The sequence below is a fragment of the Paenarthrobacter sp. TRD_SC_7 genome, from assembly GCF_056156245.1.
In genome coordinates this window covers 3868005-3981968 of the sequence record NZ_CM149587.1, presented here as the reverse complement: position 1 = coordinate 3981968, position 113964 = coordinate 3868005, and the positions used below count along the sequence as shown (strand labels likewise).

The following is a 113964-nucleotide window of genomic DNA, read 5'->3' as shown; positions in this document are numbered from 1 at the left end:
TCCGAGGTTTCCGAACCGAGGGTCGACCGCATTCGCGAGAAAGTCTAGGCACATCCTGGACCGAAACGTACAAAGAAACCACGAAAGGCGCTGCGCTTGCGGCGCCTTTCCTGCTTCCGGGGCTATACGAATAGCTCGTGCGGCGTCTAGCGTGTCAGCTCAACCCGGAGAGGATATGTGGCACCGTCCAAGATCACCTGGAGGCAAGCACCGTCAAACGGGTTCAGCAAGATGGGTGCCATGAGGTTCACTGTGGTTTTCTCGGGAGTCGGGTTGACCACCACCAACACCGTCGCCTCCGAAACGCTGGAAAGCCCCAATGCCTCCAAGGCAGCCAGCGGAACCGCGGGCGCATACTCCGGCACGTAAACGGCCGCATCGGCAACGAACATCCGGACGCGCGGCTCCGAAACTTCCAGCGCGTACAAGCCCGTTGCGCCAGCCACCTCGCGCAGGGAGAACCCTTGGGCTGACTCCAAACCTGGCATCGGCGAGGCAAATGAGAGGCTGTTGAAGGCCAACGCCGTGCTCATCGGAGGAAATCCATGAGGGTAGGCTGGAGCACCTTGGCCGTCACGGCAAGCGCCACCTGATAGTTGGTTTCCTGCAATTTCAAATCCATAACCGCCTTTCCCAAGTCCGTGTCTTCAACGCGGGCCCGTTGAGTTTCCAGCGTAGCCTTCATCCCTTCCAAGGAGTCCTGGGCTTGGCCGAGGCGGGTTTGCCGCATGCCCACATCGGACCTGCCATCGATGACGGCCTTGATCCGGTCGCCAATAGCAGCCAACCGCGCGTTAGGGTTCGCTCCGGAACGGATATCGGCGACGACGTCACTCACCAGGGCGAAAACGGAGCCGGCGCCGTCCCCGAAGATCGCACCGCCGTCGGAATCCACACGCACTGTCCGTGCCGCATCCACGCGGCGCTCCACTGAACTGCCGCCGGCCCCAACATAAGACGGGGGAGTGCTGTTGGTGAAAGCGCCCACTGTGTCCGAGCTGCCGGCAAAAACGTTGCGGCCAAGGTATTGGGTGTTGGCCTGCGTCAGGAGATCCTTGCCCAGGCCTTCGATCTCGACGGCCAACGCCTCCTTGGCAGTGCTGTTGAGTGTTCCGTTGGAGGCCTGGACCACCAGGTCCCGCACACGGTTGAGGATGTTGGTGGATTGCCCCAGCGCAGTATCTGCTGCAGCCAACCAGCCGTTTCCGTCGCTGATGTTGGAGCCGTACTGGGTTGCCGCGCTGAGTTGGGCTCGCATGGCCATGCCCTGGGCCGCGCCCGCAGGATCGTCCGAGGGACGGCTGATGTTCTTCAAGGTCATGGCCCGTTCCTGCAGCTCGGCCAGCCGGGACTGGGCGGTCTGCAGGTTCCTCTGGGCGGAGGCCGACATCTTCTGGTTGGTGACGCGATTGAGCACGGCTTACCTTCCCACCAATCCGGTGCGGTTAATGAGAACATCCAGGGCTTCGTCAATGGCAGTCATCACGCGGGCAGCAGCCTGATAGGCGTGCTGGCTGGCGAGCAGGGCCACGTTCTCTTCGTCCAGGCTGACGGATGCACTTGAAGAACGCTGCCCGACGGCGGCGACGCTCGCTGCGTCTGACAGCTGGGAGTGCTGTTGGGCTGACCTGGAGGCCATGCCGATGCCCGCCACGACGCCGCTCCAAAAGGTGTCCGGTGCGCCCGGTGCAGAGCCGAGCTGGGCTACGGCGTCGGCAATGCTGCCATCCAGGGAACCGGAGCCGGGGGCACCCGTAGCGATTCCCGCCGCGCTGACAGGAACCACGCGGAGGGACAGCGCAACGGGAACTCCCGGTGTACTGGTGAAAAAATCCAGGTTGCCCGCGCCGCTGGAGGACTGGCCGGTTCGGTGGACGGCGTTGACGTCGTTCAACAGCTGTGTGGCGAAGGCGTTGTAGGCGGCGGCTGCTTCAGCGATCGCTCCGCCAGTACCCGCACCTTTGCTTCCGGGGGCTGCAGGGGCCAGGAGCGACACGGCACCGGCGAGTTGTCCGCCGTCGAGGTCTACTGCAACGCCGGAGCGGTCCGCCCATTCCAACTGGGCCGGCTGCCCGCCCGCGCCCATGGATGTCTGGCCCGCGAGCCTCAGTTCCCGATGCGAGGTTCCCGACACCAAGGCGTTGCCTCCAATGAGCACGTCCGCGGTGCCGTCGGCGTTTTCGCGGACTGTGCCCCCTGCCAGAGCAGCGATGGATTCCGTCATCTGGTTCCGGGCGTCAATGAGCTCGTTGGCGGAGCCGCCGGTGGCCAGTACGGAGCGGATGGTTGCATTGAGTTCAGCCACACGGCCGGCCACGGCATTCAGTTCATCCACCGTGGCAGAAGCTTCGCCGCGAACGCGGCTCCACTGCGCATCCAAGGCCTTGTAGCCGGCGGACACGGTTTCGCTGAGCGTCGCCGCTGCTTCCAGCAGGACCGACGCCGGAGCGGACTCGCCCGGGTGGTTGGAAACCCCCTGCCACGACGCCCAGAAGGTTTGCAACGCCGTCGAGATTCCGTGCGGTCCGGGTTCCTGTAGTGCGTCTTCCAGCCGCTGCAGTTCAGTGGACCGCGTTCCAGCGAAACCCGACTGCGCCGCGGTGTTGCGGACACCGGCGTCGAGGAAGCTGCTGCCCAGCCGGGCGATCCCGTCGATGGAGACGCCTTGGCCTGCCTGGCCCGCGCTCGGGTTGAGGCCGACGGGCCGCGATGCGCCGATGGCTGACTGCTCCAGCCGCTGCCGCGTGTAGCCGGGAGTGGTCGCGTTGGCGATGTTCTGGCCGGCCAGGTTGATGGCCTGCTGCGCTGCGGTGAGGCCACGGTAGGCCGTGTTGAGTCCGCCGAAAGTGCTCACGTGAATGTCCTTTGCTGGTCCAACCGGGTGGGTCAGAATTGCCGGTCGACGAGGTGGGCTGCCGATGATTCGCCGGTTCTGCCGTGGGAGTCGTAGGTGCCGGCCGAGGGTTTCAGGTCGGCGAGAGTTTCCTGGGTGGAGCGGACGGCTGCGCGCAGGAATTGCTCGTTGGCATCGCGAAGTTCCTTGATGGCAGAAGTCTGTTGGCGCATCGCGGCCATATGGGACGCGAGGACCTCGGCCCAGGCGGGATCCGGCGCAGCCGCGGCCAGCTCGGCAAGCGAGCAGTCCGGGGAAACACCCCACTGCTCCGCGACGGCGGCGATCTCCACTGCACGGGCGAGCCCCGCCTTGGATACCCGGTCCAGGACCTGCTCCACTTCCCGGGTGCCGTGCGGCAACCAGCGGGACTTGCCTGCAGTCAGCAGCAACTGCTCTTCCTCGAGCTTGAAGGTCAGCAAATCAAGGAGTTCGCGCTCGCGCCACAGCAGGGCTGACAGTTCATGGATGGCCACGGCGGTCAACTCCAGTTCTGATCGATAGGGTGCGGGACGGATGGCGTTCCTCCCGCCAACTCCCCTTTATTTATCGGCCGCAGGCGGTGCATCGTTAGGCTGCTCCGTCCGTGAAAACGTTGATTCTTTTCCTTGGGATTTCTACTTACCGGTAGGGAAAGGACCGCCGATAGTGGCGTGTGGCAGCCCACGGATGGGCCGCCGCACAGTAAGTCCACATCACGGAGGAAATTTTCATGGGCATGCAGATCAACAACAACCTGATGGCGAACAACGCTTACCGCAACCTGAACGCCACGCAGGACACCTTGTCCAAGTCGATGGAGAAGCTCTCCAGCGGCTTGCGCATCAACCGTGCTGCCGACGACGCAGCCGGCCTTGCCATTTCGGAAGGCCTCAAGTCCCAGGTCAGCGGCTCCGCGGTTGCCGCACGCAACGCCCAGGACGGCATCAGCCTCATCCAGACCACTGAAGGTGCCCTCGGCGAGGTTCACTCCGTACTGCAGCGCATGCGCGACCTCGCAGTCCAGGGTGCATCCGACACCAACAACGGTGCGGCACGCGACGCTATTAAGGATGAAGCCGATTCGCTGGGCAAGGAGCTGGACCGCATCACTCAGTCCACCAACTTCAATGGCATCGACCTCCTCAAGGGCGGCACCAAGAACATCCAGGTGGGTACCGCTGGTACGGCCAACGACACCATCGCAGTGACCCTCGGTGACGTCGCAACGGCTGCGGGTACCCTGTCCGGCGCTGCTGGCGCCACCGGCTTCGACGTGAGCACCAACGCCGCAGCGCAGACCACGATCACCGCGATTGACGCAGCGATCACCACGGTCTCGGCCCAGCGTTCGGACCTGGGTGCAAACCAGAACCGTCTGGACCACGCGATCAAGACGCTGAACGTCTCCGGCGAAAACCTGCAGGCAGCACAGTCCCGTATCGCTGACACGGACATGGCCGCTGAAATGGTCAAGTACACCAAGGCCAACATCCTGTCCCAGGCAGGTACGGCAATGCTGGCTCAGGCCAACCAGTCCGGCCAGGGCGTTCTGTCCCTCCTGCGCTAAGCCTTCACAGCGTTTGGCCGCATGAGTTGACGTCGGTTGGCCGGGCCCCATGCCCGGCCAGCCGCCGTCGGACATCCTGATTCACACATCATCCGGAAGGGACACCCGTGGCAACTGCCATCGACGGCCTCGCCAGCGGCCTGAACACCACCGCGATCATCAACTCGCTGATGTCCGTCGAAGCCCTGCCGCAAACCCAGCTCAAGACCAAGCTGGCGTCCAACCAGACCATCATCTCCACACTTCAGTCGTTCAACACCAAGCTCACAGCGCTGAAGGAGCTCGCCTCCGGCAACGCAGCCGCGGGCGCCCTGAACCTGTTCACGGCCACCAGCAGTTCGCCGTCCGTCACCGCGAAGACTACGACGGCGGCCGGTGCAGGAACGATCGACCTCACGGTTACACAGCTGGCCCAGACGCAGGTCAGCGTCACAGCCGCCATGTCGTCGTGGCCGTCGGATGGCGGTGCTCCGGCGCGGCTCACGATCGTTGACTCCACGGGTAAGAAGACCGAGATTGCTCCGGCGAGCACTTCTTTGGATGACGTGGTGACAGCGATCAACGCCGCGTCGGCTGGCGCCCACGCAGTCAAAGTCCCTGCCGGCAACGGTACGTACCGCCTGCAACTGGCTGCCACCGCGTCCGGAGCAGCAGGTGCCTTCACCGCCTACCAAGGCACTGCCGCGCAAGTCACTACAGGAACGGCGGCGGACCTCATGGCTGACCCGAGTGCCGCCGTCGTAAAGTCCGCCCAGGACGCCAAAGCGACACTGTACGCAGGAACGCCCGCTGCGCAGGTGCTGACGTCCGGCACCAATACCTTCGCCGATGTTCTTCCCGGGGTCTCTGTCACAGCCTCCGCCGTGACAAACGGCCCGGTGACGGTAACGGTGGCCAGCGATGTCCCCGGAATTACCAAGAAAGCCGAAGACCTGGTCAAGTCGGTCAATGACGTGCTGGGATTCATCTCCATCTACACCGCGGTGTCACAGACCACCGATGCCAAAGGCGCCACCGTGCCCAAAGCCGGGATATTCACGGGCAACAGCACCGTTCGCGCAGTCAACGACCAAGTGCTCGCCGCACTGTCCAGGCCGATCAACGGGAAGTCGCCGGCCGAGTACGGCATCAACGTCACCAAGGACGGCGATTTCACCTTCGACGCCGAGAAGTTCTCCAAGGCCCTCGCCACGGACCCGGCCGCAGCCCAAGCTGCCGTGCAGGGACTTGCGGTCCGGGTGGCGGATGCCGCCAAGGCAGCTGCTGACCCTTACAGCGGGTCGGTTTCCGGCCTCATCAAGGGCCGCGAATCCGAAGTCCGGGACCTGGGCAACAGGATCGCGGACTGGGATCAGCGCCTCATCACCCGCCGCGCCACCCTCCAGGCCGTGTACACCAACATGGAAGTCATGCTCGGTGGGCTCCAAGCACAGTCGGCGTGGTTGTCCGGCCAAATTTCCAGTCTCACAAAGCAGTCCACAGGAGAATAAGCCATGACCTACAGCGCCCTCCGCGCCCAGCAGCTCTCCCGGTACAACGACGACGCCGTCCTGTCCGCACCTCCCGCGCGGCTGCTCACCATGCTGTATGACCGGCTTCTCCTGGACCTCAAGCGTGCCCGCTTGGCGCAGGAGAGCACCAACTGGGACGTCGCCCGGGAGAACCTGTTGCACGCCCAAGCCATCGTTGCCGAACTGCGGTCCACGTTGCGCTTGGACGCCTGGGATGGCGCGGCATCGCTGGCGAGCATCTACGACTACTCCATGGAAGCGTTGATCGGCGCCAACATCTACCGTGATGTGGAACGGACCAAGGAATGCATTGAGCTCTTGGAGCCGTTGCGGCAGGGCTGGCATGAAGCGTCCGCCCAGTTGTCGGCCGATGCACCAGCTGCTGTTCCTGGGTCAGTTCCCGTCTCTACGGGCAGGGCGCTCGGTGTCGCTTGAGAACTGGTCCGACATCCTGGAGCGGTTCGAACGCGACATAGCCCTGGCCGTTTCCGGAGGAGCTGTTCCCCCGTGGACACCGCCTTTGGATGCCGGACCATTGCCAGCGTCGTTGGCTGACCGCGCCCGCCGGGTTTTGGACGCCCAGACGGACGCGGTCACCATCCTCAACCGCGTCAAGCACGACGCCGACACGCAGCTCAGTGCCATCGACGCCGTGCCGTCGGGGCCAGGCTCGGACCGGCCGCTGCTGCTGGACGTGCGCGGCTAGCTTTTGGCTGTGTCCTCGAGGAACTCCCGTGCTGCTGTCACCAAGGCCTCAGATCCACGGGCCAATGTCGGCTGGATGACTGGTGCGAAGTAGGGCGAGTGGTTTGACGGAATGTCCGGGAGCAAGCCGGTTGACGCCCACTCTTGGAACAGGGAAGGGTCCGCGCCACCCAGGAACCAGAAGACCAGGGGAGCGTCTGCGGCTTTAGCCAGGGCTCCGACGTCTTCGCTGCCGGACACCGGGCCGGGATCGATGACCTTGTGGTCTCCGAATTTTGCCCTGAACGCGGCCTCGATCCTTCCTGCGGCCGACACGTCGTTGACCGTCAGCGGGAAGTGCTCTTCGTAATGGAACTCTGGTTCCTTGGTTGCCCCCGAGGCTGTTGCTTCGCTCTGCACAATGCGCTCGATCGAACCCAGTACCTTGTCCCTGGTGGCATTGCTGAAGGATCGCACGCTCAGCCCCAGCCTGGCCGTTTCAGGGATGATGTTGTTCTTTGTCCCGGAGTGGATCTGCCCTACCGTCACCACGGCCGAGTCGCTGGCTGCGAGTTCCCGGGAAACGATGCCCTGCAAGCGGACGGTGGCAGCCGCGGCCATCAGGACAGGATCAATGGTGGTCTCGGGGCGTGAGCCGTGGCCGCCCCTGCCATGCAAGGTGATGCTGAGGGAATCCGCGGACGCCATGGTGACGCCGGGCCGGATACCAAACCATCCGGCCGGGAACGGTGCCACATGCTGGCCGAGGACGACGTCGGGCTTGGGAACACGGTCGTAGAGGCCGTCCGTGACCATGGTTTCCGCGCCGCCACCCCATTCCTCAGCCGGCTGGAACACAGCGACAAGGGTGCCCTGCCATTCCTCTTTTTGATGAGCGAGCGTTTCCACCGCTCCGACGAGGCACGTCACGTGGACGTCATGCCCGCAGGCGTGCATCACCGGCATGTCTTTGCCTTCGTGATCGACGCCGACCACCGTGCTGGCGTAGTCCAGGCCCGTTGCTTCCTTGACCGGCAGCGCGTCCATGTCGGCACGGAGCATGATCACCGGACCTGGTCCGTTCTCGAGGACGCCCACTACGCCGGTCTTACCAATATTTCGGTGCACGGTAAAGCCCAGTTTTTTGAGATGGCCCTCGGCGATTCCTGCCGTTCTGGCTTCCTGGAAGGACAGTTCCGGATTTGCGTGGAGGTCTTTGTAAAGGTCTTCGAGGTCAATGCTCATGGGTCTGCCCTTTCGTTCGACGCCGTCGGTCTGGCCAGTGTATCCACACCAAAATCTGCGCGAGCTGGGAAATCCGGGCACACTAGTGGGCATGAATGATTCCCAGCCTGTCACGACGCAGGAATCCACAGTTGAGGACTGGACTCGGGCTCTGGCAGAGTCGACCGGTTCTCCCGGCGGCGGGGCCGGGACCGGGGTGATGCTGGCCATCGCCGCGTCCCTGACCTCGATGGTTGCCGGGTACACGGAAGCTGATGAGGGCGAGCGCGTTGTGCTGGCAGAGCTACACACACGCGCCCGTACGCTCCGGGAAACCGCGCTGCAGTTGGCTGATGAGGACGCCGCGGCTTCAAAGGCCTTCGGTGCCGCTTTCCGGCTGGATCCAGGCCCGGAACGGGAAGACGCGATCCATCGTGCATCTGTCGATGCGGCCAAAGCGTCCGCAGTGCTTGGCGAGCAGGCCATCGACGCTATCGAAGACCTGGGGTGGCTGGCGGCAAACGGCAATTCGGCGTTGATAGCTGACGTCGTGGTGGCCTTCGGAGCGCTCAGGGCGGCTATCGCAGGTGCCCGCACCAACGTCAGTTTCGACCTTGGGTCGCTCACCTCTGCCGGCGATGACTTGGAGAAGGTCCGGAAAGAACATCCTCACCTGTGGGATACCGTCAATCGGCTGAGCGATGCCTTGGACCGGATTGACGAGCTGACGGCCAGCGTGGACAAGAAAGCAGCGCCGACGGACGGGTTGTGAGGCCCAGTGTGCGCGGCATTTCCGCGGCAAGGGGTGTAGAGCAGGCCCCACAACGGGCGTTCCATAAGTGCGCACCACGTTTGCAAAATTAGTCTGCCGATTTCGCTAACGGGCATGTGAGTGCTGCCGATAGCTGTTGCTGAGCAGGGATCGCTCGATGCATGGCCACGGATTGGCCTTACGACACCACCAGGCAGGACTTTGTGCTTGAATCCGTGACTTCCGCAGCCTTGGCCAGCGCCTTGGACGCGCTTTCCTTGCGCCAGCGGACCATCGCCAACAACATCGCGAACGTGAACACGCCCAACTACCAAGCCAAACGGGTTTCCTTCGAAGACCAGTTGGCGGCCTCGGTGCGTTCCGGCGGTGGCAACGTCAATGCCACGATCTCCCCTTCCGATGAGCCAACCCGGACAGACGGCAACAACGTCAATCTGGACACCGAGACCTTATCCAACATCGATACCGTGCTGCGTTACCAGTTCGCCTCAAGGGCCGCGGCTGGCGAATTCACCTCCCTCCGCACCGCGTTGAGGACCAACTGATGACGTTTGACGCGATTGGAATCGCGGGCTCAGCACTGACAGTCCATCGCAAATGGCTCGACGCTGTCTCCGACAACCTCGCCAACATGAACAACGCATCGCGTACCGACGGCGAAGCGTTCCGTGCCCGCTACGTCGAGGCGGCGGAAGGCAACAACGGCGATGGGGTGTACGTGAAGAGCACACCCCTGGGAGACGGCGAAGGCCGCATCGTGCACCAACCCGACCACCCACTGGCCGACGCTGATGGCAATGTGAGGTACCCGGATATCGACATGGCTGAACAGATGGGCACTTTGATCATTGCCCAACGCGGATACCAAGCCAACGCACAAGTGGTGGACCGGGCTCGCGAAACGTACTTGGCAGCACTCGAGATAGGAAAATCCTGATGGCCTTGGGCCCTCTTGAAGCCATCCAGGGTGTCACGGGCACCGGCTACGTCGGCGCTGGAAGGGTCGAGACGTCTCAGTCAGCTGCCACCGGTGGCGACTTCGGCACTGCCCTGACTGGCGCCGTCGACGATTTGCAGTCGTTGCAGTCAACGTCCAAGGAACTGGCCGTGTCCGCGGTGACCGGGAACCTCGACGATATCCACAAAGCAACCCTTGCTTCCACGCGCGCCCAAGTGACTTTCGAACTGGTGGCCACCGTCAGGAACAAGGGTATTGACGCGTTCAACGAGATCATGAGGATGCAGGCCTGATGCCACCCGGGATTTCCCAGTTCTTCCGCAAGCTTGGCAGCGGCATCCAAGCCTTTTCACCCGCCCAGCGAACCCTTGCCATTTTAGGCGTGGCCGTCCTGGTCCTTGGCGGTGTTGCACTGACAGCGTGGCTGGGGAAGCCCTCCTACTCGCCGCTGTTCTCCGGCCTGAAGGACACGGACGCCAACAGCATCGTGGAGCAGCTCCGCAAGGACAACATTCCTTACGAGCTGAGCAACGGTGGATCCACCATCCTGGTCCCGGAAGACAAGGTCTACGACGAGCGCCTCAAGGCTGCGGCCGCGGGCCTCCCCTCTGCTGCCGCCACCGGCTATTCGCTGCTGGACAAACTGGGCGTGACGTCCTCTGAGTTCCAGCAGTCGGTGACCTACAAGCGGGCGCTGGAAGGCGAGCTCGGTACTACGGTGCAGGCCATGGACGGCGTCAAGAGCGCAGCAGTGCGGCTCGCGATCCCTGAGAAGTCCGTCTTCGTGGACACCACTCCGGAGGCCACGGCATCCGTGTTCGTGGAAACCCAACCCGGCACCACGTTGTCCTCGGACAAGGTCCAGGCTATTGTGCATCTGACATCGGCAGCGATTGAAAACCTCAAACCCACCAACGTTTCCGTGGTGGACTCCCAAGGGAACGTTCTCTCCACGGTGGGCGGCGGGGCTACGGGTTCTTCGTCCAAGCAGGCCGCCGATTACCAGCAGCGCACCTCGGACGCCGTCAGGGCAGTCCTCGACAGCGTAGTGGGACCCGGCAATGCCACCGTGGCTGTCGCTGCGGACGTCACCGCCGAATCCGCGCAACAGCGCAGCGAAACGTTTACCCCTGCTGCGGATACCCCCGCGCTCAGCGAATCAACCAAAACGGAGACGTACACCGGAACGGGCGGCGGAGCAGCAGGCGTACTCGGCCCGGACAACATCGCCGTACCCGGCGGGACTGAAGGCAACGGCAGCTACGATTCCAGCGACACCACCAAGAACAACGCCGTCAACAAAGTCACCGAAGACCGGACCATTCCGCAGGGCGCCGTGAAGCGTCAGACCATCTCCGTGGCGATCAACCAGGCCGCAGCGGGTGGCGTCAACGTGGATTCGGTGCGTGCCCTGGTCACCTCAGCGGCCGGGATCGACGCAGCCAGGGGCGACGTGGTGACCGTGGAAGTGCTCCCGTTCAGCACCGCTGCTGCGGACAAGGCGGCCGAAGCACTGGGCGCTGCCCAAGCGGACGCAGAAGCAGCCAAAGAGGCGGCCCTGATGAACACGCTCATTCTCGCCGGCAGCATCATGTTGGCCGCCATCGCCTTGATCGTGGCCGTACTTATCACCCTGAAGCGTCGCCAGCGGCGCGAACCTGTGGACCTCGGCGAGAAGGCAGACTACGACGCCTTGCCGGAAGCCATTCCCACGCCGGCCCTCACGGGGCCGCCCACCACAGCGATTGAGCTGACCTCCATCCAGCCTCCCGCGCCGATCCAACCCACTCCTGCTTTGCCGCTCCCAGGCTCGGACGCACTGGACGGCGAGGTGAAGCGCGCCCAGATCGAGGCCATGGTGGCGGACAACCCGGCGCGCACGGCCGAGTACTTGCGCGGACTCATGGATGAAAGGCAATCCGTATGAGCCATACGGTTCCGGAAGCATCGGCCCTGAACGGGGTGCAGAAGGTAGCAGTGGTGCTCATGCAGATGAGTGCCTCCAGTGCTGCCGCGGTCATGGCCCAGTTCTCCGAGTCCGAAGCCGAGGACATTGCGGCCGAGATCGTCCGGCTCCGCCGCGTTTCCTCGGTAGTGGCGGACCACGTGATCAACGAGTTCCACGGACTGGCTGTCAGCGGCCGCCGCACTGCCCGCGGCGGCCAGGAATTCGCCGTCGGGCTTCTTGAAGCGTCCTTCGGCGCGGACAAAGCCGCAGGCTTCATGGATCGCCTCGCATCCACTATGGCCGGGAAGTCCTTCGAGTTCCTGGAAATGATGGACCCCGGGCAAATCCTGGCGCTGATCGACGGCGAGTTGCCGCAAACCATCGCGCTGATCCTTGCCCACCTGCGGCCGGGGAAGGCCTCCGCAGTCATGTCCGGGCTGGGGGACGTGCAACGGATCGAGGTCGCCCGCTGCATCGCGACCATGGGCTCGGCCTCCCCGGAAGCTGTGGGGATTGTGGCTGACACCTTAAAGGTTCGTGCAGGGGCAGTCATGTCGCAGCGGAAATCCAACGAGGTCGTCGGCGGCATCCAGCCGTTGGTGGATATCATCAACCGCTCCGACGTCAGCACCGAACGCTCGGTGCTGGATGGCTTGGGTACCTTGGATCCGGAGCTCGCCACGGAGGTTCGTGCGCGCATGCTCACGTTCGTGGACATCGTGAAACTGGAACCGCGGGACATCCAGCAGATCCTCCGCGGGGTCAGCGCCAACGTCCTTGCCGTGGCCATGAAGGGCGCCCCGCCCGTGGTGCTGGATACCGTCCGCGCCAACATGTCCGGCCGCAACCTGGAAATACTCGAATCCGAAATGGCCGCGTCCGGCCCGGTCCGCGCCTCGCAGGTGGAGGAAGCCCGGGCCGAGATTGTCCGGTCCATCCGCCAACTCGAAGCAGAAGGAGCCATTGTTGTCCGGCGCGGAGACGAGGACGACTTTGTCTACTGAGCACTTCATGCGCGTCGCGTTCCCATCGATCGGCGGACAGCCCACCGGGCGGTCCACCGAATCCGACCGTGGCTTCGTCCAAGGCCACGCAGCCGGTTACGCCGCAGGGATGCATGCTGCCGCCGCAGAGCAGCGCCAGCTCCAGGACCGGTTGCGGGCAGAGCATCAAGAAATGCTCGACGCCGGCCGCTCGGCTTTGGCCCGCTCCGTGCAGCTTTTGCAGGCGGCAGCCGCGGCGGCGCAGCAGCGCCAGGAAGTCGCCTTGGAAGAGGTGCAGGACGTGTTGGCGCTCAGTGCGATGGAGCTCGCAGAGGCAATTCTTGGCTACGAACTCCTGGACGGCGAGACGACCGCGAGGGCCGCGGTGCGTCGTGCCCTCAGTAGCGGCAGCACCGGCGTCGGAAACGTCACCGCCGTCCGCCTCCACCCAGGCGACATTGCCGCCTTGGCTTCGTCCGGCGTCACCGAACTCACCGGTGTTGAACTCAAGGCCGATGCCGCGCTCAACCCCGGTGACGCCGTCGGGGAGTATCCGAACGGTTGGATCGATGCCCGCATCAGCACCGCGCTGGAGCGGGCCAAGCAGGCGCTGCTCGGGGTCGAGTCGTGACGGCGTACCGGCCGCACGCCAACCGCTTCCACGCAGCCGTGGACGCGGCTGCTCCGCAACGAGTCGGAACCGTCACCTCCGTGCTCGGCCTGGGACTGGAAATCGCCGGGTTGAACTGCGCGGTCGGCGAACTCGTGACGGTCGGCTCGGGTGCTGGAACGCTCGACGCCGAAGTGGTCGCCTCGGTCAGCGGGGCAGTGCGGTGCATGCCCCTGGGCCGGTTGACCGGTGTTTCCGCCGGAGCTCCGGCACGGGCGAAGGGAACACCCATGCTGGTGCCCACGGGCGCGGGGCTGTTCGGGCGCGTGGTGGATGCGCTGGGCAGGCCAATCGACGGGAAAGGTCCGCTGGCACCCTCCCAGCGTGTTCCCCTGGAACAGGAAGCCCCGTCGGCCATGAGCAGGGCCCGCATCGACACGTCCCTGCAGACCGGCGTCCGCGTCCTGGACACCATGACCACCCTGGGGCGCGGCCAACGCATGGGCTTGTTCGCCGGATCAGGCGTGGGCAAATCCTCGCTGCTTTCCATGGTGGCCCGCGGAACCGACGCCCAAGTTTCCGTGATCGCCCTGGTGGGGGAGCGTGGCCGTGAAGTCCGCGAATTCCTTGAGGACGACCTCGGCCCCGAAGGCCTGGCCCGCTCCGTGGTGGTGGTTGCCACGTCTGACGAACCCGCCCTCATGCGGCTCCGGGCCGCCGTCACCGCAACCCGCATCGCCGAGTCCTTCCGTGAAGCCGGCAAGGACGTGGTGCTCATGATGGATTCCCTGACCCGAGTCGCCATGGCCCAGCGCGAGATCGGCCTCTCCGCAGGTGAGCCGCCCGCGACACGTGGCTACCCGCCGTCGACCTTTTCTGTCCTGGCGAGGCTCTTGGAACGTGCCGGTACAGCGGAAACCGGCTCCGTGACCGGCATCTACACAGTGCTGGTGGACGGCGACGACCACAACGAACCCATTGCCGATGCCGCCCGCTCCATCCTGGACGGCCATGTAGTCCTGGACCGCAAACTGGCCGTCACCGGGCACTTTCCCTCCGTTGATGTCTTGGGCTCGGTGTCGCGTGTGGCGTCCAAAGTGAATCCGCGTGAGTACACCGCGCTCGCGGTCTTGCTTCGCCGGGTCCTTGCGGCACGGCGTGGTGCCCAGGACCTGATCGACGTCGGCGCGTACCGGCACGGCAGCAACCCGCTGGTGGATGCCGCCCTGGACCACGAGGCCGCGATCAACCAGTTCCTGCGGCAGCCCATGGGCGAATCGATGCCCCACGGTGATGCATGGGCCGAGCTCTCCCGACTTTCAGCGCACTTTGGACACTTTGAAGGAGACGCATGAACCGACAATTCTCCTTGGCCGGGCTCTTGAGGCTGCGGCAAGCCGAACAGAAATCTGCGGAAAGCGGGCTGGCCGCGGCCAACTCGCGTTCGGCGTCGTTGCGTGCGCGGCGGGCGGAAGCCCGTGAGTCGTTGGCCGATTCCGCCGGGCATGCCGGGGATTCCGCGTCCTTGCTGGCCATCGCTGCGTCACGTGCCTCGTCCCAGAGCATGCTCGCCGAACTGGACGCGTTGGCCGCGAGCGCTGAAGCCGAGGCTGTCAGTGCCCGGGCCGAGTACACGGAGGCCAAGCGCCGGGCCGTGGGTCTGGAGAAACTCGAAGTCCGTCACGACGCCGAGTATGCCGCTTCTGCCCTCCGCACCGAGCAGGGTGTGCTGGACGAGATCGCCTCCACGGCGTGGCACAGGAAGGCCAGCTCATGAGCATGACCGACGCCATCGGGCGGATCCAAAGCATTGAGTCCCAGCTGCAGCAGTTGGCCCAGGGGGCGCGGGTGTCCGCTGCTTCGTCGACTTCGTCCAAAGCGGCTTCGCCGACGGATGCTGCGTCCTTCGAATCCGCGCTAAGCAGCGCGATGGGCACTTCATCTGCCACATCCTCTTCCTCGGCTTTGGTTTCAGGTTTGAGCGCTGCCGGTTTGGGTTCCCTGCTGCCCGCCGCGGGAAGTACGACGGCGACTGCCAAAGCGGCGGCCGTCGGCACCAGCGGTGGCTCCGTCACGGGTGACGCCGTGGTGGCAGCGACCAAGAAATACATTGGCGTGCCCTACGTCTGGGGTGGAACGAATCCGGCTGTAGGCATGGACTGTTCCGGTTTCGTCCAAAGGGTCTTCAAGGACCTCGGCGTTGAACTGCCCCGTGTGGTCAGCGACCAAATGCAGAAAGGCACTGCCGTTGCGTCGTTGGCAGAGGCGAAGCCCGGGGACCTCTTGGTCAGCTACGGTGGCGATCATATCTCCATCTATCTGGGCAACGGCAAAGCAATCGACGCTCCGGTGCCTGGTCAGACCATCCAGATTCGGGACGCCTGGGAGAAGTACTCCAACCTGACCTCCATTCGCCGGATAGTCACGGCAGGTGGTGCGTAGTGCAGACGGTTGTTGGGAGTGGCTCAGCCCGCGGGGCTGGGAGTGCCGTGGGCACTGCTGGTGCTGCTGGAGGCGGGGTGGCCGGTGGTGCTGTGAGTGCCGGGGCTTTTGATGCGGTGATGGATGAGCTTGAGCCGGACGTGGCTGCGGGAACTGGTGTGGCCGTGGTTGCCGGCGTGCCTGGGGTTATGTCGTTCGACCATTTCGATGGCTCGCTGCCCATTCGACGGTTGGAACGGCACGGTGCGCAGGGAACCCCCGAAACGGAAGTAGCTCCGCACGGAAGCGCCGGAGGTGGAGCTGCCAGTGCTCCCGCGGCTGCACCCGAACCCGTGCCCACACCTGCACCCACTCCCGGCGACGCCCGGCTGACCCTGCCTGGCGGGGTGTCCGGTGGCGCTTCTGTTCCTGCGGCCGCGCCGACCGTGCCGGCTGCAGGGTCTCCGGCTGCATTCACGGGCATTGCCACTTCGGTTTCCGCCCATTTCGATGGCTCGCTGCCCATTCGACGGTTGGAACGGCACGGTGCGCAGGGAACCCCCGAAACGGGTGAGTTCGGGTCGGACACAGCTGCGGGCGCTGGTGTGGCCGTGGTTGCTGGTGGGCTTGGAGCTGCACAGGTATCTGGAGCTGCAAGAGCGGGCGCGGCTGGCGAAGCACTTCGGCCCGACCATTTCGATGGCTCGCTGCCCATTCGACGCTTCCTACCATCGAATCCGCAGGGAGCCGTCGAAACGGGTGAGCTCGAGTCGGACATAGCTGCGGGCGTTGGTGTGGCCGTGGTTGCTGGCGTGCCTGGGGTTATGTTGCCCGACCATTTCGATGGCTCGCTGCCCATTCGACGCTTCCTACCATCGAATCCGCAGGGAGCCGTCGAAACGGGTGAGCTCGAGTCGGACATAGCTGCGGGCGTTGGTGTGGCCGTGGTTGCTGGTGTGCCTGGGCCCGGGGCTGCTGGAAATACGACTGGCACGGGTGTGCCAATTACTTTGGCGGCGGGCCCCACCCCATCCATTGCATCAGCAGCAGGCTCACCCACGGATAGCGACGACCTGCCTTCTGGCCATTTCGATGGCTCGCTGCAGAATCGACGTCTCCTGCCGTCTAACGTGCAGGGAACCGTCGAATCGGGGGCGATCCAAGCCCCCGCACCGGCCCAAGCCCCCGCGGCGACCCCAACACCCGCACCGGCCCACGTCGCAATGCACCCCGCCGTGCTGAACACGCCGTCCGGACCGACGCCCACCCTGCAACCAACCCAAGCCCAGCCCGCACCCATCGCGCAGCAACCACTCACGCCACAGCTGGCCTCGCCCCTCTTTTCGCTGGCGTCGGCTGCGCCGGGGGAGCACGTGATGACCCTGCGGGTATCGCCTGAAGACCTGGGCCCCCTTACAGTCCGGGCACACATCGACGCCGCGGGCGTAAGGATCGAGCTGTTCGCTCCCGGGGACGCCGGCAGGGAAGCGGTCCGGCACGTCCTGCCGGAACTCCGGCGGAACCTCGAAGACTCCGGGGCCAGCTTGAGCCTCTCATCGCACAACAGCCCATCTGAAACAGGAAAAGACACCGGCCAAGGCACTGGACAGGGACCATCACAGGGCCCCGGCCAGGGGAACGGGCCAGCCAACGGAAACCGCGATGCCGAACAGGCCCGACGCTCCGGTGACGTGGGGGGCGACGGAACCGAAGACCAACCGCAGCAACGACGCCGGCCGCCGCCCGGCGTCGTGCATGAACCCGGCACCCCACCCCGACTGGACATCCTCGTCTGACGTGAAGGAGAGACAACCATGACCACTATTCCCGCAATAGCCAACAACGGCATCGGGTCCGGGGAGGCTGTTCGTACCCCAGTCAAGACCATGGATTCCGAGGTTTTCATGTCCTTGCTGGTGACGCAGCTGCGGTACCAGGATCCAAGCGCGCCCATGGACACCAATCAGATGATGAGCCAATCGGTGCAGCTTTCCATGATGGAAAAGATGACCGAGCTGACCGCCGGTGCCAAGGAGAGCTTCTCGCTGCAGATGCGTACCGCGGCGGCGCAGATCATCGGGACCCAGGTGAGCTACACGCTGACCGACGGCACAAAGGGAGAAGGCATTGCCGGCGCCGTGTCGTTCGTGGATGGCGTTCCAACGGTGACCGTCGGCGAGGCCAAAGTGCCGCTGGACCTGATTACCGGCATGACCGCCTCGACCGCAACCACCCCTCCAACCAGCTGATTCTCACCAACTTCACCCGAAGAAAGGCAACACCATGCTCCGTTCGCTGTACTCCGGAATTTCCGGCCTCCGAGCCCACCAGACCATGCTGGACGTCACCGGAAACAACATCGCCAATGTGAACACCACGGGCTACAAGTCGTCGTCCGCGCAGTTCCAGGACACGCTCTCGCAAATGACGCAGGGCGCGGCTGGGCCCCAGCAGGATGTCGGCGGCTCCAACCCCGCCCAGATCGGGCTCGGCGTCCGGGTGGCCGGCGTCAGTACCAACTTCGGGCAGGGCTCGTCGCAGAGCACCGGTCGCGGCACTGACCTGATGATTTCCGGCGAGGGGTTCTTCGTCACCGGCAAGGGCACGCAGCAGTACTACACCCGGGCGGGTAACTTCCAGATGGACGCGGCGGGCCGTTTGGTCAGTCCCGACGGCGGCATCCTCCAAGGCTGGACGGCCACCAACGGTGTGGTGAACGCGGGCACGGCAACCGGTCCGATCACCTTGTCGCCGGACACCACCGCACCGGCAGTTGCCACTACGCAGGCGACCCTCGGCGGCAACCTGCCATCGGACGCCGCTGTGGGCACATCGGTTGAACGCCAGGTCAAGGTGTTCGACGCCAACGGAGCAGAGCGCAGCCTCACCCTGACGTTCAGCCGTTCGGCTACTGGCTGGAACGTGGCAGGCGCGGATGCCAACGGGGCCACGGGAGCTTCCACCCTCACCTTCGCCAACGGTGCACTGACGTCCGGCGGGACCATGACCGTTGGCGGGATTACCGTAAACATGGGTTCCGTGTCGGGCTTTGCGCAGATGAGCACCCTGGCGGTCACCGGACAGAACGGCGCAGAAGCCGGTGAGCTCGAGTCCTTCACACTGGCCGGCGACGGTTCCCTGATCGGCTCCTTCAGCAACGGCGCCAAGGAAGTTCTGGCCCGGGTGGCGTTGGCCCGCTTCACCAATCCCGAAGGCCTCGAAAAGGCGGGCGGCTCCACCTATGTAGCCACGGCAAACTCGGGCGCTGCCCAGCTTGGCGTTGCAGGCGAAGGAGGACTTGGTTCGCTGACGTCGGGTTCGTTGGAGATGTCCAACGTGGACCTGTCCCAGGAATTCACCAACCTGATCGTGGCCCAGCGCGGTTTCCAGGCCAACGCCCGCATCATCACCACTTCCGACGAGGTCCTGCAGGAACTGAGCAACCTGAAGCGCTAGTGGCCCGCGTCCTAAGTGGCTGCCGGAATTTGGCCAGTAAGGGCGGGGCGGGCCGTCCTGCCCTCCAGCAGGTCGGCGGCCCGCGTTGCGACGAGTTCGCTGAGGAAGCCAATTTCCTCCGGCGCGGGCACTGCAGCCGCGGCTGTGGCCACCGACTCCAGTACGGTGGCCGCGGTCCCTGCGCGTCTCCGGCGTCCATGCCCCATGCCACGCCTTCCCGGATGACGTGGTCAAGGGTGAGGTAGTTGAGCAGTGATTGGCCGCCCACTGCATGGCCGGCGTTGTTGCTCGGGGCATAGAGCAGCAGGGTAGGGGCGGTGTCATAGAGCGGGGCAAGCCTTACTTCGCCGCCGTCCCGGAGCATTATCGAGTAGTTTTTCGAATGCGCGTCCCCGTTGCCAATCACGAGGTTGAAGGTAATGGCCCGCAGCAGCGCCCGCCGGAATTCGCGGTCGTCCCTGCTATGCGGTGCCGCTGCCTTCGCGAGCCGGGTGAGTCGGGACGGCGGGTTCGTGGAGATTTCGTACTTGGACGTGCTGGCCAGCGCCAGGGCTTGGGTGAAATCTTCTTGGTGCAGCCGAGCGCCGTCCGGGGTCCGGTCGTACCGTGTCACCACGATCGCCTGTCGAGACCCGAACGTTTCCAGATACGCTTCCGCGGCCGGCAAGCCGGACGAAGCAGCCACCTTCAGCGCCCAGTCTTCGGAGGCGAGCAGGTGCTGGACCGGCGAGCAGTCGGCACCCAAGATGGCCAGCAGCCCCATGGCGTCCGGGGTCGATAGCCCGTTCTCCGACGCAAGGTGGGAGCGGACCTGGCCCTCCGGCAGGAGTCCGCTGAAGTAGTTGTACACTGCGGTGCCCTCGATTTTTTTCCGGCCAACCGGCAGCGAGAGGGATAGCAGGACGGAAGAGGAGCCGTACTCAGCAACTATGTCTGTGTCGTACAGGAAGGTCATTCTGAGCCCATTTCCGGTCAGGACCCCAACGTGTTGCCCATTCAGGAACACTTCCAGGCTCTTGTTCCGCGGGCTCACAATTTGACCTGTAGCTTCGAGAACCGGGGGACCAAGGCGACGTCGCGGCCGAGAACCCGAATGGCTTCCATTGCGAGAACGACGGAGACCGCTTCGCCGTGCTCGAGCCGGACAATCGTCCGGCGGGCGGTGCCAAGCCGGTCCGCCAGTTCCTGCTGGGTCAGGGAAGCTTCCTTGCGGGCATCACTGATCGCCCGCCCCAAGGAGGCGGCATTGACGGCCCGGTAAAACGGCGTTTGTGCCAAATATTGCCCATTTGGCCACAATGAAGGTTTGTGCCAAGTATCTGGCACACGGCATGCGCGGCGGCCCCAAGGGATCCGGCTGTAGCCCAGACGCTGGCCCGGGGAGCTGGTTATCCTGCCGCCTTCCTAACGCCGCGCCCTGCCCGGCCGACAGTAGGGGGAAGAACCGCCTCCATCCCCAGCTAAAGCAGAACAGCCCATGATCGTTGTCACCCGCCTGAACGGCACAAGCTTCGCCGTGAATCCGGACATCCTCGAACGGATCCATGAGAGTCCGGACACCCATCTGGTGACTCTCGACGGCGCCGCTTACGTCGTGCGGGAATCGCTGGCTGAAGTGGTGGAGCTGATAGCCAATTATCGCGCCAGTGTGCTGCGCCGCGCCCACGACCTTCCCGCGGTGTCGGGCTACCCGCTGAGCCTGGTCCGGTCTGCGGATGCGGAAGAAGACCCGGAACCCAACCACCCGAACGGAAGGTAGTCCATGACAATCGTCGGCCTGCTGCTGGCCTTCGCATCCGTGGTGGCCATGGTCACCTTGGAGCACGCGAACCTGATGTCGCTGCTCTTGCCCGCGCCCATGATCCTGGTTTTCGGCGCCACCATCGCGGTGGGGCTTGCCGGCAACACCTTCCGTGACGTGGTCCAAGCCTTCAAGGATGTGCCCAAAGCGTTCATCGGCAAGCCCGCCAAGCCCACGGAGAGCATTGACGAACTGGTTCGCCTCGCCGAGAAAGCCCGCAGCGACGGCCTCCTGTCCCTGGAGGAAGAGGCCAACAACGCCAATGACCCGTTCCTGCAGCGCTCGCTTCAGAACATCGCCGACGGCACCGACGCCGAGGAACTCCGCCTCCTGATGGAGGACGAGATCGACACCAAAATGCGGGCCGACCACGTCTCTTCCAAGTTCTTCGCCGCGCTGGGCGGGTATGCGCCCACCATCGGCATTATCGGCACAGTGGTCTCCCTGACCCACGTCCTGGAAAACCTATCCTCGCCGGACCATCTCGGCCCGATGATCGCTGCCGCCTTCGTGGCCACCCTCTGGGGCCTGCTCTCCGCGAACTTCATCTGGCTGCCGTTGAGCGCCAAGCTCAAGCGCCTCTCCGAGCTTGAAATCGAACGCATGACGCTTCTCATGGAGGGCTTGCTGGCCGTGCAGAACGGAACCCAGCCGCTGCTGCTGGCCGAGCGGCTCCGCGCCATGGCCCCGGCGGAGACCCGCGGCAAGTCGAAGGGAAGCAAGGACAGAGCGGACGACGGCGGCAAGCCCGGCAAGCTTTCGGCGTCCAGGGCAGCATGAGGTCGCGCAGGAGACGCGGCGGGCAGCCTGAAGAGCACCACGTCGACGAGCGCTGGATGGCCTCCTACATGGACATGGTCACAGTGCTGATGTGCATGTTCATTGTCTTGTTCGCAATGTCCTCGGTGGACCAGGTGAAGTTTGAGAAGCTGCGGAACTCCCTGGCCACGGGGTTCGGCACGGAGATCAGCCAGAAGGTGGACACCGCCAGCGGCGTAGTGGTGCCGGCCGAACTCGCCACGTCCAACGGCGAGGGTTTCTCGGCCTTGGACCTTGCCATCAAGGAGGCTGACAAGCTCACGGCGCTGCAGGGCGCCATGCAGGCCAAGTTGGATGCCCAGGGCTTGTCTGCCAACGTGCAGTTCGTGGTGGGGGAGCGTGGCCTGACGGTAAAGCTCGTGGGCTCCCAAACGTTCTTCCAGCCAGACATGCCTGACCTCACGCCCAAGGCCGTCCAGATCCTGAACACCATTGCTCCCACCGTGGTGGGTTCCGGCCTGGAGGTGATGGTGGAGGGCCACGCCGCCAAGGGGGTCACGGCGTTCGCGTCCACGTGGGAGCTTTCGGCGGCACGTTCTGTGAATGTCCTGCGGTATTTCGTTGACAAGTCAGGCATGCCGCCCGGGCGGATCGGCGCGGTCGCTTTCGGTGCTGCCCGCCAGGTCACGGACGACTCCACGGAGGAGCTGATGGAACTGAACCGACGGGTGGACGTGGTGCTGCTGTCCGCCAGCCCGGAGGATGTCAGGGCGTTGATTCCGGGGGCCATCGAGGCTCAAACCAAGGAGTCGGCCGCCGCGGCAAAAGCGGCGAAATAGCTGCCGAATAATCGTCCTCGGAAAGCCTTACGCCGCCCGCTGACGTGCCGATAGTGCCATCCGTGGGAGAACAGGAAGATCGTGCGGCGGGACGCCAGCGCACTGTGGACGTCTATGACTTCCGCCGCCCCACCACGTTGCCCCGCCAGCATAGCCGGGTGCTGGAAGTGGCTTTCGAAACCTTCGCCCGCCAGTGGGGTACTCAGCTCACCGCCAAGGTCCGGCTGAAGTCAACCGCCACCCTGGAACAGCTCAGCATGCAGAGCTACGACGAATACTCCGCGTCCCTTCCGTCGGTCACCTCCATGGTGCTGTGCAGGATCGACGGGAGTGAGTCCCGGCTGGTGATCCAGTTCCCGGCGACAGCGGCATTGTCCTGGCTTAGCCGAATGCTCGGAGGGTCCACGGACGCCGCGGCCCCGGAGCGGAAGTTCACGCAGATCGAGCACGCGTTGATTTCCCGCATGGTGGAGGAGGTGCTGGAGGACCTCCGGTATTCGCTCGGCAACCTCCTGACCCAATCCGTGACCATGGACGGCATCCAGTACAACTCCCAGTTCGCCCAGGCGGCGGCGCCGTCTGAACTGATGATTGTGGCCTCCTTCAGCGTCAACGTGGGCGAGACGCAGTGCGCCGCTACCCTGGCTATGCCTGCCGACGTCCTGCTCTCCAGGCTCGGCGACGTCAACCCCACTGTCCACAGCGTTGACAACGAGGATTTGGTCCGTACGCAGCTCGCCCAGGTCCCCGTGGACGTTGCCATCCAATTGACCCCCGCACCGGTGACGCCAGCACAGGTCCTGGGTCTCGCCGTCGGCGATGTCCTGCCGCTGCCGCACTTGGAAAACCGGCCGTTCGACGTCACCATCAACGGCACCCGCCTGGCCACGGCCGCGGCTGCCCGCCACGGCTCCAGGGCCGCCGCCGTCATCGTCACAACCGAGGAGCACCAGCGATGAGCAACATTTTGACCCTTCAGGCGGCGGCAGCCGAACGCCTCGCCCTGCACCTGCCGAGTGCGTCCACCCTGCGTGTTGCTGGCATCGTTCCGGCTCAGGACGCAGCAGCCTACTCTTCTCCCGCCGTGACGGCGACATTCGTGGGCGCCTCGACGGCGGACTTCGCATTGCTTCTGGTGGACCGTTCGTTCCTGGCCGCCGCCGGCGGGTCCGGGCTGGGAGGCGCTGTGTCCGCCGTCGACGTCTTGCGCCCAGCCGTGGAACAGGCCGCCTCAGCGTTCGACGCCGGTGTGCTGGGGGAGTTGCGCGAGGAAGACGCCGCCGGGCTGCTGAACGACCCCGCGACGGCGGTTTTTGAACTGAACGACGGCGGTGCTCCCTTCGGCTGGTTCGCAGTCCGCGTGCGGGACAACGGTGCCGTTCCCGACCCCGGATTCCGGAGCAGCCAAGACAGCGACATGGCCGCACGCTTGGGCCTGATCAGCAACGTGGAAATGGCGCTGACCGTGGAAATCGGACGTACGCGGATGTCCGTTCGGGACGCCCTCGCTTTGGAGCCTGGACGTGTTATTGAGTTGGACCGCTCGGCCGGGGCACCTGCCGACGTACTGCTCAACGGCCGGCTGATTGCCCATGGCGAGGTCGTAGTGGTGGACCAGGACTATGCCGTCCGCATTACCCGCATTCTGGACGGGGCAGAGGGAACGCACTAGATGGATGCATTCATCCTGGGGCTGCGGGTGCTCGTAGCCCTCGGCGCTGTCCTGGGGCTGATCTGGTTCGTCCAGAAGCGCCTCGGCAAAGGCAAGGGCCGGCGACGGGCCGACGCTGCCCTCGCAGTGGTGAGCCGGCAGGTGGTGGGTCAGAAGGCCTCTGTGGTTGTAGTCGATGCGGGGGACAAGCGCTTCTTGCTCGGCGTTACTGAGCATGCCGTCACCGTGCTGCACAGCAGTGACGCGCCTGTGGTTGTTTCGGAGACCGTCGATGCTGTGGAGGAGCAGCCACCGGCGAGCTTCGCAGAGCTGTTCCGGCAGGCCTCGGGTGAGCCATCGTCCGGCCCGCGGGCCGAACCGCTCGGACCAGCGACCGGGGCACTGCCCGTGCTGCGCAGGCGCAGTGAACTCCACCGTGGCGGCCAGCCTCACCGTGCGGTCGATCCAGCCCGGCAGGCACCACCCATGCACGGCTCCATCCTGTCTGCCTCCACTTGGCGCCAAGCCTCGGAAGCATTCAGGGGACGCCGCAATTGAACAGATCCGCTGATTTCGGCCCACCCAGGCTGCGATTGCTTGCCGCGCGGCCGTGGCATGCCGTGCCCTGGGTCGTGTTGCTCACTGTGGGATTCCTCTGGCTCGGAATGGCAGCTGGGCACGCCACACCCATTGACCCCACCCAGCCCACGCCGCCCACCTCGCCGGCGGCGCCGGAATCCGGTGGAAACGTCAGCATCGATATCAACGGTCTGGACGGGACACCCTCCACGGCTGTCGTGACGCTGATCGGGATCACGCTGCTCTCGGTGGCCCCGGCGCTGCTGCTCATGATGACGTCCTTCACCAAGATTTTCGTGGTCCTGGCGATGACACGGAACGCTTTGTCCCTGCCGGCCATCCCGCCCAACCAGGTCTTGGCCGGCCTGGCCTTGTTCCTCTCCCTGTTCGTCATGTGGCCGGTGGTTTCGGACATCAACACGGTCGCCGTGCAGCCATACCTCAACGGTGGGCTGGACTTTAACGGAGCCATGTCCGCCGGCTGGTCCCCGCTGCAGCACTTCATGCTGGCCCATACGCGTGAAGAGGACATTGCACTGATGACAAGGGCAGCGGACATGGCCAACCCGGCCAACCCCGAATCCGTCCCGTTCCAGACGTTGGTTCCGGCGTTCATGATCTCGGAACTGCGGGCCGCGTTCATCATCGGCTTCGTCATCTTCATCCCGTTCCTGGTGATCGACCTCGTGGTCTCGGCAGCCCTGATGTCCATGGGCATGATGATGCTCCCGCCGGTGATGATCTCCCTGCCGTTCAAGATCCTGTTGTTTGTCCTGGTGGACGGTTGGGGCTTGGTCATCACGTCCCTGATCCAGAGCTATTCGAGCGGCTGATGGATACCAATGCAGTCCTGGACATCTGCCTCCAGGCAATGATTGTGGCGGCCAAGCTGGCCGCGCCCACCCTTGTTACCGCGTTGGTGGTTGGGCTGGCCATTTCGCTCCTGCAATCCATTACCCAACTCCAGGAAGCCACGCTGTCCTTCGTGCCCAAAGCTGTGGCAGTCGCCATCGCCTTGGTGGTGTGCGGCCACTGGATGATCTCGGAAATGGTCGCGTTCACCAACGAACTGTTCGCCCGCATCCCAGGACTGATCGGCGGAGCGTGAGGTGGACATTCCCATCGACCAGTCGTGGATCCAGGTTATGTTGCTGGCCTCGGTCCGCATGACGGCCTTCCTGGTGGTGGCCCCGCCGTTCGCCCATCACGCCATTCCGGCCCGGATCAAGGCGATGCTGGGGATCGGCTTGGGACTGGCGGTCTCACAGCGGCTGTCCGCGGATGCGGTTCCGGCGGACACCGCCGGCTTCGTCATGGCCGTCCTCCTGGAGTTGGTCACGGGCCTGGCCCTCGGCTTCCTGGTGATGGTGATCTTCGCCGCGATCCAGTCCGCCGGCAGCCTGGTGGACCTCTTCAGCGGTTTCCAGATGGCCCAGGCCTTCGACCCGCAAATGATGGTCAATGGTGCCCAGTTCACCCGGCTCATGCAGATGGCGGCCCTTGCCCTCCTCTTTGCCTCGGACGGTTACCAGATGGTCATCGGCGGCCTCACAGGGAGCTTCAACGCGTTACCACTGGCAGGCGGAATCGACCTCAGCCAGCCCATTGAAGCCATGGTCGGCGCAGTGACCGGGATGTTCCTCGCCGCAGTACAGATCGCAGGTCCGCTGCTGGTGGTCCTGGTGCTGGCCGACGTCGGGCTCGGCCTCCTGACCCGCGTTGCCCCTGCGCTGAATGCCTTCGCCTTCGGGTTCCCCTTGAAGATTTTCATCACCCTGGCCTTGGCTGGGTTCCTGTTCCTGGCGCTGCCCAGGCTCGTGGCAACTCTCGCCGAGCAAGCAGCCAATACTTTGATGGGGGTGGGCTAGTGGCGGATTCACAAGAGAAAACCGAACAAGCCACGGACAAACGGATGCGCGAGGTCCGGGAGAAGGGCCAGCTGTCCCGATCCCAAGACCTCATGGCGTGGCTGGCCGTTGGCGCCGCCGCTGCGATGCTCCCGGCCACCATCGATCACGCCTCCAACGCCGCCGTGGACCAGCTGTTCACCGTGAAGAGCGTCATCGCCGAGCCCGACCCCGCCAAAGCTGTGGCTGCACTGGAGGCAGGACTGGGTTCCCTCGCCGGAATCCTGGGGCCGCTGCTCCTGGTAGTCACGGTGGTGGTGCTGGCGGGATCGGCGCTTCAGGGCGGGATCCGGTTCAAGAAGTTCCGTGCCGAGTTCGAACATTTCAACCTGCTCGCCGGCTTCAAGAGGATGTTTGGCGGCCAGGCACTTTGGGGAGGCGTCAAAGCGTTGCTGAAGACCGCCGTCGTGGGTCTTGTCCTGTATGCCGTGGTGCAGGGGCTGATGCCCGTGCTGCTGACGGCAGGCGGCCTGCCGGTTGCGGGCGTGCTGGCTGCCGCTGCCGGCGGAATCGGCGCGCTCATCCAGTTCGCGGTGGCCGCCGGCCTGGTGTTGGCTGCAGCGGACATCTTCGTGGTGATGCGCCGCAACCGCAAGAAGACCCGGATGTCCAAGAAGGAAGTCCAGGACGAGAACAAGAACACCGACGGCGACCCCCTCATCAAATCCCAGCGCCGTTCGCGCCAGCTCAGCATGAGCCGCAACCGCATGATCGGCGCGATCGGGGACGCCGACGTCGTGCTGGTCAACCCGACGCACGTGGCAGTTGCGCTGAAGTACGACGCCGGCAAATCGGCACCTCGCGTGGTGGCCAAGGGGTCGGGTCTGATCGCTGCCCGCATCAGGGAGGAAGCCGAAGTGAAGGGAGTTCCCATGGTCCAGGACATCCCTCTGGCCAGGGCCCTCCACTCCGCCTGCGAACTGGGGCAGGAGATTCCAGTTGAGCTGTATCGCTCCGTGGCGGCAGTGCTGGCGTTCGTGATGTCGCTGAAGTCCCGGGGAACAGCGCGAGGCATACACAGTATGAAAGAGAGTTTCCAGGCATGAAGAACAACAAATTCGCCCGGCTTTCAGTACCGGTGGGAATCGTGGGCATAGTCCTGCTGCTGGTTGTCCCGCTGCCTGCCCCGCTGCTTGATTTCCTGATTGTCTGCAACATCCTGCTGGCACTCCTGATCCTGCTGACCAGTATGTTCGTGAAGAAGCCCCTGGATTTCTCGGTCTTCCCCTCACTGCTGCTCGTTGCCACGCTGTTCCGGCTGGGACTCAACGTCGCGTCCACGCGTTTGGTGCTCGGCCAAGGCTTTGCCGGGCAGGTGATCGAAGCCTTCGGGAAAGTCACGGTTGGCGGCTCCCTGATCATTGGCGCCGTGGTGTTCCTGATCCTGGTGGTGATCCAGTTCGTGGTGGTCACCAAGGGCGCCGAACGCGTTGCCGAGGTGGGCGCCCGCTTCACTCTGGACGCCATGCCGGGTAAGCAGATGGCCATCGATGCCGACCTCAACGCAGGGCTCATCACGGACGCCGAAGCCCGGAAACGCCGTGCCGAAGTTTCCGCTGAGGCAGACTTCTACGGGGCCATGGACGGTGCCTCGAAGTTCGTGAAGGGCGATGCCATCGCGGGCATCATCATTATCATCATCAACTTCGTGGGTGGCATCGCCATTGGCGTGCTGCAGCGGGGCATGGAAGCCGGCGATGCCCTCAACACCTACGGCCTCCTGACCATGGGCGACGGCCTGGTCACCCAGATCCCGGCCCTGCTCATGGCCGTCTCCACCGGCATGATCGTCACCCGGTCCAACGCCGAAGAGGACATGGGCCGCACGGCATCCTCGCAGCTGATGCAGTCGCCCAACGCCCTGCTGATTGCCGGGCTGGCGGCGGGGAGCATGGCCCTGATTCCAGGCATGCCTATCCTTCCGTTCTTGGTGGTGGGAGCCCTGCTGGTCCTCGCTTCGCGGCGGGTAGCGGCGCAACAGAAGCTCCGTGCCGAGGCCCAAGACGCCGAGGCCCTGGCGGCCGGCTCCGTCGAAGAAGACCCCAATGAGCGGCTCATGGAGGACATGCGCGTCCACCCGGTGGAGATACTGCTGGCCCCGGACCTGGTGGACATCGTCTCCGGTGCGTCCGATGATCTGCTGGCCCGCGTCCGGTCCCTTCGCCACAAAATTGCGATGGAACTTGGGCTCGTGGTTCCACCCGTCCGCACTCGCGACGCCTTGGACCTGCCTCCGTCCACCTATGCCATCCGCATCGCCGGCGTCGAGGCTGGAAGGGGAGTGGCGCCGTCGGGCAAGCTGCTTGCCTTGGGCGAATTCCTGGACGCCCTGCCTGGAACCGCAACCGTGGAGCCCGTCTTCGGGTTGTCCGGCAAATGGGTTCCCACCGAGATGCGACACAGCGCCGAGATGACGGGGGCAACGGTGATCGACCGCGTCTCAGTGCTGGTCACGCACCTGTCCTCGATCATCTCAGCCAACGCTGCGCGGCTCCTCACACGCGAGGACGTCCGGGTGCTCACCGAAGGCGTCCGCAAGCAGAGCCCGTCGGCGGTGGAGGAACTCACGCCGGGCCTGATGACCCTGGCCGAAATCCAGCGGGTATTGCAAGGTCTCCTCGAAGAGCGGGTACCCATCAACGACCTCCCGCGGATCTACGAAGCACTCGCGTTGCGGGCCAAGGTGTCCACCGATCCGGAGGCACTTATCGAGTCCGCGCGGCACGCGCTCGGTCCAGTACTGGCAAACAAGTACCTCGACGGTGCGGTTCTCAACGTGATCATGATCGATCCGCTGCTGGAGCAATCCATGCTTGAGGACATGCGCCCGGCCGAAGGCGGCACCCAAATCGTCATGGGTCAGGCGAAGCTGGACGGTGTCCTCACCTCGCTGAAGTCCGCTGTGGACGGCGCTGCTGCTGCCGGTCGGGAAGCCGTGCTCGTGTGTGCACCGGCCCTGCGCCCAGCCATACGGCGGCTTGTCGCCTCTCCCGAAGGCGGCGTTCCCGTCCTCTCGTACCGCGAAGTGACGTCCGCCAACATCCGCATCGAGACGGTGGGGGTGGTCCGCTATGCAGAAGCGCTACAAGCTTAGCGGTGCGTCGCTGGAAGCCATTCGATTCAAAGCCCTCAAGCAATACGGTCCCGGGGCGCGGATCATTGCTGCCGAGAAGGTCACGAATCCGGGCATTGTGGGGTTGTTCGCCGCGGCCAAGTTCGAGGCGACGGTGGAGGTTGCGGATGTCCCTGATGTTCCGGTTTCCGCCGCCGTTCCTGTGTCCGGCCCTGTTCACGAGCTGCATGGTCCGGCCATCGCGGCCCTGTTGGCGCGTGCCGACGCCGCCGAACTCGAGCTTCACCGGCCTGCCCCTGCCCCGGTGTCCACGGCTTCCCCGGACTTCGCGGGCCTGCTGGAGCAACTCGGGAAAGAACTTCAACCAGCTTCGCCGCCGCCACCCATGCCTGCTCCGGCGCCGGTGCCGCCGTCGGACGCTTTCCGCGTTCCTGTACCCATGGCGGGCGACGGCAACCTCATCGTCCTCCTCGGCCTGGGCGATGATGCCCTCGGCCCGGCATTGGAGATGTCCATCGCCGCAGGTGGCTCGGACGTCCGCACGGCCGGCGATCTCAACGCCTTCGGTCACCTGCACGTCCAGGGACGGCAAAGTGCGACGGCGGCACGCGCACAAGCGGTGCTGACCGGGCAGACCGTGGTGGTCGCCTTCGGACTCGGACGCCCGCGCAACGTGCCGCTTAAGGCCGCACAGATCGCGGGCCTCGCTGCCGATCAACTGTGGATCGTTGTCGACGCCAGTCGCAAGCCTGAAGACACCAAGGCCTGGGTGCAGGCGTTGCAGGATTTGCTGGCAGGGGAGTCAGCAAGCGTGTCCGGGCTTGCCGTCATAGGCGCCTCGGAAACGGCGAGTCCGCAGACCGTCGACGCCCTTGGAATACCTCTCGGCTGGGTCGACGGCAATCCGGCCACCGCACCGGCCTTCGGAAAGGTAAATTGAAAGCATGTTGGTACTGACGCGTAAGCCGGGCGAGAAGATCATGATTGGGGATGACATTGTCATTACCGTCATGGAAGGGCGCGGCGACGGCGTTCGGATCGGAATCGAAGCACCCCGCGGTGTCTCCATTCAACGGAGCGAAGTGGTGGCAGCCATTGCCGCGGCGAACCTTGCTGCAACCCAGGCCGGCCCCGATGCCGAAGAACTCCTGGCAGCCCTCCGTCCCCCCACTCCTACAGCCGACTAAAGGTAAGGGGGCGGTCGAAGGGGTGGGCTAGCCCAACCCCAAGAAGTCCCGGAGCGTCGGCAGCGTGGCGCCCTGGACCGCAGCAATGGCTCGTTGGACATTCGCTTCGCGGGCGATGGGCGCCAGATCTTCGGCTCCAGCCAGATCCGGACCAGCATCCGGCTGGGAGAGCTCGTGGGCCGGGCCGGAATCCGAGGGCTCCTGCAGCAGCGCGACGTTGGCGGCAACGGCGTCGTCAATCCCGGCCAGCAGTGCCGCCATCCCCCGGCGGTGATCCTCAAGAAGTTCGGGCCAGATTCCCGGTGGTGCGATCGAAATGAGGGCGGGAAGCGTCAGTTGGTCGGGCGCTTTCCAGGCGGAGGCCACTGCGGAGGCTTCGACTCCGCGCGCGAGGGATTCGAATCGGAGGTTTTCGAGGACTTTTTCAAGTTCGGCCGCGGTGAAGTTCAGCCGGTGCCAGTTGCCTGCCCGGAGATGCAGGAGCTGCGTTTCGAGCAGGAAAAGCAAAAAATCAAGTTGCCTCCGCTCGCGCCACAGCGTTGCCGATAGCTCGTCCGCCCCCACGGTTCCCCAATTCATTTATGGCCTGCCAAAAATCACAATTTGGCAGGGTTTATGTTTACTTCTGTTGAGCGTACACGCAGAGTCGTTTTCAGGTGGTATGTTCACTGAACACGTACCTGAACGAAGTCCTTTATTGTCGCTGTGATTGGTCTCTTGGCGCCCTCTTGGACAACGTAGTTCAGGCCCTTGCAACTCAATAATCCGGTCTCATGGGGGGACTCACTTTTGAATCGCGAACAGCGCAACGAGCTGGTGTTGCAGCACCTTCCACTCGTTGGTTACTTGGTCTCTGACCTTTGCGCGCGCGCCACGCATTTGTCGCGCGACGATTTTGCTTCTGTTGGTTCCGTGGCGCTTATTACGTCAGCCGACTCCTTCGACCCCGACCTCGGCGTTCCGTTCGGTGCGTTTGCGCGCCGGAGGATCGTCGGTGCGTTCGCGGATGAGATGCGCGCCGGCGACTGGGCCACACGCTCAGCCCGCAAACGGATCAAGGAAACCACGGCTATCCAGGAGACCCTGACGGGCGTTCTGGGACGAAGCCCCAGCGTTGCCGAAATGGCCTCGGCCTTAGGTGTGGAACGCAGCTACGTCGAGGCTGCCATGGCCGACGCGGCGCGGACCCTTACGTCGTTGGACGAAGTGGTGGCAGACACTGTTGCCTCGCCCGCTGCTTCACCGGAACACTCCGTACTGGCCGATGAACGCATCAAGTACCTCCGCGCCGCCGTCGACGCTTTGCCGGAAAAGATGCGCTTCGTTATTCAGGAGATCTACCTTGCGGGGCGTTCCGTTAAGGAGCTTGCCGAGGAATTGGGCTCTACCCACGCCGCTGTCTCGCAGCAGCGGGCCGAGGGTATCCGGCTCATGCGCGACGGCCTGGCCGCCCACTACGCAGACAGCCCCGATCAAGCCTTTGAGCCAGAATCCCGCATCACCGCCCGACGCCGTAATGATTATCTTTCCGCGTTGGCCTCGGCAACCACAGGCGGAATCACCCGAGGGCTGGGACTGGGATCCGCGCTCAACAGCGCCGTCTAGGCAGCGCACAAGAATAAGGAGAGCCGGGCCGCTGAGCGACCCGGCCCTCCAGATACGTAGCCAGTCCTCTGCTTACTACTGCGCCTTCGGCACACGCCGGAGTACGACGGCGGCGAGCACTGCGGCGCCCGCCATCAGTACCAAGCCAATCGCGGCAGTGATGTGGACGCCGGACTCGAAAGCTGTCCGGGCGGCAACTGTCAGGGCCTCCGACAATGGAGCCGGAAGGGCAGCAGCTGCATCAACAGCGCCGGCTAGTGTTTCAGTGGACTTGCCTGCGGCTTGCGTGGATACACCATCCGGAATGATGAGGTTGTGCTGGTAAGAAGCAGTAAGGATTGAGCCAAGCACAGCCGTTCCCAGGAGCGAACCCAATTCATAGCCGGTCTCGGAAATAGCCGAGGCGGCACCGGACTTGTCGGCGGGCACTGACGCCAGGATGAGGTCGTTGGAGATGGTCTCCGCAGCGCCCACACCAACTGCGAGGACGGTTAAGGCTGACAACAGGAACACGGGTCCGCTGCCGTGGTCTCCCACCACCACAATCAGGTAGCCCACGGCACTGAGCGTCAGTCCTGCAGCCACCACGAACCCGGGCCGCACCCGCTTGACCAGCGGGACCACCAGCAGGCCGGCGATGACTGTTGCAAGGAGCGCGGGAATCATTGCGATGCCGGCCTCCATGGGCGACTGCCCTTCAACCAGCTGCAGGTGCTGGGCAAAGAAGTAGATGAACCCCGTCATGGAGAACAGAGACAGCACGTTCGCCACGATTGCGGTGCTGAACACCTTGTTCTTGAACAAGGCGACATCCAGCATGGGGTTCTCAATCCGCTGCTGACGACGGACGAAGAGAATTCCCATCACCACGCCGAAGCCCATGAAAGCTGCAGCCGACGCTCCGAAACCGTGGACCGCGAATTCTTTGATGCCGTAAACGAACGGCGCCATGGTGACCACGGACAACACAATGCTGGGCAGATCGACCCGGCCCGGGTTGGCGTCCTTGGACTCGGGAATCAGGAGCCGGCCGAAAGCAAGGAGTGGCAGGAGCAGGAAGGCTGCAACCAGGAAAACGGCACCCCACCAGAAGTGCTCCACAAGCCACCCACCGAAGATCGGGCCGAGGGCGGCGCCACCGGAGAAACCTGCGGCCCAGACTGCGATCGCAAGCCGGCGCCGGTTGGGATCGGTGAAGATGTTCCGGATCAGGGACAACGTGGAGGGCATCAGCATGGCGCCGAAGACGCCAAGGCCTGCGCGGCCGGCGATGAGCCATTCAGCGGAAGGCGCGAAAGCTGTAGCAGCCGAAACCGCTGCGAAGCCCGTGCTGCCGATCATCAGCAGCCGGCGTCGTCCGATCCTGTCGCCCAGGTTGCCCATGGAAACAAGGAGTGCAGCCAGGACCAGCGGATAGGCGTCAACAATCCATAGGAGCTGCACGCCGCCCACATCCAGGGAACGGGCGATTTCGGGCAGGGCAAAGGTGAGCGCAGTGTTGTCGACGGCCACCAGCAGCACCGGGAACATCAGGAGTGCCAGTGCCGTCCAGTCGCGCCACGGTGCTGCCTGGCCCTTAACGGGATGAGCGGAACGGGGTGCTTGGGTTGAGGACGGCGAGAACATGTCACTTACTGTACCGTCCAGACGGTATAGTTTCAAATGCAACCCTGCAAGCCTTTAGGGAATGATGGACACATGCCACGAAAACCAGTTGCCCGGGACGCCGTCCTGGATGCCTTCGAAGCCCTCCTTATTGAGGTGGGGGAGCGTGCCGCCACGCTCGACGCCGTTGCCAAGCGGGCAGGGGTGTCCAAGGGCGGGCTGCTCTACCACTTTCCCAATAAGGAAGCGCTGATCGCAGCCCTCCTGGAGCGCCTGGACTTGCTCGCCCAGGAAGATACCGAACTGATGAAGGCGGCGCCGGATGGTTCAGCCGCCTACTTCATCCGGTCCTCGCTCTGGGCGGACACCCCTATGGACCGGGCGTTCGTCGCCGCCACAAGACTGGCCGAGGTGGCCCACGAGGAAACCCGCCGCAGGTTCGCCGCGATCCAGCAACGGTGGCTGGACGTGCTCGCAGAGGACGTCGGACCGGAAGTTGCCAAGGCCGTGAGCTACATGGGTGATGGCCTCTATTTCAACGCGATATTCGAAGGTGGGCAGGAGGGTGGCAACGCCGGGCGGGAGGCCGACGTCGAAATCCTGCTGGGAGTCCTCGAGCGGCTTCGGAAGTAGCGAGTCATCCATTTGCTGCAGCGCCCGGCACATAGGACAATTAACCCTTGTGGCGTGTCCAACGCGGCACCCATACACAACTGAACATGCCTTTGATCTGCGGCGGGAGAGTCCTGCAAGCAAGTGATGCAGGCGCCGTAGGAGCAAACCCTCCCCAGGAATCTCTCAGGCCCACGCACCGCCGCGGCTAGGCAACTCTGGAAAGCAGCAGGCACTCCGCCCACCTTCGGGTGAAAGAGTGCTGTGCTCACCGACGGTGCAAGCGATGGTTGTTCACGCAACGCGCGGAAACTCTCAGGTCCAATACAGAGCGGGGAGGAACCCAGCCGCTGTGGCGTACCCAAACGCTGCCCAAGTAATGGAGTTCCTTCGTGACGGTTAGTTCTGCCTCCACCACCTTCGTCGATCGGCATATCGGCGCCCGCCGCCAGGCCGACATTGAGACCATGCTCAAGTCCGTCGGCTACGACACCGTCGATTCGTTGGTCGACACCGCCGTCCCGAACGACATCCGCCAGGATGTTGCCCTTACCCTGCAGAACGCACTGAGCGAAGTTGAAGTTCTGGCTGAGCTGCGCAGGCTCGCGTCCAAGAACAAGACCGCCGTCCAGATGATCGGCCAGGGCTACTACGACACCGTGACGCCGCCGGTGATCCGCCGCAACATCCTCGAGTCCCCGGCCTGGTACACGGCCTACACTCCGTACCAGCCGGAAATCTCGCAGGGGCGCCTCGAAGCACTCCTGAACTTCCAGACCATGGTCCAGGACCTCGTCGGCCTGCCAATCGCCAACGCATCCCTCCTGGATGAAGCAACCGCAGTGGCCGAAGCCGTCCTCATGATGCGCCGAGCCAACAAGAACAAGGCTGCCCAGGATGGCAAGACCGTCCTCGACGCAGACTGCCTCCCGCAGACCATCGCCATCGTCAAGGGCCGTGCCGAGGCGCTCGGCTTCGAAGTCGAGGTCGCTGACCTTTCCTTGGGTCTCCCGGAAGGTGCCATCAACGGCGTCGTTCTCCAGCAGCCGGGTGTGTCCGGCCGCGTGTTCGACCACTCTGCCGTGATCGCCGACGCCAAGGAGCGCGGTGCGCTGGTTACCGTCGCTGCCGACCTTCTTTCCTTGACCCTCATCACCCCTCCAGGTGAGCAGGGCGCCGACATCGCCGTTGGTTCCGCACAACGCTTGGGCGTTCCGCTGTTCTTCGGCGGCCCGCACGCTGCCTACATGGCCGTCCAGAAGGGTCTGGAGCGTTCCATGCCCGGCCGTCTGGTGGGCGTTTCCAAGGACGACGCCGGTGTCCCCGCCTACCGCTTGGCGCTGCAGACACGTGAGCAGCACATCCGCCGCGAGAAGGCCACATCCAACATCTGTACCGCGCAGGCACTGTTGGCCATCGTGGCCTCGATGTACGCCGTCTACCACGGCCCCGAGGGCTTGAAGGCGATTGCCGAAACCGCCCACGGTCACGCCCGCGCCCTTGCAGCGTCACTGAAGGGCGCCGGCGTCGAGGTCCTCCACGGCTCCTTCTTCGACACCATCACCGTCCGCATCCCCGGCAAGGCCGCTGAGATCGTCGCCGCTGCCGAGGCCAAGGGCATCAACCTGCGCGGCATTGATGCTGACACGGTTGGCATCTCCGTCGATGAGACCACTACTGATGAGATTGTCGGTCGTCTCCTTGAGGTCTTCGGCGCTTCGGTCCTTGAGTCCGCTGACGGCTTTGCGCTTGAGGGCTCAGTTGAACGCACGAGCGACTTCATGCAGCACCCGGTGTTCAACACGCACCGCTCTGAAACCCAGCTCCTGCGCTACATCCGCAAGCTCTCGGACCGCGACCTCGCGTTGGACCGCACCATGATTCCGCTGGGTTCCTGCACCATGAAGCTGAACGCCACGGCTGAGATGGAAGCCATTTCCTGGCCGGAGTTCGCCTCCATCCACCCGTTCGCTCCGGATTCCCAGACCGAGGGCTGGCGTGAACTCATCACCGACCTGGAAGCCCAGCTGACCGAGATCACCGGCTACGATCAGGTCTCCATCCAGCCGAATGCAGGTTCCCAGGGCGAGCTCGCCGGCTTGCTGGCGATCCGCGGCTACCACCTGTCCCGCGGGGACGAGCAGCGCACTGTCTGCTTGATTCCGGCTTCTGCCCACGGCACCAACGCAGCTTCGGCAGTGCTGGCCGGCATGAAGGTAGTGGTAGTTGCCACGGCTCCAGATGGCACCATCGACCACGTTGACCTCAAGAACAAGATCGAAGCCAACCGTGACGCGCTCTCGGCGATCATGATCACCTACCCGTCCACGCACGGCGTGTACGACGCCGACGTCCGCGAAGTATGCGACGCCATCCACGAGGCCGGCGGCCAGGTGTACATCGACGGCGCCAACCTCAACGCCCTCGTCGGGCTCGCCCAGCCGGGCAAGTTCGGCGGCGACGTGTCCCACCTGAACCTGCACAAGACCTTCTGCATCCCGCACGGCGGCGGCGGCCCGGGCGTGGGCCCCGTTGCTGCAAAGGCACACCTTGCGCCGTTCATGCCGGGCGATGCAGCAACCTGGAGCGAAGGCAACGACGTTCCGATTTCGGCGTCGCGTTTCGGTTCCGCCGGAGTCCTGCCGATCTCGTGGGCCTACGTGAAGCTCATGGGTGGCCAAGGCCTCACCGAAGCCACCAAGTCTGCACTGCTGGCTGCAAACTACATCGCATCCCGCCTCAACGAGCACTTCCCGGTCCTCTACACCGGCGAAGGCGGACTCGTGGCGCACGAGTGCATCCTGGATCTGCGTGAACTCACGGCCAAGACCGGCGTGACTGCTGAAGACGTGGCCAAGCGCCTCATCGACTTCGGCTTCCACGCTCCCACCCTGGCCTTCCCGGTTGCGGGCACGCTCATGGTGGAACCCACCGAGTCCGAAGACCTCGTGGAGATCGACCGTTTCATCGAAGCCATGATCACCATCCGCAAGGAAATCGACCAGGTGGCCAACGGTGATTTCTCCGTGCAGGATTCTCCGCTTCGCCGCGCACCCCACACGGCTGCCGCCGTCGTAAGTTCTGACTGGGACCGTGCGTACCCGCGCGAGCAGGCCGCCTTCCCGGTCCACCACCTCAAGCAGGACAAGTACTTCCCGCCCGTTGGCCGCATCGACGGCGCAGCCGGAGACCGTAACCTGGTCTGCTCCTGCCCGCCGATCGAAGACTTCGAAAACTAAGGACTGGTCATGACTGAGAACTACACGGCTCTGTACGAAGAGCACAAGAAGCTCGGCGCGTCCTTCACCGACTTCGGTGGCTGGCAGATGCCGCTCAAGTACTCCTCGGAGTTGGCTGAGCACCATGCCGTCCGAAAGTCCGCCGGCCTGTTCGACCTCTCCCACATGGGCGAAGTCTGGGTCACCGGTCCCGAGGCTGCCGCGTTCCTCGACTACGCCCTGGTGGGAAAGATCTCCGCCATGGCCGAGGGCAAGGCCAAGTACTCGCTGATCTGCCAGGCAGACGGCGGCATCATCGACGACCTCATCACGTATCGTCGTGGCTCGGAGAAGTTCCTGGTGGTTCCGAACGCCGGCAACGCTGCTGTGGTTGCTGCGGCTCTTCTGGAGCGCGCCGCTGGGTTTGATGTTGTTGTTGAGGACGCTTCCGCGTCGACTTCCCTGATCGCTGTTCAGGGTCCGCTCGCTGAGGCGATCCTCCTTCGCTTGGTTCCCGCCGAACAGCACGCGCTGGTCACGGAGCTGAAGTACTACGCGGCGGTTGAAGTCCCGTTGACGTTCGACGGCGGCACTCAGGACCTGCTGCTGGCACGTACCGGGTACACGGGCGAAGACGGCTTCGAAATCTTTGTGTCCAACGACTCCGCTGCTGCCCTGTGGCAGGCCATCGCGGACGTCGCTGAAGAAGGCGAGCTCACCCCGGCTGGTCTCGCATCCCGCGACTCGCTTCGCCTCGAAGCCGGCATGCCGCTTTACGGCAACGAGCTGTCCCGCGAGGGCAACCCCTTCGCGGCAGGGCTCGGACCCGTGGTGGCGCTGTCCAAGGAAGGTGACTTCGTTGGCAAAGAGGCACTCGCTGCCCTCAAGGCTGACGGTGCCGGATCCACCAGCGGACGCAAGCTCGTTGGCCTCAAGGGCCTGGGTCGACGCGCCGGACGCGGCCACTACCCGGTCCTCAAGGACGGCGCCGTGGTTGGCGAAGTCACCTCTGGTCAGCCCAGCCCGACGCTTGGGTACCCGGTAGCTTTGGCCTACGTTGCTGTCGAGCACAGTGCAATCGGCACGGCGTTGGACATCGACCTGCGCGGCAAGGCAGAGCCTTTCGAAGTCGTCGCACTGCCGTTCTACAAGCGCCAAAAGTAATTCACCGGTTTAGTCATCACACGAAAAGGAAACAGAATGCCCAAAGTAGCGCCCGAACTTCAGTACTCCGACGAACACGAGTGGGTTTCCCGCGGCGAGGGGAACTCGGTGTCCGTTGGTATCTCCGAGGTTGCCACCGACGCACTGGGTGACATTGTTTATGTTGACCTGCCCGAAGTCGGTTCCACTGTGACTGCAGGTGAGACCTGTGGCGAAGTCGAGTCCACCAAGTCCGTTTCGGACCTGTACTCGCCGGTGACTGGCGAGGTCACGGAGATCAACGACGCCGTTGTTTCCGACCCCGCCCTGATCAACAACGATCCCTACGGCGCCGGCTGGCTGTTCAAGGTTGCCGCTGAGTCCGAGGGCCCGCTGCTTTCGGCAGAGGAATACGCCTCCAAGAATGGCGGAGACCTGTCCTAACTGCTCTGGCCAGTGGGACCGACATCCTCTGCGACCTCGGTCGCTTGGGCGCCCGCTGGGCGGACGCGAAGCTCCCTTAGACGGTCGCTGCCGGACGCCGGTCCCAAGGGGCCGTTCCCGGAGCCGGCGAGGTATTGCCAGTCCAATTCGTGGGTTCGCTGCCGGAGGTGCCGTGCGCACGGCATGTCTGGCAGCTAAACCCTGTATTGGATGGTGGAAGCCCGCGGAGGAGGTCGGCCCAACGGGCCACCAGCCGCCGACTGTGGCGTAGCGTGGGATTGTAGAACTGAATAATATAGCGACGCCGGGTTGCCGCCTTTGGGGGCCATCCGGCGTCGTGCTTCGGCCGACCTCCGCCATAAGCAGGGGCGGCCCTCCGGCAGGACCATCTGCCGGACCGTTTTCAAGCTTTGTTAAGGGATCCCGACCATGGCTGTTGGTGTTTTCGATCTGTTCTCTGTGGGTATTGGTCCGTCGAGTTCTCATACTGTGGGACCGATGCGGGCTGCTGCGGTGTTCGCTGGTGAGCTCAAGGACGCTGGCGTCTTGGGCTCGGTGGCGTCGCTGCGGGTTGATCTGTATGGCTCGTTGGCTGCGACGGGTCGTGGGCACGGGACCATGACGGCTACGCTGCTGGGCTTGGAGGGTTATCACCCCGAGCTGATCCTGCCGGAGGAGGTGGAGGAGCGGCTCGCGACGATCGCTGAGACAGGTGTTTTGAACCTGGCTGGTGCCTCCGGCGAAGGCGTTGAGCTGCCGTATGCGGTTGAGGACATGATCCTGCATCCGTTGACGGTGTTGCCGCGGCACACGAACGGGATGAAGTTTGCTGTCTCTGATGCTGAGGGGAATGTGCTGCGGGAGGCGACGTTCTTTTCGGTGGGTGGTGGGTTCATTGTCCGGGAGGGTGAGGAGGACGCGGCCCGGGCTGAGCTTGAGGAGACGAAAGCGGAGTTGCCGTTGCCGTTTCGGACGGCGGCGGAGTTGATGGGCCGGTGTTCCTCGAAGGGGTTGGGGATCAGCGACATTATGTTCATCAATGAGCGGGCGTCCCGGAGTGAGGAGGAGATCCGGGAGGGTCTTTTGCATATCTGGTCGGTGATGGAGGCGTGTGTTGAAACGTCTTTGAAGCGTGAGGGTGTGTTGCCCGGGGGTTTGAAGGTCCGGCGTCGTTCTCCTGATTGGTTGGAGCGGTTGCTGAAGGAGGACAAGGACCGGAACGATCCGAAGTATTGGCAGGAGTGGGTGAACCTGATCGCGTTGGCGGTCAATGAGGAGAACGCTTCGGGTGGTCGGGTGGTCACGGCGCCGACCAATGGTGCGGCGGGGATCATTCCGGCGGTGCTGTATTACGCGTTGAATTATGCTCCGGGGATGGATCAGGCCACGCAGGCCGATAAGGACGATGTGGTGGTGAAGTTCTTGCTCGCCGCGGGTGCGGTGGGTGTGTTGTATAAGGAGCAGGCGTCCATTTCGGGGGCCGAGGTTGGGTGTCAGGGTGAGGTGGGGTCGGCGTCGTCGATGGCCGCTGCCGGGTTGGCTGAGGTGATGGGTGGTACGCCGGGTCAGGTGGAGAACGCCGCGGAGATCGCGATGGAACACAATCTGGGTTTGACGTGTGATCCGATCGGGGGTTTGGTGCAGATTCCGTGTATTGAGCGGAACGCGATCGCTGCGGCGAAGGCGATCAACGCGGCGAAGATGGCTTTGTGGGGTGACGGGACGCACCGGGTGTCCTTGGATGAGGTGATCGTGACCATGCGTGAAACGGGCAAGGACATGTCCTCCAAGTACAAGGAAACAGCGATGGGCGGCCTCGCCGTCAACGTCGTCGAATGCTGAGTCACGTTATTGTCAGTCCCTGATGCAATGCTGTATCCATGAGCGGGGGATACAGCAGGGACTTTTTGCGGACACGGCTTGAACTGCCCAGTCCGTCGGCAACGACGACTCTTTTGGACTATACCCACTTTTCCGTGCGTTTCCGGGCTGCCCGGAAGCTCGCGGCGATTGTGGGGGTCAACATCAACGGCAAGGAACTTGTGCCCTTGGCCCGCGAGGGATCGTGGCATTTGGATGACCGGATCCCCAGGGAGCAGCAGGCTGGCCCGGATGTGTACAAGAACAACGCGTTTGATCGCGGCCACCTGGTCCGGCGCCTGGATCCGGTGTGGGGCGACGCAGCAACGGCTAGGAAAGCCAACCAGGACACCTTTAGCTATACCAACGCGGCACCACAGATTGATGACTTCAATCAGGGGAAGGAACTGTGGGTAGGGCTCGAAGACCACGTGCTGGAGCATGCCGACGCCCATGATGCCAAGCTCAGCGTGTTCACCGGTCCGGTCTTCCTGGATGACGATGCCCTCTACCGAGGCGTGCAGGTTCCCCGGAGATTCTGGAAAATCGCCGCTTGGACGAATGATGGCAAACTTGGCGCAGCCGGATTCGTGCTGGATCAGTCGCCCTTGCTGGGCAAGGTCGAGTTGAAGAAAGCGATTAGAGAGCGACTCCTGGAGGGCGAGCCGCCGCCGCTGGGTCCCTTTCGCACCTTCCAGGTTCCCATCGGAGAGATCGCAGACTTGACCGGGCTCAGTCTTAGCAGGCTTATCAGCGCGGATCGCCTGGCCAGTGGCCAGCGCGAGCTAGGGAAGGCGCCCAGGGCCATCAAGCTGGAGAGAGCAGATCAGATCAGGCTCTAACTCGTGGCCGGCCAGCAGAATCGGGGATATCCACATCCCCGATAGACTTGAGGCTGCATGTCCGCATGCGCACAAAGCTTTGAACACTGCACTGAACCCTGAGATTGGACACGGCCCTTGCGAGAATTTACCGCCCGCTTTGCCACCGCCGAGGAAATCGATAACTGGGACAAGCACGTCACGGCGAATCCGAACGGCGGCAACATGCTGCAGTCGGATGCCTACGCGGCAGTCAAGGACGGTAACGGCTGGCTGGTCCGCCGCCTGGTGGTGGAGACCGCCGAGTACTCCAGCTACAACCTGCTCCTGGAGAAGAAGTTCCCGGTCTTGGGGCGTCTCTGGTACCTCATCAAGGGACCGGACGTCGTCGATGTCAGCGACATCCAGCCCGCCCTGAAAGCAGTAGCCGCCCTGGCCCGTGCGAAGAAGATGAACGTCTTCACCATCAAGATCGAGCCTGACATTGTGGACTCGGCTGACGCCATGGCAGATCTTCAAGCTGGTGGCTTGGTGAAGGCCCCCAACATCCAGTCCAATGACTCCACAGCCCTACTTGATATCTCCGCACCGGCCCATGAAGTCCTCCGCAGCATTTCCTCGCGTGCCCGCAACGCAGTTCGCAGGGCGGAGCGCGAGGGGTGCGAGGTTCTGCAAGCTGAGCCGGGCGAAGACAGCTATCGGACGCTCTATGCCCTCATGCATAACACCGTGAACGCCAAGGGTGCCATGCCGCTGCGGAGCTACGAGTATTACTCCAAGTTCTGGGGTGAATTCTGCAGCCGCGGCCAAGGGCATTTCTTCTTCGTCCACGAGGACGGCGCCCCCAGTGTTGGCGCATTTGTCATTAACTACGGTTCCAAAGCAACGTATAAGGACGGCGGCTCCACCCAGAACCGTCAGCAATACGGTGACTCACACTTGGTGCAGTGGGCGGCGATCCAGCGCATGCAGGAACTCGGGTGCGTGGAATACGACTTCTGCGGGACTCCACCTGCTGCCCGGATCAAGGACAAATCCCACCCGCTCTATGGCTTGGGGTCTTTCAAAACAAGCTTCACCAAGACCGTCACGGATTTCGTGGGTTGTTACGACCTTGTGCTGGGACCGGTCCGCTACAAGCTGTGGCTTAAGGGTGCTGAACGTATCTTCCGTCGACTCGAGACCATGCGCACCGGCGGCCAGTTCTACTGACGCCAAGGACAGCCAACAAGCCAACTTCAGGCCCGCCCCGGCCACCAACGGGCGCAAATCTACTTTTAGGTGAGGTAATTTCTTTGACTCCGATTGAGGCTGGAACCGACATGGAATTCGTGATTCTCAGTGACGCTGATTTCGAGACCTTTGCCAAGGGGCACCCGCACGGAAGCTTCATCCAGTCCATGGATCTGACGCGGTTCCAGCGAGCCCGTGGACAGGAAGTTGAACTCTTCGGTGTGAGGCGTGGCGACAGCCTGATTGCGGCGGGCAAGCTCGTGTACACCGCGAACCGTCTCGGTTACAAGGTGTGCGACTGCGCCAAGGGACCACTGATGGACTACAGCGACCCCACCGTGGTGCGCTTCGTCGTCGAGCAGTTGAAGAAGCATGCGGCCTCGAAGAAGGCCGCCGAGGTGCGCATCTCGCCTAATATCCGGTACATCGCTCGGGACGAAGAAGGCGCCGAGCACCCCGAAGTTGAGGACAACCGGCCGTTGCTGAAGGAGTTCGAAGGCTTGGGCTTCAAGCACCAGGGCTTCGACATGAACTTCGCCAACATCAACTGGATGTTCATCAAGCATCTCGACGGCATTGCTGATTCCGAAGAGCTCATCATGGGCATGAACTACCGCACCCGCAAGGCCATCCGTAAAGCCGAAAAGAACGGCGTCTACCTGGAACAGGCCACGCTGGAAACGCTGGATGAGTTCTACAACGCGCTGAGCACCGCCGGCGATGAGAAGGGCTTCACGTACCGCGAACGCGAGTACTATGAGCAACTCCTCCGGAACACTTCGGACGAGTTCACCAAGCTCATGATGGCCAAGATCAACATCCCTGAGTACCGGGCGTCCATCACCGAGCGCCTGGATGCTGAGTCCAAAACCTTGGCAGATCTCAAACGGGAAGTCGAGGAGACTGGCAGCAAGAAGAAGGCCAACCGCGTCAAAGTGGTCCAGGACCTCGTGGACAGCTACGAGCGCAGCCTCAAGGACATCGAGCGCTTCCCTGACTCCGTGGGCGTCGCGACTGTGGCCGCCATCCACTTCGCTTGCTCCGGAGACGAACTCGTGTGCGTTATCGGCGGCACAGTGCAGGACTACATCTACTTCAACGGCGCCACGTCCCTCTACTGGGGCATGATGCTGCACGCCCTGAACAATGGATACTCGCGCTACAACTTCTACGGCACGTTCGGCATCCAGGGCCAGGATGAGACAGGCCACGGCGGGTACGAATTCAAGAAGGGCTTCGGTGGCGAGGTCGTCCAGTTGGTGGGCGATTTCGCAGCACCGGTGAACCCGCTCATCTTCCACGGCTACCGCGCGGTCAGGAAGCTCGCAGGCGCCGCCCAGACAGTATTGGGACGATTGCCTCTTGAGAAATTACCGGTAGTAGGAAAATTTCGGAGGAATCGCTAATCACACAAGCCAAGGGAGGATCACCGCGTGACTGAACGCCCCGAGGGGTCCGCCAACAGGCCCCATACCGACGGGTTGCCCAAGACCCAGCCGTTGCGGCCGTCCCAGGTCCGCCAGAACGTCAACGCCAAACGCATGCTGATGCGCCTGGTTCAAGGCGACAGCCCGCCTACCGCACCCATGAACATCGTGGACCGGTTGGCCGGAAGTCCTTACGCCAACCCCACCATCCAAGTGGTAGGTGTGGACGCTTCGGCCCGCAAGACCATCGACTTCGCCCTTCATCTCGCCGAAGTCATGTTCCGATACGGTGCAGGTGCCCTTGAAGTGGAGACCAGCATGATTGCGGTCACGGCAGCCCTTGGATTGAAGAACGTTGAAGTGGACATCACCAACCAGTCGGTGGCCATCAACTACGCGCCCAAGGACCAGACGCCCATCACGCTGCTCCGCGTGGTGCGCTCGTGGACCAACAACTACGCCGGCCTGGCGCAGGTGCACCAGTTGGTCACGGACATCGTGGCAGGGGGAGTGGGCCGCGACGAAGCAGTGCGCAGGTTGAACGAGATCATCCGCAGCGCCAAACCCTTCCCGCGGTGGATGGTCACCATGGCCTTCGGCATCTTCGCCGCAGTGTTTGTGGGAGTCCTGGGTGGTGGCATTGGTGCGTCCGCGGTGGCTTTTGGTTCGAACATCCTGATCAGCCTGCTCTCCCGGCAACTTGCCAGGTGGCGGACTGCTGACTTCTTCAACACCATGGCGTGCGCGTTCCTGGTCACCTTCATCGCGCTGATGCTTGGTTGGGCAGGTGTGGACATCGCTCCGTCCATTGTGGTGGCGGGCGGAATCCTCCTGTTGCTTCCAACGGGCCGCCTCGTTTCGTCCGTCCAGGATGCGATCAACGGCTTTCCGGTCACCGCGGCCGGCCGATTCCTTTCCACTGCGCTCACCTTTGGAGCGATTGTGGCTGGTATCGGCGTCGCCGTCGTGGTCGGAACGCTGATGGGCAGCGAGGTCCTCGACGTCACGCGAACATTCCCCGATGCGTATCCTCTCTGGGGCCAAGCGATCCTGATCGCGATTGCGGTAGTTGCCATCGGCGTTACCGAACAAACGCAAATGCGCCTGTTGCTCCCGACGACGGCAGTGGGCATAGTGGGCTTCTTCGTTTTGTGGGGGGCCGGGGCAGCCGGGCTCGGCGACCGTCTATCGCCAGCTGTCGCGGCGGTGGTGATCGGTCTGTTGGGCCGCGTCGTGGCGCTTAAGCTGGGTGCTCCGCAGCTGGTGGTCGCGGTCCCTGCAGCATTGATCCTGTTGCCCGGCCTCACTATATTCCGGTCGATGTACGTTTTGACCGTCGAAGAAGGGGACATCCTGCTCGGGGCTGGCGGCATGCTCAACGCCGGCGCAATCGTGCTCGGAGTGGCCGCAGGCATCGTGCTTGGCGACAACTTGGCAAGGCCGCTGACGAAGGGCCTGTCCAGCAACGAGCGGCGCAGGGTCCGCAGGCGATAACGACAAAACGAGCGGCGCCGCCAGGAGGCGGCGCCGATCGGCTTTAAGGACTACATCTAGATCTGTCCCACAGGGAGCTTCTTCTCAGCCTGGAAGACTTCCTCCACACGGCCCTGCGCCCAGTAGCCGGACAGCGAAACCTGCGAACGCTCCAAGCCGCGCTGCACGAAGAAGATCTCGCGGAGCCCTTTCATGTAGCCCCGCTCGCCGTGGGCGAAGACGTCCACGCGTCCGGGCAACCATTCGGCGTTGCGGAGGGCTTCGAGCAGCAGCTCGCTGGACCCCGCTTGAACACCCTTGCGCAGCAACCAGTGCAACTCCACACCCACCGGCGCGGAGATCGGAAGAATGTCGGCCTCGTTATCCACCTCAAGGAACACGGTTCCGCGTGCATCGGGAGCAAGGGCCTCAACGCAGGCTGCGATGGCCGGTATCGCGGCGTCGTCGCCGGCGAAAAGGTACCAATCGGCGTCGGGGGCCGGGTTGTACGCGCCGCCTGGACCCGTGAATATCAGCGGGTCGCCTGGCTGGGCAGCGGCAGCCCACGGACCGGCCAGTCCTTCATCACCGTGCACCACGAAGTCGATGGCCAGTTCCTGTGCTTCCAGGTGCACCCATCGGATGGTGTACGTGCGGGTGTGAGGCCACTGCTCGCGGGGCATGGTGTCGCGGATGGCCCACAGGTCCAGCGGGAGTTCATACTCGACGACTGGCTGCGGGAAGACGATCTTGACGTACCGGTCCACGTATTCGTTGTTCGCGTAGTCGCTGAACCCGGGTCCGCCAGCCACGATCCGCACCATATGCGGTGATAGGCGTTCATTGCTCAGAACGGTCAGATTGACCTGCGGACGGGTTTTGCGTGTGGCGGACGAAGTGACGGGGAGAGCAGTCATGTAGGTAAGCCTAAGCTAATTGCCTGCGCGACAGCTGGGTATGAGTCGAAGGTTACAGTTCACCGTCAACTACAGGACAGGCAATTCCCAATTGATAGGGTCAGCGCCGAGGTCGACCAGCAGTTCGTTGGTCCGGCTGAAGGGCCTGGAGCCGAAGAAGCCGCGCGACGCGGAGAGAGGACTGGGATGGACCGAGACGATGGACGGCGCCCCGCCCAGTAGCGGCACGACGCCCTCGGCATCCTTGCCCCACAGGATCGCCACCAGCGGACTCTGCCGGCCCGCTCCGTCCGTACGGTTGGCGACGGCGGTGACGGCCGCCGTCGTGATGGCCTCCCAACCCTTGCCGCGATGGGAGCCGGCGTTCCCCGCTTCGACGCTGAGGACGCGGTTCAGCAGCAGGACGCCTTGCTCTGTCCAGGCGCTGAGGTCGCCGTGCACGCGGGGAGGCAGGCCGAGGTCGTCGTGCAGTTCGCGGTAGATGTTGGCGAGGCTTCGCGGGATGGGTCGGGTTGGGCGGGAAACGGCGAAGGAAAGCCCGACGGCGTGGCCCGGAGTCGGGTACGGATCCTGGCCGAGAATCAAGACTTTGACGTCGGCCAGAGGCTGTTTGAAGGCACGCAACAGGTTCTTGGCAGCGGGCAGGACTTGAGTGCCCTTGGAGGATTGGCCGGCTACATAGTCCAAGGCTTCCCGGAGTTGGCCTTCAACAGGGCGCAACGCACTGGCCCAATCGGGAGCCACCAGCTCCTCGAGCGGCTGTTCCAGCAGGGCAGCGAAGCCCGGGTCAGCTGCGTCGGCAGGTTCAAGGTCAAAGAGTGCATCCTCGCCAGTCACCACGCCATTGTCCCCCGCGAGGTGCCGGACTGCGAATGACAGCGTTGTTATTCGCCCGTAACATGGGGGTAGGACATTTTCCCCCAACAAGCGTCGAAGGAGTGTGCCGTGGCAGAACCAGCACCGGAACCGATGGCGTCGCAGGCGACCGGTTTTGCCCTTGAGGACCTCGCGGCTGAGACCCGCAGTGACTCTCCCCTGAGCGAGCGGGACCAGCAGATGCTTGCTTTGGAGCGGCAATGGTGGAAGTACGCCGGGGCCAAGGAACAGGCTATCCGGGAGCTGTTCGATCTCTCCGCCACACACTATTACCAGATCCTGAATGCGCTCATAGATACCGAGGACGCGTTGGCCCACGATCCCATGCTCGTCAAGAGACTGCGTAGACTACGTACGTCCCGCCAGCGCGCGAGGACTGCACGTCGCTTGGGGTCCGACGCGTAAATCGCCAGGCTGATCTATCAGTAGCAACCAGCAAGGACACCGCTTCACAATGACCAAATATGCCAAGGACGAATTCGACCAGGTTCCGCAGAACACGTCCCGCCAAGGCGTTCACCGCGACGCCCAATCGACCGCACGCCCCACCCTGTGGCCGGTCCTGACCGTTGGGGCAGTGGCCTTGGTGCTCGGACTGGTGGCTTTCCTGATCCTCCCGAATCTTGGACTGGTAGCACCCAGCGCTTCGTCGAACACCACGACGCCGGGAGCCCAGCAGACCTCTACGGCGCCGTCCGCGGCACCCTCCGAATCCAGCAGCGTTCCCCTTGCTTCCAGTGAGCCCAGCGGCGAACCGACGCCGTCGGAATCTCCTTCTGCAACTACGTCGTCGGCTCCAGTGGATAAGACCACTCCGGTGGCTGTCTACAACGGCGCCGGGACGGCGGGATTGGCAGGCCGGGTGGCCGGCCTCGTGCAGGGCGACGGTTGGGCACTGAGTACGGTGGGAAATTGGGGCGGACTGCCGCAGCAGACGTCCGTGATCTTCTACAACGCTCCCGAGCAGAAGGCCAACGCGGAAGCGCTGGGTACCTTGCTGGGCATCCAGACGATCGTGGAAACGCCCGAGGTTCAACAGCCGCTGGTGGTTGTGGCCGGGCCCGGTTACCAGTAGGCATCGAGCCCGTTCCTGAGCTGAAATGCCCCAACTCGGTTAAGCCTCAATAACAAAAGCGGTGCCCTGCCCCTCCATGGCAGCGCGGTGCTAGTGACAGTGGTTACAGTGGATTAATTCCGGTACGGAGATCCCGGCAACCGGTCTTGCTACTGCGAAAGTGTGGGCATCATGGCTTTGGGAACCGTCAAATGGTTCAACGCCGAAAAAGGCTACGGCTTCATCACTGTGGATGAATCCGGCGACGACGTCTTTGTGCACTGGTCCGCCATCCAGATGGATGGGTTCCGCGCCCTCGAAGAAGGCCAGCGGGTTGAGTTCGAATTAGGGGAGGGTCAGAAAGGTCCGCAGGCCGAAGGCGTTCGCGTCGCGTAGTTCGAATGCGACCTCCACGCTCATTCCCGTCAGCCCACGGCTGAAACCCCTTTGTTTATAGAGCAAAGTGGCATCTCTGCTTGCACTCTCCCCGGTCGAGTGCTAATTATTGATTTAGCACTCCTACGGTTCGACTGCTAAGTCCGGCCCGGTTAACCCCGGCGGCGGACAAGCTGGCGGATCGGCGGAGGATCAAGAAACACCTTGGTGGGGTGAGGTCCGGAGCGCGGGGCATACAGAGGCCGCGAGCAAAGGACCGTCCGTCGCGGGCACCCCATCTGACAGGTACCTTCTTAACGACTGTCCCGAAAGGACTACCGCCGTTATGGCCAAGATCATTGCATTTGATGAAGAGGCACGCCGCGGCCTCGAGCGGGGCCTGAACATCCTCGCAGACGCCGTCAAGGTCACCCTCGGCCCGCGTGGACGCAACGTCGTCCTCGAAAAGAAGTGGGGCGCCCCCACGATCACCAACGATGGCGTTTCCATCGCCAAGGAGATCGAGCTGGACGACCCCTACGAGAAGATCGGTGCAGAACTGGTCAAGGAAGTTGCCAAGAAGACGGATGACGTCGCTGGCGACGGTACTACCACTGCAACGGTTCTCGCCCAGGCACTGGTGAAGGAAGGCCTGCGCAACGTTGCCGCCGGCGCCGACCCGCTGTCCCTCAAGCGCGGTATCGAGAAGGCTGTTGAAGCAGTCATCAGCGAACTCCTGGCCTCCGCCAAGGAAATCGAAACCAAGGAAGAGATCGCAGCTACGGCTTCCATCTCCGCCGGCGACCCGGAAATCGGCAGCCTGATCGCCGAAGCCCTGGACAAGGTGGGCAAGGAAGGCGTCATCACGGTCGAGGAATCCAACACCTTCGGCCTGGAGCTCGAACTCACCGAAGGCATGCGCTTCGACAAGGGTTACATCTCCGCTTACTTCGTCACCGACGCTGAGCGCCAGGAAACGGTCCTCGAGGACCCGTACATCCTGATCGTGAACTCCAAGATCTCCAACGTGAAGGAACTCGTCACGGTTCTGGAGAAGGTCATGCAGTCGAACAAGCCGCTGCTGATCATCGCTGAAGACATCGAGGGCGAGGCCCTGGCCACCCTGATCGTCAACAAGATCCGTGGCACCTTCAAGTCCGTTGCCGTCAAGGCTCCGGGCTTCGGTGACCGCCGCAAGGCACAGCTCGCCGACATCGCCATCCTTACCGGTGGCCAGGTCATCTCCGAAGAGGTTGGCCTCAAGCTCGAAAACGCTGGCCTGGAACTCCTCGGCACCGCCCGCAAGGTTGTTGTCACCAAGGACGAGACCACCATCGTTGAAGGCGCCGGCGACGCCGAGCAGATCGCAGGCCGCGTGGCCCAGATCCGCGCCGAGATCGAGAACTCCGACTCCGACTACGACCGCGAGAAGCTGCAGGAACGTCTGGCCAAACTGGCCGGCGGCGTTGCAGTCATCAAGGCCGGTGCCGCAACCGAAGTTGAGCTCAAGGAACGAAAGCACCGCATTGAGGACGCAGTCCGCAACGCAAAGGCTGCCGTTGAAGAAGGCATCGTTGCCGGTGGTGGCGTTGCCCTCATCCAGGCCGGCGCCAAGGCATTCGCCAACCTCACCCTCCAGGGTGACGAGGCAACCGGTGCCAACATCGTCAAGGTTGCTATCGACGCACCGCTGAAGCAGATCGCCTTCAACGCCGGCCTCGAGCCGGGCGTTGTGGTGGACAAGGTTCGCGGCCTGCCTTCCGGCCACGGCCTGAACGCTGCCACGGGTGTCTACGAAGACCTGCTGGCTGCCGGCGTCAACGACCCCGTAAAGGTCACCCGCTCGGCTCTCCAGAACGCTGCTTCCATCGCTGGTCTCTTCCTGACCACCGAGGCTGTAGTTGCCGACAAGCCTGAGAAGAACGCTCCGGCTGCCGGCGGCGACGACATGGGCGGCATGGGCGGCTTCTAAGCCTCCTAAGCTGTAGCGTCACGCTTCAGAGCAAACGACGGCGGTCCTCACCATTTTGGTGGGGGCCGCCGTTTTGTTCCCTCGTCAAGGTTGGACAACAGGGCTGCGTACCCAAGTAGGTAGCAGATGAGGCCGTTTTGAGCCCTCATAACGAGCTGTACTGCGACTCAGTTGGGTACTATCACGGTTTCAGTGTCGGTGGGGTCTGGCAGGATTAACCTCATGACGATTATTGCTGCCGCCGATGGGTCCGCCCTCGGTAATCCTGGGCCGGCCGGTTGGGCCTGGTACGTTGATGACTCCTGTTGGCGAGCGGGAGGTTGGCCGCACGGTACCAACAACCAGGGCGAATTAATGGCCGTTCTTGACCTGTTCCGGTCGACGGCCCACGTGCCACAAGAAGAGCTGCTGATCCTTTGCGACAGCCAATACGTCATCAACTGCATCACCAAGTGGATGCCGGGTTGGAAGCGGAAGGGCTGGCGGAAGGCCGACGGCAAGCCCGTGCTGAACGTGGACCTTCTCAAGGACATCGACCAAGCGATCGTTGGCCGCAAATATACCTTCGAATGGGTCAAGGGCCACGCTGGTCATGACCTCAACGAAGCCGCAGATGAGCGGGCGCGGGCCGTTGCTACGGCCTACCAGCAGGGGGTAGCGCACCGGGCTGGCCCCGGGTTCCCAGGTGCACAGGAACAGGGACGGAGCCAGGAGCAGGACCGGTCTCAGCAGCCGGCGGAGTCACGGGCACAACCCCATTCTTCTGAGCCGGTCCCTGCAAGCGCTGCCGCCTGCGTCTCCTCGGCAAGTGCTGGTTCCGGACAGCCTAAGGTTGACCGCAGTTCCCGTCCTCATTTTGAGCCGGCGCTCTTTGGCGAGTCCGGCATCTTTGGCCAGGCCGATCTCTTCAGCGAACTCGACGATGACGCCTCCGCGCAGCAACCCTCCGCTGAGGACACAGTCCTGGCGTTGGAGCGGGAACTGCTCAAGCCTGACGTCAGGGCGGACGTCGGAAGGATCGGCGTGCTGCTCCACCCGGACTTCGCGGAGATCGGCAGCTCGGGCAGGTTTTGGACACGGGACGCCATGATGATGGCGCTGGAAGAGGACCCCGGCGAACCGACCGAACTCGAACTGCTCAGCGCAGACCGGCTCAGCGACAACACCATCTTGCTCAATTACCGCAGCTTCGCACACACGGGCTCAGCGCTCCGCAGTTCTGTCTGGATGCTGGACCGCGGTCAATGGCGGCTGCGGTTCCACCAAGGAACCGTCGAGAACTAAGCCCGGAGACTAGTTCCTCATGACCTGCGAGGCGGCTGCACAGGGGGAAGACAGCCAGCCCCGCAGGAGTTCATGGGAGAGGAACGGCAGGGGACGCGGCCGCTAGTACGCGAAGCGCTGGGTGTTGCCCTGCTCCACTTCCAAATAGCTTGTGGCAGCTGAAGACAAAGCCACGTTGATGGACGCCAACGAGGCCTCAACCTTGCTCTGGGTCAGTGACCACTCCAAGACAAGCGCCTGGAAATTCGTGGCAGCCGTTCCCCGCCACGTTGCCTCAAGTTCCTCCAAACCCCGTCTCATGGTCTGGACATCAGAACTGATGCGATCAACAGTTCCTTTGACGTTGGCCGATTTGAGCTGGAGCAATTCGGTATCGACGGAGATGACGCTCATGGGTGATGCCTTTCGACGAAGATGTTCCGCAGTTCGCGGCGGGATGCATGGCCACAGCATCGAGCCTAGGCAGCCTCCCGCAACCGAAGAACAGGCGTTCGTCGCTATGTGGACAACAGCTCAGCCGATTCCTCGTGGAACGGAAGGCTGACCACCAAAGTGGCACCGCCGCCGTCGGTCTCCGCCACTTGGACCGTACCGCCATGGGAACCGACGATCGCGGCAACAATCGCGAGACCGAGGCCGCTTCCGCCCGTCTCGCGGGTCCGCGAGGTGTCCGCACGGTAGAAGCGCTCGAAGATCTTGTTGGTTTCAGACTCCGGAATGCCCGGCCCGTGATCGCGGATTTCGATGACGGAAACTGAACCGCTGGGGGTGTTTCGAACACCGACGGCCAGTTCTATGGGGCTTCCCTCGGGGGTGTACCGCAGCGCATTTCCCACGAGGTTCCCGATGACCTGCCGAAGTTTGGCTTCGTCACCTTGGACCGGCGCGGCAGTGGGGGCGGCGCCGTCGAGCCCGGTGAGCGTGATACTCCGGTCTCCGGATGAGGCCTTGGTGTCCACCACGGCATCGTGTGCTAGGAGCTGCAGGTCCACGGGCTTGAGCTGAAGCGGGCGCTGTTCATCAAGGCGGGCCAGCATCAATAGGTCTTCCACCATGGAGCCCATGCGCTTGGCTTCGCTTTCGATCCGGCCCATCGCCATCGCCACATCCTCCTTGGTGGCCAAGGCCCCGTGACGGTATAGCTCAGAGAAGCCGCGGATGGTCACCAAGGGGGTTCGAAGCTCGTGGGAGGCGTCCGCTGCGAAGCGGCGCATGCGCCCTTCGGAAGCGGCGCGGGCAGCAAAGGAAGCCTCGATGTGGGCAAGCATGGCATTAAGGGAACCGCCCAGGCGGCCAACCTCGGTGTGGGGATTGTCCACTTCCACGCGGCGGGACAGGTCACCGGCCGCGATGGCCGCAGCTGTCTTTTCCACCTTGGCGAGGGGACGGAAGGAGCGGGCAACAGTCCAGGTGGCGATGAAGAACGCCAACACGAGCGTCAATAGGCCGACGCCTACAACTACCAGGACAGCGTGCTCCATCACTTTGTCCACCGGCGTGAGCGGCAGCCCGATGATTACTACGCCGTTTTGGCCACCATCGGATCTGACACCAATGGCCACCACACGCCAGTTGGTACCGGCAGTGCCCTTGACCTGGAAGGGGGAGTTGCCGCGGAGTTTGGCTTCAGCTGCGGTGATGTTGGCGATCGCAGGACGATCACTTTGGCTGCCCGCGTAGGGATAAGGCGCGAAGCCTGGCACGTACAACGTCAGCGAGTAGTCTGTGGGCACGGCGGATTCGGTGGGAGTCTCCGGGTTCGGCTGGGCGGGCGCATCAGTCGCCGGGTTGGGCTGGGCCAGCCTGTCAAAGGACTGCTGATCCTGCGCCAAGGCGACGGCGGCCTTGAGTTTGTCGTCTACCTGGCCCTGCAGGTAGCTCTTGACGAGCGTCAGCGTTCCCGCGCCTGTGGCCGCCAGGGCAAGCAGGAGCAGGCCCATGATGATGGCGACGAGCTGCGACCTCAGGGACGCCGATTTCCAGCGAAGCAGCAAGGGTCAGCGCTTCTCTGCCGTTCGCAGCACGTAGCCTACGCCGCGCTTGGTCTGAATGAGGGCCGCGGCATCCGGATCGATGTCCACTTTTCGTCGCAGGTAGGAGATGTAGGACTCCACGATCGAAGCGTCGCCGTTGAAGTCGTACTCCCAGACGTGGTCCAGGATCTGGGCCTTGGACAGCACACGGTTGGGATTCAGCATGAGGTAGCGCAGGAGCTTGAACTCGGTGGGGGACAGCTCGATGACGGTGCCACCGCGGCGGACCTCGTGGGCGTCGTCGTCGAGTTCAAGATCGTCCACGCGGATCACGGCATCGTCGTCCTCCAGCGGCTGCGTGCGGCGAAGCACGGCCCGGATGCGCGCCACCACTTCGTCCAGGCTGAAGGGTTTGGTGACGTAGTCGTCGCCACCGACGGTGAGGCCGGTGACTTTGTCCTCGGTATCGTCCTTCGCCGTGAGGAACAGGACGGGGAAGTGCTTGCCGGCAGCGCGGAGGCGCCGGGTCACAGTGAAGCCGTCCATGTCCGGCAACATGACGTCGAGGACTGCCAGGTCCGGGGAGTGGAGATCGGCCGCAGCGAGGGCTTCGCGACCATTGGCGGCAGCGACCACCTCGAAGCCTGCAAAACGCAGCGACGTGGACAGCAGCTCGCGGATGTTGGGCTCGTCGTCGACAACGAGAAGCTTGGCTTCGGGACCGTTCTTTTTCATGACATCCATGATGCTCCCAGAATCTGGGAGTTCACTGGATGCTGCATGTGAGCGGACTGCGTGGCTGCGGTCAGTTGAGGTGCCCGGGTTCAAGCCCCCAGCACCAACCCCGTTCCCAGCGCCACCATGGTCACAGCGATCCCGCCATCCAGGAATCGCCAGGACAGAGGCCGGGCGAAGAAGCCCCGGAGGAATCGCGCACCGAAACCCAGCGAAGAGAACCATACGATGCTGCCCAGCATGGCCCCGGCGCCGAACCACCATTGCAGCTGAGCTCCTTGAGCGCTGGCTATGGAGCCAAGAAGGGCTATGTCCAGATAGACGTGCGGGTTGAGCCATGTCAGGGCCAGAACGGTGCTGACCGCAGCCGCGAGACCGCGCTTCGCGCCACCGTCGTTGGCTGGTCCCCCCGTGGTTGTGAGCGACTTCGGACGTAGCGCCCTGCGGGCGGCCATGAGGCCGTACGCCACCAGGAAGGCTGCCCCCACATAGCGAAGAACGACGACGGCGGCCGGAGCGGCCGTAATTAGGGCGCCGGTGCCAAAGACTCCGGCAGCGATAAGGACGGCGTCGGACAATGCGCATACCGCAACGATGGGGACGATGTGCTCGCCGCGGATCCCCTGGCGGAGCACGAAAGCGTTCTGGGCTCCGATGGCGACGATGAGGGCGAGTCCGGTGGCCATGCCGAGGCCTGCGGAGTGGAAGAAATCAGTAAAGTTCACCCTTCGAAATTACGTTCGTGGGGATATTAAGACCAGCTAAAGATTCTCACACGGCATAAGATTCTCTTATGCCGAAATTTCCCTCCGAGCAGCTCCTCACCTTCGCCACCGTCCTCTCCGAGGGCACGCTGGATGCTGCTGCGCGCCTGCTTCACATCACGCCGTCGGCGGTCTCCCAACGGCTTAAGGCACTCGAACAGTCCGCGGGCAGGGTCTTGCTGCAACGCAGCAACCCTGTTGTAGCCACTGAGGCAGGCGAAGTTGTGCTGCGCCTCGCCAGGCAGCTGGCGCAACTGGAAGCCGATGCCGGGCGGGAACTTGGCCTGGGCGCCGATGGAGCCCGACTGGCCGTGCCGATCGTGGTCAACGCGGATTCGTTGGCGGTGTGGTTCCTGCAAGCGCTGGCCCAGGTCCCCGGAGACCTCAACGTCACCTTCGACCTTCACCGCGACGACGAACAACACTCCACGTCGTTGCTGCGTTCCGGCACGGTCATGGCCGCCGTCACGGCCACACCCGAGCCGGTCCAGGGGTGCCGCGTAGAGAGCCTTGGGGTCATGCGGTACCGCGCGGTTGCGGCCCCGCACTTTGTGGACCGTTGGTTCCCGGAATTGTGGGAGGGGCTGGACTCGGGAAGGGGCTTGACCGGGGCCGCACTCAATGCCGTCACCACCGTGGACTTCGACCGCAAGGACACGTACCAGTGGGCCTTTGTGCAGTCGACATTCAAGGCTGAGGGTGAGCCGCTTCCGGAACGGAAAGGACCGCGCCATTACGTACCGGCTTCCCAGGACTTCGGCGACGCGATCCGTTTGGGCCTCGGCTGGGGGTTGATCCCGGAAGTCCAATGCGGGCCGGACATCGCGGACGGCCGGCTGATCGAGCTAGCCTCCGATCGGCCCTTCGATGTGCCGCTCTACTGGCAACGGTGGCGGACGGCATCATGGGTGCTGGACGTGCTCAGTGAAACCGTCCGGGACGTTTCAGCGCAGTATCTTCGGAAGCCCTGAGTCCCTTGAAATCCGAACACGCCCAAGGATGCTTCTAAAAATGTCAGTGCCTCGCTCCACACTTAAAACATGGCAAACACAGCAGCTCCCGCAAGCATCCACCAGCACCGTGACAGTGACGTCGAGTTCCACGTGACGTACCTGGACACCGATTCCGGCCGCATCCGGCGAGAGGATTTTGAGGACCTGGCCGCAGCCGAACGGTTCGCCAGCGCCCAACTCCGCGACGAGGACGGCTGGGCTGTGGTGGACCACGTCAAGATCGCTGGCACCAGCCGGATGGTTGCCTGAGTCGCAAGCCGCACTTGCCGTAGGCCGGTTCACTCCGGCCGGTTATGGGACGGGCCGCCATGTACGAACGGCGATGACACGCCCTGGTACTTCAGCAGCATCATCATCCCTTCTGCTGCATGGTCCAAGTTGTGGCAGTGGTCCATCCAGATGCCGGGATTGTTGGCGTGAAGCAGCAACTCCCACACTTCGCCTGGCAACACATCCACGGTGTCCAGGATGAGCGGTGACCCACTTGGAGCTACGCCATTCCTGCTCAGTACTTGCACGTGATGCCCGTGGGGATGCATGGGATGAGGCTCGGAGGTCCGATTCACTACCGTCAGCTTCACGGTGTCGCCCTCGGCTACCTCGATGGACGGAACCAGCGGATAAGCTGCCCCGTTCACAGTGAAGGCGTACCGGGGAATTCCGTCAACAAAACGGAACTGCCGGTCCAGCACCATCACCTCTTCGCGGGTGATCGGGGGAACGGGCCCTGCTGCCTTCGCGACCAGGGGCTTGCCATACTCCAAAAGGTCCAGCACGGGCATGGTGACGAAAACGCCTGCTGGTGCCTTTTCCGGAACTTCCTCAAGATCGGCGGATTTAGAAGGGGCGGCGGCAGGTGAACCGGGCGGGGCAACGACGACGACGGCGCTGGCCGCGGCGTCGGAGCGCACGGTCACCGGAGTGGCAGGCATGGTGAAGGCGATGTCCACCCGGCCGCCGGCGCCAAGCCGCACCAGTTTGTGGGTCACCTCCTGCGGCTGGTTCACCTCGGTTCCATCAACCGCAACGGCTTTGAAGGCCGTGCCCTGGATGAGGTATCGCTGCTGCACGGAATCGGTGTTGATGAGCCGGACCCGCACGATTGAGCCAGGGGCAGCAGTATGCACGGTGGCACGGTCTGAGGAGCCCAGCAACCCCAGACCGCTGAGGTCGTGCCCGGCCACCACAACGTCCGTGTCGGCACGGGGCGAAGTAGGGTGGTGCACAACGAACGTGCCGTAGAGGCCCTTGCGGACCCCTTCGGCTGAATCTTGATGCGTGTGGTACCAGTAGGTGCCTGCCTGGGCGGCAAGAAAGCGATAGGTCATGGATTCCCCGGGCATGACGGCGTCCTGTGTCGCCCCGGCCACACCATCCATGGCGTTGGGAACGTCGTAACCGTGCCAATGAAGGGTCACGCCGGCAGTCACATCACGGTTGGTCAGCACCACCTCCATCACTTCGCCCAGTTGGGCTTCCAAGGCTGGACCTGGAAGGCTGCCGTAAGTCCACGCCTCCGTGGTTTGCCCGGATGGCAGCACTACTTGTTCCACACGGGCAGTCAGTTCGTAGTGCCGGACCACAGCGTTGGCGGGGGTTTCGCCTACCAGGCTGTTGACCGGCGTCGGATCCGTCTCAACGACGTCGGCACCGCCGTGATGCGCGACGGCGGCAGCGATCGTCGCGCCGTCGGCCGAGCGGCTCCCAAGCCAGGCAAAGACTCCCGAGCCCAAAGCGGTACAGATCATGAGTCCGGCAACCGCGGTAGCCGCCGTCGGACGCATGCTGGCGGGTGAGGCGCCGCCTCCGCGGCGTGCCCGAACAGCCGTGCTTGACTGCGTACCGCGTTTCGACGAAGGTCGTGGCGAAAACAGTGCGAGCTTGGCGATCAGCACGGTCGCGGCCACCATGAACAGCAGCACGACAAGGGCCCAGGGAGCCGGGAATGGCCCCAGGATGAACGTCAGGGCCAGTGACGCCACAGCGGACGCAGCAGCTGCCACCATGGCCAGCACTGCCCCATATCGGGATCGTCCCGGACGCCCCTCGCCACTCCGCACGGGTTTGGAGCCGGTGTTCCGCCTCCTCAGCAAGAACGGAACACCGGCCATCGCGGCCCAAGCCGCGGGAATGGCGGTCAGGGGCACGTTGATGATTATGCGTTCGCTGGCAAACCACCAACTGCCCGCCACCAAAGCAGGAAGCAATGCATACCGTGCCACCGTCACTGCGACGGCTGCACCCAACAACAGAAATGCCAGGTCAATCCGGCGGGACGCGTCCCTCAAGGACGCGGTCATCCAAGCGGCGGCAATCCACGCGCCGGCCGCAAGGACGGACAGCACCAGGTCCACCGCCAGCAGCTGCGGGATGCTCACAACTGCAGGTGCTCACGCTGTGCTGGACGATGTGGAAGCATCCGAGGACGCAGCCTTGGGTGGCAGCGGTTGTGGGTTGAGAGCAGCCGAGCGTGCGCGCTTGAACAGCCAGTAGGACATGAAAATCATCAGCACGCCCACGATCGGGTGGATGGAGACCACCCACGAGCCGGCTGGAGTGATGAACTCCGGCGAGGAACCAGTCAACATGCCGCCGATGATGAAGATGAACAGCTGTAGCCAGGTCAGCAGGAAGATGCCTGCAGCCAACCAGATGGTACGGGATCCAACCTTGGCAATCGCCGCTACGATCGCTGCCAGCAATGCCCCGTAGCGCAGCACATATTGGCCGTTGACTGCGTGGTAGACGCCCGCTTCGCGCTGGGCTTCGATGGTGTTCTGGAAGTGGAAGTAACCGGCAAAGAACAACTGGGCAAGGGCAGAGAGCAGGACGATCGCCGACAGGACCAACAGGGTCTTACGCATGGGGGAATCCTCTGGTTATCAATTCACAGATTCTTCAAGGCCTTCGAACCGTCGGCTCCCTGGCTGCGGGCTTCCCCCACCGCCGACGGCTGGCCGCCGGGTTGCCTGGACCAGGGGCAACCGAAAAGGGCGGAGAGCTTCACTTGGAATCGTAAAGTTGCTGGAGATGAATGGCAAGGGGCTGACTTTTATTGCCCCAAGTCCCTACCGGGCTACTGGGCCTGACCGGCGTCCTTGCCCACATCCTTGGCATCCATAATGCGGTAGGCGTAGCCCTGCTCGGCCAGGAATCGTTGGCGTTTGGCAGCGAAATCCTGGTCGAGCGTGTCCCGCGCTACCAAGGAGTAGAACCGGGCTGCGCGGCCGTCCTGCTTGGGACGCAGGAGGCGTCCCAAGCGCTGGGCCTCTTCCTGCCGTGAGCCGAAGGAACCTGAGACCTGGATGGCGACTGACGCTTCAGGGAGGTCGATGGAGAAGTTGGCTACCTTGGACACCACCAAGGTATGGATCTCACCCTTGCGGAACGCATCAAAGAGCTTCTGCCGCGCCTTAACGGTGGTTTCGCCTTTGATCAGGGGAGCGTCCAACCGTTCGGCGATCTCGTCCAGCTGGTCGATGTACTGGCCGATCACCAGCAGCTGCTCGCCCTTATGGACTGCCACGAGCTCTTCCACCAATTTGGTCTTGGTCTCGGAGGTGGCGCAGAGCCGGTATTTGTCAGCGTCCTCGGCCATGGCATAGGCCACCCGTTCGTCGCGGGGGAGGTCCACCCGGACTTCAACACAATCGGCGGGCGCGATGTAACCCTGCGCCTCAATGTCCTTCCATGGTGCGTCGTACCGTTTGGGCCCGATCAGGCTGAAGACCTCACCTTCCCGGCCGTCTTCCCGAACCAATGTTGCCGTGAGGCCGAGCCGACGCCTCGCCTGCAGATCCGCGGTCATCCGGAAGATCGGGGCGGGAAGCAGGTGGACCTCGTCATAAATGATGAGGCCCCAGTCGCGCCCGTCCACGAGTTCCAGGTGAGGGTAGAGCCCGCCGCGCTTGGTGGTCAGGACCTGATAAGTGGCGATGGTGACGGGCCGGACTTCCTTGACGGCGCCGGAGTATTCGCCGATCTCGTCTGCGGTCAGGGAAGTGCGCTTCAGGAGCTCGTCCTTCCACTGCCGCGCAGAGACGGTGTTGGTGACCAGGATCAGCGTGGTTGTGGAGGACGTCGCCATCGCTGCGGCACCCACTAGAGTTTTTCCCGCACCACAGGGAAGCACGACGACGCCGCTGCCGCCCGCCCAGAAGTTCTCCGTGGCCAGTTTCTGGTACGGGCGCAGTTGCCAGCCGCTTTCGTCCAGCATGATGAGGTGCGGTTGCCCGTCGACGTAGCCGGCCAGGTCTTCAGCGGGCCAGCCCAACTTGAGGAGCAGTTGCTTCAACTGTCCACGCTGGGAGGAGTGCACCACCACGGTTTCGCCATCGATGCGCGGCCCCAGCAGGGGAGCGATCTTCTTGGCACGGATGACTTCCTCCAGCACCGGGTAGTCATCGGTCCGCATCACCAGTCCGTGCTGGGGGTCCTTCTCAAGCCGGAGCCGGCCATAGCGGGACATGGTCTCTTCCACGTCGATCAACAGGGCATGCGGCACCGGGAAGCGGGAGTACTTCAGCAGCGTATCCAGCACCTGCTCCGCATCCAGCCCTGCAGCCCGGGCGTTCCAGAGACCCAGCGGCGTCAGCCTGTAACTGTGCATATGTTCCGGGGCCCGCTCCAGCTCCGCGAAGGCGGCGATGGCATGCCGTGCCTCGGTAGCGAGCTCATGGTCGACCTCCAACAGGATGGTCTTGTCACTTTGTACGATCAGCGGACCGTCGGTCACTGTTTATTCCTCTTCATGAACGCAGTTCTCCTGCGGGTTCCACATCGATGATCCGGTGGATGGACAACACCCGCTCGGTGTCCTTTGCGGGATCGAACACCCTGACGCGTCCGCCGGAGACGGATACAGGAACAACAGTTTCAGTGTTGGCATTCCCCAGGCTGTCCACCACGTTCATGGTGACCGCCTGTTTGAGCCGGATGGCCGTTTGCAGCGTCTCCAAGCCGAGCTGGGTGGACGCCTCGCCCGTCGCTTCGGCCGGGACCGCACGGTGTTGCCGCAGGACCGAAAGCTGTGCTTCGACGTCGTCGTCCGGCGGAGCCGTTCGGGGCGCCGTGTAGACGGGCCGCACGCTGCCCGGCACCGCTGTGGTCCGCTTGAAACGCACGACGGCGGGTTCGGCCTCCTGCACGGCGGGCGAGAGTCCCAGCTCCCGAAGGACACGGGCAGTTTCACGCGGACTGGCGGAGGAAGTCAGCACTGTGGGAGCGATGCGTACCAAGCTCAAGGCGGAGGTCCGGGCCTCGCGCAAAAGATCGGAGATGGCAGATTCGTCGTCGCTCTGGATGTAGCTGGCGCTCGTGCCGATACGAAGGCGGCCATGCCGGGAAGCTGTGTCCTGGACAAGGTACTCCAACGGTTGGGGCACGTCCGTGGCCGAATGCTCACGGAGGAACGCCAACAGCGATTCCGCATCCTGTCCGGCGTCGAGCGCCCTCCGGACGGTAGCGGCCGAGAACCGGTAGATCGACGCCGGACCTTGGCCTTCGGCGTCAGCCATTAACAGCAGGGTCTCACTGAGTTCCGGGGCGAGGTAGCCGGGCGCAACAGCCGTGAGATCGGCCTGCAACAGGATGTGGTTCACGGCAGCCGGCAAGTGCTCGCCGAGGATGGTCATGGCTTCTTCCGGCTGGCCGCCAGCTATGGCCGAACCCAACTGCGTCAACGCGCCGGATCCCATCAGGCCCAGGAGAGTGGCTTCCTCAAGGATGCCTCGGACCAGGGAGCTGAACCGGCGGGACATCCGCGGCTGCGCCCACTCGGCCCGTTGCAGCACGGCTCTGGCATCCAAAACGGGCGCCTTCCCATCCGGCGCCGAGGCCTCCACGGTGAGCTCATTCAGGATTTCCAGGACCCGGCGGCGGACCACCGGGGCGTCGGGCCGTTGCGCCTCCGCGGACAGAGCGTTGATGGTTGTACCTGCCGCGCCTTGATGGGCGGCCGACGACGACGGACCGGCAAGGGGTTGCCCCACCAGGGAAGGTGCTCGCTCACTGGCCAGCCAAGCATTGACCAGCCAAAGCCACTGTTCCTGCCGGGGCAAGTTGAGCCATTCCAGCGACGGCGGCTGTACCCACGTTGAGCTGTCCACGTCCAGACGGAGCAGTCCGGCCATCGCGCACAACTCCAGGAGGACGGCCGTCTCATGGACGCCCAAACGGATGGACTCCGCCAGACGCCGTAGCTCGCGCACGCCCACACCGCCGCTCCGGAGGGTAGCCAGAGGTTGGTCCCGGACTGCGAACAACAGCTCAGCAGTCAGTCGCAGGATTTCCGCGATGGCACCCATCGCCGCGTTGCGTCGCAGGGCAGCACTTGTATGGCCGAGCTCGGGAACAGGCGGAGCCAGCGTGAAATCATCCACGATTGCACCACCACGCAGGGCAAGTCCCACACTGTGGGGCAGTTCAACGTGGCCGGCGTCCAAGGGGACCAACAAACCGCGCGCCAATAGCCAATCGATAGGCCCGACGTCGTGACTCTCGTGGGTGACGGACGCGCGCCGCTGTGCCTGCGGTACTGCGCCCATGGCCCAACTCCCGAATTTGTCCAACAAGCCCACGGTCCGGTCCGGTGCCGTGGCCAGTATGGCGCGCAGGTTCTCGGGAGTGGACGTCCAGCGCTGGAGCGCAAGGGCTGCATCCATCGGAGTGCTGGCGGGATGGATACCCGCACCGCTTTGGTGGAGCTCGGCCACCAGCTGCACCACCCGCTGGGCAAAGGCCGGTTGGAGCCGTACAAGTTCGGTGTAGCTCCGGCCGAGGCCCGCCGGGTAGATGCCGATGACATCCTTGAGGCTGCCCACGGGGAGGTAGAAGCGCTGACGGGATGAAGTTGCCGGAGAACCGGCAGGTGGATCTGCCCTGTGTACCAGCGCCAGTTCCTGCAATTTGGCCAGGATGGGGTCCAGTGCCGAAAGTGTGGAACCGGCGATGACCTTCTTCAGCCCGGCCGCGGAAATACTGTGGCCGGTATCGGCATTGGTGCACAGGTGCAGCGTTTCCAGGACCTGCATCTCGGGCTTGTTCAACCGCTCCAAGGCCCGTTGGACACTGACCCGGGCGCTTGCCCTCGCAGCCAAAGCCGGGAAGTCCGGAGCCATGGGGGAGATCAGGTCCGGTCGCGCGGCAAACAAGGCCCGCAGCGAATTGTCGCTGCGCGCTTCCAGTTCCTTGCTGAGCGCGCGTATTAGGGACATCAATCCAACGTTACCGCCCCGGGGCCCCTAGTGCCTGTCGGCGGGGCCAGAGGTTACTGCCGGCGGCGTTGGCGGACAGCGTCAAGTACCAGGAGCACCGCGAGCATGAAGGCCACGGGCAGTCCGTAAAGGGCAATCCACGTCACCCATACCGGTGGCACGCCCCCGTTGAACGCGACAGCCATGACCGTGCCAACGGCGGCCAGGGAGATGATGGCAATGACGGCGGCGACGATCATGATGGGGCGGCGGTAACCCGGGGAAGTCATGCGCACAACGCTAGCAGCAGCGTACGAAGGCGAGTCATCGATGCTGCTCTGGCCCTGCTCTTGTCTTGTGTGATTGCGGCAAAGCGGGAATAGGGGGTCCGGCAGGATAACCTTGAAGGAACAGACCAACACGGACCGGGCTGTCACCCTCGATCCCGCAGATCCCTGCGGATGCGGTGATTGGCCCGACGTGTCTCCCAAAGCAAGAACGAAGAAGGTTGATTACGTGCCTACCGGCAAGGTCAAGTGGTATGACAAGGAAAAAGGCTTCGGATTCCTCGCGGCTGAAGACGGCCAGGAAGTGTTCCTGCCCAAGACGTCCCTGCCCGCGGGCGTAACGGAGCTTAAAGCCGGAACCCGTGTGGAATTCGGTGTGGCTGACGGCCGCCGCGGGGCACAGGCACTGGGACTGCGTGTTTTGGAGAAGACGCCATCCATTGCCAAGGCCAAGCGCATGAACGCCAGGGACCTTGCACCGATGGTGCAGGACCTGGTCACCGTGCTGGACAACCTCTCCGGTTCCTTGTCTTCAGGCAAGTACCCCGACGGTAACAAGGCCAAGGCCATCAGCATGGCACTGCGCAAGGTTGCCGACGAGCTGGAAGCCTAGGACCGGCCATGACATCGGAATCCGCACAGGACACCAAGGCCGGCCCTGACGCTGCCCAGGCTCCTGGAAACGGGGACGCCCCCGCGCGGAAGCCCGTCGCGGCCAAGTCCCGCGCCGGTTTGCCCGTGTGGCGCACCGGCAAGCCGGACGCGTTCCTGGCTGCCGCCGTCGATGCTGCACGTGAGGCAGTTGAAGGCATAGCCAACCCGGGCGAAGTCGGGGCGCACCTTGGCGCCAAGTCGGAGGGCGACCGTGTGGTCACCCACCTGTTCGAGTCCCGGCTCGCCGGCTATGGCGGCTGGCAGTGGTATGCCGTAGTGACCCGTAACTCGCGCTCCAAGATCGTGACTGTGAGCGAGCTCGGTTTGCTGCCCTCCGAGGATTCCATCCTGGCTCCCGAATGGGTGCCCTGGGCCAAGCGCGTCCGCCCCGAGGATGAGACGCCGCTGGTCGAAGAGACCGTGGAGGAAGTCACGGAAGAGTCCGTGCAGGCGGCCGAGGATGAGGCCACTGAACCGGCTGATGAGGCTGCTGAATCCGACCAACCTGAAAACCCGGACGACGAAACCGGGGACGACGACGAAACCGGGGCTGAATAAGCGTTGCGGAAACCCGGGGTGACCACATCGAAGGCGGACGCTGATGTCCACCTTTAGGTCACTCGGAATCCTCAACTACCGCATCTGGTTCTTGGGTGCGCTGATCTCCAACATCGGCACGTGGATGCAGCGTACGGCGCAGGACTGGTTGGTTTTTGACCACCTGACAGCGCACGACGCCGGTGCCATGGGCATTACTTTGGCCCTCCAACTCGGTCCCCAGCTGTTCCTCGCTCCGTGGGCCGGGCTGCTGGCCGACCGTTACAGCCGGCGGAAGCTACTTCTCATCACACTGGTGGCCATGGCCCTCCTCAGCACGGGGTTGGGCGTCCTGGTGCTGCTGGGGGTCGCCGAACTCTGGCATGTCTACCTCTTTGCCTTGCTCTTGGGAATCGTGACCGCCCTGGACGCTCCGGTCCGACAAACTTTCGTCTCCGAACTCGTCACCGACGATTACCTCCCTAACGCAGTGGCCCTCAACAGCGCCTCTTTTAATGTGGCCCGGATGATCGGGCCCGCGGTCTCCGGCGTGCTGACGGTGGTGGTAGGCCCCGGCTGGGTGTTCCTCATCAATACAGTGTCCTTTGTGGCCATGCTCTGGGCGCTCAAACTCATTCCCGCATCGTCGCTCCGCATCCAGCCCCGAGCGGCGGCGGGTAAAGGCCGCATCCGGGAGGGTTTGCGCTACGTCAGGAACAGGCCGGATATCCAGGTGGTCCTGGTGGCAATCTTCATCGTGGGCACTTTCGGGCTCAACTTCCCCCTGTTCATCGCCGCCATGGTGGGTACCCAATTCGGGATGGACGCGGGTGCGTTCGGAGCGTTGAACTCCGTCATGGCCATCGGTTCCGTGACGGGTGCACTGTTGGCTGCCCGACGCGGACGGCCGCGCCTTAGGCTGATTTTCGGGGCAGCCGGTGGCTTCGGCATAACCAGCGCACTGGCCGCGCTGGCCCCCAACGCTGTGCTCTTCGGGCTGGCCCTGGTTCCCTGCGGCCTGTTTGCCTTGATCCTGATCACCAGTGCCAACGGCTACGTACAATCCACCACGGAGGCCGTCATGCGAGGGCGGGTCATGTCCCTCTATATGGCCATTTTCATGGGCGGCACTCCCATCGGTGCGCCGTTGGTGGGGTTGGTGGCCAACGTCGGTGGCCCTCGCTGGGCCGTGGGCGTTGCAGCGGTTGCCGGCGTCAGCACCGCCGTCGTGGGTTTGCTGTGGATCATCCGCGCGAAGCAGCTGCGGCTCCGCTTTGACCGCCGGGCCCGCGGTTTGCGGCACTTCCGGGTGGAGTCGCTGCTTACGCGTCCGGAAACGGACGACGACGGCGCCAGCCAGCAGGGCGGGTAGCGCGCCTTAAACGGCGGCGGCGTCGTCCGGGGACTACCCGCACGACGCCGACCAGGGCCCGTGTTGCTACTTCTTCAGCTCGCCCACCACGAAGTCAATGCTCGCGAGCAGGGCGGAAACGTCGTCCGGCTCAATGGCGACGAACGTGGCAATGCGCAACTGGTTGCGGCCGAGCTTCCGGTAAGGCTCGGTGTCCACCACGCCGTTGGCCCGCAGGACCTTGGCAATGGCTGCGGCGTCAATGGAGTCGTCGAAGTCGATCGTGGCAATGACCTTGGAGCGGTCGTCGGCGTTGGCGACGAAAGGCGTTGCGTACTCCGAGGCCTCGGCCCAGGAGTAGATACGGTTGGCGGAGTCTGCCGTGCGTTTGCTGGCGAAGTCCAGGCCGCCGTTGCTGTTGAGCCACTGCACCTGGGCATCCAAGGTCACCAAGGTGGACAGTGAGGGAGTGTTGTACGTCTGGTTCAGCTTGGAGTTGTCAATGGCGGTCTGCAGGTCCAGGAAGTCAGGGATCCAGCGGCCGCTGGCCTTGACCCGTGCCGCGCGCTCCAGGGCGGCGGGAGAGAAGAGGCCCAGCCAGAGGCCACCGTCGGAGGCGAAGTTCTTTTGGGGGGCGAAGTAGTAGACGTCCGACTCGGCGACGTCTACGTCCAGTCCGCCGGCTGCGGAGGTAGCGTCCACCAGGACGAGGGATCCTTCTTCGGCACCTTGGACGCGCTTTACAGGAGCGGCCACGCCCGTTGACGTTTCATTCTGGGGCCAAGCGTAGACGTCCACACCTGCTTCGGCCGCTGCCACGGGGCGGGTGCCGGGTTCGGACTTGATGATGGAGGAAGCGTCGAGGAACGGTGCCTTGTTGGTGGCGGCAGCGAACTTGGAGCCGAACTCGCCGAATGAGAGGTGCTGAGCCTTCTTCTCAACCAGGCCAAACGCAGCCACGTCCCAGAACGCGGTGGAGCCGCCGACGCCGAGGACAACCTCATAGCCTTCAGGAGCGCGGAAGAACTGGCTGAGTCCTTCGCGGACCGAACCTACCAGGTTCTTGACAGGAGCCTGACGGTGGGAGGTGCCGAGGATGGTGGTCGATGCGGCAGACAACGCTTCGATCTGTTCCGGGCGAACCTTGGACGGTCCAGCGCCGAAGCGTCCGTCCTTGGGCAGCAGGTCGGCGGGAATGGTGATGCTGTTGTCGCTCACGTAGGGCTCCAATGGGTATCGGCTAGAGGTGGGTCGTGGCAGGGGGCATCAACTGCCCCTTCGACACCCCAATTCTGCCTGACCCGGCCCGGGCGCAGGAACCTGTGGCCGTCATAGTCCGCCACGTGGAATGCAGACGAACCAAATGCGACCGGAATTATCCAGAGTAATTCCAAATAAGCTAGGCTGGTGGTTGGCGTTCATAGGGCGGCGGTGCACACCGTCCGCCCTTGCTAGGGACGCGGTACGGTGGAGATTACGCAAGGAACTGCGTTCGAGGAGAGCTGAGCTGGATGACGGATCTGATCGATACCACTGAGATGTATCTTCGGACCATTTTGGAGCTTGAAGAAGAAAACATTGTGGCTCTCCGGGCCCGCATCGCCGAGCGATTGCGCCACTCCGGACCCACTGTTTCCCAGACCATTGGACGCATGGAGCGCGATGGCCTGGTGATTGTGTCCAACGACCGCCACCTGGAACTGACTGAAGTGGGACGGAAGCGTGCCACCGAGGTCATGCGCAAGCACCGCCTCGCGGAGCGCCTCCTGGCCGACGTCATCGGGCTGGACTGGGCCTACGTGCACGATGAAGCGTGTCGCTGGGAGCATGTCATGAGTGAGCGCGTGGAGCGCCGGCTCTACGAGCTCCTGGAGCACCCTACGGAGTCTCCGTATGGCAACCCGATCCCGGGACTTGAAGCGCTTGGTGGCCTTGCCAGCCAGCCCTTCCCACGGCTCGACGTCAACCTGATGCAGGCCATGGACGGCTATGCTACCGATTCCCGTGTGGTGGTCAGCCGCCTCGCGGAGCCCATACAGGTGGAGCCGGAACTCCTTACCCAGTTGGACGAAGGCGGAATCCGTCCGGGCGCAACCGTCTCGCTGGAACGCGTCGGCGAGTACATCTCGGTCAGGGTCCCCGGTATCGAAGGCGCCTTGGAACTGCCTCCTGAAGTTGCCGCGCACGTCTTCGTCTCGCTCAGCTGACAGACGCTGCGCCGGTACCGTGTCAAACCTCACTTTGGCGCCTCCGTCGCGCGTGTGACCTGCGGTTTTCCGGAATTGATGATAAGGGCCCACTGCGCTCAGCCCGTTCCTGTTGATAACGAATTTATTACCGAAGGCCTTAATCCCCTATAGTTATCTACTAGCGCTGATACCAAAGCGTTACCTGATCCGGAGCCGAGCTCTGCCAGCGGATCAGGTGTGTTACCCACCACTGGCAGAGGCGGGGGAACCACAAGCGGCTGTCTAAAGAAGCAGCCTTGGGGTGAAGTCCGCAGCAGAAGTGCCCACGTATACATGTCCCTCTTGGGATACCTGTGTGCCGTGAGCGCTTCGTGCGGACCGGGTCTTTGTACTCTCTGACCCGAATCCGACAGCTAACTTCGCAGGCTTTTGAGAGAGGAACAGAGTTTGACATCGCAGAACGTCAGGGGCCGCCGCCGCGCGTCCGGCCCCGCTGCTGAGCTGCGGCCAGCCACCGTCGTAACGGAGATCCGGCCTCGCGACACCGAGCGTCAGGTGCGCCGCCGTAAGAGCCCGTTGCGCCAGGTTGCCGATTTCGCCGCTGCCAGCGGCGTCGGGCAGAAGGCTGGTGTTGCGCTTGCCGCCACCGGACTTGCCTTGACTGTCGGCCTGCCTGCCACAAGTCCCGTCATGGCAACCTCGGAATCAGGCCAGACTGAGTCTGCCCTCGCCGTAGCCGCCCCTGCCGGCAGCCAGCCCGAGGTCTCCGCCGCCGCGTCCGCCAAGATTGACTTCAGCCGAGCCGCCGTGGCTACTGCAGCCGACCCCGACGGGAAGCTGAAGCAGTTGCTCAGTGCGCAGTCGGCCGGGAGCATCCAGCGTGCCTCATCCGTCGGCACCATGGCCAGCCCCCTTGACACGCTCACCACGGCATCCCCTTTTGGTTACCGCATCAGCCCCCTCACGGGTGGTGCCGGTGATTTCCACCGCGGCCAGGACTTCGTTGCGCAGTGCGGCACGGCTGTGCACGCGGCAGCCACCGGCAAGGTCACTTTCGCCGGATGGCACGAATACGGCGGAGGCAACCGCGTGGTCGTGGACCACGGCAACGGCCTCGAGACCACGTACAACCACCTTTCGTCCTTCACCGTCAAGGTTGGCCAGACCGTCAACCGCGGCGATACCGTCGCCCTGAGCGGCACCACGGGCGCTTCCACCGGCTGCCACCTCCACTTTGAGGTCCAGGTCAACGGTGAAGTGGTAGACCCCATGGGCTGGCTCTAAAAGCCAGTTGATGGTTGCCTCTCGCATTCGCGGGACGCCCCGTGACCTGAATGTGACATTCGCGTTCAACTGTTGTAGCGTACAGAGCGCATCGGCTTTTTAGGGGGCCGGTGCACTTGAGTGGATTGCCTAGCTCTGCCACCACTCAAGGTCCGTTCGCATAAATCGTCTGGCAGGGGCGGGGGAACCACTTCTGGTCTTCGAAAGAAGGCCTTGGGGTTAAGTCGCAAAGCTTCCTTGGAAGCAGCGCCGCCGGATGACTCCCATCCGAATCCGACAGCTCACCTCGCAGGCATTGGGAGAGGCTACCTACGTGTCATCACGCACTACCCCTGCGCGCCATCGCGCCCAAACGGTTCGTACGAACCCGTTGAACACTCTTTCCAAGGCTGTTTCATCCAACGCAGGAACCGTGGGCCGCCAGGCCGCCGTCCTGGCAGCAGCCTCAGGCCTCGTCCTCACAGTGGGCGTACCGGCACAAGCAGCAGACGCCGACGTTTCCAAGTCGGAAGCCTCCAGCACCCAACAGCTGGTTGTTACTGCAGTGGTCACCGCAGCGCCAACAGCAACCGTTTCCTTCGAGAGCCCCACCGTGGCTACCAAGGCAGCCCCCAAGGTAGTCCAGCGCGCAGCGCGGGTTACCGAGCGTGCAGCGGCCACCACCAGCGAAGAAACCGCCGAAGCAGTCTCCGCAAAGTCCTCCAAGGCCAAGGATTCGGCTTCCAGTGCCGCTGCCTCCGGTCTTGCCGCCATTGCTTACACCGGCATCGGTTCGCCCTACGTTTGGGGCGGAACCACACCCAACGGTTGGGATTGCTCAGGCTTTACCCAGTGGGTCTATGCACAGGCCGGCATCAGCATCCCCCGCGTCAACGCCTGGACGGCCATGACGCCCACCAGCAGTCCTGCTCCCGGCGACCTCGTCATGCAGAACGGCGGAGCCCACGTGGGCATCTACGTCGGCAACGGCATGATGATCAGCGCTTTGAACCCCGGTCAAGGAACGCTGCTGCACTCTGTAGCGTCCACCGGCACCTCCTCGTTCTACACCCTCCGCTAGAGAAATAATCCGGTTCGGGGTCGGCCGGCATGCCCCCAATGCTGGCCAGCCCACTACCCGCGTGCACCCCCAACTGCACTCGGATACGAAAAGAGAAAATCATGACCAGTGCAAACAAGATTGCACGGCACCGCGCTGAGGCCCCTAAGACCAGCTCGCTTGCCGTCATCGCCAAGGCCGTAAGCAACAACGCCGGTGGCGTGGGCCGCCAGGCAGCAGTTATTGCCGCAGCTTCAGGCCTGGTCCTGACCAGTGGCATCGCCGCCAACGCTGCCGACACCAACGTGGATCGTGACTCCACGTCCACGTCCACTCTGGACGTGCAGTCGGTAGTCCAGGCCACCATCGCCGCGGACTCCACTGTGGCAATCTCCTACGAGCGCCCCGTGGTCACCACGGTGGAAGCCCCGGCTCCCGTGGTGGTGGAAGAAGCTCCGGCCAAGGTTGAAGCCAAGGTTGAATCCAAAGCGGCAACGGCGGTTACCGCCAACGCCGCTCCGGCAGCCAACGCGACCGTTGCCGTCAGCAGCGCAACCCCCGCTCCGGCAGCCCCGGCGGCTTCCAGCGGCCTCGGCGCAGCAATCGCTGCAGCTGCTTACGCCCAGCTCGGCGTGACCCAGGACTGCACCATGCTGGTGACCAACTCCCTGGCTGCCGTGGGCATCAACTTCCACGACTGGCCCGCCGGCTATCTCTCCCTGGGCCGCACCGTCAGTGCAGCAGAAGCCCAGCCCGGCGACCTCGCCTACTACGCCAACGGTGGTTTGGCTGGACAGGCCCACATCGCTGTCTACGTCGGCAACGGCCAGGCAGTGCACGGTGGATGGAACGGATCCACCACGGCACTTTTCAGCGCCAACGTCGGCTCCGGCCCGGTTTTCATCCGCGTCAACGGCTGATCCACATCGCGCAAGAACACCCCGCAGGCTTCGGCCGGCGGGGTGTTCTGCTTTAACTGCTACCCGTATTCGTCCACGCCACACCAATTGCCTGGCGACACCCACATCCGAGCGTCGCCGGCCCGTGTGGTTGGCACCAGAGAATGTGAGTGGCGTCAGTCGCGGTAGCAGGTGAGGCGGCTCTATGGGTTCGACGACGGCGTTCGGGTGGGTGCCGCCGTCGGACGTTGGCGGGTGGTTGGCTCGTGGAAGCGGGCGGCCGCCACCCACTTTGGTTCTGAAAGCCTTCCGACACGCGGCGAACAAGGTGTGTCGGTCCAGATCTGCCCCTCAAAGTAGGTGGTGGCGACACGCAGAGGGGCCCCGATTTCCGCCACATCCCTTAACCGCGCATGAACTCTTGCCGACACCGCACGCGAAACGACAGAAAAATTCGTTGATACGGCATATAAGTGCTTACCCTTGTGTTGTCGATCCACAGCCCGTACATGCAGAGGGCAGCCGGCCCTCGTGCCCCTGACGGGTGCGGCCGTGAAGAGGTACGTGCATGCGCACACTCGTTCTGAATGCTGGATATGAACCGCTGGCGGTAATAACATTCCGCCGGGCGCTGGTCCTTGTGCTGACTGGGAAAGCTAGCGTAGTGGCCGAAGGCGACGAGCCTGTCGTCGGGCCACAGGAGATTCTCGGAAGACCTTCCGTGATCCTCCTCAACCGCTATATCCGTCCCCGGTACAACAGGATTACCGCCGTGAGTCGCCGCGGGGTCCTTCGCCGCGACGGCCATCGCTGCGCCTACTGCGGGAAAACAGCGCACACCATAGACCACGTCCACCCCAAATCCAGGGGCGGCGCGGATTCCTGGGAAAACCTGGTTGCGGCGTGCTTGAAATGCAATAACGCCAAGAGCGACCACACGCTGGCAGAAATGGGTTGGAAACTCCGTTTCACGCCCGGCGTGCCCCAGGGAACCATGTGGCAGATCAAGGAACTCGAGAAACCTGCGCCGGACTGGGACCCGTTCCTGTTGCCGGAATCCGCTGCCTGATCGATTTCTGCTGGTCTCCGTCCGTCCCGGGTAATCTGGGCGGATGGAGTTCAATGCCGTGATTTTGGCGGGTGGCCGGGCCACCCGTCTCGGTGGCGTGCCCAAGCCATCGTTGAAGTACGACGGCGACACGCTCCTTTCGCATGCCCTGCAGGCTGCCCGGGGTGCTTCGGCGGTGGTTGTGGTGGGGCCGGACGCTCCCAACGATGAGCCAAAGGACAGGGGACCACTGCCGAGCGGTGTCTTGAGGGCTCGGGAGGAACCGGCATTCGCCGGGCCGGCCGCGGCAATTGCGGCCGGCATGGCTGCGCTGCAGAGGAGTGGTTCGAACACCCTGTGGACGCTCGTGCTGGCATGCGATATGCCGCATGCTTCCCGTGGTGTTGACCTCCTTTGGGATGCCCTTGAAGCAAATCCCGGAGTGGAAGGGGCGATGGCAGTTTCCGGGGACGGGCGGAAGCAGCCACTCCTGGGGGCCTACAGTACAGCGGCTCTGGAAAGGGAAGTGGCCGTAGCTTCCGAAGGCTCGGGGTTAACGAACTCTTCAGTGTTCCGGCTGCTTGCTAGGCTGAACGTGCTGGACGTGGCCGTCCCCGCGGGGTCCACCGATGATGTGGATACGTGGGAGGACGCCGCGGCCTTGGGCATTGACTACGAGTTGGAGGCGGACGTGAAAAGCCAGGAAGAGACGCTCGAGGAATGGTGCCGCACGCTGCTGCAGGCTTTCGAGCTTGAGGGTGTGGAAGTGGACGTCAATGAGGTCCTGGCGGTCGCAGGAGTGGCGGCGCATTCAGTAGTGCGCCCAGCGGCGCCCCTGACCACGTTCATTGCCGGATACGCGGCAGGCATGGCCCGCGGGATCGGCCAGGCCAGCGATGATGCATCCATGAATGCCGCACTGGACCTGGCACGCAAAGTTGCCAAGGAGTACTCGGAGTCCGGGACTGACCGAGAATGACAGAGGCCCCCGCAGAGGGCCATCACGCGGCACACACATGGCATGAGGCCCGGCAGCGAGCATTCGAGGTTGCTGCTCCCATCCCGCCAGGCCCCGTGCCGCTCAGTTCTGCCCTCGGGCGCACCTTGGCTTCGGATGCCTTGGCCGTGCAGGACATGCCCCACTATGCTTCGTCCGCCATGGACGGATGGGCCGTCAACGGCAGTGGCCCATGGATCCTCAGCGAGCCCGGACAGCGGCTGGCACCGCACCAGGCGAGCCCCATTGTCACCGGCGGGCTGATACCGCCCGGCGCCAAGGCAGTACTGCGCAGCGAAAGCGGTGTTATCACCACGGACGACGACGGCCTGCCGGTTCTTGCGCTGGGCGGCACCGCCAAACCGGGGGAGCCCCGCAACGGCCAACACATCCGTAAAGCTGCAGAAGAGGCTGCTGAGGGTGATGTCCTGCTCAAGGCAGGGACGGTGCTGAATCCGGCACACATTGCCTTGGCAGCGCTTGCTGGCCTGGACCACGTGGACGTGCTCGGCAAACCGCTGGTTCGGTTCCTCCTGACGGGTTCGGAAGTCGTTGCCCAGGGTGTTCCCTTGCCTGGACAGGTCAGGGACACCTTCGGCCCGCAATTGGGCGCCGTCGTCGAACTTTTGGGCGGCATCGCGGGCGAGCAGCTCAAAGTGGGCGACAGCTACGAGGACTGGATTGCCGCACTCCAGGACACCGAGCCGATACTGGACGAGCTGACGCCCGACGGCCCCTACGTCGAAACGGAGCCGCCGGCAGACGTCGTCATTACTACAGGCGGCACAGGACGGTCGGGGACCGACCATTTCCGCAAAGCCGTGGCAGAGCTTGGCGGCAGTTTGCTGATCGATGGAATTGCCATGCGCCCGGGACATCCCGCCGTGCTGGCGGAGCTGCCGGACGGTCGGTTCGTGCTGGGACTGCCGGGAAATCCTCTCGCCGCGATGATGGCGTTGTTTACTGTGGGCGCACCCCTGCTTGCTGCTTTGGGCCATGGTCGCTTGGAAGAGGTGGGTGAAGTTCCCTGTGGATCGACAATCGACGCGGACCCCGGACGGACCCGTCTGATGCCTTTCAAGCTGGTGTATGGATTGGCATCGCCAGCGCAGCATGCCGGCCCCGGAATGATGCGTGGCCTGGCAGGTGCGGACGGGGTGATGGTGGTGCCACCCCATGGAGTCCAATTAGGCGAGATGGTCCCCGCCTTCGCGTTACCTTGGGGCAAACCGTTGCCCGTGCCGAAGGCACCGGAGGACAAAACCGGCAAAGCCGCGCCCAGGCAACGACGGAAGGCGCCTTCGGGTCCTGTGGACTGGAGTGCGTTGGGCGCGTGAGGGGTGCCGTGATCGGCTTTGGGCTTGGTGACAAAGTGCAATGATGGATTCATGAACAGGCATGCTCCAGAACAGGACATCAACGAAGATGACCTGCAAATCCACCCGCCCAAACAAGCCGCGGCCGGCCTCAAAGCTGTCACGGTTGCCCTTGAACGCGGTTACGCCCAAGCCGGAGTAACCCGTACGGTCCGTTCCATGCTCCGGGTCAACCAGCATGATGGCTTTGACTGCCCGGGGTGTGCATGGCCGGAATCGATCACCGGCAGGCGCAGTCCCGCAGAGTTTTGCGAGAACGGTGCCAAGGCGATCGCCGAGGAAAGCACCACCCGTACAGTCGGTGCCGAATTCTGGGCGAAACATTCTCTGGCAGACCTGGAAGACAAGACGGAGTACTGGCTGGGGAGCCAGGGAAGACTCTCCGAGCCCGTGGTTATCAGGCCGGGTGACACTCACTACTCGCCGATCAGTTGGACCGAGGCTTTCGCCCTGATCGGTGAGCACATCAATGCCACTACACCTGACAAGTGCGTGTTCTACACCTCCGGCCGGACGGCCAACGAGACCGCCTTCATGTACCAGCTATTTGCGCGAAGCCTCGGCACCAACAACCTTCCCGACTGCTCCAACATGTGCCATGAGTCCTCAGGCAGTGCCCTCAACCCGACCATCGGAATCGGCAAAGGCACTGTTTCCCTGGAGGACATCCACCATGCGGAGCTTGTTCTGGTGGTTGGCCAAAATCCTGGAACCAACCACCCCCGAATGCTGTCCGCCCTCCGTGACTGTAAGAACAACGGCGGAAAGATTGTTGCGGTTAACCCGCTTCCCGAAGCGGGCCTCTTGAACTTCAAGGACCCGCAGTCACTTAATGGTGTGATCGGCGGCGGCACCACCATCGCGGACGAGTTCCTGCAAATCAAGGTGGGTGGCGATCTCGCGCTGTTCCAAGCACTGGGACACCTGCTCCTGGAGGAAGAGAAGCGCAACCCGGGGACCGTCGTCGACCATTCCTTCATTGAGCAGCAGACCGAAGGTTTCGCTGCCTACAAGGAAGCGCGTTCGGCATTGGACTGGGACGAAACCGAGCGGGCTACCGGGCTGACCCGGGCAGAAATCACCAAGGCTGCCGAAATGATGGCTGCCTCGAAAGCAACCATCATTTGCTGGGCGCTCGGGCTGACGCAGCAACCGCACTCGGTGGATACCCTGCGTGAAATCATTAACCTGCTGCTCCTCCAGGGAAACTTCGGCAAGCGTGGGGCGGGTGCTTGTCCGGTCCGTGGCCACTCAAATGTTCAAGGCGACCGCACCATGGGCATCTGGGAGAAGCCCAAGGAATCCTTCCTGGCCGCGTTGGACAAAGAATTCGGTTTCCACATGCCGCGGGATCATGGCTACGACTCGGTGGAAACCCAGCACGCCCTGGAAAAGGGCGAGGTGGATGTTTTCGTGTCCATGGGCGGAAACTTCGCTGCGGCGGGCTCGGACACGGCTGCCCTTGAGGCTGGCCTGAAGAAGGCCGGGCTGACGGTCCACATTTCCACCAAGCCCAACCGTGCCCACGTGGTGCACGGCAAGACGTCCCTGATCCTGCCCACGTTGGGCCGGACGGACACTGACGACAAACACCCCAAGGGCAAGCAGTTTCTCTCGGTGGAGGACTCCATGTCCGTCATCCACAAGACCCAAGGACGGCTCGAGCCTGTTTCAGAGCACCTACTGAGCGAACCGGTGATTGTGGCGCGTATGGCCCAAGCGACGCTGGGAGACAGCCACGGCGTGGACTGGCGCGCGATGGCGGAAGACTACGACGTGATCCGGGACCATATCTCCCGCGTCATTCCCGGCTTTGAGGACTTCAACGCCAGGGTCCGCACCAAGAACGGCTTCGTCCTGCCCAACCCACCCCGGGACACCCGAACCTTCGCCACGGATATCGGCAAGGGGCGCTTCTCCGTGCGGCCGCTTGAGTACCTCGAAGCACCCGAGGGCCACCTGATCCTCCAGACGGTACGCAGCCACGACCAATACAACACAACGTTCTACGGCTTGGATGACCGGTATCGCGGCGTCTCGGATGGTCGCCGCGTGATCCTCGTCCACCCGGGTGACCTGGAGGAACTGGGCTTCGAGGACCGCGACCTGGTGGATGTCATCTCTACCTTCGCGGGAACAGAGCGGCGTGCCAACAAGTTCCGGCTCATCGGGTACCCCACGGCCAAGGGATGCGCCGCGGCGTACTTCCCGGAGGCCAACGCCTTGGTGCACCGCGAGCTTGTGGCCCGGGAATCCAACACCCCCGGTTACAAGGCCATGACCGTGCGCTTCGTGAAGCATGAGGAGAACGGATCCTGACATGGGACGCGTAACCCAGCGCCGCAAGGTGCACAAGTTTGTCTTGGACGGCTCACCGCAGGCCTTGGAGCATCCCGTCCGGTTCAAGGAAGACGTCCTGGCCGTGGAGGAGCCGCTGGAGATCCGGTTGGGCGACATGTCTTTCTCCGTGACCATGCGGACCCCCGGAGATGACTTCGACCTCGTCGCGGGATTCCTGGTCTCGGAAGGGATCGTGTGGGAGCCGGGTCAGCTGGTCTCGGAACGTTTCTGCGCCGGGGAGGACGAGAACGGGGTGCAGACCTTCAACGTGGTGGATGCACAGCTTCGGCCGGACGTGGAACGGCCCGATACCGGCCGTAACGTCTACACCTCCAGCTCCTGCGGAATCTGCGGCACGGACTCCATCGATGCCGTTCGAAAGTCCTCGCACCACAGCCCCAAGGAAGACGACGTGGCTATCCCGGTAAGGGCGCTCGCCGCCCTGCCGGACCGCCTCCGGGAGGCCCAAGCGGTCTTCGCCAAAACGGGTGGTGTGCACGCTGCGGGCCTTTTCAGGATCCACGACGACGGCACTACGGAGCTGCTGTGCCTCCGGGAGGATGTGGGCAGGCACAACGCCGTGGACAAGGTGGTGGGCTGGGCGTTGCGGACCGGCATGCTGCCACTCAAAGGGACTGTGCTTCAGGTCTCCGGCCGGGCGTCGTTCGAGCTCGTCCAGAAAGCTGCCATGGCCGGAATCCCGGTTTTGGCCGCTGTCAGCGCACCCTCCAGCTTGGCTGCAGAACTGGCGCAGGACTCAGGCATCACGCTGGTTGGGTTCAGCAGGGGGGCCAGCCTCAACGTGTACGCGGGTCGCGACAGGATTGTAGGAGAAGAGGCTGCTTAGGGCACGAAGTTCGCCGAGGATAGTGCTCCATCACTTGGTTATTGAGCTGGAACAACGTAGATTTTATCCATCGATTGGAAGCTCAGTGAACGCAGATACGCTGTCAGCGCCCAGCACAAAGAGGCCCGCTTACCACGCCTTGTCACTCCAATGCCCAAAGGGGAATTAATTGCACGACGACCGCCGGATCACTGAACAGCGTCTCGATCGATTTGTTCGGGAACGCATTCTTCCGGCCATATACGGCAGGGCGATTCCGCTGCAGCTCAGCAGCTGGGATGCGCCGGGCGAACCCGTGCCCGCCGCGGAAGCCCTGCGCCAGGTCTTCGCGCCGCAGGAGCCCGGCGCTCCGTGGGGCAAGGCATGGAGCACAAAATGGCTGCGCCTGCAGGGTGAGGTGCCGCAGGACCGGGGCATGACCGAGTCCACCACAGTGGAGATCATCGTTGATCTTGGCTTCAACAGCGACGTCCCGGGGTTTCAGTGCGAAGGTACCGCGTGGCGTTCCGATGGAAGCATCATCAAGGCGATTTCGCCCCGGAACTACCACGTTCCGCTCAAGCTTCTTGGCGGAGGACACTCCGTGGACTTCTATGTGGAGGCCGCAGCCAACCCGGATGTAGCGCAGGGTTGGTCCTTCGCCCCCACACCTTTGGGGGACAAGGCCACCTCCGGCGATGAGCCCCGCTACCGCCTGGGCCGCATAGCCATCGCTGAGCTGAACGAAACGGTGTGGGAACTCAATCAGGACATTTGGACCCTCAGCGGCTTGATGCACGAACTTCCCATGGAAATGCCCCGGCGCCACGAGATCCTGCGCGCGCTGGAGCGCATGCTGGACGTCATGGACCCGGACGACATTGCCGGAACCGCAGCGGCGGGTCGCGCGGAGTTGAAGCAGGTCCTCAGCCGTCCCGCGTACGCGTCTGCCCATGAACTGCTGGCTACTGGCCATGCGCACATCGACTCCGCCTGGCTGTGGCCCGTCCGTGAAACCATCCGCAAGTGTGCCCGCACTTTCTCCAACGTGGTGGCATTGATGGATGAAGACCCGGACTTCGTGTTCTCTTGTTCTTCGGCCCAGCAGATGGCGTGGATGAAGGAGTTCTTCCCTGAGCTCTTTGTGCGCATCAGGGAAAAAGTGAAAGCCGGCCAGTTCGTTCCTGTGGGCGGCATGTGGGTGGAATCGGACACCAATATGCCAGGCGGCGAGGCCATGGCCCGCCAGTTCGTGGAAGGGAAGAGCTTTTTCCTGAACGAGTTCGATATCGAGTGCCAGGAAGCCTGGCTGCCCGATTCGTTCGGCTATTCCGGTGCCATACCCCAAATCGTCAAGGAAGCAGGTTCGCGCTGGTTCCTCACGCAGAAGATTTCCTGGAACAAGGTCAACCGGATGCCTCACCACACCTTTGCATGGGAGGGCATCGACGGTACCCGGCTGTTTACGCACTTCCCGCCGGTGGACACATACAACGCCGAACTGCACGGCCGCGAACTGGCCCACGCGGAGCGCAACTACCGGGACCACGGCCGCGGGACCATGTCATTGGTGCCCTTTGGCTATGGCGACGGCGGTGGCGGACCTACGCGCGAGATGGTTGCCGCCGCGCATCGAACGGCAGACCTGGAAGGCTCGCCGAAGGTGCGTATGGGCACTGCCAAGGACTTTTTCACCAAGGCGGAGGCCGAGTACACCCAGCTGCCGGTCTGGGTCGGCGAGATGTACCTGGAAATGCACCGTGGAACGTACACCAGCCAGGCCAAGACCAAGAAGGGGAACCGACGCAGCGAACACCTCCTGCGTGAGGCAGAGCTCTGGTGTTCCACGGCAGCCGTCCGTTTGGGCGGGGACTACACATACCCCAAGGACGAGCTCAAGCGGCTGTGGCAGCTGGTCCTCCTCCAGCAGTTCCACGACATCCTGCCGGGGAGCTCCATCGCCTGGGTCCATCAGGATGCGGAGCGGAACTATGAAGCCATCTCCCGCGACCTTGAGGGGATCATCGACCAGGCCGCCAAGGCATTGGTAGGTGCTGGTGACAAGGAATTCCTGCTCAACGCGGCTCCGCACGAGCGCTCCGGGGTGCCGGCGCTTGGTGCCGCCGAGGCCAGCGGACCGGAAACCGATGTACAAGTGGACGAGATCGACGACGGCTACGTGCTGGACAATGGGATTATCCGCGCTGTCCTGGACCGGGACGGCCTGCTCACGTCTTTGGTGGATCGTGCCAGCGGCCGCGACGCCATCGCCCCGGGACAGGCAGGCAACATGCTGGAATTGTTCCGTGACACCCCGAACGAGTGGGACGCGTGGGACATCGAGGAGTTCTATCGCCGCAACGTCACCCAACTGGCCCAAGCGGATGCCATTCACCTTGAGCACACGGCGGCCGGCGTCGTCGTGGTGGTCAAGCGCAAGGTCGGTGCCTCCACCATTACGCAACGCCTGACGCTTGACGCCGGTGCAGCATCACTGGGCATCGCCACCACGGTGGACTGGCAGGAACGCGAAAAGATGCTTAAGATCGCCTTCCCGCTGGACGTGAGGGCGGATCGTTCTGCGTCTGAAACGCAGTTCGGCCACGTCTTCCGGCCGACGCACACCAACACATCCTGGGAAGCAGCCAAGTTCGAGATCTGCGCCCACCGCTGGATTCATGTCGCCGAGCCCGGTTATGGCGTGGCAGTAAGCAACTCCTCCAGCTACGGACACGACGTCACCAGGGCGGTCCGTGCCGATGGCGGAACCACGACGACGGTCCGCACCTCGTTGCTGCGCTCTGCCCGGTTCCCGGACCCGGAAGCGGACCGGGGTGAGCACACGCTTGAGTTGTCCATCAGGCCCGGTGCAGCGATCGCTGATGCCGTGGAAGAGGGGTACCGTACCAACCTGAAACCGAGGTTCATTACGGGCGGACGTCCGGTGGAACCGCTGCTTTCCGTGTCCAACCCGGCGATCGTGGTGGAGGCTGTGAAGCTGGCCGAGGACGGCTCGGGCGACGTCATCGTCCGGCTGTACGAAGCGTTGGGGGAGCGCTCAACGGGGTTCGTAAAGGCTGGCTTTGAGTGTGCTGATGCGGTGGCCACGGATTTGCTGGAGCGCCCTACTGAAGCCTCAGGGGTGGTTGTAAAGGAGGACTCCGTGGTGAAGCTGGTGCTCCGGCCCTTCCAGTTGGTTACGCTGCGCTTTGTTCGTTGAGTGCGGCGGGGTTACTCCACCAGTTCGGCCTCGATAACATCTTTCAACACTTGGACCCGAAGGGGGATCACGGTGTCGTGATGTTTGATCTGGGCTGCGACATCCTTCGAGAACACTTCCTCAACCAAGGTAGGCATTTCTTTCACGCCAGTCAGGTAGCGCTTGGCGGCAAAGTCGAACTCTGACCTGTTGTTCTTTATCCGGGTGTTGAAAGCCTTGACTTCGTCGGCAATCTTGAGAAGTTCCTCTTCGGAGGCACCCCGGGCGGTGGCGTCATCAGCCTTCTTGACGTACTCATCTTTGAGCCTGACAAATTCGTTGTAGTTCTCCTCGGACTTCGCGGTTGTTTCTGCGTGCGATTCCAGCTGTGCAATCTCGTTGTCCAAGGTCCTGGCAAACTCAATATAGGAGATGTTCTTTGATTGCTTGAGTTCAGTAACGGCTTCCCGGCAGGGTACAGCCGCTTGTCCCAGTAGTGTTTGGCGTTCCCGGAGATTTGCCGCTTTGGAGCCCACAAACAGTCCACTGCACCCGGCATCTTCCCTGAAGAGGCCTTCGAACTGAGGGTATGACGCCACGAGCCCTTCCATTGAGTCGAGGTAGGCCTGATAGGAATCGCCCAGCTGGGCTACAGCCACACCGATCCCATCCGATTCTTCACCAGCGCTGTAGCCAGTCTGCACATTACTCAAAGCGGTCCGTGCGGAATTGACGGCCTGTTGGAACTCGTCCCGCTCTTTGACGGAGTTTTTCTCGGCGTCCTCACGTGAAGCGGGGGCGTTGCGCGCCTTCTTGTATGCGGCAAGGTAGGCGTTGGCCGCGGGCTGGATCTTGCCCCTGGCCTCAACGAGTGCCGTCAGGCGCTCGTCCTTGAGGAGGGCCAGGCTTTCCCTGCGCTGCTGACCGGCGAAGTTGGTCAGAGCGATCACCACTACCGTGGCAACCACCGCCAGCACAACAGCAATGGCAAGGGCAATCAGGACCGGACGGCGCTTACTGCGAACGGGCTCAATGGTCATGGCTATTTCCCCTCACCGGATGCTGCATCAAACTGTTCCAGGCTCTTCTTGAGCACGCCTTCGAATTCGGAGTTTGAGGTGTTGGCACTTTCGATGATCTTGGAGTATTTGTCCTTGGTGGCAGTTTCGTACGTTGTTTGCGCCTTGGCGAACGCATCGTTGATATCCAACAGTGCAAGGCCTGCAAGGGTGCTCTTGCTGAGGCGCTCAAAGGTGTCCTTGCTGTCCAGCACTTCCTGTTGCTTGTCCCGCTGCCCGCGGATGACGGCCTCTACCTGCGTGAGCAGGGTGGTGGTCTCGGCATCGGCTCCGTCCTTGGCGGTGCCCAGCGCGGCCAGACACTCATCCGCACTCTTGACGTAGTCCTGGGCGTAGGACTCACCTGCAACGTTCAGCGATGAATGCAGGGCCGCGCACGGGCCGCCCACAGAGCGGTAGATGTTGGTTGTGTTGACCACCAGTTGATCGTTGTAGGCGATCACCGCACCGTACTGATCCTTGAAGCGGTTGAAGGATTCGGCAACTTCCTGATCCTGCAGTGCCGGCGATTCCGCCATACGTTGCAGGCGGTCACGATTTGCCTGTGACTCACGCACGATGCGCTCACGGTCCTGGCTGAGGACTTTCTCCTCCTCCGCCCGTCCCGCCTTCTCGGAAATGGCGTTCGAGTACCGGCCCGAAAACTGTTGGACCAGGGGATCGTAAAGGTTCATCGAGTTGTCAACGATGACGCGTTGTTTGTCCAAACGGACAACGTCGGCTCGGCCTGGTCCTTCCGGCCGGGAGAGGGCGAACCAAGTGGCTAGCCCTGCGGCTACCAAGGCCACCACAACGGCAACCACGATGATTGCCGTACGCCTGGAACCACCCCGGCCGGTTTCGCTGCTTGTCTCTTCCAAGTTCTTATCCCCCATATTTGTGAACCACTTAGACGTCGTGCTGGAGCCGCTTCACGAAGAGCTTGGTCCGTTCTTGGCGCGGTGCCCGCAATACCTCGGCTGCCGGCCCGCGTTCCACCACCACCCCGCCATCCATGAAGATGACCTCGTCCGCCACGTGCTGGGCAAAGGCCAGTTCATGGGTCACGATCACCATGGTCCAGCCCTCTTCGGCGAGTTCTTTGATGACGCCCAGGACGTCCCCCACAAGTTCGGGGTCCAGCGCAGACGTGGGCTCGTCGAACAGGAGCAGTTGAGGCTTGAGTGCCAACGCCCGGACGATTCCCACGCGCTGCTGCTGGCCGCCTGAGAGCTCGAAAGGGTAGGCGTCCCGCTTGTCGGCGAGACCAACGCGTTCCAGCAGGCGTTCGGCTTCAGCAATCGCCTCGGCGCGCGGACGTTTCTGAACCTGGACGGGGCCTTCAATGATGTTCTTCAGCACGGTCATGTGAGGGAACAGGTTGTAGTGCTGGAAGACCATGGCGCTGCGGTCGCGCAGGGCTGCGACGTCCTTCTTTCCGACCCTGGCACCGAAGTCGATGGCGAGCTCAGCTGAGGCATCGCCGCTTCCAAAGGTGACCGTGCCGGCGTCGGGAATTTCCAGGCCGTTGAGGGAGCGCAGGACCGTGGTCTTTCCTGAGCCTGAAGGCCCGATCAGGGCCACTACCTGGCCGCGGCGGATATCGATGTCGATGTCGCGCAGAACCACGTTGCTTCCGAAGGCTTTGGCAAGGTTCCGTGCCTTCAGGACCGACGTGACGCGCGGCTGCTGTGCGGGTTCGTTAGTGGGCGACATAACGGTCCAATCTCTTTTCCACGGCGGATTGCGCTGTGGAAAGGACCAGGCAAATGACCCAGTAAACCAGGGCTGCCTGCAGGTAAAGGGCCATGAACTCCTGGCTGAACGCTGCGATCTGCTGTGCGTTGCGGAACAGTTCGGTGACCAGGATGAGCGAGGCGAGGGAGGTGTCTTTCACCAGCGAAATGAAGGTGTTGGACAACGGCGGAACGGACACCCGTGCTGCCTGCGGAAGGATGATGCGCACCAGCGCCTGCGGACGGGACATACCGATGGTGTGGCCGGCTTCCCATTGTCCCTTCGGCACGGACAGGATGGCCGCGCGGATGATTTCGGCAGCGTATCCGCCTACGTTCAAGGAGAACGCGATGATGGCACTGGGCCAAGGATCAAGCCGGATGCCGATGCTGGGCAGGCCAAAGAAGATCACAAAGAGCTGCACCAGCAGGGGAGTGCCGCGGATCACCGAGACGTAGAAGCGGCCGATGCCGGAGAGCAGCCAGTTTGGGCTCAGGCGCATCAGGGCAACTACCAGCGCGAGAACCAGGCCGATGGCAAAGGACGCGAGCGTCAGCGGAATGGTCCCGGTGACGGCGCCGGTGATGAGCGGACCGAAGGAGCTCCAGATGAGGTCCCAGTTCATCTATTTGGTGACGTCCGCGCCGAAGTATTTTTCCGAAATCTTCGCCAAGCTTCCATCGGCCTCGAGATCGGCCAAGGCCTTGTCCACTGCTGCGGTGAGCTCCGTGGAACCCTTCCGGAAGACCAAGGCGCTCTCGGTCTTCTCCGGTGCTTCAGCGGCGACCTTCAGGCCGGAGTCGGGAGTGTTCTTGGCGTAGTCCAGGTAGGTGAGTTTGTCGTTCACCGTGGCATCCACACGTCCCTGCTGCACTAGCGTGGCGGACTGAGCCCAGCCTTCTACTGCCTGGACATTGGCGCCTGCTTCAACGGCCATCTTGTAGAAGTTGCTGGTCAGTGACTGGGCGGTGGTCTTGCCCTTGAGGTCCGCGAAGGCGTTGATGCTGCTGTTGTCCGACTTGGTGACCACGACGCCGGTGGAGACGGTGTACGGCGTGGAGAACTCGTACTTGGCCTTGCGCTCGTCGTTGATGGAGATCTGGTTGGCGATAGTGTCGAAGCGCTTGGAGTCCAGACCGGCAAAGATGCCGTCGAACTGCGTTTCCTGGAAGGTAGCCTTCACGCCAAGTTTCCCGGCCACCGCCTGGGCAATCTCGACATCGAATCCGGTGAGCTCCCCGGCACCCTCAGCGTGGAAGCTGAAGGGACGGTAGGTGCCTTCGGTGGCGATGACAAGTTCGCCCTTGGATTTCACGTCTGAAAGTGACGTGTCCGCGCCGGACTGGGCGGGTGCAGGGCCTCCACCGCACGCCGAAAGTGCAAGGGCGGCCGAGGCCACGGTGGCTGCGAGGACAGAGCGGCGGGTGCGAAGGCTGTTCATGGAGCCATCTTAGTCACCGCCCCGACCAGGCTTGGTGGTCGGCTTGCGAAAGTCCCGTTAAAAAGGCTGAGTGGGGGCGGTCCCCAACAGCCCGCCACCACTCATCCCCCCAATTGTGATCACGTGGGCGCCACGTCCACCGGAAACCCGTTCTCTGATTCCGGTGTCAGGCTGCAAACCGCGTTCACACATTCATGATTGTGCCACGATCTAATGGTTTTGTGAAAGTCCTTACGCCGAGAGACGTTGCTTTCGCCGCGCAAATGACTTGGAGAACCAGATCCCAGCGAGTCCGAGGCAGGTGAACAAGGCGGCCGAGTAGTTGATGAGGACCCGCAACCAAGCCTCCGAAAATGGAATGAGGGGAAAGAGCTGGGACGACAGGAGCAGCGAAAGTCCCAGAAGCAGGAACCCCGAGGCGACCCGAAGCAGGACCGGGGCAGTGCTTACTACCGTGCGCCAGATGGCAGGTACCAGGCAGGCGGCCACGAACCCCGGGTACAAGCGACCCATCGCCGCGTATCCGTCCAGGGAAGGCCCCCATTTCAGCCCGCTCATCCCGGCCGAGGAGCCCTGCGTGTCCGTGATGACGAAGAAGTAGATCGTCAGCGCACCAATGATTGCCGCTGCGGTGATCCCGATGGGTCCTCGGATGGCGCGCACAGCAGAGGCTGAGCCGAAAGCGGTGGCGATCTTGATGCCCATGAAATAGAACGTGCCGTACAGCAGGAAACGCAGGATCAGATTTCCGATGTTCATTCCGCCGAGCCACCCGTCAATAACCAGGTAGGGAGCCTCGATGCTGATGAAGATGCTCAACGAGATCAGCGAGAAAATATAGAAAACCACACGGTTCTCGCCGCGCAATGCGCTCGGAACCCGGGCGAGCGTAATCGCCAGGCACACCACCAGCGTGACCCAGGGCAGGACAGCCGTCATCCGAGGTTCTCCCAAATTCGTTCAGTTCGTTCGTGGTCTTGTTCTTGCCGGCGCAGTGTCCTGCCGAGCGCCAGGAGCCGTTCGCCGGCCAGCGTCACCAGCCTGCCCTGCGACAATGTGTCCAGCGCTTCCTGGCGGGCATTGGGAGGCCATCCGGCTTCGGCCTCCGTGATCAGCCCCCCTGCCACCAGTCCTCCCGCCGGCCCAACCCCGGCAGCGCGGGAGGTAGCGATTGCCAATTCGGGCGGAAGCCTGTTGGCGGTCAGATGTGCGGAGAAATTCTGTGGCGCAATCCCGGTGGCTTGGCTAACCCGATGCCGTAACTCGCCGTCGTCGATTGCGTCCACCCAGTTCCGCACGGAGGTGGGGTGCGGTGGTTCAGAAAGGCGCGGTGCGGGAGCGGTGCCGGGCTCGCTGCGGTCCACCACTGCGCGCAGCAAATCGATGGTTGCCACCTGGCTGACGAGTTCGCAGGACGTGGGCGGGACGGCGTCGCCCCGAAGCTCGGCATAAAGATCGAAAGTGGACAGGGCTTGCACGGGATTGATGTCGAAGCCGCGGCTTATACTCACCAAAGTGGACTCGGCAACCTTGCCGCGGACCAACTGCTGGGCCAGTGTTGTTCGCTTGATGCCGGCGATCCTGCAGACGTCAGCCGTGCTGGCATCAGGCGCAACGCCATGAAGCCAGCGCTGGAACGCCTTGGACTGTAAGGGCATGTGGAACTTTCCTGGACGGGCCGCGAGGGCGAAGACAGCGTAAGCCGTAAGTGGGAGTACGAAACGATTTTACGCCGACGCCACATTGAATTATGCTTGATGATTGAACCCGCTGGTCCGTACACCCCCCAAGTCCGGACCAGCGGGTTTTTCCATGCCCGCGGGAATCGCGGCCTGAATTTCTGCGTTCCCTTGCTGGAGGATAGACAATGACTGCAACTTTGGTGGCCAAGGATCTTGCCGGTGGTCATGGCCATCGCACACTTTTTTCGGACCTGTCCCTGACCGTTGCGCCGGGCGATGTTGTGGGCGTGGTGGGGGCTAACGGTGCCGGTAAGTCCACGCTGCTGCGCATCCTCGCCGGTGTGGACCAGCCCCAGGCGGGGAGCATCAACCTGGCGCCTTCGGACGCCTTTGTGGGCTGGTTGCCGCAAGAACACGAGCGCACCGCTGGCGAAACAATCGGAGCTTACATCGCCCGCCGCACTGGCTCTGCCCAGGCAACAACTGAAATGGAATCCACCGCCGAGGCTCTCGGTTCCGGAGCTCCAGGAGCCGATGACGCGTACTCCCTGGCCTTCGACCGCTGGATGGCCTCCGGCGCCGCAGACCTGGAGGACCGGATTCCGGCTGTCCTTGCAGACCTTGGCTTGGACCTTGGGGCTGACGCCCTGATGACAGGCCTTTCCGGCGGCCAAACTGCACGCGTGGCGTTGGCGGCCCTGCTGCTCAGCCGCTTTGACGTGGTTCTCCTCGACGAACCCACCAACGACCTCGACCTTGACGGACTGGCCCGGCTTGAAGCCTTCGTCCAGGGCCTGCGGGGCGGTGTGGTCCTGGTGTCGCACGACCGCGAATTCCTGGCCCGCTGCGTCACCACCGTGGTGGAACTGGACCTCGCCCAGAACTCCGTGGCCGTATACGACGGCGGTTACGAAGCCTTCCTCGAAGAGCGGGCGGTGGCCAAGCGTCACGCCAGGGAACGTTACGAAGAGTTCGCCAACACCAAGGCCGACCTCGTCTCCCGCGCACGCACGCAGCGGGAGTGGAGCTCCCAGGGCGTCCGGAATGCGATGAAAAAGAACCCGGACAACGACAAGATCCGTCGCGCCGCGAGCAGCGAATCGTCCGAGAAGCAGGCCCAGAAAGTCCGCCAAATGGAGTCCCGAATCGCGAGGCTCACCGAGGTGGAGGAGCCGCGCAAGGAATGGCAACTGCAGTTCAGCATCGGCCAGGCACCCCGCTCAAGTGCCGTCGTCGCCACCTTGCGAAACGTCGTCGCCCGCCAAGGCGACTTCACGCTGGGTCCGGTGAACCTTCAACTCAACGGCGGCGAGCGCATCGGCATCACCGGACCGAACGGCGCCGGGAAGTCCACGCTTTTGCGCCTGTTATTGGGGACGCAGGAACCGGACGACGGCGACGCTTCCATGGGTGCTTCCGTTGCCATCGGTGAAATTGACCAAGCGCGCGGACTGCTCGACGGCGGGCGGCAACTTGGCGACGCTGTTGAGGCTGTGTTGGTGGACTGGAACAGCGCGGATGTCCGCACCCTCCTGGCGAAGTTCGGCCTCAAGGCAGACCACACGTCGCGCACCGTGGATTCATTGTCGCCGGGGGAACGGACCCGGGCGGCGCTGGCCTTGCTGCAGGCCCGCGGTGTGAACCTGCTGGTGCTGGATGAGCCCACCAACCATCTGGATCTTCCGGCCATCGAGCAATTGGAGGAGGCGTTGGAAAGCTACGAAGGCGCGCTGTTGCTGGTTACCCATGACCGCAGGCTTCTTGAAAACGTTCGGCTCGATTCGCGCTGGCACTTGGACAACGGACAAGTCCAGGAGCTCCATCACACCCCGATCCAGGAGAAGTAACCCATGAGCATGGACCGCGTAGCCTGGAGCTCGCTGTACAACATCACTACCGCCAAGAGTGGCTCGAAGCCGTTCTCAAAGGAAACCCTGAAGCGGGTCATGGCTTTTGCCGCGCCGCATAAGGGCAAGCTCATTGCCTTCGTGATCGCTTCCATTGCGGGTGCTTTCCTGGCTGTCGCTACTCCGGTGCTCGCCGGCCAGGTGGTGGATGCCATCATCGCCAACGCCGGCGTGGGCACGGTGATCTGGTTGGCCGTCCTGATCGCCATCGTCGCCGTGGGTGAAGCCGGTGTGGGCTTGTTGACCCGCTGGCTGTCTTCCATCATTGGCGAGGGTGTCATTGTGGACCTCCGCACGCGCGTGTTCGATCACGTGCAGCGCATGCCCATCGCGTTCTTCACCAGGACGCGGACCGGTGCCTTGGTCAGCCGCCTGAACAACGACGTCATCGGAGCGCAGTCGGCCTTCGCCGGCACGCTGTCCGGCGTGGTCAGCAATGTGGTGGCTTTGGTCCTGACACTTGTGGTCATGTTGAACACCTCTTGGCTGGTGACCGTGCTGGCCATGGTGTTGCTGCCGATCTTCCTGATTCCGGCCCGGCGGATGGGCTCCAAGCTGGCGGACCTCCGCCGCGAAGCTGCCGCGCACAACGCTGCCATGGGCACGCAGATGACGGAGAGGTTCTCCGCCCCGGGCGCCACGCTGGTGAAGTTGTTCGGTCGCCCGGATGAGGAATCCCGCGAGTTCGCTGATCGGGCCGGCCGCGTCCGGGATATCGGAATCCGGACTGCCATGCTGCAGTTCACGTTTGTCACCGCCCTGACCTTGGTGTCGGCGCTGGCTTTGGCCTTGGTTTATGGACTGGGCGGTTGGTTGGCAATCGGCGGGCAGCTGGCACCCGGTGACGTGGTGGTTCTCGCTCTCCTCCTGACACGGCTCTACGCTCCACTGACAGCGCTGTCCAATGCCCGCGTGGAAATCATGAGTGCCTTGGTCAGCTTCGAGCGGGTGTTCGAAATTCTGGACCTCAAGCCGCTCATCACCGAGAAGCCGGACGCCGTGGCAGTTCCGGCCGGGCCTGTTGCCGTGGAATTCGACGACGTCCGCTTCTCCTACCCCTCCGCCGAGAAGGTGTCACTGGCTTCCCTTGAGGACGTTGCGACCCTGGATACCCGTGGCGGCGAGGAAGTCCTGCACGGAGTCAGCTTCAGGGTGGAACCGGGGCAGACTGTTGCCCTGGTGGGTTCCTCCGGTGCCGGTAAGTCCACGGTGGCCCAGCTGCTCTCGCGCTTGTACGACGTGGACTCCGGCTCCGTGCGCCTCGGCGGGCAAAAACCCGGAACGGGCGTGGACGTCCGCGATCTCGGCTTCGATTCCCTGCGCGACACCATGGGCATGGTGACCCAGGACGGCCACCTCTTCCACGAAACCATCGCCTCCAACCTGCGTCTCGCCCGGCCGGACGCTACCGAAGATGACATGTGGGACGTGCTCCGGCGGGCGCGCTTGGAACCGATGATCCGGTCCTTGCCGGATGGCCTGGAAACCGTGGTGGGGGAGCGCGGCTACCGGCTCTCCGGCGGTGAACGCCAACGGCTCACCATCGCGCGCCTGCTCATCAAACAGCCGCGCGTTGTGATCCTCGATGAAGCCACTGCAGCTTTGGATTCCACCAACGAAGCCGCCGTCCAAGCGGCCTTGGGCGAGGCACTCGAGGGGCGTACCGCCGTCGTGATTGCCCACCGGTTGTCCACCATCCGTGCGGCGGACGCCATCCTGGTGGTTGAGGACGGCCGGATCGTGGAGCGTGGCACGCACATTGAGCTGCTCGCCGCGGATGGACGATACGCCGAGCTGTATCAGACCCAATTCGCGGAAGCTTCGGCGGTGGCCCAGGAAGCGGTTCCGGAGCTCTAGCCCTGTAGCTACTTGGGCGGGGCCAGCGCTGGAAGTACGTGGTCCGTCAGCAGCGGTGCCAGGTCGGCGGGAAGCGGCGCCTCGAGGTCGAGCCAGCGAATCTCCGCGATCTCCGCCGAAGGGTGCGCCTCCCACGTTCCGGGTGCAGTGAAGACGGTGGCCTCGATGTTCGTCGCTGCCTCGTTGGCCGCCACAGCCAGCCACACGCCGAGCGGCTCGAGGTGGTCCGGTGCCACGTCAATGCCGACTTCCTCCAGGAGCTCCCGGGAAGCGGCCTCCGCGGCGGTCTCGCCAGGCTCTGGCTTGCCGCCAGGGTGCATGAACTTGTCCGTGCCGCGTTTGCGGACGGTCAGCAGCTGGCCTTCTTCGTTGTAGACGCAGACGGCGCTCACGATGATCAGGTCCGTGTCGGTTCCACTCATGGTTGCCTCCCGGCTTCGATGCGGAGCAAATGCGATTCAAGCAGCAGATTCTTGGCGGGCCCACGGACATCCCAGGTGAAGCTGAACGAGTCGGGCCCCTCATAGGCGTACTTGACGCGGTAATCGTCGGGGTCGCACCAGTGTTCGTCGTGGTTGCCCTGCCCAGCGAAGCTCATCACATGGAAGGGCCTGCCGTCGGGGAAGAACACATCCATCGACTCCGGCCCGGCGCCCGGTTTCAGGAGGTATTCGCGGTATGCCGGACCCGAATGGGTAGGCCAGTGCATGGTTCCGTCTTCGCGGTAGTCCAGGCCGCCGTCGGGGTTCCGGGTGTAGCGCACGACGCCGGTAAAGGTTCCGTTGGTGCCGGCGGTCCTGTCCAAGAGAGTCCGCTCCACAAGCCAGCTGCCGGCCAGGTAGGCCTGCAAGTCCTGGGTGGGTTGCTGGTGGTTCAAGTGCCCTCGATTGGAATCGAACCAACGACACCGGCTTTAGGAGAGCCGTGCTCTATCCACTGAGCTACGAGGGCCTGTGTGTCCATGGCACTAAATCCCACTGCTGGAGCTCGAGGGCCCGGACACGACTACAAGCATACAAGCTGCCGGGGCGCTGCCCGAACACCGCTAGGCTGGCGTTCATGAAAGGGCACGCGACTGCACCGGCGCCAGCCGGATCGTTCCTACCGGATGTCCGTAGCGTCAGGGCGAACATCGGAGGGTGGGCGCAGCTGAGCGTGGTCCAATACTTCGTTGCCGAGGCCGCGGTGATCGAGGCCTGGGCAGGTCCCGAGCCTTACAGCAGGGCCACAGGATTCATCAGTGACCTCGGAGCAATTTCCTGCGGGATCTACGAGGACAGGGCGGTTTGCTCGCCGTTGCACTGGCTGATGAATGCCTCGTTCGTGGTGCAGGGCTTGGCACTCATCCTGGGTGCGGTGTTCCTGACGGCCGGGCTCTTGAGCGTGGCGGCGCGGCCCGGCGTGACGGCCCGGCGTTTTCGAGCAGTTCAAGGCGGCTCTCCCCAGACCCGGGTCTTGACCGTTCCCTGGATATTGGCTGTTGCCATCCGGATCCTTACCGGTGTTGCCGGAGTGGGAACGGTAATAGTGGGTCTGGTTCCCGAAGACGTGGGCTCGCCCTGGCACTTTGCCGGTGCGCTGATGTTCTTCATCGCCGGAGGGTTTGCCCTCCTGCTCCTGGGGATCCTGTGGTGGCGTCAGACGCCCGTGAGTTGGTTCCTGGCCGCCTGCGGACTCATGTGCATCGGGGCTCTCATCATTGGCGCAATCACCGGGATGGAGGTGCCGCAGCCAGGGTTGCTCGAGCGGCTCATGGGCTACCCGGTGACCGTCGGCCTTGCGGCGGCCGGCCTGGTGATCGCCCAGCGCGTCCACACCGAACGGAGGGGGCTCAGGGCCGGCTGAGACCTCCCGCACCCCTTGCCGCCGGCTTTGCGCCCTTTCGCCCAAGGAACACTGCCAGCATGCCGCACAGGAGACTGATCAGGAACAGCACCCACGACGCGACGGTGACCGCGGATGCCAGCGCCACCGAACCGGCGTCGGGCGTTTCCGCAGCCAGCACGGAATCAATGGCGACGTTGGACCACAGGTGGGCCACAGCGAACAGCAGGGGAGCAGCCCACATGGCCCACCGCCACGATTTTCGCGCCACATTTGTGCCAATCAGCAGGAGCCAGCTGAAGCCGAAGATCAGCGGAAACAGGGTGCCGGCGGTCTTGTGGACGTAGTTAAGCTGGCCGCGCGCCGAATCGTCCATGGCATCACGCAGCTGGGAAACGTAGTCCTGTGAGAAGCCGCCAATCAGCGAATCAGGCATCGCCAGGCCGTCCGAGAGCTGCGTCATCTGGTTCAGGGTGAGCAAGTGCAAGTACCAAAACAGGAACAGGCTGGCCACGACGCCCGCGATCACGATGAGCTTGGAGTTGCTCTGCGCCTTTTGCGGGGTACGCTGCGTGGTGGTGTTGATCACGGGAGGCGCCGAGTGATCGGGAACCACTGCTTTTGCTCCGTGCTTCTTAATGCGCTGGGCTGGGGTCTTGGCCATGTCATTCATTATCCCGCCACATAAGCTGGATCCATGACCACCGGCAGGCACACCGCAACTGAACTCGATCCTTCACTCGATGACTACCAACTGGCCAGCGCCCTGGTCCGCGAGGCAGGCCAACTGGCGCTGCTCATGCGGATGGGCGGTCTGCAAGGCGAACGCAAGACGTCGGTGTCCGACGTCGTCACTGCAGCCGATCACGCAGCTGAGGCTTACGTCCTGGAACAGTTGCGCCGCTGCCGTCCGGAAGACGGCATCCTCGGCGAGGAAGGCGCCTCCGTAGCCGGAACGAGCGGCAGGACCTGGGTGATCGACCCCGTTGACGGCACCTACAACTTCCTGCACGGCTCCACGTACTGGTGCTCGGCCATTGCCCTCAAACGTGACGATTCAGATCATGGAGGCAACCCGATTGCTGATCCGGACGTACTGCTCGGGGCCGTCTACCAGCCCGAACTGGACAAGCTTTGGCTCGGAGGGGAGGAGCGCCCGGCAACCCTGAACGGCGAACCTCTTTCCGGTTCCGGCGACCCGTCGGTCACCGAAATCTGCGCAGCCACGTATATCCACCCCACGTGGCTGGCTGACCCCAGGACAGCGATGCCGTGGCACGCAGCCGCCATCTCCGCCGCGTCGCTGCGTATGTTCGGCTCAGGCTCGTGCGACCTCGGACGTGTCGCCGATGGCGAACTCGGGTGCTGGTTCCAGCACAGTTGTCCTGAATGGGACTGGCTGCCCGGGAAGGCGATCGTACGCGCTGCTGGCGGGGACACCGCCGTCGTGCAGGTCAACGGATTCAACTGGTTCCTGGCGGGAGGCCCGACGGCGGTACGCGAGTTGAGCGCCGCCCTTACCTCTGTTCCACAGTTTGCGTAGCATCCACTGCTGCTGACTGCGGCGCCTTATTGTGTCAGGGGCACCGCCTAGACTGGTAGGCACCATGGATATGTTGTTTGACCCCTACGCAGACGGACCCTTCAAAGCAGGCACCAAAGCCGCAGTCAAGGCTGCCCCGGAGCTTTCCCATTCCGGCGGAGGCGCATCCGGCCCCCGCCTCCAGGAGGGATCGGGCGGGTCAGGGAACGCTCCCCAAGCTCCGGTCTCAGGAGGATGGGGAAACCAGGGCACCCACGGGTTGCCTACCGCTGAAGCTCTTCTCCAAGGGCTGAATCCACAGCAGGAAGAGGCCGTGAAGCATGCCGGGAGCCCCTTGCTGATCGTTGCTGGTGCAGGATCCGGCAAGACCCGTGTACTGAGTAACCGGATCGCCTACCTCATTGCCACCAAGCGTGCGCATCACGGCGAAATCCTGGCCATCACCTTCACCAACAAGGCAGCGGCGGAAATGCGGGAACGCATCGAAGCCCTGGTGGGCGCCCGTGCCAAAGGCATGTGGATTTCCACGTTCCACTCGTCCTGCGTGCGCATCCTGCGCCGCGAAGCTGCCAACGTTGGCCTGAATTCCAACTTCTCCATCTACGACTCCTCGGATTCGCTGCGCCTCATTACACTCGTGGCCAAGAATCTGGACCTGGATCCCAAGAAGTTCGCGCCCAAGGCCATCCAGCACAAGATCTCGGCGCTCAAGAACGAGCTCATTGATGCCGACTCCTACGCTTCCTCGGCAAACCACAACGACCCCTTCGAGCAAGCCGTGGCCGAGGTGTTCAAGGGCTACACGCAGCGTCTCCGGCAAGCCAACGCCATGGACTTCGATGACCTCATCGCGGAAACCGTCTTCATGTTCCGGGCCTTCCCGGCGCTCGCGGAGTCCTACCGACGCCGCTTCCGGCACGTATTGGTTGACGAGTACCAGGACACCAACCACGCCCAGTACGCCTTGGTCAGGGAAATCGTGGGCCTGGGAACGGGCACGGACGTGGAACCAAGCGAACTCACTGTGGTGGGCGACTCGGACCAGTCCATCTATGCCTTCCGTGGTGCGGACATCCGCAACATCGTGGAATTCGAAGCCGACTATCCCAATGCCCGTACCATCAAGCTCGAGCAGAACTACCGCTCCACGCAGAACATCCTCAGCGCCGCCAACTCCGTGATTTCCCGCAATCCCAACCGCCAGGAAAAGCGCTTGTGGACCGCCGAAGGCGATGGCGAGAAGATTGTCGGCTATGTGGGGGAGAACGAGCACGACGAAGCCCAATTCATCGCCAAGGAAATCGACCGCCTGCAGGACGAGGAAGGCTTGCGTCCCGGCGACGTCGCCATCTTCTACCGGACCAACGCGCAGTCACGCTCCATTGAAGATGTGCTGGTCCGGGTCGGCCTGCCCTACAAAGTGGTGGGCGGCACGCGCTTCTACGAGCGCAAGGAAATCAAAGACGCCCTGGCGTACCTGCGAGTCCTGGTGAACCCGGACGACGACGTCAACCTCCGCAGGGTACTGAACGAACCCAAACGCGGGATCGGCGACCGTGCTGAGGGCGCGGTGGCTGCCTTGGCCGAGCGGGAGCGCACGTCCTTCATGGCCGCTGCACGCCGCGCCGACCAAGCGCCCGGTATGGCCACCCGCTCCATCAACGCCGTCCTGGGTTTCGTAAAGCTGCTCGACGACCTCGCCGAGGTGGCATCCGGCTCGGGTGCTGCCGCTGCCTTGGAGGCAGTCCTTGAACAGACCGGTTACCTGGCGGGGCTGCGCGCCAGCAACGACCCCCAAGACGAATCCCGTGTGGAGAACCTCGCGGAACTGGTAGCCGTGGTTCGGGAATACGAGCGCGACAACCCGGACGGAACCCTCGGCGAGTTCCTGGAGCAGGTCTCCCTGGTGGCCGACGCCGACCAGATCCCGGACGCCCCGGGGGCGGACATCGACGCCGCCGTTGCAGAGGCCAAGCGCATGGGCGTTGTCACGCTGATGACGCTGCACACAGCCAAGGGCTTGGAGTTCCCGGTAGTGTTCCTCACCGGCATGGAGCACGGTATTTTCCCGCACCAGCGCTCGGCGACGGATCCGAAGGAGCTCGCGGAAGAACGCCGCCTGGCCTACGTGGGCCTCACCCGGGCGCGCAAGCGCCTCTATGTCACGCGCTCCGAGGTCCGCAGCATGTGGGGCCAGAGCCAGTACAACCCCGCCAGCCAGTTCCTGGAAGAAATCCCCTCCGAACTAGTGGAGTGGAAACGCGAAGGAATGAGCCGACAGGCCGCGGGTGGTTGGGGGAGCGCCCCTATCGGGTCCAACCGCTACGGTGGTTCGTTCTGGGGTGCGGGCACATCCCGCGGTGCTGCCGCGAGCCCCACCGCAGGGTTCGACGCCGACGTCCCTGCCGCCGTCGTACGCAATAGGGTTCAGCCGCAAAAGGAAGTCATCTCCGTGGTGGTGGGGGACAAGGTCAACCACACAAGCTTCGGTAACGGAGTAGTGCTGGGCATCGAAGGCTCGGGGGACAAGACGGTTGCGAAGGTGAAGTTCGACGTCGGCGAGAAGCGACTGCTTTTGCGGTACGCGCCCCTGACCAAGCTCGATGCGTGAACCGCACGGCATAATGAGGGGCATGCGTCGGACTGTTTGGGGGATCCTGACCGCCTTGATCATGGTGCTGGCGGCGGGATGCTCCTTCGCCACCAAAGATCCTGACTATGTGCCTCCGGCTCCGTTGCCGCCGCTGGAGCAGCTCCAACAGGTTCCCGTCACTGAACAGACCACCCTGTCCACGGGTGAGGACGTAACCGCGTTCGTCACGGCTGACAAGAATATCGTGTGCGCCATGACATCCGCCCGGGGCGGGCACCTTAACCTGCCCTACGAGGCCAACTCCTACTCGGACGCTGCCAACAACAAGTTCGCGGTAGTCCCTGTGGCGCACTGTGAGCTCGCGAGGTACGCCAAGCCGGAGCCCGGCGACGTTGCTGAAGACTGCGCGGGGATTGGCTTCGGCTACCTTGGCGGGACAGTTCTCCTGACTCCCGAGAAGGCGGTCTATGGCTCATGTCGTTCCGGCGTAACACAAATGGAGTCTGAGTTCGGGCCGAAGGGCAGTCGCGAGGGGCCCATCTCCAAGCTCCGGGAGTTGGCGGAGGGGCAGAACATCGAGCGTAACGGCCTCCGGTGTTCGGCGTACAACGGCGGCGTCGCCTGCGGAAACGTCTCGGCTGGCGTGGCTTTCTTCGTGAGCCGCGAGGGATACCAGCTGATTTCCGACGGCGGAAAATCGGTCCGCGGGAACCTGAAACAAGCGTCCTGACTCCGCTTGGACAGCCTCCGGACAGGCCAAAAACCGCGTCATTATGCGGTTTTTCTACATCCCATAGAAGTGTAAGGTTACTCACTTAACGGGTAGTGTGTAGCTGGCGGGACTCCTCAAAGGGCTAAAGTTCCGAGAGGACCTTACGCAATGTGACCGGCTTCAATCCCGGTTGTTTACCGCGTACTTTCCGCAGCTGGCTATCGCGGTCATCGCGGTTCCCGGCTGAACAGAAAACTACTTCGACGTAGAAGGACACTAAACCGTGGACCTGTTTGAATATCAGGCGCGCGATATGTTCGAGGCGCACGGTGTACCCGTGCTCGCCGGCATCGTGGCGCACACTCCTGAAGAAGCGAAGGCAGCTGCCGAGAAGATCGGCGGCGTAACTGTCGTAAAGGCACAGGTTAAGGTCGGTGGCCGCGGCAAGGCTGGCGGCGTCAAGGTCGCCAAGACCGCCGAAGAGGCGCTTGAGCACTCCACCAACATCCTGGGCATGGACATCAAGGGCCACACCGTCAACAAGGTGATGATCGCCCAGGGTGCTGACATCGCCGAGGAATTCTACTTCTCGGTCCTCCTGGACCGCGCCAACCGCAACTACCTGGCCATGTGCTCGGTAGAAGGCGGCATGGAAATCGAGCAGCTTGCAGTCGAGCGTCCCGAGGCCCTGGCCAAGATCGCCATCGACCCCGCTGTGGGCATCGACCAGGCCAAAGCTGACGAGATCGTCGCAGCTGCAGGTTTCGCTGAAGAACTGCGCGGCAAGGTGGCCGATGTCATTCTGAAGCTCTGGGACGTTTTCAAGAAGGAAGACGCAACCCTGGTTGAGGTCAACCCGCTGGTCCGCACCGGCGCCGGCGAGATCGTTGCCCTCGACGGCAAGGTCTCCCTGGACGAGAACGCTGACTTCCGTCACGTCCACCACGCACACCTGGAGGACAAGGACGCAGCTGACCCGCTGGAGGCCAAGGCCAAGGCGCAGGACCTCAACTACGTGAAGCTGGACGGCGAAGTCGGCATCATCGGCAACGGCGCCGGTCTTGTGATGTCCACCCTCGACGTCGTTGCTTACGCCGGCGAGAACCACGGCAACGTGAAGCCTGCCAACTTCCTTGACATCGGTGGTGGAGCATCCGCTGAGGTCATGGCCAACGGTCTGGACGTCATCCTGGGTGACTCCCAGGTCAAGAGCGTGTTCGTGAACGTCTTCGGTGGCATCACCGCTTGTGACGCGGTTGCCAAGGGCATCGTCGGTGCACTGGCTGAGCTCGGTTCCTCCGCGAACAAGCCGCTGGTCGTTCGCCTCGACGGCAACAACGTTGAGGAAGGCCGCCGCATCCTGACCGAGGCCAACCACCCGCTGGTTACCCTGGCCGCCACCATGGACGAGGGCGCCGACAAGGCCGCCGAGCTCGCCAACGCAGCTAAGTAAAGGGACGCGACAATGTCTATCTACCTCAACAAAGACTCCAAGGTCATCGTTCAGGGCATCACCGGCGGCGAGGGCACCAAGCACACCGCCCTGATGCTCAAGGCCGGCACCAACATTGTTGGTGGCGTCAACGCCCGCAAGGCCGGCACCACGGTCCTGCACGGCGACAAGGAAATCAGCGTCTTCGGCACCGTCAAGGAAGCCATCGCTGAAACCGGCGCAGACGTCTCCATCGTCTTCGTTCCCCCGGCATTCACCAAGGACGCCGTGGTCGAAGCAATCGAAGCCGGCATCGGCCTCGTCGTTGTCATCACCGAAGGCGTTCCGGTTCAGGACTCCGCCGAATTCTGGGCACTCGCCCAGTCCAAGGTGGATGCCGACGGCAAGCAGATCACCCGCATCATCGGACCGAACTGCCCCGGCATCATCACACCCGGCGAAGCCCTGGTTGGCATCACCCCGGCGAACATCACGGGCAAGGGCCCCATCGGCCTCGTGTCCAAGTCCGGTACCTTGACGTACCAGATGATGTACGAACTCCGCGACCTCGGCTTCTCCACAGCGATCGGCATCGGTGGCGACCCCGTCATCGGCACCACGCACATCGACGCCCTGGCTGCGTTCGAAGCTGACCCCGAGACCAAGGCAATCGTCATGATCGGTGAAATCGGTGGCGACGCTGAGGAGCGCGCCGCTGACTTCATCAAGGCCAACGTCACCAAGCCGGTTGTCGGCTACGTTGCCGGCTTCACCGCTCCCGAGGGCAAGACCATGGGCCACGCAGGTGCCATCGTTTCCGGTTCCGCCGGTACGGCCCAGGCCAAGAAGGAAGCTCTTGAAGCGGCCGGCGTGAAGGTCGGCAAGACGCCGTCCGAGACCGCCAAGCTGCTGCGCGAAGTGTACGCAACGCTCTAGGTTCGCTGCCGAAAGGCACAACCAGCACGACGACGGCCCGGCGCCTTCCCCACGGAAGGTACCGGGCCGTCGTCGTTCTTTAAACCGACGTAGCTGACGCGGGCCGAAGAGTCTGGGGGAAAACTCCGACCCGCGCCAGGTCCATGGGGCTGGCTAGGCGATGATCTTCATACCTTGCCAACCGGTGCCGAGGCTGATGGGAGGTACGGTGCTGAAAGCTCCGCTGCCATTGCCTGGATACAGCCACAGGGTGTCTCCGATGCGGCCTACGACGTCATTTTTCCCATCGCCATCCAAGTCTCGGGGCCCGGCTATCGATGTTCGGTTGTCCCAACCCGTGGAGATCTGTTTCCATTGCAACCATCCGCGGGTTCCGTTGCCAGGGTAGAGCCAGAGGGCGCCTGTGTCCGAGCGTCGCGCCAGCACGTCTCCCTTACCATCTCCATTAAAGTCCCCCGTGCTGAAGATTGCATTCATAATATTCCAGCCGGATCCAATGGTGGTGGGTGTCCGCTGACCGCCGGTTCCATTGCCTTCGTATAGGCGCAACTCTCCGGAGCTGAGCCGGCCCATGAAGTCAGGAATACCGTCGCCGCTGAAGTCTCCGGGGGAGAACAGCTGGCTCATGGTGCTCCAGCCGGTGCTGACCTGTACCCGGGCTCCGAAACTTCCAGCGCCGTTGCCCGGGTAGAACCACAGGACGTCACCAGCGCGGGCCAGAAGGTCCGGTTTACCGTCCCTGTTGAAGTCTCCGGGAGTAATCGCCTCGTTGACGCTTGACCATGCCGGTGCCGCGAGGGCTACTTGCCGCGGAAGGAGGCCGCCTGCGCCGTCACCTGGGTGCAGATACAGGTTGCCGGCGGTATCGGACGCAAGGACATCGGCCTTGCCGTCGCCGTTGTAGTCATGGGCCGACGGCGGTCCGGCTGCAGGCACGGTGTACGTCTGGGTGCTCACGGCCGAGGTGTTGCCGGCTGTGTCCACCCCGATGTATTTGAGGACCAGTGTGGCGCTCCCCATGACGATCGGGGCTGTGTACCTGGTGTTCGTGGCTGATTCCGTTGCCGTCGGCGTGCTGCCATCGGTGGTGTAGTAGATTGCCGCCCCGGGTTCATTCGCCGAAAGGGTGATGCTCGCCCCGCTGGCAAGTGCACGGCTGGTGGGATTGGCGCTCACTACGGGAGCGGTGGTGTCCGGCGGGACCGTATACGTCTGGGTAACGACGTCGGAGACGTTTCCGGCGGGATCCGTGGCGAAGTACTTCAGTGTCATTGGAGCCGTACCCGGGAATGAAATCGGTGTGGAGTACACCAATCCGGCCGCCAGCGGGTCACTACCATCCGTGGTGTATTTGATCACCGAGTTGGCTTCGTTGACCGTGAGGGTGATGGTGGTGCCGGGAGCGTAGGCACCGCCCACTGGGTTGGCCGTCACCACGGGTTTGGTCACGTCCGGGCCAGTGGAGTACGTCTGGGTGACTACGGCGGATGGGTTGTTCGCGGTGTCTACGGCGAAGTACTTCAGGGTCAGCGGGCCATTCACAGTGATGGGGGTGGAGTACTTGCTGCTGGCAGTGGTGGGCGTAGTTCCATCCACCGTGTAGTAAATGGTGGCTGGCTCATTTACGGCCAGGGTTACCTTTTGCCCGATGTCGTAGGTGCCGCCCGCCGGGGTAGCTGTCACCACGGGGGCAACAACGTCAGCGGTGATGTGTGCTTCGAATTCGGCCAGGCCCACGCTGGTGGTGGAGCCGCTGACCGAGCTGATGTTGAAGCGCACGGAGCTGACCGTTCTGGCAGGAAAATTCACTGTCAGGCCCGAGCCGTTGTTCGGCAAAGCGGCAACCGGGACTGTGCTGCCATCAGAGAAGGTGAGATTGCCGCCGGTTACCTGGTCACTTGGGAGCGGGCGGTCAAAGAGCGTCACGGCGTTGATGGTCCGCGCGGGGGAGAAATTGTATTGGATCCAACTTCCGGCTTTGCCTCCGTTGGTGACCCACTCGCGGTTGGCGTCCATGGGGGTGCCCCAGGCGTACCCGTCGCGTGCCTTCTCCGGACTTTGTGCCGAGGCCCGTTGGGATGACGCGGTCACCGTGGTTCCCGCCGATTTCGCTGCGTTGCCGGTCCACTCGATAGCTGTAATGTACTGCCGTTTGAGCCAGTCGCTGTAGGGCACGTCCGGGCAGATGTCCCCGCACAGGAACTCGTCGAACTCGGCAAAGTGCCTGAAGATGTTGACCTTGCTGGTGAGTTCGGCGCCCGTGACGTTTTGTGCGTACTCATCGATGACATACGCATCGTACGCGGATGAGGTATGCGGTCCGGTGTAGGCGCGGGTGGCCAGCTGCCCGAACTTTGCCGCGGCCCAGTGGTCGCTGTGGTCATAGGGGGTGGTGAAATTGCCTGTCCAGTCCTGAGTACGGAACGTGGTGGGTTTGTAGTTGGACACCAGCCGGTTCAACACGTTTTGGAGCAGCGATTTTGAGTATGTAGCCGATCCATCCACAGGACGGATGGAAGAGATGCGCCCGTCCCACAACTTCAGGATGCTCTGGCCATTGAAGCGGCTGCTGCCATTACCGTTGGGAAAGCCATCCGGAAGCCGAAGGAAAACCACCGAGATATTCGGCGCTGCGTTGAGCGTGTGCACGGTGACCGGGCGCTCTGGAACGCCGGCGTCAGAAGCTGTCCATGCGTTGGCGACCCCCGCCATGAGGGCGTAGCTGGACCGGATCCCGTCCTCGAGGCCGGCCCAATAGGACTGGCCTTCTCCGGCGTCACCCGCCGTGAGGTAGATCGTCTGGACGCAACGCTTTGCCTGGACATCCCGCATGAAGTCCGGGCTGATGAAGATCAGGTCGTCGTCGGTGTGAGCGACGATTTGCTGGGCGCCGCCGGTCCCCGGACAAGGAGGTACCGCTGCTGAGGCGGGCGTGGCGAAACCGACGACGAGAGAAGAAAGGGCAACAGCGAGGCCAAGCAGGAATCCAAGGATTCGCTTGGAGAAGCAACGCGTGCTGAAGAGGGGTAAACGAGTATGACGACGCATGTATTTTGGACGGTCCACAACCATGCTCCTTGAGCAGATGTTGGGCCCCCCAGCCGGCAAACTTACGACGCCGCCAGGACGTCATTTTGAACGGACTACGCACTGCCCCGGCATCAGCGGTGTGAAAGCGGTGCAGTGAGCGCTACTGTACTCCTGTCGATGGGCCGTGGGTAGGGTTCCGGCAAACGGCTACAAAATTCTTGAAGGGCTTCAACCGCTCGGCATCGGGCAGCTGGGACGCCTCCGGATGCCATTGGACCGAGACCACCCACCGCGAAGGGTCTTCCAAAGCTTCCACAGTTCCGTCGTCCGCGACGGCAGTGACCAGGAGCCCTTCGCCCACGCGCATCACTGCCTGGTGGTGTCCGGAGGCGATCTTGATGGTGCTCCCATCAGGGGAACCATACAGCGCTGCAGTCTTCGAACCGGCGGTGAGGAGCACATCATGCCATGCCCACTCGCTGGATGTGGGATCATGCGGATCCAAACCGTTATGGTTCACCGCCGATGGCGCCATGTCCTGAATCAGTGTTCCTCCGTAAAGGACATTCAGCAGCTGATGACCGCGGCAGACGCCCAGCAACGGCAGCCCGGCGTCGATGGTTGCCCGGGCCACATCCATGTCCAAGTGATCCTGCTCAGGGTTCACATCGTAAAGGGACTCGTCGGGGTCCTGCCCATAGAGCCGGGGGTTGATGTCGCCGCCTCCCGGCAGCAGCACGCCGTCGAGCGTTTGCATCTCGGTGGCCAACCGTCCGGCGCTGTCAGCAGAAACCGGGGTCAGCAGCACAGGCTGTGCGCCCGCCTCGCGCAACAGATCCACGATGTACGTAAAGAGCTCGTTGGCTTCACCCACACGGGCGTCAGGGGCGTCCGAACTGCTGAGACGGACCGGGACGCCGATACGCGGACGAACAACTTCTGAACTCTTCATGCTTCATGATGCACCGGATCAATGCCCCGCACACAAACGGCTGCCCCACTACGCTGAAACCATGAATCGCTCCGGAGCTTTGAACCCGAGTCCGCGAACGCTCGACGTCGAAAGCGTGGTCCACTTCCACCGGCTGGTTAGCGCAGGAGCCGGGTCCATGAACGGCTGGCACGCGCAGTCATTGGATCTTCGGGGCCACTCACGGGACCTCAAAGCGCTGGACCCCCAAGGCGCGATCTTCCTGGGATGCACTTTCGACGACGGTGTGGAGGAAAGCCTTCGCCGGCGGGGAGCACTCATCTTCCCCAAGCTTCACAACGTGCCGTTCAACCCCTACCGAAGCGGGGTTTACACAGCCAGGGAACTCTATGAGAACATCTCCTCCACAGAGTACGAATCCACGCTCGATGCCCGGGTTTACCAGTGGAGCATCCTCCCCGGGCAACGGGGCAGCATCGACGCAACCCTCGCTGCAGCCCTTCACGATCACGCAATCGGCGATGCCTTGGACGAATTGCTGGACCACGGCGCACTCTCCGGGACCAAGCTGGTGGGCGTCATGGGCGGACACGCCGCGCAGCGCGGCACCGGGGAATTCTCCGACGCCGCGCAACTGGGACGCTTGCTCGCCCAAGCCGGCTTCACGGTCGCCACGGGCGGGGGGCCTGGCGCAATGGAAGCCGCCAACCTTGGCGCCTACTTGAGCGGACTGCCCGACGCCGACGCCACGGACGCGCTTGAGGCGCTCGCAGCGGTACCGGGGTTCAGGCCCTCCGTGACGGCTTGGGCACGGCAAGCAGCCGCCGTCGTCGAACGTTATCCCGGCGGCACCCCGACACTCGGTATCCCAACATGGTTCTACGGGCATGAGCCGCCAAATCTATTCGCCACCCACATCGCCAAGTACTTCGCCAACGCTGTCCGGGAAGCTATCCTGCAGGAGCTCTGCAACGGCGGGATCGTGTTCCTCCCGGGTGCGGCAGGAACAGTGCAGGAAATCTTCCAGGACGCGTGCGAGAACTACTACGGAGCCCCGGAGACCATCACGCCCATGGTGCTGGTGGGACGGGACCACTGGGAACGTACGTTCCCCGCCTGGCCCATGCTGCAGAGCCTCGCAGCGGGAAAGCCCATGGCGGACAGGATCTACTTGGTGGATACGGTGGAGGACGCGCTCGCGGTGGTTGCCGGGTAGGCCCTCAGAAGTCCTTGCTGCAAGGGCCTGTGCCCAGCCGGGCCAGTCCGGTCCGGTCGCCCGGAGCGTATCCGCGTACCCAGGAAGCTTCATCGAACATCAGTTGCCGGGGATCGTCCACGTGGTCCAGGCCAAGGAGATGCCCCAGCTCATGCATGATGACAGCTACGCCGATCTCATCTCCGCTGGGAGCGTCCACAATCTCCGCGAATTGCGGGGCATCCAAGGACACCGTGCCTGTCACGTAGGCCTTGTAACCGTTGCTGAGGCCAATGGAGGAGCTTCCGCCCAGGCCCACGGTCTGCCCGGTAAGGCGTGGCACCTGCTCCGGTGTGCTCCACGCAATGAGGACAGGTGCCCAGCGGTCCCCATACCTTTCGGGTTGGTATCCGGACCTGTTGGGAGAGGGGACTTCGGAACTGGGGCCGTCGTAGATGAACTTCAGCCCCGTGGCCGCACCGGCCTGACTCACGGCTTGGTCCACCAGGGGCTGCCAAGAGGGCGGCGCGAGGTCCGAGTTCACCACGTAGTGGATGGGCCTGCACGGCGAATAGGCCAGGGGGGTTCCGTCTTCCTTGACGGCCAGGAATTTGTACGAGGAACTGGTGCGGTCCAGCGGCGCCGGCGTTCCCAGTGGAGTGTCGGCTTCCTCGAGTCCGGGGAACGGTTCCTGGCGCTGACCGAACGGTACCAGCCCGGGCCGGGGTGCCTGGCTTTGCGTGGCGGATGATCCGTAGAGGAGCTGGTGGAGTTCGCCGCTGAAGTAAGCTCCCGCGCACACCAGACCGAGGACGCCGAACAAGAACAGGATGGCCGCGATGCTGCTGTGCTTGATCGGTGGCCTGACCGGAGGCGGATCAGGTGGGCGCGGAGTATGGGGAAGGAAATTGGGACGAGGGGGATCGGGGTCCGGCCACTTGGGCGACCCGTAAGGTTCCATGGAACCCCCTGACGTGGCGGCTGCGACGGGAAGTGGGGCGCCGCCGTCGGCCGTATTCGTCAGCATAAGTCCCACTCCGCCGGGAGTCCATGCCGAAAGTGCTTGAAGCGTGAAAGGTTTAGATGTCCTTGCGGCAGGGCGCCGAGGCAAGGAGGTGCAGGCCATTCAGGTCGCCCGCAGCGAGTCCGTCGGGGGCCCCGATTTCCGGGTACATGAGTTGGATCGGATCATCCACGTGGTCCAGGCCCATCACGTGGCCCAGTTCGTGTTGCATGACTGCCAGGACGTAATCGGCCCCGCCGGGACTGGCGAGCAGCTCTGTTACCTGCGGAGTGTCCAGCTCCAAGCTCCCGGTGATGTAGCTTTTGGGGCCCTTGTTGAGGGAGTACATGGTGCTGCCTCCGGTGCCGATCACGTTGTCGGCCAGCGCCGGTGCTTCCACGGGCGTGGTCCACGAGATCAGCAGGGGAGCCCACCGGTCGCCGTATTTGGACGGCTGGTAGGGTTCACGCCGGTCTACCGGTAGCTCGTCCGTGGTGCCATCGTTGACGAACTGAATGCCGGAAGCAGCGGAAACGTTCGCCAGGGCAGTGGCCAACAGGGCGTCGGAGCCTACAGGTGCGGACGCGTTGTTTACTACGTAGTGCAGCGGGCGGCAGGGCGAGTAACCCACCGGGGTGCCGTCGTCGTTTGTGGCTAGGAACTTGTACGAATCGTTGGTGGTCCCGGGCGCCGGTGGGGAGGCGAGCGGGGCGTCCGCCTCCTCAAGTCCAGGAGGTGGTGCGTCAAGGGCGCGCGCCGGTTCGTCTTCACCCGCCCCGTACTGCGGGGCGCCCGGAACGCTCACGCCCGGGAACAGTGCGGTGACGCGCGGATCGCCCTGCAGGAATCCACTCACCAGAACGGCGACGACGGCGGCAATGCCAGCCATGAGGACGCCGCGGAGAACACGCACGGCTGTTCCAGCGCGTCGGTGCTTTGGCGCACGCGTTGCTTCCCGCTCCGGGTCCACGGTTCTCCGTTCCTGATGCCCTGGTCACGCGGGGCAGCGCGGAGGACGAACCAACATTACGGGGTCCGGACCTGGCCGTCCAAACTTAGACGATCGCCGCTCCGAACGCCAGGCCCAGCCCGTAGGTGGCCGCTGCCGCTCCCAGGCCAATGGCAAGCTGCCGCAGCCCGCGGCTCAGTGGCGACGTTCCGGACAGCAAACCGACCACGGCACCAGTGGCCAGGAGAGCTATGCCCACCAGCACGCCGGCTACCAGCAAGGCAGCCAAGCCCGTCATGCCGAAAATAAACGGCAGGATGGGCACGATGGCGCCCGAGGCGAAGAAGCAGAAACTGGACATCGCAGCGCCCCACGCCGAGCCGACGGATTCGTGATCGTCAGTGGTTGGCTTCTCAGGTTGCAAGGAGAGGCTGGGATCGCAGTCGCAGCTGAACAATCCCATGCGCTCAGCGGCGCGGTGCTCTGCGGCTTCGCGCGTCATGCCACGGGCCAGGTACACCAGGACCAGTTCGTTGTGCTCGATGTCCAAAGATGGCGCTGCCGTGAGCGTGGCCTGCGTGGGCAAGGTGGCGTTGAGGAGTTCCCGCTGTGAGCGGACCGAGACGTACTCGCCGGCGCCCATGGACAGCGCACCGGCCAGGAGACCCGCCACGCCACTCATGAGCACTACCGGGCTGGGCACGCCTGTTGCGGCCATGCCCATGACCAGTGAAAGGTTGCTGACCAGGCCGTCGTTGGCGCCAAAAACGGCGGCGCGGAAGGTTCCGGAAAGCCTGTTGCGCCCGCGCGTGGCCAAGCCCCGGACTACTTCTTCGTGGATTTGTTCATCCGCCACCATCGCCGGGGTCGCTGCAGGTTCCGTACCGTACGGGGAGCGGCCTTCCGCGCGCTGCGCAAGGGCGAGCACAAAGACGGAGCCGAAGTTACGGGCCAGGAAGCCCAGGAACTGGCTGCGGGTGGATGCTGCCTTGGGCATTCCGGCGTGCTCACCAAGGAGCTTAAGCCAATGGGCCTCGTGCCTGCCTTCGGCTTCGGCCAAGGCGAGCAGGATTTGGCGTTCCTCGCCGTCCCGCCGCTGGGCAAGTTCGCGGTAGACGGCGGCCTCGGCCCGCTCATCGGCCAAGTACTGGCGCCACCGGCGGATGTCCGCGTGCGATGGCTGCTTTGAAGCGTTTTCGGGGGCGGCCTGTTCAGGGGCGGGGTCCGGAGCGGGGCTCGACGAACCGTGGGATTCCTGGTGCTGTTGCACTTTCTCTCCTGTGCTGGGTGGGGTAGTTGCGGCCCCATTGCACGCCCACTGTACCGCTTATTGGCGCAGATTTTTGGCTGGTATTCCTTAGCCGGAATGTTCGGCGCACCGTAATTTCGGGCGTTCCTTGACCCTCGCGTGAGCCGGTGCTCAGATGGAAGAACAGGGGCGGGACCCTCCCCGCATTAGATTCCTGCATTCGGTTCAACGGGCTGTCCGCGGCCCACGGAGACGGAGGTTGCACTATGAACACCACCGAATCACACGCCAACCACCCGGAACGGGCAACCATCGAGTCTGACCCGGCCTACGACTACGCCGAAGACCAGGAAGTGGACGAGGCCTGGGTAGAGGAAGTGGACGCCCCTGAGGACGACGAACGCGTGGTCCCCATCGACGAAACCGAAGAATTCCGCGAGGAGGACGAGGAAATCTAGTCCTCGCGACTGAGAGTAAAGTGCCGCTCCAGGCCCTCGCGCTTCCCGACCGCGGCAACTGTCACCGTCAGCTTTCTCGACGCCTCACACCAGCGCGTGGGTCGGACGGCTTGGACCAGAGCCTGCGCGATCAGCCCCGGTTCGGGATGTCCGAACTGCTCGGTTCCGGAGCTGGCAGTGATGGTTACCGTGCCCAGGAAGAGGTCGACGGCGGGGATCACCGCCACTGTGGGGGCAGCCGTATTGGCGGGGGTGCTGGCTGCTGTTGTGTTTACCGGGGTGGCGCCTTGGTACGGCAAGGGACTGCTCCTTGGGGAGTGCTCTTGCCCGCTCGGTTGTCTCTGGTCCGGGACGGGCCGCTTCCTCATCCGAACCACCCGTGAACATGGGGTTGGTGTGTGGCCAGTCGGAGCTTGGCGCCACATCTCTTGAAGCTTGGACCACCCTACCGCACGCCCTTCCGTTGTGAGGCCTGGTTTGCGCGCTTTGGGGTGGTTTTGGCGCGCAGAGCGGGCCTTCCAACGGAGGGGGTGTGTGTTGTGGGGCCTGGTTTGCGCGCTTTGGGGTGGTTTTGGTGCGCAGAGCGGGCCTTCCAACGGAGGGGGACATAACGCAAAGGCGGCGCCGCCCCGAAATGGGGAGGCGCCGCCGTCGACTATTGCTTGTTTCTTTGTGCCTGCCTAGGACGCGGGCGTGCTGAGCTCTTCCTCAGCCACACGGGTGCCGGCAACACGGTCGGTCCAAGCCTTCATGACTGCCGGATCGGTGGGCTTGCTGGCAAACGAGACCACAACGTACACCACAGCAGAGGCAATCAAACCGTAGTAAATGGGCTCGTTGGCGTAGATGCCGTCGAGAGGGACCTCTGCATTGATCTCAAGGATGATCATGGTGCCGAGGGTCACCACTGAACCGGCCGCCATGGACCAGGCTGCTGCGATGCCCGTTCCACGCTTCCACACCAGGCCACCGATGATGGCTACCAGCAGGCCGCCTACCAGGATGTCATAGGCGATGGTCAGTGCGGCCACCACGTCCTTGGTGGAGATGGCGATGATGATCGCCACGATCCCCAGTCCGAGGACCCAGTAACGGTTGGCCTTGACGTCGTGCTCCGGGTTATCGGAATCGGAGGTGTCCACCTTTTTGCCGAACCAGCTGGCAACGAAAGGCATGACGTCTGCGCGGGCAACGGTGGCCGCAGCGATCAGTGCGCCCGACGCCGTCGACATCATGGCTGCGACAGCAGCCGCCAGTACCAGGCCGCCGATACCGATGGGCAGGAGACGGGTTGCGACTTCTGCGTAGACGTCGTCCTTGGCTGCGATCTCCACACCGGACAGGGCAACACTGGCAGCCATGCCGATCAGTGCGCCGGCCAAGCCGTAAAGGATGCAGTAAACGCCGGCGGTGGCGCCACCCCAGCGGGCAACCGTGGGGGTCTTGGCCGTGAACACGCGCTGCCAGATGTCCTGGCCGATGAGGAGGCCAAGGGTGTAAACGACGAAGTAGGTGATGATCGTCTGGAGGCCGATGCCGCCGATGTCGAAGAAGCTCTCATCGACGCGGGCGCGGATGCCATCGAGGCCACCGGCGGCGTTCAGGGCGAAGGGGAGCATGAGGAAGAAGATGCCAACCGTCTTGATGACGAACTGGACCTGGTCGGCCAAGGTGATGGACCACATGCCGCCGATGGTGGAGTAGACCAGCACGATAGCGCCGCCGATGGCGATGGCGAGCCAACGCTCCCAGCCGAAGAGGACCACGAAGATGGTGGCGTAGGCGCCGGTGGACGTTGCACACAGCATCAACGTGTAGGCCAGCATGACGATGCCCGAGGTCTGCGTCGCGGTGCTGCCATAGCGAAGGGTCAGCATCTGGGAAACGGTGTAGATCTTGAGCTTCTGGATGGTTCCGGCGAACAGGAGGCTAAGAAGCAGCACGCCTGAGCCGATGGCAACAACCAGCCACATGCCGGAGATACCGAACTTGTAGCCGAGGCCGACGCCGCCCACGGTGGATGCGCCACCCAGGACCACTGCGGCCATTGTGCCGGTGTAAAGGAAGGGTCCCAGGCGGCGGCCTGCCACCAGGAAGTCGCTGTTGTTCTTGGTGCGGGACTTGCCCCACCAGCCGAATGCCAGCATGGCGAGCAGGTACACCACCACGATTGCGATGTTAATAGCCGAAGATTCCATGAACGGTCCTTGGAGCTGATGCACGGAGGTTGGGGTTTTCGACGATACTCCTGCGAAGCGTCGAAGTCTCTCTGTGCTGACGATTGGAGATTGGGGATGTGTTGTGTGCCTCACAGACAACACTTGTTGCCTATGAGGATATGTTGTGATGGGAGTAACAGTCAAGATGCTTTTGTCATGGTTCCGTGCATTCCGGCGCTGTTGGCTCGTCGCCCGGCTACTATTGCTCCAATGACAGGGCCATATGACAGGCCTGAAAGGTTCGTGAATGAAGGCTCTACCCGTTGAACCGAGCAATGTTCCCGTTGCCATCGGTTCCAGAATCCGCGCAGCCCGGCAGGCGCAGCGCCTCACCATCGAGCAAGTGGCGGACGCTACCGGGCTGACCAAGGGCTTCCTCAGCAGAGTGGAGCGGGACCTGACGTCGCCGTCGGTCGCTTCATTGGTCACCCTGTGCCAGGTCCTGTCTGTCTCCGTGGGCGATTTGTTCGCTGCTCCGGAGACGCATCTGACCAGGCGGGATGACGGTCCCCGCATTTCTTTGGGCGGCCAGGGCATCGTGGAGCGTCTGCTGACTGCCCGATCGGAACGTCGGCTCCAGATCCTGCAGGCCACTATCGAGCCCCGTGGCCGCGGTGAAAACGAGCTCTACGCCGTGGATTGCGATGTCGATGTCCTGCACGTGGTCAAAGGCCGTATCAAGCTCATCCTGACCAATGAGGAGTACGACCTCGAAGAAGGGGACACGCTCTCCTTCCCGGGCCGCGAACCCCATACGTGGATCAACCCCACGGATGAGACCGTTGAAGTGCTGTGGGTGCTGGTGCCCGCGGCGAGCCGCTAGTTCTTCTTCCCCGCGAGACTACAGTTAATGCCCATGTTTGCAGCAAACATGGGCATTAACTGTAGTCTCGGCGCGGGTAGAGCGGTCAGCCCACGTGGACCCAGGGGCGTCTGGTGATGTCCGGCTCGGCTTCCCTCAGTACTTCGCGGGTTACCGGGGCGATCTCTCCTTCGCCGAAGAACAGGAACTTGCTGAGGTTGGAGATGGGGTTGCCCTCGGTCCAGCGGAAGTAGATGTGGGGCATGAATCCAGTGACGTCGCGGATGTGGAGGAGTACTGCGGCCACGGTGTTCGGCACGTTGTTGCTGTGCACTTCCAGGATCTTGAACCCGTGCCGGAGCTTGCCCACGACCTGGAGCTCCTGCTCGAAGTCCGAGCTGTCGTCCACAATGACCTCGATGAACACGGCGTCGCAGTCGACGGGCAGGTGACTGGCCTGTTGGGCGTGTTGAAGCTTCTCCCTGTACCGGCTGGCACTGAGGTGCTTGGGCTCGTGGGCGATGATGCGGACCGGTCCTTCGGCGGCGTTCGCAGTGAATTCGAGGGCTTTCTCATCCATCTTGATATGAGTGGCGCGGAGTTCGAAGGCGCGCCTCATGCGGGAGGTAAAACTGACAACCATGATACCCAGAATGAAGAGGGCCGCAATCTTCAGGCCGTCCGGGCGTTCGATCGAGTTGACCACCGTGGTGTAGACGAACACGAGGGAGATCAGCCCGAAGCCAATGACCTGAGCCCGCTGCTTTTTTCGCCGCGCAGACAGGGTTACCGCAATGGAGGCGGAGGTAATCAGGACCAGTACGCCGGTGGCATATGCGCCACCCTGGGCGTTGACATCGGCCTGGAAAATGATGGTCACGATGAAGGCGATGACAGTGAAGACCAGGACCAGGGGACGGAGAGCCCGGGCCCACGCAGGTGCCATGCCGTAGCGCGGCAGGTAGCGGGGGACGAGGT

At 63.3% G+C, this 113964-nt stretch carries 111 protein-coding genes, 1 tRNA gene and 4 riboswitches (2 of these 116 running past the window's edge); of the genes, 72 read left to right on the top strand and 40 right to left on the bottom strand.

Annotation, left to right across the window (positions count from 1 at the left end; all coding sequences use genetic code 11):
- On the top strand, positions 1–48 hold the final stretch of the coding sequence (locus tag AC0J5Z_RS18965) for a hypothetical protein (RefSeq protein ID WP_475035453.1). Its footprint begins 168 nt before the window's first position; only the last 48 of its 216 coding nucleotides appear in the window; its start codon lies beyond the left edge, outside the window; the stop codon is at positions 46–48.
- A 98-nt stretch (positions 49–146) separates the two neighbouring features.
- Here the strand turns inward: AC0J5Z_RS18965 and AC0J5Z_RS18960 are convergent, their stop codons facing one another.
- From AC0J5Z_RS18960 to AC0J5Z_RS18945, 4 genes are read right to left on the bottom strand one after another with little or no spacing between them, the layout of a single operon-like run.
- Positions 147–533 (bottom strand): flagellar assembly protein FliW, encoded by a 387-nt coding sequence (locus tag AC0J5Z_RS18960; protein ID WP_475035451.1) that lies wholly within the window; start codon positions 531–533, stop codon positions 147–149.
- Positions 530–1417, bottom strand: a complete 888-nt coding sequence (gene flgL, locus AC0J5Z_RS18955) for a flagellar hook-associated protein FlgL (RefSeq protein ID WP_475035449.1) — start codon at positions 1415–1417, stop codon at positions 530–532. Before flgL ends, AC0J5Z_RS18960 begins: the two co-directional genes overlap by 4 nt.
- Positions 1418–1420: 3 nt before the next feature.
- Positions 1421–2854: a flagellar hook-associated protein FlgK gene (flgK, locus tag AC0J5Z_RS18950; protein WP_475035446.1), complete on the bottom strand. Its 1434-nt coding sequence runs from the start codon at positions 2852–2854 to the stop codon at positions 1421–1423.
- A 32-nt stretch (positions 2855–2886) separates the two neighbouring features.
- The gene (locus AC0J5Z_RS18945; RefSeq protein WP_475035444.1) at positions 2887–3369 is read right to left on the bottom strand and encodes a flagellar protein FlgN; all 483 of its coding nucleotides are present in this window, start codon (positions 3367–3369) and stop codon (positions 2887–2889) included.
- A 236-nt stretch (positions 3370–3605) separates the two neighbouring features.
- Between AC0J5Z_RS18945 and AC0J5Z_RS18940 the strand changes: the two genes are divergently transcribed.
- The 4 genes from AC0J5Z_RS18940 (at position 3606) to AC0J5Z_RS18925 (ending at position 6659) form a co-directional block, all read left to right on the top strand.
- A complete protein-coding gene (locus AC0J5Z_RS18940; RefSeq protein ID WP_475035442.1) occupies positions 3606–4442 on the top strand; it encodes a flagellin N-terminal helical domain-containing protein in 837 nt (278 codons plus the stop codon).
- Positions 4443–4549: 107 nt separating this feature from the next.
- Positions 4550–5932, top strand: coding sequence for a flagellar filament capping protein FliD (gene fliD / locus AC0J5Z_RS18935; protein WP_475035440.1), 1383 nt, complete (start codon positions 4550–4552; stop codon positions 5930–5932).
- Positions 5933–5935: 3 nt separating this feature from the next.
- Positions 5936–6388 (top strand): flagellar export chaperone FliS, encoded by a 453-nt coding sequence (gene fliS, locus AC0J5Z_RS18930; RefSeq protein WP_475035436.1) that lies wholly within the window; start codon positions 5936–5938, stop codon positions 6386–6388.
- Complete coding sequence (locus AC0J5Z_RS18925; protein ID WP_475035432.1) at positions 6378–6659, top strand: hypothetical protein; 282 nt, start codon at positions 6378–6380, stop codon at positions 6657–6659. Before fliS ends, AC0J5Z_RS18925 begins: the two co-directional genes overlap by 11 nt.
- Here AC0J5Z_RS18925 and AC0J5Z_RS18920 read toward each other — a convergent pair.
- On the bottom strand, positions 6656–7882 hold the full coding sequence (locus AC0J5Z_RS18920) for an amidohydrolase (protein WP_475035428.1): 1227 nt from the start codon (positions 7880–7882) through the stop codon (positions 6656–6658). The genes AC0J5Z_RS18925 and AC0J5Z_RS18920 overlap by 4 nt on opposite strands.
- A gap of 91 nt (positions 7883–7973) precedes the next feature.
- Here AC0J5Z_RS18920 and AC0J5Z_RS18915 point away from each other — a divergent pair, with 91 nt between their 5' ends.
- From AC0J5Z_RS18915 to AC0J5Z_RS18855, 13 genes are all read left to right on the top strand, one after another.
- Positions 7974–8633, top strand: a complete 660-nt coding sequence (locus AC0J5Z_RS18915; RefSeq protein ID WP_475035426.1) for a cyclodeaminase/cyclohydrolase family protein — start codon at positions 7974–7976, stop codon at positions 8631–8633.
- 203 nt (positions 8634–8836) lie between these two features.
- Positions 8837–9178, top strand: a complete 342-nt coding sequence (locus AC0J5Z_RS18910) for a flagellar basal body rod protein FlgB (RefSeq protein WP_475039780.1) — start codon at positions 8837–8839, stop codon at positions 9176–9178.
- Positions 9178–9570 (top strand): flagellar basal body rod protein FlgC, encoded by a 393-nt coding sequence (locus AC0J5Z_RS18905; RefSeq protein ID WP_475035424.1) that lies wholly within the window; start codon positions 9178–9180, stop codon positions 9568–9570. Before AC0J5Z_RS18910 ends, AC0J5Z_RS18905 begins: the two co-directional genes overlap by 1 nt.
- Positions 9570–9884, top strand: a complete 315-nt coding sequence (fliE, locus tag AC0J5Z_RS18900) for a flagellar hook-basal body complex protein FliE (protein WP_475035421.1) — start codon at positions 9570–9572, stop codon at positions 9882–9884. The genes AC0J5Z_RS18905 and fliE overlap by 1 nt, the downstream gene beginning before the upstream one ends.
- The gene (gene fliF / locus AC0J5Z_RS18895; RefSeq protein ID WP_475035418.1) at positions 9884–11518 is read left to right on the top strand and encodes a flagellar basal-body MS-ring/collar protein FliF; all 1635 of its coding nucleotides are present in this window, start codon (positions 9884–9886) and stop codon (positions 11516–11518) included. The genes fliE and fliF overlap by 1 nt, the downstream gene beginning before the upstream one ends.
- The gene (gene fliG, locus AC0J5Z_RS18890) at positions 11515–12543 is read left to right on the top strand and encodes a flagellar motor switch protein FliG (RefSeq protein ID WP_475035416.1); all 1029 of its coding nucleotides are present in this window, start codon (positions 11515–11517) and stop codon (positions 12541–12543) included. The genes fliF and fliG overlap by 4 nt, the downstream gene beginning before the upstream one ends.
- Positions 12533–13153, top strand: a complete 621-nt coding sequence (locus AC0J5Z_RS18885; protein WP_475035414.1) for a FliH/SctL family protein — start codon at positions 12533–12535, stop codon at positions 13151–13153. The genes fliG and AC0J5Z_RS18885 overlap by 11 nt, the downstream gene beginning before the upstream one ends.
- The gene (locus AC0J5Z_RS18880) at positions 13150–14487 is read left to right on the top strand and encodes a FliI/YscN family ATPase (protein WP_475035412.1); all 1338 of its coding nucleotides are present in this window, start codon (positions 13150–13152) and stop codon (positions 14485–14487) included. The genes AC0J5Z_RS18885 and AC0J5Z_RS18880 overlap by 4 nt, the downstream gene beginning before the upstream one ends.
- Positions 14484–14909 carry a flagellar FliJ family protein gene (locus AC0J5Z_RS18875; RefSeq protein ID WP_475035410.1) on the top strand — a complete coding sequence of 142 codons (426 nt, stop codon included), beginning with the start codon at positions 14484–14486 and terminating at the stop codon, positions 14907–14909. The genes AC0J5Z_RS18880 and AC0J5Z_RS18875 overlap by 4 nt, the downstream gene beginning before the upstream one ends.
- Positions 14906–15574 carry a C40 family peptidase gene (locus AC0J5Z_RS18870; protein WP_475035407.1) on the top strand — a complete coding sequence of 223 codons (669 nt, stop codon included), beginning with the start codon at positions 14906–14908 and terminating at the stop codon, positions 15572–15574. The genes AC0J5Z_RS18875 and AC0J5Z_RS18870 overlap by 4 nt, the downstream gene beginning before the upstream one ends.
- Positions 15575–15621: 47 nt before the next feature.
- Complete coding sequence (locus AC0J5Z_RS18865; protein ID WP_475035405.1) at positions 15622–17349, top strand: flagellar hook-length control protein FliK; 1728 nt, start codon at positions 15622–15624, stop codon at positions 17347–17349.
- An 18-nt stretch (positions 17350–17367) separates the two neighbouring features.
- Entirely contained in the window at positions 17368–17802 is a 435-nt protein-coding gene (locus AC0J5Z_RS18860) for a flagellar hook assembly protein FlgD (RefSeq protein ID WP_475035401.1), read from the top strand.
- A gap of 34 nt (positions 17803–17836) precedes the next feature.
- Complete coding sequence (locus tag AC0J5Z_RS18855; RefSeq protein ID WP_475035398.1) at positions 17837–19009, top strand: flagellar hook protein FlgE; 1173 nt, start codon at positions 17837–17839, stop codon at positions 19007–19009.
- On the opposite strand, the gene AC0J5Z_RS18850 is transcribed toward AC0J5Z_RS18855, so the two are convergent.
- Positions 18960–20042 (bottom strand): HipA domain-containing protein, encoded by a 1083-nt coding sequence (locus AC0J5Z_RS18850; RefSeq protein ID WP_475035394.1) that lies wholly within the window; start codon positions 20040–20042, stop codon positions 18960–18962. The two genes, AC0J5Z_RS18855 and AC0J5Z_RS18850, sit on opposite strands and share 50 nt — an antisense overlap.
- Positions 20039–20287 carry a helix-turn-helix transcriptional regulator gene (locus AC0J5Z_RS18845; RefSeq protein WP_475035389.1) on the bottom strand — a complete coding sequence of 83 codons (249 nt, stop codon included), beginning with the start codon at positions 20285–20287 and terminating at the stop codon, positions 20039–20041. The genes AC0J5Z_RS18850 and AC0J5Z_RS18845 overlap by 4 nt, the downstream gene beginning before the upstream one ends.
- 199 nt (positions 20288–20486) lie before the next feature.
- Between AC0J5Z_RS18845 and AC0J5Z_RS18840 the strand changes: the two genes are divergently transcribed.
- The 13 genes from AC0J5Z_RS18840 to csrA all read left to right on the top strand — a co-directional run bounded on the left by AC0J5Z_RS18840 (position 20487) and on the right by csrA (position 30805).
- On the top strand, positions 20487–20768 hold the full coding sequence (locus AC0J5Z_RS18840) for a flagellar FlbD family protein (RefSeq protein ID WP_475035387.1): 282 nt from the start codon (positions 20487–20489) through the stop codon (positions 20766–20768).
- Positions 20769–20771: 3 nt separating this feature from the next.
- Positions 20772–21590 carry a motility protein A gene (locus tag AC0J5Z_RS18835; RefSeq protein ID WP_475035385.1) on the top strand — a complete coding sequence of 273 codons (819 nt, stop codon included), beginning with the start codon at positions 20772–20774 and terminating at the stop codon, positions 21588–21590.
- Positions 21587–22408 carry an OmpA/MotB family protein gene (locus AC0J5Z_RS18830; RefSeq protein WP_475035382.1) on the top strand — a complete coding sequence of 274 codons (822 nt, stop codon included), beginning with the start codon at positions 21587–21589 and terminating at the stop codon, positions 22406–22408. Before AC0J5Z_RS18835 ends, AC0J5Z_RS18830 begins: the two co-directional genes overlap by 4 nt.
- Before the next feature lie 62 nt (positions 22409–22470).
- The gene (locus AC0J5Z_RS18825) at positions 22471–23367 is read left to right on the top strand and encodes a flagellar motor switch protein FliM (protein ID WP_475035380.1); all 897 of its coding nucleotides are present in this window, start codon (positions 22471–22473) and stop codon (positions 23365–23367) included.
- On the top strand, positions 23364–24080 hold the full coding sequence (gene fliN / locus AC0J5Z_RS18820) for a flagellar motor switch protein FliN (protein WP_475035378.1): 717 nt from the start codon (positions 23364–23366) through the stop codon (positions 24078–24080). Before AC0J5Z_RS18825 ends, fliN begins: the two co-directional genes overlap by 4 nt.
- The gene (gene fliO / locus AC0J5Z_RS18815) at positions 24081–24617 is read left to right on the top strand and encodes a flagellar biosynthetic protein FliO (RefSeq protein WP_475035376.1); all 537 of its coding nucleotides are present in this window, start codon (positions 24081–24083) and stop codon (positions 24615–24617) included.
- A 107-nt stretch (positions 24618–24724) separates the two neighbouring features.
- Positions 24725–25471: a flagellar type III secretion system pore protein FliP gene (gene fliP, locus AC0J5Z_RS18810; RefSeq protein WP_475035373.1), complete on the top strand. Its 747-nt coding sequence runs from the start codon at positions 24725–24727 to the stop codon at positions 25469–25471.
- Positions 25471–25746, top strand: coding sequence for a flagellar biosynthesis protein FliQ (gene fliQ, locus AC0J5Z_RS18805; protein ID WP_159708780.1), 276 nt, complete (start codon positions 25471–25473; stop codon positions 25744–25746). Before fliP ends, fliQ begins: the two co-directional genes overlap by 1 nt.
- A gap of 1 nt (position 25747) precedes the next feature.
- Entirely contained in the window at positions 25748–26506 is a 759-nt protein-coding gene (locus AC0J5Z_RS18800; protein ID WP_475035369.1) for a flagellar biosynthetic protein FliR, read from the top strand.
- On the top strand, positions 26506–27591 hold the full coding sequence (locus AC0J5Z_RS18795; protein ID WP_475035367.1) for an EscU/YscU/HrcU family type III secretion system export apparatus switch protein: 1086 nt from the start codon (positions 26506–26508) through the stop codon (positions 27589–27591). The genes AC0J5Z_RS18800 and AC0J5Z_RS18795 overlap by 1 nt, the downstream gene beginning before the upstream one ends.
- Complete coding sequence (locus AC0J5Z_RS18790; protein WP_475035365.1) at positions 27588–29639, top strand: flagellar biosynthesis protein FlhA; 2052 nt, start codon at positions 27588–27590, stop codon at positions 29637–29639. Before AC0J5Z_RS18795 ends, AC0J5Z_RS18790 begins: the two co-directional genes overlap by 4 nt.
- Complete coding sequence (locus AC0J5Z_RS18785; protein WP_475035363.1) at positions 29617–30558, top strand: hypothetical protein; 942 nt, start codon at positions 29617–29619, stop codon at positions 30556–30558. The genes AC0J5Z_RS18790 and AC0J5Z_RS18785 overlap by 23 nt, the downstream gene beginning before the upstream one ends.
- A gap of 4 nt (positions 30559–30562) precedes the next feature.
- Positions 30563–30805: a carbon storage regulator CsrA gene (csrA, locus tag AC0J5Z_RS18780; protein ID WP_475035358.1), complete on the top strand. Its 243-nt coding sequence runs from the start codon at positions 30563–30565 to the stop codon at positions 30803–30805.
- A 27-nt stretch (positions 30806–30832) separates the two neighbouring features.
- Here the strand turns inward: csrA and AC0J5Z_RS18775 are convergent, their stop codons facing one another.
- On the bottom strand, positions 30833–31384 hold the full coding sequence (locus AC0J5Z_RS18775) for a hypothetical protein (RefSeq protein ID WP_475035354.1): 552 nt from the start codon (positions 31382–31384) through the stop codon (positions 30833–30835).
- 210 nt (positions 31385–31594) lie between these two features.
- Between AC0J5Z_RS18775 and AC0J5Z_RS18770 the strand changes: the two genes are divergently transcribed.
- A complete protein-coding gene (locus AC0J5Z_RS18770; RefSeq protein WP_475035351.1) occupies positions 31595–32410 on the top strand; it encodes a sigma-70 family RNA polymerase sigma factor in 816 nt (271 codons plus the stop codon).
- A 75-nt stretch (positions 32411–32485) separates the two neighbouring features.
- On the opposite strand, the gene AC0J5Z_RS18765 is transcribed toward AC0J5Z_RS18770, so the two are convergent.
- Positions 32486–34036, bottom strand: a complete 1551-nt coding sequence (locus AC0J5Z_RS18765) for an MFS transporter (RefSeq protein ID WP_475035349.1) — start codon at positions 34034–34036, stop codon at positions 32486–32488.
- A gap of 72 nt (positions 34037–34108) precedes the next feature.
- Between AC0J5Z_RS18765 and AC0J5Z_RS18760 the strand changes: the two genes are divergently transcribed.
- From AC0J5Z_RS18760 to AC0J5Z_RS18720, 9 genes are all read left to right on the top strand, one after another.
- Positions 34109–34648, top strand: coding sequence for a TetR/AcrR family transcriptional regulator (locus AC0J5Z_RS18760; protein ID WP_475035345.1), 540 nt, complete (start codon positions 34109–34111; stop codon positions 34646–34648).
- A 93-nt stretch (positions 34649–34741) separates the two neighbouring features.
- A riboswitch (glycine riboswitch) is annotated at positions 34742–34839 on the top strand.
- Positions 34840–35019: 180 nt separating this feature from the next.
- The gene (gcvP, locus tag AC0J5Z_RS18755; RefSeq protein WP_475035342.1) at positions 35020–37866 is read left to right on the top strand and encodes an aminomethyl-transferring glycine dehydrogenase; all 2847 of its coding nucleotides are present in this window, start codon (positions 35020–35022) and stop codon (positions 37864–37866) included.
- A gap of 9 nt (positions 37867–37875) precedes the next feature.
- A complete protein-coding gene (gene gcvT / locus AC0J5Z_RS18750) occupies positions 37876–39009 on the top strand; it encodes a glycine cleavage system aminomethyltransferase GcvT (RefSeq protein WP_475035340.1) in 1134 nt (377 codons plus the stop codon).
- Positions 39010–39045: 36 nt separating this feature from the next.
- Entirely contained in the window at positions 39046–39432 is a 387-nt protein-coding gene (gene gcvH, locus AC0J5Z_RS18745) for a glycine cleavage system protein GcvH (RefSeq protein WP_311214886.1), read from the top strand.
- Positions 39433–39861: 429 nt separating this feature from the next.
- Positions 39862–41274, top strand: a complete 1413-nt coding sequence (locus AC0J5Z_RS18740; protein ID WP_475035336.1) for an L-serine ammonia-lyase — start codon at positions 39862–39864, stop codon at positions 41272–41274.
- Positions 41275–41312: 38 nt separating this feature from the next.
- Positions 41313–42134, top strand: a complete 822-nt coding sequence (locus AC0J5Z_RS18735; protein WP_475035334.1) for a DNA/RNA non-specific endonuclease — start codon at positions 41313–41315, stop codon at positions 42132–42134.
- Between the two features lie 117 nt (positions 42135–42251).
- Positions 42252–43325, top strand: coding sequence for a lipid II:glycine glycyltransferase FemX (locus AC0J5Z_RS18730; protein ID WP_475035332.1), 1074 nt, complete (start codon positions 42252–42254; stop codon positions 43323–43325).
- 110 nt (positions 43326–43435) lie between these two features.
- On the top strand, positions 43436–44752 hold the full coding sequence (locus AC0J5Z_RS18725; RefSeq protein WP_475035330.1) for a peptidoglycan bridge formation glycyltransferase FemA/FemB family protein: 1317 nt from the start codon (positions 43436–43438) through the stop codon (positions 44750–44752).
- Positions 44753–44779: 27 nt separating this feature from the next.
- A complete protein-coding gene (locus AC0J5Z_RS18720) occupies positions 44780–46267 on the top strand; it encodes a threonine/serine exporter family protein (protein WP_475035328.1) in 1488 nt (495 codons plus the stop codon).
- 56 nt (positions 46268–46323) lie between these two features.
- Here AC0J5Z_RS18720 and AC0J5Z_RS18715 read toward each other — a convergent pair whose 3' ends face one another.
- Positions 46324–47163, bottom strand: a complete 840-nt coding sequence (locus tag AC0J5Z_RS18715) for a siderophore-interacting protein (RefSeq protein ID WP_475035327.1) — start codon at positions 47161–47163, stop codon at positions 46324–46326.
- Positions 47164–47232: 69 nt separating this feature from the next.
- A complete protein-coding gene (locus AC0J5Z_RS18710; RefSeq protein WP_475035322.1) occupies positions 47233–48003 on the bottom strand; it encodes a uracil-DNA glycosylase in 771 nt (256 codons plus the stop codon).
- A gap of 105 nt (positions 48004–48108) precedes the next feature.
- On the opposite strand from AC0J5Z_RS18710, the gene AC0J5Z_RS18705 reads away from it, so the two are divergent.
- The 5 genes from AC0J5Z_RS18705 (at position 48109) to AC0J5Z_RS18685 (ending at position 52724) form a co-directional block, all read left to right on the top strand.
- Entirely contained in the window at positions 48109–48444 is a 336-nt protein-coding gene (locus AC0J5Z_RS18705; protein WP_024819788.1) for a DUF3263 domain-containing protein, read from the top strand.
- A gap of 49 nt (positions 48445–48493) precedes the next feature.
- On the top strand, positions 48494–49114 hold the full coding sequence (locus tag AC0J5Z_RS18700) for a LytR C-terminal domain-containing protein (RefSeq protein WP_475035318.1): 621 nt from the start codon (positions 48494–48496) through the stop codon (positions 49112–49114).
- 171 nt (positions 49115–49285) lie between these two features.
- A complete protein-coding gene (locus AC0J5Z_RS18695; RefSeq protein WP_011773737.1) occupies positions 49286–49489 on the top strand; it encodes a cold-shock protein in 204 nt (67 codons plus the stop codon).
- A 325-nt stretch (positions 49490–49814) separates the two neighbouring features.
- Positions 49815–51440, top strand: coding sequence for a chaperonin GroEL (groL, locus tag AC0J5Z_RS18690; RefSeq protein ID WP_089593895.1), 1626 nt, complete (start codon positions 49815–49817; stop codon positions 51438–51440).
- A gap of 222 nt (positions 51441–51662) precedes the next feature.
- The gene (locus AC0J5Z_RS18685) at positions 51663–52724 is read left to right on the top strand and encodes an RNase H family protein (RefSeq protein WP_475035316.1); all 1062 of its coding nucleotides are present in this window, start codon (positions 51663–51665) and stop codon (positions 52722–52724) included.
- 102 nt (positions 52725–52826) lie between these two features.
- Here the strand turns inward: AC0J5Z_RS18685 and AC0J5Z_RS18680 are convergent, their stop codons facing one another.
- The 4 genes from AC0J5Z_RS18680 to AC0J5Z_RS18665 all read right to left on the bottom strand — a co-directional run bounded on the left by AC0J5Z_RS18680 (position 52827) and on the right by AC0J5Z_RS18665 (position 56157).
- Positions 52827–53117, bottom strand: coding sequence for a WXG100 family type VII secretion target (locus AC0J5Z_RS18680; RefSeq protein WP_475035314.1), 291 nt, complete (start codon positions 53115–53117; stop codon positions 52827–52829).
- A 104-nt stretch (positions 53118–53221) separates the two neighbouring features.
- A complete protein-coding gene (locus AC0J5Z_RS18675; protein WP_475035310.1) occupies positions 53222–54718 on the bottom strand; it encodes a sensor histidine kinase in 1497 nt (498 codons plus the stop codon).
- A 3-nt stretch (positions 54719–54721) separates the two neighbouring features.
- Entirely contained in the window at positions 54722–55432 is a 711-nt protein-coding gene (locus AC0J5Z_RS18670) for a response regulator transcription factor (protein ID WP_024819794.1), read from the bottom strand.
- 89 nt (positions 55433–55521) lie between these two features.
- Positions 55522–56157, bottom strand: a complete 636-nt coding sequence (locus AC0J5Z_RS18665) for a LysE/ArgO family amino acid transporter (protein ID WP_475035307.1) — start codon at positions 56155–56157, stop codon at positions 55522–55524.
- Between the two features lie 68 nt (positions 56158–56225).
- Between AC0J5Z_RS18665 and AC0J5Z_RS18660 the strand changes: the two genes are divergently transcribed.
- Together AC0J5Z_RS18660 and AC0J5Z_RS18655 are read left to right on the top strand one after the other, a co-directional pair.
- Positions 56226–57167 (top strand): LysR family transcriptional regulator ArgP, encoded by a 942-nt coding sequence (locus AC0J5Z_RS18660; protein WP_475035304.1) that lies wholly within the window; start codon positions 56226–56228, stop codon positions 57165–57167.
- Positions 57168–57236: 69 nt separating this feature from the next.
- A complete protein-coding gene (locus AC0J5Z_RS18655; protein WP_475035302.1) occupies positions 57237–57458 on the top strand; it encodes a hypothetical protein in 222 nt (73 codons plus the stop codon).
- A 29-nt stretch (positions 57459–57487) separates the two neighbouring features.
- Here the strand turns inward: AC0J5Z_RS18655 and AC0J5Z_RS18650 are convergent, their stop codons facing one another.
- From AC0J5Z_RS18650 to AC0J5Z_RS18630, 5 genes are all read right to left on the bottom strand, one after another.
- Positions 57488–59587: a multicopper oxidase family protein gene (locus tag AC0J5Z_RS18650; protein ID WP_475035299.1), complete on the bottom strand. Its 2100-nt coding sequence runs from the start codon at positions 59585–59587 to the stop codon at positions 57488–57490.
- Positions 59588–59599: 12 nt separating this feature from the next.
- Positions 59600–60073, bottom strand: coding sequence for a hypothetical protein (locus tag AC0J5Z_RS18645; RefSeq protein ID WP_475035295.1), 474 nt, complete (start codon positions 60071–60073; stop codon positions 59600–59602).
- Between the two features lie 212 nt (positions 60074–60285).
- Complete coding sequence (locus AC0J5Z_RS18640; protein WP_475035292.1) at positions 60286–61944, bottom strand: DNA repair helicase XPB; 1659 nt, start codon at positions 61942–61944, stop codon at positions 60286–60288.
- A gap of 13 nt (positions 61945–61957) precedes the next feature.
- Entirely contained in the window at positions 61958–64423 is a 2466-nt protein-coding gene (locus AC0J5Z_RS18635; RefSeq protein WP_475035288.1) for a helicase-associated domain-containing protein, read from the bottom strand.
- A gap of 53 nt (positions 64424–64476) precedes the next feature.
- The gene (locus AC0J5Z_RS18630; RefSeq protein ID WP_475035286.1) at positions 64477–64692 is read right to left on the bottom strand and encodes a hypothetical protein; all 216 of its coding nucleotides are present in this window, start codon (positions 64690–64692) and stop codon (positions 64477–64479) included.
- A 226-nt stretch (positions 64693–64918) separates the two neighbouring features.
- On the opposite strand from AC0J5Z_RS18630, the gene AC0J5Z_RS18625 reads away from it, so the two are divergent.
- Genes AC0J5Z_RS18625 through AC0J5Z_RS18615 form a run of 3 tightly spaced genes read left to right on the top strand, consistent with a single transcriptional unit; the run spans position 64919 to position 67252 of the window.
- Positions 64919–65302, top strand: a complete 384-nt coding sequence (locus tag AC0J5Z_RS18625; protein ID WP_011773749.1) for a cold-shock protein — start codon at positions 64919–64921, stop codon at positions 65300–65302.
- An 8-nt stretch (positions 65303–65310) separates the two neighbouring features.
- On the top strand, positions 65311–65901 hold the full coding sequence (locus AC0J5Z_RS18620) for a DUF3027 domain-containing protein (RefSeq protein WP_475035284.1): 591 nt from the start codon (positions 65311–65313) through the stop codon (positions 65899–65901).
- Between the two features lie 43 nt (positions 65902–65944).
- Positions 65945–67252, top strand: coding sequence for an MFS transporter (locus AC0J5Z_RS18615; RefSeq protein ID WP_475035281.1), 1308 nt, complete (start codon positions 65945–65947; stop codon positions 67250–67252).
- Positions 67253–67318: 66 nt separating this feature from the next.
- On the opposite strand, the gene serC is transcribed toward AC0J5Z_RS18615, so the two are convergent.
- The gene (gene serC, locus AC0J5Z_RS18610) at positions 67319–68449 is read right to left on the bottom strand and encodes a phosphoserine transaminase (protein ID WP_475035279.1); all 1131 of its coding nucleotides are present in this window, start codon (positions 68447–68449) and stop codon (positions 67319–67321) included.
- A gap of 293 nt (positions 68450–68742) precedes the next feature.
- Here serC and AC0J5Z_RS18605 point away from each other — a divergent pair, with 293 nt between their 5' ends.
- The 10 genes from AC0J5Z_RS18605 (at position 68743) to AC0J5Z_RS18560 (ending at position 82449) form a co-directional block, all read left to right on the top strand.
- The gene (locus AC0J5Z_RS18605; protein ID WP_475035277.1) at positions 68743–69438 is read left to right on the top strand and encodes an iron-dependent transcriptional repressor DtxR; all 696 of its coding nucleotides are present in this window, start codon (positions 68743–68745) and stop codon (positions 69436–69438) included.
- A 213-nt stretch (positions 69439–69651) separates the two neighbouring features.
- Positions 69652–69863, top strand: a riboswitch (cyclic di-AMP (ydaO/yuaA leader).
- A 4-nt stretch (positions 69864–69867) separates the two neighbouring features.
- On the top strand, positions 69868–70704 hold the full coding sequence (locus AC0J5Z_RS18600) for a M23 family metallopeptidase (protein ID WP_475035275.1): 837 nt from the start codon (positions 69868–69870) through the stop codon (positions 70702–70704).
- Positions 70705–70851: 147 nt separating this feature from the next.
- A riboswitch (cyclic di-AMP (ydaO/yuaA leader) is annotated at positions 70852–71013 on the top strand.
- A gap of 4 nt (positions 71014–71017) precedes the next feature.
- Positions 71018–71764: a C40 family peptidase gene (locus AC0J5Z_RS18595; protein WP_475035273.1), complete on the top strand. Its 747-nt coding sequence runs from the start codon at positions 71018–71020 to the stop codon at positions 71762–71764.
- A gap of 101 nt (positions 71765–71865) precedes the next feature.
- Entirely contained in the window at positions 71866–72663 is a 798-nt protein-coding gene (locus AC0J5Z_RS18590) for an NlpC/P60 family protein (RefSeq protein ID WP_475035271.1), read from the top strand.
- Between the two features lie 547 nt (positions 72664–73210).
- The gene (locus AC0J5Z_RS18585; RefSeq protein WP_024819811.1) at positions 73211–73711 is read left to right on the top strand and encodes an HNH endonuclease; all 501 of its coding nucleotides are present in this window, start codon (positions 73211–73213) and stop codon (positions 73709–73711) included.
- A 43-nt stretch (positions 73712–73754) separates the two neighbouring features.
- Positions 73755–74669, top strand: coding sequence for an NTP transferase domain-containing protein (locus AC0J5Z_RS18580; RefSeq protein ID WP_475035268.1), 915 nt, complete (start codon positions 73755–73757; stop codon positions 74667–74669).
- Complete coding sequence (locus AC0J5Z_RS18575; protein WP_475035265.1) at positions 74666–76024, top strand: molybdopterin molybdotransferase MoeA; 1359 nt, start codon at positions 74666–74668, stop codon at positions 76022–76024. Before AC0J5Z_RS18580 ends, AC0J5Z_RS18575 begins: the two co-directional genes overlap by 4 nt.
- Positions 76025–76075: 51 nt before the next feature.
- Complete coding sequence (locus tag AC0J5Z_RS18570; RefSeq protein WP_475035260.1) at positions 76076–78382, top strand: FdhF/YdeP family oxidoreductase; 2307 nt, start codon at positions 76076–76078, stop codon at positions 78380–78382.
- A gap of 1 nt (position 78383) precedes the next feature.
- On the top strand, positions 78384–79250 hold the full coding sequence (fdhD, locus tag AC0J5Z_RS18565; protein WP_475035257.1) for a formate dehydrogenase accessory sulfurtransferase FdhD: 867 nt from the start codon (positions 78384–78386) through the stop codon (positions 79248–79250).
- Positions 79251–79419: 169 nt separating this feature from the next.
- Positions 79420–82449 carry an alpha-mannosidase gene (locus AC0J5Z_RS18560; protein WP_475035253.1) on the top strand — a complete coding sequence of 1010 codons (3030 nt, stop codon included), beginning with the start codon at positions 79420–79422 and terminating at the stop codon, positions 82447–82449.
- 11 nt (positions 82450–82460) lie between these two features.
- Here the strand turns inward: AC0J5Z_RS18560 and AC0J5Z_RS18555 are convergent, their stop codons facing one another.
- The 7 genes from AC0J5Z_RS18555 to AC0J5Z_RS18525 form a co-directional block, all read right to left on the bottom strand.
- Complete coding sequence (locus AC0J5Z_RS18555) at positions 82461–83468, bottom strand: hypothetical protein (RefSeq protein ID WP_475035250.1); 1008 nt, start codon at positions 83466–83468, stop codon at positions 82461–82463.
- A gap of 2 nt (positions 83469–83470) precedes the next feature.
- Positions 83471–84367: a hypothetical protein gene (locus tag AC0J5Z_RS18550; protein ID WP_475035248.1), complete on the bottom strand. Its 897-nt coding sequence runs from the start codon at positions 84365–84367 to the stop codon at positions 83471–83473.
- Between the two features lie 28 nt (positions 84368–84395).
- Positions 84396–85202, bottom strand: a complete 807-nt coding sequence (locus AC0J5Z_RS18545) for an amino acid ABC transporter ATP-binding protein (RefSeq protein WP_475035245.1) — start codon at positions 85200–85202, stop codon at positions 84396–84398.
- Entirely contained in the window at positions 85189–85848 is a 660-nt protein-coding gene (locus AC0J5Z_RS18540) for an amino acid ABC transporter permease (RefSeq protein ID WP_475035243.1), read from the bottom strand. The genes AC0J5Z_RS18545 and AC0J5Z_RS18540 overlap by 14 nt, the downstream gene beginning before the upstream one ends.
- Complete coding sequence (locus AC0J5Z_RS18535) at positions 85849–86664, bottom strand: amino acid ABC transporter substrate-binding protein (protein WP_475035241.1); 816 nt, start codon at positions 86662–86664, stop codon at positions 85849–85851.
- 231 nt (positions 86665–86895) lie between these two features.
- On the bottom strand, positions 86896–87603 hold the full coding sequence (locus tag AC0J5Z_RS18530; protein WP_475035239.1) for a hypothetical protein: 708 nt from the start codon (positions 87601–87603) through the stop codon (positions 86896–86898).
- Positions 87600–88322 (bottom strand): hypothetical protein, encoded by a 723-nt coding sequence (locus tag AC0J5Z_RS18525; RefSeq protein ID WP_475035237.1) that lies wholly within the window; start codon positions 88320–88322, stop codon positions 87600–87602. The genes AC0J5Z_RS18530 and AC0J5Z_RS18525 overlap by 4 nt, the downstream gene beginning before the upstream one ends.
- Before the next feature lie 209 nt (positions 88323–88531).
- Between AC0J5Z_RS18525 and AC0J5Z_RS18520 the strand changes: the two genes are divergently transcribed.
- Positions 88532–90193 (top strand): ABC-F family ATP-binding cassette domain-containing protein, encoded by a 1662-nt coding sequence (locus AC0J5Z_RS18520; RefSeq protein ID WP_475035235.1) that lies wholly within the window; start codon positions 88532–88534, stop codon positions 90191–90193.
- Positions 90194–90196: 3 nt separating this feature from the next.
- A complete protein-coding gene (locus AC0J5Z_RS18515) occupies positions 90197–92110 on the top strand; it encodes an ABC transporter ATP-binding protein (protein WP_475035233.1) in 1914 nt (637 codons plus the stop codon).
- Between the two features lie 8 nt (positions 92111–92118).
- Here AC0J5Z_RS18515 and AC0J5Z_RS18510 read toward each other — a convergent pair whose 3' ends face one another.
- The 3 genes from AC0J5Z_RS18510 to AC0J5Z_RS18500 form a co-directional block, all read right to left on the bottom strand.
- On the bottom strand, positions 92119–92532 hold the full coding sequence (locus tag AC0J5Z_RS18510) for an NUDIX hydrolase (RefSeq protein WP_475035231.1): 414 nt from the start codon (positions 92530–92532) through the stop codon (positions 92119–92121).
- Entirely contained in the window at positions 92529–92987 is a 459-nt protein-coding gene (locus AC0J5Z_RS18505) for a DUF6314 family protein (protein ID WP_475035229.1), read from the bottom strand. Before AC0J5Z_RS18505 ends, AC0J5Z_RS18510 begins: the two co-directional genes overlap by 4 nt.
- Position 92988: 1 nt before the next feature.
- Positions 92989–93061 (bottom strand) — tRNA-Arg (locus AC0J5Z_RS18500).
- Positions 93062–93169: 108 nt separating this feature from the next.
- Between AC0J5Z_RS18500 and AC0J5Z_RS18495 the strand changes: the two genes are divergently transcribed.
- Positions 93170–93955, top strand: coding sequence for a DUF998 domain-containing protein (locus AC0J5Z_RS18495; RefSeq protein WP_475035227.1), 786 nt, complete (start codon positions 93170–93172; stop codon positions 93953–93955).
- Here AC0J5Z_RS18495 and AC0J5Z_RS18490 read toward each other — a convergent pair.
- A complete protein-coding gene (locus AC0J5Z_RS18490; protein WP_475035225.1) occupies positions 93942–94598 on the bottom strand; it encodes a hypothetical protein in 657 nt (218 codons plus the stop codon). The two genes, AC0J5Z_RS18495 and AC0J5Z_RS18490, sit on opposite strands and share 14 nt — an antisense overlap.
- A 33-nt stretch (positions 94599–94631) precedes the next feature.
- Between AC0J5Z_RS18490 and AC0J5Z_RS18485 the strand changes: the two genes are divergently transcribed.
- From AC0J5Z_RS18485 to sucD, 5 genes are all read left to right on the top strand, one after another.
- Entirely contained in the window at positions 94632–95477 is an 846-nt protein-coding gene (locus AC0J5Z_RS18485) for an inositol monophosphatase family protein (protein WP_475035222.1), read from the top strand.
- A gap of 64 nt (positions 95478–95541) precedes the next feature.
- Complete coding sequence (gene pcrA, locus AC0J5Z_RS18480) at positions 95542–98088, top strand: DNA helicase PcrA (protein WP_475035220.1); 2547 nt, start codon at positions 95542–95544, stop codon at positions 98086–98088.
- Between the two features lie 13 nt (positions 98089–98101).
- Entirely contained in the window at positions 98102–98800 is a 699-nt protein-coding gene (locus AC0J5Z_RS18475; protein WP_475039778.1) for a hypothetical protein, read from the top strand.
- 265 nt (positions 98801–99065) lie between these two features.
- Positions 99066–100235: an ADP-forming succinate--CoA ligase subunit beta gene (gene sucC / locus AC0J5Z_RS18470; protein WP_011773779.1), complete on the top strand. Its 1170-nt coding sequence runs from the start codon at positions 99066–99068 to the stop codon at positions 100233–100235.
- A gap of 12 nt (positions 100236–100247) precedes the next feature.
- Positions 100248–101150 (top strand): succinate--CoA ligase subunit alpha, encoded by a 903-nt coding sequence (sucD, locus tag AC0J5Z_RS18465; RefSeq protein ID WP_475035218.1) that lies wholly within the window; start codon positions 100248–100250, stop codon positions 101148–101150.
- A 153-nt stretch (positions 101151–101303) separates the two neighbouring features.
- On the opposite strand, the gene AC0J5Z_RS18460 is transcribed toward sucD, so the two are convergent.
- The gene (locus AC0J5Z_RS18460; protein ID WP_475035216.1) at positions 101304–104222 is read right to left on the bottom strand and encodes a chitobiase/beta-hexosaminidase C-terminal domain-containing protein; all 2919 of its coding nucleotides are present in this window, start codon (positions 104220–104222) and stop codon (positions 101304–101306) included.
- A gap of 118 nt (positions 104223–104340) precedes the next feature.
- The gene (locus tag AC0J5Z_RS18455) at positions 104341–105132 is read right to left on the bottom strand and encodes a gamma-glutamyl-gamma-aminobutyrate hydrolase family protein (protein WP_475035213.1); all 792 of its coding nucleotides are present in this window, start codon (positions 105130–105132) and stop codon (positions 104341–104343) included.
- Between the two features lie 61 nt (positions 105133–105193).
- On the opposite strand from AC0J5Z_RS18455, the gene AC0J5Z_RS18450 reads away from it, so the two are divergent.
- Positions 105194–106327, top strand: coding sequence for an LOG family protein (locus tag AC0J5Z_RS18450; RefSeq protein WP_475035211.1), 1134 nt, complete (start codon positions 105194–105196; stop codon positions 106325–106327).
- A 4-nt stretch (positions 106328–106331) separates the two neighbouring features.
- On the opposite strand, the gene AC0J5Z_RS18445 is transcribed toward AC0J5Z_RS18450, so the two are convergent.
- The 3 genes from AC0J5Z_RS18445 to AC0J5Z_RS18435 form a co-directional block, all read right to left on the bottom strand.
- Entirely contained in the window at positions 106332–107333 is a 1002-nt protein-coding gene (locus AC0J5Z_RS18445; protein WP_475035209.1) for a matrixin family metalloprotease, read from the bottom strand.
- 52 nt (positions 107334–107385) lie between these two features.
- Complete coding sequence (locus AC0J5Z_RS18440; RefSeq protein ID WP_475035207.1) at positions 107386–108222, bottom strand: matrixin family metalloprotease; 837 nt, start codon at positions 108220–108222, stop codon at positions 107386–107388.
- 142 nt (positions 108223–108364) lie between these two features.
- On the bottom strand, positions 108365–109528 hold the full coding sequence (locus AC0J5Z_RS18435) for a VIT1/CCC1 transporter family protein (RefSeq protein WP_475035205.1): 1164 nt from the start codon (positions 109526–109528) through the stop codon (positions 108365–108367).
- 245 nt (positions 109529–109773) lie between these two features.
- Here AC0J5Z_RS18435 and AC0J5Z_RS18430 point away from each other — a divergent pair, with 245 nt between their 5' ends.
- Positions 109774–109965 carry a hypothetical protein gene (locus tag AC0J5Z_RS18430; protein WP_475035203.1) on the top strand — a complete coding sequence of 64 codons (192 nt, stop codon included), beginning with the start codon at positions 109774–109776 and terminating at the stop codon, positions 109963–109965.
- Here AC0J5Z_RS18430 and AC0J5Z_RS18425 read toward each other — a convergent pair.
- Both AC0J5Z_RS18425 and AC0J5Z_RS18420 read right to left on the bottom strand, forming a co-directional pair.
- Positions 109962–110264, bottom strand: a complete 303-nt coding sequence (locus AC0J5Z_RS18425) for a hypothetical protein (protein WP_475035201.1) — start codon at positions 110262–110264, stop codon at positions 109962–109964. The two genes, AC0J5Z_RS18430 and AC0J5Z_RS18425, sit on opposite strands and share 4 nt — an antisense overlap.
- A 15-nt stretch (positions 110265–110279) precedes the next feature.
- Positions 110280–110399, bottom strand: a riboswitch (SAM riboswitch).
- 246 nt (positions 110400–110645) lie between these two features.
- Positions 110646–112163: a sodium:solute symporter family protein gene (locus AC0J5Z_RS18420; RefSeq protein ID WP_475035199.1), complete on the bottom strand. Its 1518-nt coding sequence runs from the start codon at positions 112161–112163 to the stop codon at positions 110646–110648.
- Positions 112164–112431: 268 nt separating this feature from the next.
- On the opposite strand from AC0J5Z_RS18420, the gene AC0J5Z_RS18415 reads away from it, so the two are divergent.
- Positions 112432–113007: a helix-turn-helix domain-containing protein gene (locus AC0J5Z_RS18415; RefSeq protein WP_018777077.1), complete on the top strand. Its 576-nt coding sequence runs from the start codon at positions 112432–112434 to the stop codon at positions 113005–113007.
- Positions 113008–113092: 85 nt separating this feature from the next.
- Here AC0J5Z_RS18415 and AC0J5Z_RS18410 read toward each other — a convergent pair whose 3' ends face one another.
- Positions 113093–113964, bottom strand: partial view of an APC family permease gene (locus AC0J5Z_RS18410; RefSeq protein WP_475035197.1) — the end only. It continues 1102 nt past the right edge of the window; 872 of the gene's 1974 nt are visible here — the last part of the coding sequence; its start codon lies off the right edge, out of view; it ends in the stop codon at positions 113093–113095.

Coding starts and splice junctions, on each gene's coding strand:
- fliF (WP_475035418.1), top strand. CDS start 9,884: ATGCCACCCGGGATTTCCCAGTTCTTCCGCAAGCTTGGCAGCGGCATC.
- AC0J5Z_RS18740 (WP_475035336.1), top strand. CDS start 39,862: ATGGCTGTTGGTGTTTTCGATCTGTTCTCTGTGGGTATTGGTCCGTCG.
- AC0J5Z_RS18555 (WP_475035250.1), bottom strand. CDS start 83,468: ATGACCATTGAGCCCGTTCGCAGTAAGCGCCGTCCGGTCCTGATTGCC.
- AC0J5Z_RS18680 (WP_475035314.1), bottom strand. CDS start 53,117: ATGAGCGTCATCTCCGTCGATACCGAATTGCTCCAGCTCAAATCGGCC.
- AC0J5Z_RS18700 (WP_475035318.1), top strand. CDS start 48,494: ATGACCAAATATGCCAAGGACGAATTCGACCAGGTTCCGCAGAACACG.
- AC0J5Z_RS18485 (WP_475035222.1), top strand. CDS start 94,632: ATGACCACCGGCAGGCACACCGCAACTGAACTCGATCCTTCACTCGAT.
- AC0J5Z_RS18515 (WP_475035233.1), top strand. CDS start 90,197: ATGAGCATGGACCGCGTAGCCTGGAGCTCGCTGTACAACATCACTACC.
- fliO (WP_475035376.1), top strand. CDS start 24,081: ATGGATGCATTCATCCTGGGGCTGCGGGTGCTCGTAGCCCTCGGCGCT.
- AC0J5Z_RS18430 (WP_475035203.1), top strand. CDS start 109,774: ATGAACACCACCGAATCACACGCCAACCACCCGGAACGGGCAACCATC.
- AC0J5Z_RS18875 (WP_475035410.1), top strand. CDS start 14,484: ATGAACCGACAATTCTCCTTGGCCGGGCTCTTGAGGCTGCGGCAAGCC.
- AC0J5Z_RS18420 (WP_475035199.1), bottom strand. CDS start 112,163: ATGGAATCTTCGGCTATTAACATCGCAATCGTGGTGGTGTACCTGCTC.
- AC0J5Z_RS18905 (WP_475035424.1), top strand. CDS start 9,178: ATGACGTTTGACGCGATTGGAATCGCGGGCTCAGCACTGACAGTCCAT.
- AC0J5Z_RS18645 (WP_475035295.1), bottom strand. CDS start 60,073: ATGCGTAAGACCCTGTTGGTCCTGTCGGCGATCGTCCTGCTCTCTGCC.
- AC0J5Z_RS18590 (WP_475035271.1), top strand. CDS start 71,866: ATGACCAGTGCAAACAAGATTGCACGGCACCGCGCTGAGGCCCCTAAG.
- AC0J5Z_RS18450 (WP_475035211.1), top strand. CDS start 105,194: ATGAATCGCTCCGGAGCTTTGAACCCGAGTCCGCGAACGCTCGACGTC.
- AC0J5Z_RS18575 (WP_475035265.1), top strand. CDS start 74,666: ATGACAGAGGCCCCCGCAGAGGGCCATCACGCGGCACACACATGGCAT.
- fliP (WP_475035373.1), top strand. CDS start 24,725: ATGGCAGCTGGGCACGCCACACCCATTGACCCCACCCAGCCCACGCCG.
- AC0J5Z_RS18725 (WP_475035330.1), top strand. CDS start 43,436: ATGGAATTCGTGATTCTCAGTGACGCTGATTTCGAGACCTTTGCCAAG.
- AC0J5Z_RS18870 (WP_475035407.1), top strand. CDS start 14,906: ATGAGCATGACCGACGCCATCGGGCGGATCCAAAGCATTGAGTCCCAG.
- AC0J5Z_RS18615 (WP_475035281.1), top strand. CDS start 65,945: ATGTCCACCTTTAGGTCACTCGGAATCCTCAACTACCGCATCTGGTTC.
- AC0J5Z_RS18785 (WP_475035363.1), top strand. CDS start 29,617: ATGCAGAAGCGCTACAAGCTTAGCGGTGCGTCGCTGGAAGCCATTCGA.
- AC0J5Z_RS18670 (WP_024819794.1), bottom strand. CDS start 55,432: ATGAAAAAGAACGGTCCCGAAGCCAAGCTTCTCGTTGTCGACGACGAG.
- AC0J5Z_RS18685 (WP_475035316.1), top strand. CDS start 51,663: ATGACGATTATTGCTGCCGCCGATGGGTCCGCCCTCGGTAATCCTGGG.
- AC0J5Z_RS18765 (WP_475035349.1), bottom strand. CDS start 34,036: ATGTTCTCGCCGTCCTCAACCCAAGCACCCCGTTCCGCTCATCCCGTT.
- AC0J5Z_RS18735 (WP_475035334.1), top strand. CDS start 41,313: ATGAGCGGGGGATACAGCAGGGACTTTTTGCGGACACGGCTTGAACTG.
- AC0J5Z_RS18475 (WP_475039778.1), top strand. CDS start 98,102: ATGAGGGGCATGCGTCGGACTGTTTGGGGGATCCTGACCGCCTTGATC.
- gcvT (WP_475035340.1), top strand. CDS start 37,876: ATGACTGAGAACTACACGGCTCTGTACGAAGAGCACAAGAAGCTCGGC.
- AC0J5Z_RS18605 (WP_475035277.1), top strand. CDS start 68,743: ATGACGGATCTGATCGATACCACTGAGATGTATCTTCGGACCATTTTG.
- gcvH (WP_311214886.1), top strand. CDS start 39,046: ATGCCCAAAGTAGCGCCCGAACTTCAGTACTCCGACGAACACGAGTGG.
- AC0J5Z_RS18510 (WP_475035231.1), bottom strand. CDS start 92,532: ATGAGTGGAACCGACACGGACCTGATCATCGTGAGCGCCGTCTGCGTC.
- AC0J5Z_RS18860 (WP_475035401.1), top strand. CDS start 17,368: ATGACCACTATTCCCGCAATAGCCAACAACGGCATCGGGTCCGGGGAG.
- AC0J5Z_RS18715 (WP_475035327.1), bottom strand. CDS start 47,163: ATGACTGCTCTCCCCGTCACTTCGTCCGCCACACGCAAAACCCGTCCG.
- AC0J5Z_RS18490 (WP_475035225.1), bottom strand. CDS start 94,598: ATGGCCAAGACCCCAGCCCAGCGCATTAAGAAGCACGGAGCAAAAGCA.
- AC0J5Z_RS18920 (WP_475035428.1), bottom strand. CDS start 7,882: ATGAGCATTGACCTCGAAGACCTTTACAAAGACCTCCACGCAAATCCG.
- AC0J5Z_RS18415 (WP_018777077.1), top strand. CDS start 112,432: ATGAAGGCTCTACCCGTTGAACCGAGCAATGTTCCCGTTGCCATCGGT.
- AC0J5Z_RS18460 (WP_475035216.1), bottom strand. CDS start 104,222: ATGGTTGTGGACCGTCCAAAATACATGCGTCGTCATACTCGTTTACCC.
- fdhD (WP_475035257.1), top strand. CDS start 78,384: ATGGGACGCGTAACCCAGCGCCGCAAGGTGCACAAGTTTGTCTTGGAC.
- AC0J5Z_RS18840 (WP_475035387.1), top strand. CDS start 20,487: ATGATCGTTGTCACCCGCCTGAACGGCACAAGCTTCGCCGTGAATCCG.
- groL (WP_089593895.1), top strand. CDS start 49,815: ATGGCCAAGATCATTGCATTTGATGAAGAGGCACGCCGCGGCCTCGAG.
- AC0J5Z_RS18540 (WP_475035243.1), bottom strand. CDS start 85,848: ATGAACTGGGACCTCATCTGGAGCTCCTTCGGTCCGCTCATCACCGGC.
- AC0J5Z_RS18585 (WP_024819811.1), top strand. CDS start 73,211: ATGCGCACACTCGTTCTGAATGCTGGATATGAACCGCTGGCGGTAATA.
- AC0J5Z_RS18960 (WP_475035451.1), bottom strand. CDS start 533: ATGAGCACGGCGTTGGCCTTCAACAGCCTCTCATTTGCCTCGCCGATG.
- AC0J5Z_RS18635 (WP_475035288.1), bottom strand. CDS start 64,423: ATGTCCCTAATACGCGCGCTCAGCAAGGAACTGGAAGCGCGCAGCGAC.
- AC0J5Z_RS18830 (WP_475035382.1), top strand. CDS start 21,587: ATGAGGTCGCGCAGGAGACGCGGCGGGCAGCCTGAAGAGCACCACGTC.
- AC0J5Z_RS18580 (WP_475035268.1), top strand. CDS start 73,755: ATGGAGTTCAATGCCGTGATTTTGGCGGGTGGCCGGGCCACCCGTCTC.
- AC0J5Z_RS18525 (WP_475035237.1), bottom strand. CDS start 88,322: ATGCCCTTACAGTCCAAGGCGTTCCAGCGCTGGCTTCATGGCGTTGCG.
- AC0J5Z_RS18790 (WP_475035365.1), top strand. CDS start 27,588: ATGAAGAACAACAAATTCGCCCGGCTTTCAGTACCGGTGGGAATCGTG.
- AC0J5Z_RS18520 (WP_475035235.1), top strand. CDS start 88,532: ATGACTGCAACTTTGGTGGCCAAGGATCTTGCCGGTGGTCATGGCCAT.
- AC0J5Z_RS18855 (WP_475035398.1), top strand. CDS start 17,837: ATGCTCCGTTCGCTGTACTCCGGAATTTCCGGCCTCCGAGCCCACCAG.
- AC0J5Z_RS18630 (WP_475035286.1), bottom strand. CDS start 64,692: ATGACTTCCCCGGGTTACCGCCGCCCCATCATGATCGTCGCCGCCGTC.
- AC0J5Z_RS18570 (WP_475035260.1), top strand. CDS start 76,076: ATGAACAGGCATGCTCCAGAACAGGACATCAACGAAGATGACCTGCAA.
- pcrA (WP_475035220.1), top strand. CDS start 95,542: ATGGATATGTTGTTTGACCCCTACGCAGACGGACCCTTCAAAGCAGGC.
- AC0J5Z_RS18445 (WP_475035209.1), bottom strand. CDS start 107,333: ATGCTGACGAATACGGCCGACGGCGGCGCCCCACTTCCCGTCGCAGCC.
- sucD (WP_475035218.1), top strand. CDS start 100,248: ATGTCTATCTACCTCAACAAAGACTCCAAGGTCATCGTTCAGGGCATC.
- AC0J5Z_RS18655 (WP_475035302.1), top strand. CDS start 57,237: ATGGCAAACACAGCAGCTCCCGCAAGCATCCACCAGCACCGTGACAGT.
- fliG (WP_475035416.1), top strand. CDS start 11,515: ATGAGCCATACGGTTCCGGAAGCATCGGCCCTGAACGGGGTGCAGAAG.
- AC0J5Z_RS18835 (WP_475035385.1), top strand. CDS start 20,772: ATGACAATCGTCGGCCTGCTGCTGGCCTTCGCATCCGTGGTGGCCATG.
- AC0J5Z_RS18695 (WP_011773737.1), top strand. CDS start 49,286: ATGGCTTTGGGAACCGTCAAATGGTTCAACGCCGAAAAAGGCTACGGC.
- fliN (WP_475035378.1), top strand. CDS start 23,364: ATGAGCAACATTTTGACCCTTCAGGCGGCGGCAGCCGAACGCCTCGCC.
- AC0J5Z_RS18760 (WP_475035345.1), top strand. CDS start 34,109: ATGCCACGAAAACCAGTTGCCCGGGACGCCGTCCTGGATGCCTTCGAA.
- fliS (WP_475035436.1), top strand. CDS start 5,936: ATGACCTACAGCGCCCTCCGCGCCCAGCAGCTCTCCCGGTACAACGAC.
- AC0J5Z_RS18455 (WP_475035213.1), bottom strand. CDS start 105,132: ATGAAGAGTTCAGAAGTTGTTCGTCCGCGTATCGGCGTCCCGGTCCGT.
- AC0J5Z_RS18535 (WP_475035241.1), bottom strand. CDS start 86,664: ATGAACAGCCTTCGCACCCGCCGCTCTGTCCTCGCAGCCACCGTGGCC.
- fliQ (WP_159708780.1), top strand. CDS start 25,471: ATGGATACCAATGCAGTCCTGGACATCTGCCTCCAGGCAATGATTGTG.
- AC0J5Z_RS18545 (WP_475035245.1), bottom strand. CDS start 85,202: ATGTCGCCCACTAACGAACCCGCACAGCAGCCGCGCGTCACGTCGGTC.
- AC0J5Z_RS18530 (WP_475035239.1), bottom strand. CDS start 87,603: ATGACGGCTGTCCTGCCCTGGGTCACGCTGGTGGTGTGCCTGGCGATT.
- AC0J5Z_RS18915 (WP_475035426.1), top strand. CDS start 7,974: ATGAATGATTCCCAGCCTGTCACGACGCAGGAATCCACAGTTGAGGAC.
- csrA (WP_475035358.1), top strand. CDS start 30,563: ATGTTGGTACTGACGCGTAAGCCGGGCGAGAAGATCATGATTGGGGAT.
- AC0J5Z_RS18620 (WP_475035284.1), top strand. CDS start 65,311: ATGACATCGGAATCCGCACAGGACACCAAGGCCGGCCCTGACGCTGCC.
- fliE (WP_475035421.1), top strand. CDS start 9,570: ATGGCCTTGGGCCCTCTTGAAGCCATCCAGGGTGTCACGGGCACCGGC.
- AC0J5Z_RS18660 (WP_475035304.1), top strand. CDS start 56,226: ATGCCGAAATTTCCCTCCGAGCAGCTCCTCACCTTCGCCACCGTCCTC.
- AC0J5Z_RS18775 (WP_475035354.1), bottom strand. CDS start 31,384: ATGAATTGGGGAACCGTGGGGGCGGACGAGCTATCGGCAACGCTGTGG.
- AC0J5Z_RS18495 (WP_475035227.1), top strand. CDS start 93,170: ATGAAAGGGCACGCGACTGCACCGGCGCCAGCCGGATCGTTCCTACCG.
- AC0J5Z_RS18940 (WP_475035442.1), top strand. CDS start 3,606: ATGGGCATGCAGATCAACAACAACCTGATGGCGAACAACGCTTACCGC.